General features: G+C 71.8%; 107 protein-coding genes and 2 pseudogenes (2 of these 109 only partly in view). 53 read left to right on the top strand and 56 right to left on the bottom strand.

What is annotated here, in order from left to right:
• From ACZOOI_RS33315 to ACZOOI_RS33290, 6 genes are all read right to left on the bottom strand, one after another.
• Positions 1–187: the 5' portion of a hypothetical protein gene (locus tag ACZOOI_RS33315; protein WP_396008996.1), read on the bottom strand. 26 nt of this gene lie to the left of the window's left edge; 187 of the gene's 213 nt are visible here — the first part of the coding sequence; its start codon is at positions 185–187; its stop codon lies beyond the left edge, outside the window.
• Positions 188–218: 31 nt separating this feature from the next.
• A complete protein-coding gene (locus ACZOOI_RS33310; RefSeq protein ID WP_465283284.1) occupies positions 219–2,498 on the bottom strand; it encodes a peptidase domain-containing ABC transporter in 2,280 nt (759 codons plus the stop codon).
• 23 nt (positions 2,499–2,521) lie between these two features.
• On the bottom strand, positions 2,522–5,848 hold the full coding sequence (locus tag ACZOOI_RS33305) for a type 2 lanthipeptide synthetase LanM family protein (protein WP_465283283.1): 3,327 nt from the start codon (positions 5,846–5,848) through the stop codon (positions 2,522–2,524).
• Between the two features lie 353 nt (positions 5,849–6,201).
• Entirely contained in the window at positions 6,202–6,843 is a 642-nt protein-coding gene (locus tag ACZOOI_RS33300) for a TetR/AcrR family transcriptional regulator (RefSeq protein WP_465283282.1), read from the bottom strand.
• 149 nt (positions 6,844–6,992) lie between these two features.
• Positions 6,993–8,912, bottom strand: coding sequence for a vWA domain-containing protein (locus tag ACZOOI_RS33295; RefSeq protein WP_465283281.1), 1,920 nt, complete (start codon positions 8,910–8,912; stop codon positions 6,993–6,995).
• Positions 8,913–9,276: 364 nt separating this feature from the next.
• On the bottom strand, positions 9,277–9,903 hold the full coding sequence (locus tag ACZOOI_RS33290; RefSeq protein ID WP_465283280.1) for a VOC family protein: 627 nt from the start codon (positions 9,901–9,903) through the stop codon (positions 9,277–9,279).
• A 402-nt stretch (positions 9,904–10,305) separates the two neighbouring features.
• Between ACZOOI_RS33290 and ACZOOI_RS33285 the strand changes: the two genes are divergently transcribed.
• From ACZOOI_RS33285 to ACZOOI_RS33265, 5 genes are all read left to right on the top strand, one after another.
• Positions 10,306–11,106, top strand: a complete 801-nt coding sequence (locus tag ACZOOI_RS33285; RefSeq protein WP_465283279.1) for an alpha/beta fold hydrolase — start codon at positions 10,306–10,308, stop codon at positions 11,104–11,106.
• Positions 11,106–12,431 (top strand): PP2C family protein-serine/threonine phosphatase, encoded by a 1,326-nt coding sequence (locus ACZOOI_RS33280; RefSeq protein ID WP_465283278.1) that lies wholly within the window; start codon positions 11,106–11,108, stop codon positions 12,429–12,431. The genes ACZOOI_RS33285 and ACZOOI_RS33280 overlap by 1 nt, the downstream gene beginning before the upstream one ends.
• A gap of 464 nt (positions 12,432–12,895) precedes the next feature.
• Complete coding sequence (locus tag ACZOOI_RS33275) at positions 12,896–13,582, top strand: TetR/AcrR family transcriptional regulator (RefSeq protein ID WP_465283277.1); 687 nt, start codon at positions 12,896–12,898, stop codon at positions 13,580–13,582.
• Positions 13,579–14,967, top strand: coding sequence for an MFS transporter (locus tag ACZOOI_RS33270; protein WP_465283276.1), 1,389 nt, complete (start codon positions 13,579–13,581; stop codon positions 14,965–14,967). The genes ACZOOI_RS33275 and ACZOOI_RS33270 overlap by 4 nt, the downstream gene beginning before the upstream one ends.
• An 81-nt stretch (positions 14,968–15,048) precedes the next feature.
• Positions 15,049–15,396, top strand: a complete 348-nt coding sequence (locus tag ACZOOI_RS33265) for a DUF1330 domain-containing protein (RefSeq protein WP_465283275.1) — start codon at positions 15,049–15,051, stop codon at positions 15,394–15,396.
• A gap of 63 nt (positions 15,397–15,459) precedes the next feature.
• Here ACZOOI_RS33265 and ACZOOI_RS33260 read toward each other — a convergent pair whose 3' ends face one another.
• Complete coding sequence (locus ACZOOI_RS33260; protein WP_465283274.1) at positions 15,460–15,624, bottom strand: hypothetical protein; 165 nt, start codon at positions 15,622–15,624, stop codon at positions 15,460–15,462.
• Between the two features lie 122 nt (positions 15,625–15,746).
• On the opposite strand from ACZOOI_RS33260, the gene ACZOOI_RS33255 reads away from it, so the two are divergent.
• Positions 15,747–16,061 carry a hypothetical protein gene (locus ACZOOI_RS33255; protein ID WP_465283273.1) on the top strand — a complete coding sequence of 105 codons (315 nt, stop codon included), beginning with the start codon at positions 15,747–15,749 and terminating at the stop codon, positions 16,059–16,061.
• 66 nt (positions 16,062–16,127) lie between these two features.
• Here ACZOOI_RS33255 and ACZOOI_RS33250 read toward each other — a convergent pair whose 3' ends face one another.
• Both ACZOOI_RS33250 and ACZOOI_RS33245 read right to left on the bottom strand, forming a co-directional pair.
• Entirely contained in the window at positions 16,128–16,358 is a 231-nt protein-coding gene (locus ACZOOI_RS33250) for a hypothetical protein (RefSeq protein WP_465283272.1), read from the bottom strand.
• Between the two features lie 204 nt (positions 16,359–16,562).
• Entirely contained in the window at positions 16,563–17,177 is a 615-nt protein-coding gene (locus tag ACZOOI_RS33245) for a DUF2867 domain-containing protein (protein ID WP_465283271.1), read from the bottom strand.
• 130 nt (positions 17,178–17,307) lie between these two features.
• Between ACZOOI_RS33245 and ACZOOI_RS33240 the strand changes: the two genes are divergently transcribed.
• The gene (locus ACZOOI_RS33240; protein WP_465283270.1) at positions 17,308–17,871 is read left to right on the top strand and encodes a TetR/AcrR family transcriptional regulator; all 564 of its coding nucleotides are present in this window, start codon (positions 17,308–17,310) and stop codon (positions 17,869–17,871) included.
• A 115-nt stretch (positions 17,872–17,986) separates the two neighbouring features.
• Entirely contained in the window at positions 17,987–18,577 is a 591-nt protein-coding gene (locus ACZOOI_RS33235; protein WP_465283269.1) for an HAD family hydrolase, read from the top strand.
• A gap of 18 nt (positions 18,578–18,595) precedes the next feature.
• On the opposite strand, the gene ACZOOI_RS33230 is transcribed toward ACZOOI_RS33235, so the two are convergent.
• Positions 18,596–19,525, bottom strand: a complete 930-nt coding sequence (locus ACZOOI_RS33230) for an alpha/beta hydrolase (protein WP_465283268.1) — start codon at positions 19,523–19,525, stop codon at positions 18,596–18,598.
• 414 nt (positions 19,526–19,939) lie between these two features.
• Here ACZOOI_RS33230 and ACZOOI_RS33225 point away from each other — a divergent pair, with 414 nt between their 5' ends.
• Positions 19,940–20,137, top strand: coding sequence for a hypothetical protein (locus tag ACZOOI_RS33225; protein WP_465283267.1), 198 nt, complete (start codon positions 19,940–19,942; stop codon positions 20,135–20,137).
• Positions 20,138–20,307: 170 nt separating this feature from the next.
• Positions 20,308–21,150 carry an ammonia-dependent NAD(+) synthetase gene (gene nadE / locus ACZOOI_RS33220; RefSeq protein ID WP_465283266.1) on the top strand — a complete coding sequence of 281 codons (843 nt, stop codon included), beginning with the start codon at positions 20,308–20,310 and terminating at the stop codon, positions 21,148–21,150.
• A 102-nt stretch (positions 21,151–21,252) separates the two neighbouring features.
• On the opposite strand, the gene ACZOOI_RS33215 is transcribed toward nadE, so the two are convergent.
• Complete coding sequence (locus ACZOOI_RS33215) at positions 21,253–21,483, bottom strand: hypothetical protein (protein ID WP_465283265.1); 231 nt, start codon at positions 21,481–21,483, stop codon at positions 21,253–21,255.
• Between the two features lie 218 nt (positions 21,484–21,701).
• Here ACZOOI_RS33215 and thrS point away from each other — a divergent pair, with 218 nt between their 5' ends.
• Positions 21,702–22,955: a threonine--tRNA ligase gene (gene thrS / locus ACZOOI_RS33210; RefSeq protein WP_465284203.1), complete on the top strand. Its 1,254-nt coding sequence runs from the start codon at positions 21,702–21,704 to the stop codon at positions 22,953–22,955.
• 210 nt (positions 22,956–23,165) lie between these two features.
• Here the strand turns inward: thrS and ACZOOI_RS33205 are convergent, their stop codons facing one another.
• Positions 23,166–24,236, bottom strand: a complete 1,071-nt coding sequence (locus ACZOOI_RS33205) for a helix-turn-helix transcriptional regulator (RefSeq protein ID WP_465283264.1) — start codon at positions 24,234–24,236, stop codon at positions 23,166–23,168.
• Positions 24,237–24,342: 106 nt separating this feature from the next.
• On the opposite strand from ACZOOI_RS33205, the gene ACZOOI_RS33200 reads away from it, so the two are divergent.
• From ACZOOI_RS33200 to ACZOOI_RS33185, 4 genes are all read left to right on the top strand, one after another.
• Positions 24,343–24,936: a DinB family protein gene (locus ACZOOI_RS33200; RefSeq protein WP_465284202.1), complete on the top strand. Its 594-nt coding sequence runs from the start codon at positions 24,343–24,345 to the stop codon at positions 24,934–24,936.
• 486 nt (positions 24,937–25,422) lie between these two features.
• The gene (locus ACZOOI_RS33195; protein WP_465283263.1) at positions 25,423–25,836 is read left to right on the top strand and encodes a hypothetical protein; all 414 of its coding nucleotides are present in this window, start codon (positions 25,423–25,425) and stop codon (positions 25,834–25,836) included.
• Positions 25,833–26,942, top strand: coding sequence for a winged helix DNA-binding domain-containing protein (locus ACZOOI_RS33190; protein WP_465283262.1), 1,110 nt, complete (start codon positions 25,833–25,835; stop codon positions 26,940–26,942). Before ACZOOI_RS33195 ends, ACZOOI_RS33190 begins: the two co-directional genes overlap by 4 nt.
• Positions 26,943–27,294: 352 nt before the next feature.
• Positions 27,295–28,374 carry a MerR family transcriptional regulator gene (locus tag ACZOOI_RS33185; RefSeq protein ID WP_465283261.1) on the top strand — a complete coding sequence of 360 codons (1,080 nt, stop codon included), beginning with the start codon at positions 27,295–27,297 and terminating at the stop codon, positions 28,372–28,374.
• Between the two features lie 113 nt (positions 28,375–28,487).
• Here the strand turns inward: ACZOOI_RS33185 and ACZOOI_RS33180 are convergent, their stop codons facing one another.
• Together ACZOOI_RS33180 and ACZOOI_RS33175 are read right to left on the bottom strand one after the other, a co-directional pair.
• Positions 28,488–29,609: a sulfite oxidase gene (locus ACZOOI_RS33180; RefSeq protein ID WP_465283260.1), complete on the bottom strand. Its 1,122-nt coding sequence runs from the start codon at positions 29,607–29,609 to the stop codon at positions 28,488–28,490.
• A 128-nt stretch (positions 29,610–29,737) separates the two neighbouring features.
• Entirely contained in the window at positions 29,738–31,069 is a 1,332-nt protein-coding gene (locus ACZOOI_RS33175) for a phosphoribosyltransferase family protein (RefSeq protein WP_465283259.1), read from the bottom strand.
• Positions 31,070–31,424: 355 nt separating this feature from the next.
• On the opposite strand from ACZOOI_RS33175, the gene ACZOOI_RS33170 reads away from it, so the two are divergent.
• Together ACZOOI_RS33170 and ACZOOI_RS33165 are read left to right on the top strand one after the other, a co-directional pair.
• Positions 31,425–32,462, top strand: coding sequence for a zinc-dependent alcohol dehydrogenase family protein (locus ACZOOI_RS33170; RefSeq protein WP_465283258.1), 1,038 nt, complete (start codon positions 31,425–31,427; stop codon positions 32,460–32,462).
• A 507-nt stretch (positions 32,463–32,969) separates the two neighbouring features.
• Positions 32,970–33,338 (top strand): annotated as a pseudogene (locus ACZOOI_RS33165) (ArsR/SmtB family transcription factor); the annotation flags it as partial.
• An 81-nt stretch (positions 33,339–33,419) separates the two neighbouring features.
• On the opposite strand, the gene ACZOOI_RS33160 reads toward ACZOOI_RS33165, so the two are convergent.
• Together ACZOOI_RS33160 and ACZOOI_RS33155 are read right to left on the bottom strand one after the other, a co-directional pair.
• On the bottom strand, positions 33,420–33,830 hold the full coding sequence (locus ACZOOI_RS33160; RefSeq protein ID WP_020551562.1) for a VOC family protein: 411 nt from the start codon (positions 33,828–33,830) through the stop codon (positions 33,420–33,422).
• Positions 33,831–33,840: 10 nt separating this feature from the next.
• Positions 33,841–34,278 carry a helix-turn-helix transcriptional regulator gene (locus tag ACZOOI_RS33155; RefSeq protein WP_465283257.1) on the bottom strand — a complete coding sequence of 146 codons (438 nt, stop codon included), beginning with the start codon at positions 34,276–34,278 and terminating at the stop codon, positions 33,841–33,843.
• A 407-nt stretch (positions 34,279–34,685) separates the two neighbouring features.
• Between ACZOOI_RS33155 and ACZOOI_RS33150 the strand changes: the two genes are divergently transcribed.
• Complete coding sequence (locus ACZOOI_RS33150; RefSeq protein ID WP_465283256.1) at positions 34,686–35,105, top strand: hypothetical protein; 420 nt, start codon at positions 34,686–34,688, stop codon at positions 35,103–35,105.
• A 109-nt stretch (positions 35,106–35,214) separates the two neighbouring features.
• Here ACZOOI_RS33150 and ACZOOI_RS33145 read toward each other — a convergent pair whose 3' ends face one another.
• Positions 35,215–36,213 carry a helix-turn-helix transcriptional regulator gene (locus ACZOOI_RS33145; RefSeq protein ID WP_465283255.1) on the bottom strand — a complete coding sequence of 333 codons (999 nt, stop codon included), beginning with the start codon at positions 36,211–36,213 and terminating at the stop codon, positions 35,215–35,217.
• A 168-nt stretch (positions 36,214–36,381) separates the two neighbouring features.
• Between ACZOOI_RS33145 and ACZOOI_RS33140 the strand changes: the two genes are divergently transcribed.
• On the top strand, positions 36,382–36,843 hold the full coding sequence (locus ACZOOI_RS33140; RefSeq protein ID WP_465283254.1) for a VOC family protein: 462 nt from the start codon (positions 36,382–36,384) through the stop codon (positions 36,841–36,843).
• 355 nt (positions 36,844–37,198) lie between these two features.
• Here the strand turns inward: ACZOOI_RS33140 and ACZOOI_RS33135 are convergent, their stop codons facing one another.
• Together ACZOOI_RS33135 and ACZOOI_RS33130 are read right to left on the bottom strand one after the other, a co-directional pair.
• Entirely contained in the window at positions 37,199–37,477 is a 279-nt protein-coding gene (locus ACZOOI_RS33135; protein WP_465284201.1) for a helix-turn-helix domain-containing protein, read from the bottom strand.
• Positions 37,478–37,730: 253 nt separating this feature from the next.
• Entirely contained in the window at positions 37,731–39,827 is a 2,097-nt protein-coding gene (locus tag ACZOOI_RS33130) for an ATP-binding protein (protein WP_465283253.1), read from the bottom strand.
• 233 nt (positions 39,828–40,060) lie between these two features.
• On the opposite strand from ACZOOI_RS33130, the gene ACZOOI_RS33125 reads away from it, so the two are divergent.
• From ACZOOI_RS33125 to ACZOOI_RS33115, 3 genes and pseudogenes are all read left to right on the top strand, one after another.
• Positions 40,061–40,711, top strand: a complete 651-nt coding sequence (locus ACZOOI_RS33125) for a dihydrofolate reductase family protein (protein ID WP_465283252.1) — start codon at positions 40,061–40,063, stop codon at positions 40,709–40,711.
• 114 nt (positions 40,712–40,825) lie between these two features.
• Positions 40,826–41,110: pseudogene (locus tag ACZOOI_RS33120) on the top strand (aldo/keto reductase); the annotation flags it as partial.
• 441 nt (positions 41,111–41,551) lie between these two features.
• On the top strand, positions 41,552–41,890 hold the full coding sequence (locus ACZOOI_RS33115; protein WP_465283251.1) for a hypothetical protein: 339 nt from the start codon (positions 41,552–41,554) through the stop codon (positions 41,888–41,890).
• A 58-nt stretch (positions 41,891–41,948) separates the two neighbouring features.
• Here the strand turns inward: ACZOOI_RS33115 and ACZOOI_RS33110 are convergent, their stop codons facing one another.
• On the bottom strand, positions 41,949–42,476 hold the full coding sequence (locus ACZOOI_RS33110) for a DinB family protein (protein WP_465283250.1): 528 nt from the start codon (positions 42,474–42,476) through the stop codon (positions 41,949–41,951).
• Between the two features lie 327 nt (positions 42,477–42,803).
• On the opposite strand from ACZOOI_RS33110, the gene ACZOOI_RS33105 reads away from it, so the two are divergent.
• Both ACZOOI_RS33105 and ACZOOI_RS33100 read left to right on the top strand, forming a co-directional pair.
• Entirely contained in the window at positions 42,804–44,885 is a 2,082-nt protein-coding gene (locus ACZOOI_RS33105; protein ID WP_465283249.1) for an MMPL family transporter, read from the top strand.
• Between the two features lie 256 nt (positions 44,886–45,141).
• Positions 45,142–45,666 (top strand): MarR family winged helix-turn-helix transcriptional regulator, encoded by a 525-nt coding sequence (locus ACZOOI_RS33100; RefSeq protein ID WP_465283248.1) that lies wholly within the window; start codon positions 45,142–45,144, stop codon positions 45,664–45,666.
• A 41-nt stretch (positions 45,667–45,707) separates the two neighbouring features.
• Here the strand turns inward: ACZOOI_RS33100 and ACZOOI_RS33095 are convergent, their stop codons facing one another.
• Both ACZOOI_RS33095 and ACZOOI_RS33090 read right to left on the bottom strand, forming a co-directional pair.
• Positions 45,708–46,187, bottom strand: a complete 480-nt coding sequence (locus ACZOOI_RS33095; protein WP_465283247.1) for an iron chaperone — start codon at positions 46,185–46,187, stop codon at positions 45,708–45,710.
• Between the two features lie 217 nt (positions 46,188–46,404).
• A complete protein-coding gene (locus ACZOOI_RS33090) occupies positions 46,405–46,860 on the bottom strand; it encodes a carboxymuconolactone decarboxylase family protein (RefSeq protein ID WP_465283246.1) in 456 nt (151 codons plus the stop codon).
• Positions 46,861–47,048: 188 nt separating this feature from the next.
• On the opposite strand from ACZOOI_RS33090, the gene ACZOOI_RS33085 reads away from it, so the two are divergent.
• Positions 47,049–49,505, top strand: coding sequence for a tetratricopeptide repeat protein (locus ACZOOI_RS33085; protein ID WP_465283245.1), 2,457 nt, complete (start codon positions 47,049–47,051; stop codon positions 49,503–49,505).
• A 109-nt stretch (positions 49,506–49,614) separates the two neighbouring features.
• Here ACZOOI_RS33085 and ACZOOI_RS33080 read toward each other — a convergent pair whose 3' ends face one another.
• The 5 genes from ACZOOI_RS33080 to gcvH all read right to left on the bottom strand — a co-directional run bounded on the left by ACZOOI_RS33080 (position 49,615) and on the right by gcvH (position 52,391).
• Entirely contained in the window at positions 49,615–50,496 is an 882-nt protein-coding gene (locus tag ACZOOI_RS33080; RefSeq protein WP_465283244.1) for a class I SAM-dependent methyltransferase, read from the bottom strand.
• A gap of 27 nt (positions 50,497–50,523) precedes the next feature.
• On the bottom strand, positions 50,524–50,868 hold the full coding sequence (locus ACZOOI_RS33075) for a VOC family protein (protein ID WP_465283243.1): 345 nt from the start codon (positions 50,866–50,868) through the stop codon (positions 50,524–50,526).
• Between the two features lies 1 nt (position 50,869).
• Positions 50,870–51,049: a CopG family transcriptional regulator gene (locus ACZOOI_RS33070; protein ID WP_465283242.1), complete on the bottom strand. Its 180-nt coding sequence runs from the start codon at positions 51,047–51,049 to the stop codon at positions 50,870–50,872.
• A 224-nt stretch (positions 51,050–51,273) separates the two neighbouring features.
• Positions 51,274–51,603, bottom strand: a complete 330-nt coding sequence (locus ACZOOI_RS33065) for a DUF6087 family protein (RefSeq protein ID WP_465283241.1) — start codon at positions 51,601–51,603, stop codon at positions 51,274–51,276.
• 395 nt (positions 51,604–51,998) lie between these two features.
• The gene (gcvH, locus tag ACZOOI_RS33060) at positions 51,999–52,391 is read right to left on the bottom strand and encodes a glycine cleavage system protein GcvH (RefSeq protein WP_465283240.1); all 393 of its coding nucleotides are present in this window, start codon (positions 52,389–52,391) and stop codon (positions 51,999–52,001) included.
• Between the two features lie 434 nt (positions 52,392–52,825).
• Here gcvH and ACZOOI_RS33055 point away from each other — a divergent pair, with 434 nt between their 5' ends.
• Positions 52,826–53,482 (top strand): maleylpyruvate isomerase N-terminal domain-containing protein, encoded by a 657-nt coding sequence (locus ACZOOI_RS33055; protein ID WP_465283239.1) that lies wholly within the window; start codon positions 52,826–52,828, stop codon positions 53,480–53,482.
• 163 nt (positions 53,483–53,645) lie between these two features.
• Here the strand turns inward: ACZOOI_RS33055 and ACZOOI_RS33050 are convergent, their stop codons facing one another.
• Complete coding sequence (locus tag ACZOOI_RS33050; protein ID WP_465283238.1) at positions 53,646–54,710, bottom strand: DNA alkylation repair protein; 1,065 nt, start codon at positions 54,708–54,710, stop codon at positions 53,646–53,648.
• A gap of 298 nt (positions 54,711–55,008) precedes the next feature.
• Between ACZOOI_RS33050 and ACZOOI_RS33045 the strand changes: the two genes are divergently transcribed.
• Positions 55,009–55,710, top strand: a complete 702-nt coding sequence (locus ACZOOI_RS33045) for a class I SAM-dependent methyltransferase (protein WP_465283237.1) — start codon at positions 55,009–55,011, stop codon at positions 55,708–55,710.
• Positions 55,711–56,020: 310 nt separating this feature from the next.
• Here ACZOOI_RS33045 and ACZOOI_RS33040 read toward each other — a convergent pair whose 3' ends face one another.
• Positions 56,021–56,848, bottom strand: coding sequence for an EamA family transporter (locus tag ACZOOI_RS33040; RefSeq protein WP_465283236.1), 828 nt, complete (start codon positions 56,846–56,848; stop codon positions 56,021–56,023).
• A 241-nt stretch (positions 56,849–57,089) separates the two neighbouring features.
• On the opposite strand from ACZOOI_RS33040, the gene ACZOOI_RS33035 reads away from it, so the two are divergent.
• From ACZOOI_RS33035 to ACZOOI_RS33020, 4 genes are all read left to right on the top strand, one after another.
• Positions 57,090–57,713, top strand: coding sequence for a TetR/AcrR family transcriptional regulator (locus tag ACZOOI_RS33035; protein WP_465283235.1), 624 nt, complete (start codon positions 57,090–57,092; stop codon positions 57,711–57,713).
• A gap of 61 nt (positions 57,714–57,774) precedes the next feature.
• Positions 57,775–57,912: a hypothetical protein gene (locus ACZOOI_RS33030; RefSeq protein ID WP_465283234.1), complete on the top strand. Its 138-nt coding sequence runs from the start codon at positions 57,775–57,777 to the stop codon at positions 57,910–57,912.
• Between the two features lie 138 nt (positions 57,913–58,050).
• On the top strand, positions 58,051–58,461 hold the full coding sequence (locus ACZOOI_RS33025) for an ester cyclase (RefSeq protein ID WP_465283233.1): 411 nt from the start codon (positions 58,051–58,053) through the stop codon (positions 58,459–58,461).
• 289 nt (positions 58,462–58,750) lie between these two features.
• The gene (locus ACZOOI_RS33020) at positions 58,751–59,338 is read left to right on the top strand and encodes a TetR/AcrR family transcriptional regulator (protein ID WP_465283232.1); all 588 of its coding nucleotides are present in this window, start codon (positions 58,751–58,753) and stop codon (positions 59,336–59,338) included.
• 44 nt (positions 59,339–59,382) lie between these two features.
• Here the strand turns inward: ACZOOI_RS33020 and ACZOOI_RS33015 are convergent, their stop codons facing one another.
• The 3 genes from ACZOOI_RS33015 to pdhA are packed head-to-tail and all read right to left on the bottom strand — an operon-like array spanning position 59,383 to position 63,042.
• Positions 59,383–60,912 (bottom strand): dihydrolipoamide acetyltransferase family protein, encoded by a 1,530-nt coding sequence (locus ACZOOI_RS33015; protein WP_465283231.1) that lies wholly within the window; start codon positions 60,910–60,912, stop codon positions 59,383–59,385.
• Positions 60,909–61,925 carry an alpha-ketoacid dehydrogenase subunit beta gene (locus ACZOOI_RS33010; protein ID WP_391583404.1) on the bottom strand — a complete coding sequence of 339 codons (1,017 nt, stop codon included), beginning with the start codon at positions 61,923–61,925 and terminating at the stop codon, positions 60,909–60,911. The genes ACZOOI_RS33015 and ACZOOI_RS33010 overlap by 4 nt, the downstream gene beginning before the upstream one ends.
• 1 nt (position 61,926) lies before the next feature.
• Positions 61,927–63,042 (bottom strand): pyruvate dehydrogenase (acetyl-transferring) E1 component subunit alpha, encoded by a 1,116-nt coding sequence (pdhA, locus tag ACZOOI_RS33005; protein WP_465283230.1) that lies wholly within the window; start codon positions 63,040–63,042, stop codon positions 61,927–61,929.
• 120 nt (positions 63,043–63,162) lie between these two features.
• On the opposite strand from pdhA, the gene ACZOOI_RS33000 reads away from it, so the two are divergent.
• Positions 63,163–63,663: an Lrp/AsnC family transcriptional regulator gene (locus ACZOOI_RS33000; RefSeq protein ID WP_465283229.1), complete on the top strand. Its 501-nt coding sequence runs from the start codon at positions 63,163–63,165 to the stop codon at positions 63,661–63,663.
• An 84-nt stretch (positions 63,664–63,747) separates the two neighbouring features.
• Here the strand turns inward: ACZOOI_RS33000 and ACZOOI_RS32995 are convergent, their stop codons facing one another.
• Entirely contained in the window at positions 63,748–64,374 is a 627-nt protein-coding gene (locus tag ACZOOI_RS32995) for a TetR/AcrR family transcriptional regulator (protein WP_465283228.1), read from the bottom strand.
• Between the two features lie 183 nt (positions 64,375–64,557).
• On the opposite strand from ACZOOI_RS32995, the gene paaN reads away from it, so the two are divergent.
• The 10 genes from paaN to paaE all read left to right on the top strand — a co-directional run bounded on the left by paaN (position 64,558) and on the right by paaE (position 73,743).
• Positions 64,558–66,267: a phenylacetic acid degradation protein PaaN gene (paaN, locus tag ACZOOI_RS32990; protein ID WP_465283227.1), complete on the top strand. Its 1,710-nt coding sequence runs from the start codon at positions 64,558–64,560 to the stop codon at positions 66,265–66,267.
• A complete protein-coding gene (locus tag ACZOOI_RS32985; RefSeq protein ID WP_465283226.1) occupies positions 66,260–67,471 on the top strand; it encodes a thiolase family protein in 1,212 nt (403 codons plus the stop codon). The genes paaN and ACZOOI_RS32985 overlap by 8 nt, the downstream gene beginning before the upstream one ends.
• Positions 67,468–68,241 carry an enoyl-CoA hydratase/isomerase family protein gene (locus tag ACZOOI_RS32980; protein WP_465283225.1) on the top strand — a complete coding sequence of 258 codons (774 nt, stop codon included), beginning with the start codon at positions 67,468–67,470 and terminating at the stop codon, positions 68,239–68,241. Before ACZOOI_RS32985 ends, ACZOOI_RS32980 begins: the two co-directional genes overlap by 4 nt.
• Positions 68,238–69,104: a 3-hydroxyacyl-CoA dehydrogenase family protein gene (locus tag ACZOOI_RS32975; RefSeq protein WP_465283224.1), complete on the top strand. Its 867-nt coding sequence runs from the start codon at positions 68,238–68,240 to the stop codon at positions 69,102–69,104. Before ACZOOI_RS32980 ends, ACZOOI_RS32975 begins: the two co-directional genes overlap by 4 nt.
• A complete protein-coding gene (locus ACZOOI_RS32970) occupies positions 69,095–69,910 on the top strand; it encodes an enoyl-CoA hydratase/isomerase family protein (protein ID WP_465283223.1) in 816 nt (271 codons plus the stop codon). The genes ACZOOI_RS32975 and ACZOOI_RS32970 overlap by 10 nt, the downstream gene beginning before the upstream one ends.
• Positions 69,911–69,986: 76 nt before the next feature.
• A complete protein-coding gene (paaA, locus tag ACZOOI_RS32965; RefSeq protein ID WP_465283222.1) occupies positions 69,987–70,979 on the top strand; it encodes a 1,2-phenylacetyl-CoA epoxidase subunit PaaA in 993 nt (330 codons plus the stop codon).
• Entirely contained in the window at positions 70,976–71,275 is a 300-nt protein-coding gene (gene paaB / locus ACZOOI_RS32960) for a 1,2-phenylacetyl-CoA epoxidase subunit PaaB (protein WP_396009058.1), read from the top strand. The genes paaA and paaB overlap by 4 nt, the downstream gene beginning before the upstream one ends.
• Positions 71,276–71,285: 10 nt before the next feature.
• Positions 71,286–72,116, top strand: a complete 831-nt coding sequence (gene paaC, locus ACZOOI_RS32955; RefSeq protein WP_465283221.1) for a 1,2-phenylacetyl-CoA epoxidase subunit PaaC — start codon at positions 71,286–71,288, stop codon at positions 72,114–72,116.
• Complete coding sequence (gene paaD / locus ACZOOI_RS32950; protein ID WP_465283220.1) at positions 72,110–72,631, top strand: 1,2-phenylacetyl-CoA epoxidase subunit PaaD; 522 nt, start codon at positions 72,110–72,112, stop codon at positions 72,629–72,631. Before paaC ends, paaD begins: the two co-directional genes overlap by 7 nt.
• Positions 72,631–73,743 carry a 1,2-phenylacetyl-CoA epoxidase subunit PaaE gene (gene paaE, locus ACZOOI_RS32945; protein WP_465283219.1) on the top strand — a complete coding sequence of 371 codons (1,113 nt, stop codon included), beginning with the start codon at positions 72,631–72,633 and terminating at the stop codon, positions 73,741–73,743. Before paaD ends, paaE begins: the two co-directional genes overlap by 1 nt.
• Positions 73,744–74,071: 328 nt before the next feature.
• Here the strand turns inward: paaE and ACZOOI_RS32940 are convergent, their stop codons facing one another.
• Entirely contained in the window at positions 74,072–74,515 is a 444-nt protein-coding gene (locus ACZOOI_RS32940) for a hypothetical protein (RefSeq protein ID WP_465283218.1), read from the bottom strand.
• Positions 74,516–74,791: 276 nt separating this feature from the next.
• On the opposite strand from ACZOOI_RS32940, the gene ACZOOI_RS32935 reads away from it, so the two are divergent.
• Positions 74,792–75,706: an SDR family oxidoreductase gene (locus tag ACZOOI_RS32935; RefSeq protein WP_465283217.1), complete on the top strand. Its 915-nt coding sequence runs from the start codon at positions 74,792–74,794 to the stop codon at positions 75,704–75,706.
• A gap of 69 nt (positions 75,707–75,775) precedes the next feature.
• Here the strand turns inward: ACZOOI_RS32935 and ACZOOI_RS32930 are convergent, their stop codons facing one another.
• The 3 genes from ACZOOI_RS32930 to ACZOOI_RS32920 form a co-directional block, all read right to left on the bottom strand.
• A complete protein-coding gene (locus tag ACZOOI_RS32930) occupies positions 75,776–76,312 on the bottom strand; it encodes a putative immunity protein (RefSeq protein ID WP_465283216.1) in 537 nt (178 codons plus the stop codon).
• A 131-nt stretch (positions 76,313–76,443) separates the two neighbouring features.
• Entirely contained in the window at positions 76,444–77,469 is a 1,026-nt protein-coding gene (locus tag ACZOOI_RS32925) for an alpha/beta fold hydrolase (protein WP_465283215.1), read from the bottom strand.
• 100 nt (positions 77,470–77,569) lie between these two features.
• Positions 77,570–78,196, bottom strand: a complete 627-nt coding sequence (locus tag ACZOOI_RS32920) for a class I SAM-dependent methyltransferase (RefSeq protein WP_465283214.1) — start codon at positions 78,194–78,196, stop codon at positions 77,570–77,572.
• Positions 78,197–78,282: 86 nt separating this feature from the next.
• On the opposite strand from ACZOOI_RS32920, the gene ACZOOI_RS32915 reads away from it, so the two are divergent.
• A complete protein-coding gene (locus tag ACZOOI_RS32915; RefSeq protein ID WP_465283213.1) occupies positions 78,283–78,891 on the top strand; it encodes a helix-turn-helix domain-containing protein in 609 nt (202 codons plus the stop codon).
• Positions 78,892–78,922: 31 nt separating this feature from the next.
• On the opposite strand, the gene ACZOOI_RS32910 is transcribed toward ACZOOI_RS32915, so the two are convergent.
• Entirely contained in the window at positions 78,923–79,600 is a 678-nt protein-coding gene (locus ACZOOI_RS32910) for a hypothetical protein (RefSeq protein WP_465283212.1), read from the bottom strand.
• A 309-nt stretch (positions 79,601–79,909) separates the two neighbouring features.
• Between ACZOOI_RS32910 and ACZOOI_RS32905 the strand changes: the two genes are divergently transcribed.
• Positions 79,910–80,851, top strand: coding sequence for a YihY/virulence factor BrkB family protein (locus tag ACZOOI_RS32905; protein ID WP_465283211.1), 942 nt, complete (start codon positions 79,910–79,912; stop codon positions 80,849–80,851).
• Between the two features lie 142 nt (positions 80,852–80,993).
• Here the strand turns inward: ACZOOI_RS32905 and ACZOOI_RS32900 are convergent, their stop codons facing one another.
• The 4 genes from ACZOOI_RS32900 to ACZOOI_RS32885 form a co-directional block, all read right to left on the bottom strand.
• On the bottom strand, positions 80,994–82,376 hold the full coding sequence (locus ACZOOI_RS32900) for an FAD-binding oxidoreductase (RefSeq protein WP_465283210.1): 1,383 nt from the start codon (positions 82,374–82,376) through the stop codon (positions 80,994–80,996).
• A gap of 160 nt (positions 82,377–82,536) precedes the next feature.
• Positions 82,537–82,854, bottom strand: coding sequence for a hypothetical protein (locus tag ACZOOI_RS32895; protein WP_465283209.1), 318 nt, complete (start codon positions 82,852–82,854; stop codon positions 82,537–82,539).
• Positions 82,855–83,347: 493 nt separating this feature from the next.
• Positions 83,348–84,358 (bottom strand): NAD(P)/FAD-dependent oxidoreductase, encoded by a 1,011-nt coding sequence (locus ACZOOI_RS32890; protein WP_465283208.1) that lies wholly within the window; start codon positions 84,356–84,358, stop codon positions 83,348–83,350.
• Between the two features lie 134 nt (positions 84,359–84,492).
• Positions 84,493–85,260: an AraC family transcriptional regulator gene (locus tag ACZOOI_RS32885; RefSeq protein WP_465283207.1), complete on the bottom strand. Its 768-nt coding sequence runs from the start codon at positions 85,258–85,260 to the stop codon at positions 84,493–84,495.
• Between the two features lie 155 nt (positions 85,261–85,415).
• Between ACZOOI_RS32885 and ACZOOI_RS32880 the strand changes: the two genes are divergently transcribed.
• A complete protein-coding gene (locus tag ACZOOI_RS32880) occupies positions 85,416–86,771 on the top strand; it encodes an MFS transporter (RefSeq protein WP_465283206.1) in 1,356 nt (451 codons plus the stop codon).
• Between the two features lie 37 nt (positions 86,772–86,808).
• Here the strand turns inward: ACZOOI_RS32880 and ACZOOI_RS32875 are convergent, their stop codons facing one another.
• Positions 86,809–89,283 carry a SpoIIE family protein phosphatase gene (locus ACZOOI_RS32875; protein WP_465283205.1) on the bottom strand — a complete coding sequence of 825 codons (2,475 nt, stop codon included), beginning with the start codon at positions 89,281–89,283 and terminating at the stop codon, positions 86,809–86,811.
• 46 nt (positions 89,284–89,329) lie between these two features.
• Complete coding sequence (locus ACZOOI_RS32870) at positions 89,330–93,889, bottom strand: HAMP domain-containing protein (RefSeq protein ID WP_465283204.1); 4,560 nt, start codon at positions 93,887–93,889, stop codon at positions 89,330–89,332.
• A 619-nt stretch (positions 93,890–94,508) separates the two neighbouring features.
• Between ACZOOI_RS32870 and ACZOOI_RS32865 the strand changes: the two genes are divergently transcribed.
• Positions 94,509–96,032 carry a glycosyl hydrolase family 18 protein gene (locus tag ACZOOI_RS32865; protein ID WP_465283203.1) on the top strand — a complete coding sequence of 508 codons (1,524 nt, stop codon included), beginning with the start codon at positions 94,509–94,511 and terminating at the stop codon, positions 96,030–96,032.
• Positions 96,033–96,180: 148 nt separating this feature from the next.
• Here ACZOOI_RS32865 and htpG read toward each other — a convergent pair whose 3' ends face one another.
• The 11 genes from htpG to ACZOOI_RS32810 form a co-directional block, all read right to left on the bottom strand.
• Positions 96,181–98,118, bottom strand: a complete 1,938-nt coding sequence (gene htpG / locus ACZOOI_RS32860; RefSeq protein WP_465283202.1) for a molecular chaperone HtpG — start codon at positions 98,116–98,118, stop codon at positions 96,181–96,183.
• Between the two features lie 110 nt (positions 98,119–98,228).
• Complete coding sequence (locus tag ACZOOI_RS32855) at positions 98,229–98,942, bottom strand: type III effector protein (RefSeq protein ID WP_465283201.1); 714 nt, start codon at positions 98,940–98,942, stop codon at positions 98,229–98,231.
• A 194-nt stretch (positions 98,943–99,136) separates the two neighbouring features.
• The gene (locus ACZOOI_RS32850; protein ID WP_465283200.1) at positions 99,137–99,529 is read right to left on the bottom strand and encodes an ATP-binding protein; all 393 of its coding nucleotides are present in this window, start codon (positions 99,527–99,529) and stop codon (positions 99,137–99,139) included.
• A gap of 297 nt (positions 99,530–99,826) precedes the next feature.
• Positions 99,827–100,216, bottom strand: coding sequence for a PRC-barrel domain-containing protein (locus ACZOOI_RS32845; RefSeq protein ID WP_465283199.1), 390 nt, complete (start codon positions 100,214–100,216; stop codon positions 99,827–99,829).
• Positions 100,217–100,684: 468 nt separating this feature from the next.
• Positions 100,685–101,431 carry an HAD family hydrolase gene (locus tag ACZOOI_RS32840; RefSeq protein WP_465283198.1) on the bottom strand — a complete coding sequence of 249 codons (747 nt, stop codon included), beginning with the start codon at positions 101,429–101,431 and terminating at the stop codon, positions 100,685–100,687.
• Positions 101,432–101,735: 304 nt separating this feature from the next.
• The gene (locus ACZOOI_RS32835; RefSeq protein ID WP_465283197.1) at positions 101,736–102,344 is read right to left on the bottom strand and encodes a cysteine hydrolase family protein; all 609 of its coding nucleotides are present in this window, start codon (positions 102,342–102,344) and stop codon (positions 101,736–101,738) included.
• Positions 102,345–102,479: 135 nt separating this feature from the next.
• On the bottom strand, positions 102,480–103,505 hold the full coding sequence (locus tag ACZOOI_RS32830; RefSeq protein WP_465283196.1) for an iron-containing redox enzyme family protein: 1,026 nt from the start codon (positions 103,503–103,505) through the stop codon (positions 102,480–102,482).
• Complete coding sequence (locus ACZOOI_RS32825; protein WP_465283195.1) at positions 103,502–103,768, bottom strand: CDGSH iron-sulfur domain-containing protein; 267 nt, start codon at positions 103,766–103,768, stop codon at positions 103,502–103,504. Before ACZOOI_RS32825 ends, ACZOOI_RS32830 begins: the two co-directional genes overlap by 4 nt.
• Positions 103,752–104,435 (bottom strand): HemK2/MTQ2 family protein methyltransferase, encoded by a 684-nt coding sequence (locus ACZOOI_RS32820; protein ID WP_465283194.1) that lies wholly within the window; start codon positions 104,433–104,435, stop codon positions 103,752–103,754. The genes ACZOOI_RS32825 and ACZOOI_RS32820 overlap by 17 nt, the downstream gene beginning before the upstream one ends.
• Before the next feature lie 382 nt (positions 104,436–104,817).
• The gene (locus ACZOOI_RS32815; RefSeq protein WP_465283193.1) at positions 104,818–105,249 is read right to left on the bottom strand and encodes a DUF2267 domain-containing protein; all 432 of its coding nucleotides are present in this window, start codon (positions 105,247–105,249) and stop codon (positions 104,818–104,820) included.
• Between the two features lie 284 nt (positions 105,250–105,533).
• Entirely contained in the window at positions 105,534–105,965 is a 432-nt protein-coding gene (locus ACZOOI_RS32810; RefSeq protein ID WP_465283192.1) for an Hsp20/alpha crystallin family protein, read from the bottom strand.
• A gap of 141 nt (positions 105,966–106,106) precedes the next feature.
• Between ACZOOI_RS32810 and ACZOOI_RS32805 the strand changes: the two genes are divergently transcribed.
• The gene (locus tag ACZOOI_RS32805; RefSeq protein WP_465283191.1) at positions 106,107–106,763 is read left to right on the top strand and encodes a type III effector protein; all 657 of its coding nucleotides are present in this window, start codon (positions 106,107–106,109) and stop codon (positions 106,761–106,763) included.
• A gap of 262 nt (positions 106,764–107,025) precedes the next feature.
• On the top strand, positions 107,026–107,898 hold the full coding sequence (locus ACZOOI_RS32800) for an SDR family oxidoreductase (RefSeq protein WP_396009096.1): 873 nt from the start codon (positions 107,026–107,028) through the stop codon (positions 107,896–107,898).
• A gap of 54 nt (positions 107,899–107,952) precedes the next feature.
• Here ACZOOI_RS32800 and ACZOOI_RS32795 read toward each other — a convergent pair whose 3' ends face one another.
• Complete coding sequence (locus ACZOOI_RS32795; protein ID WP_465283190.1) at positions 107,953–108,627, bottom strand: ScbR family autoregulator-binding transcription factor; 675 nt, start codon at positions 108,625–108,627, stop codon at positions 107,953–107,955.
• A gap of 192 nt (positions 108,628–108,819) precedes the next feature.
• Between ACZOOI_RS32795 and ACZOOI_RS32790 the strand changes: the two genes are divergently transcribed.
• From ACZOOI_RS32790 to ACZOOI_RS32775, 4 genes are all read left to right on the top strand, one after another.
• The gene (locus ACZOOI_RS32790; protein WP_465283189.1) at positions 108,820–109,743 is read left to right on the top strand and encodes a ScbA/BarX family gamma-butyrolactone biosynthesis protein; all 924 of its coding nucleotides are present in this window, start codon (positions 108,820–108,822) and stop codon (positions 109,741–109,743) included.
• A 72-nt stretch (positions 109,744–109,815) separates the two neighbouring features.
• Positions 109,816–110,541, top strand: coding sequence for a TetR/AcrR family transcriptional regulator (locus ACZOOI_RS32785; RefSeq protein ID WP_465283188.1), 726 nt, complete (start codon positions 109,816–109,818; stop codon positions 110,539–110,541).
• Positions 110,542–110,791: 250 nt separating this feature from the next.
• Complete coding sequence (locus ACZOOI_RS32780) at positions 110,792–112,291, top strand: MFS transporter (RefSeq protein WP_465283187.1); 1,500 nt, start codon at positions 110,792–110,794, stop codon at positions 112,289–112,291.
• A gap of 56 nt (positions 112,292–112,347) precedes the next feature.
• Positions 112,348–112,824, top strand: the 5' portion of a protein-coding gene (locus tag ACZOOI_RS32775; protein WP_465283186.1) for a TauD/TfdA dioxygenase family protein. 447 nt of this gene lie beyond the right edge of the window; the window shows 477 of its 924 coding nt (coding positions 1–477); the start codon lies at positions 112,348–112,350; its stop codon lies beyond the right edge, outside the window.

Genomic DNA, 112,824 nt, shown 5'->3' with positions numbered 1-112,824 from the left:
CGGTCGCGCAGAGCGGGCCGGACAGCAGCCACGTGCTGCGGGCGAACTTGCCGGTGTGCACGTCGCCGCCGGAGATCATGGTGAGGTCGATGTCACCGGACGGGTGGACGACGCCGGGCAGTTCCTCGCGCCGGTCCTCGTCCTTCCAGGCGCGGATCAGGTCGTCGATGTCGTTCGGATTGTTCATGGACGGTCCTTCCTTCTCGGATGCGGGAACCTCAGGGTGTGAGAACGGCGCTGGTCGCGCCGTCGCCTCCGGAGCGGACCGGGCCTTCCGGTGCTCCGGCGGAACGGGGGCCGAACAGGTCGGCGTAGTGCCCGCCCAGGGCGAGCAGGTCGGCGTGCCGGCCGCGTTCGACGATCCGGCCGGCGTCGAGCACGACGATCTCGTCGGCGTTCTCGATGGCCGACAACCGGTGGGAGATGACCAGCCGGGTGATCTCCAGCCGGTTCAGGGCCGCGTCGACGGCACGTTCGGTGGTCGGATCGAGGTGGCTGGTCGCCTCGTCCAGGATCAGCAGCCGGGGGCGGTGCACCAGCGCGCGGGCGAGCGCGACCCGCTGCCGCTGCCCGGCGGACAGCGCGATGCCGCCCTCGCCGACGTTGGTCTCGTAGCCCATCGGCATGCGCCGTACGTCCTCGTGCAGACCCGCGAGCACGGCCGCGTGCTCCACCTCGGTCCGGGTCGACTCGGGGCTGCCGAGCGCGATGTTGTCGGCGATGCTGCCGTCGAACAGCGACAGGTCCTGGAGCACGGCGCCGCAATGCGTTCTCAGCGCAGGCAGGTCCAGGCGCTCCAGCGGAACCCCGGAGAGCAGGATCGTGCCCCGGTCGGGCCGGAGCAGTCCGAGCATGAGCAGGGCGAGGGTGCTCTTGCCCGAACCGGTGCGCCCGGCCACCCCGATTTTGCGGCCGGGCGGCAGCGTGAGTGCGATGTCGCTCAGCACGGGGGCGGCCTCGCGGTCGTAGCCGAAGGTGACCCCGGTCAGCTCGACGCCGATGGGACTGCGGCCCGGGAGTCGCTCGTCGCCGCTGCGTTCCGGCTCCGAGTCCAGCACGTCGTACATGCGCTCCACCTGCGCCCTGACCAGTTGCAGGGACTGACCGGCGGTGGCGACCGAGGTCAACGGCTCCAATACCGCGATGGCGACCGCGTTGGCGGCGAGCATCACCCCGATCTGCATCGCGCCGTCCAGGACCAGCCCGACCCCGACGGTCAACAGGACCAGCGGCGAGATCACCCGCAGTGTGCCCAGCGCCGCGTCGACGGTGGCGGAGGTACGCCCGCGCCGAAGGCTCGCCTGCTGGTGCACCTCGAACAGCGTCTTCCACCGGCGCAGCGCCCGACCCTCGGCTCCGTTGGCCTTCACCGGCAGCACCGCGTCGAGCGTCTCGACCAGGTAGCCCTGTTCACGCGACATCGCCGTCAACTCCCGCTGGGAGAGCCTGCCCTGGCGCCCGTAGCTGCCGATGATCACGGCGAGTTGCAATCCGCCCAATCCGAGCGTCACCAGGACGTACTCGGGTGCCAGCACGGCCAGCCCGATCAGGTAGCAGCCGAGCATCGAGGCATCGAGCGCCACCATGAGCAGCTGGCCGGTCAGCGCCTCGCGGGCGGTCGTCACGCTGGCCAGCCGCAACAGCAGGTCGCCGCGCGAGCGGCGCAGGAAGAACGGCAGCGGCTGGCGCAGCAGATGCGTCATGAAGCCGGGCGTGAGTACCGCGTTGGCCCGGGTGCGAAGGGTGACCACGACCCAGCCGCGGGTCAGCGCCGTGACGGCCTGGGCGAGCGCGACGACCGCCACCCCCGCGGCCAGCAGGGGCAGCAGGTCGGTTCGCCGGTCCGGCAACATGGTGTCGATCACGTAGGCGGTGGCCAACGGCAGGGCCAGGCCCACGCCTTGGAGTACGGCGGAGGCCAGCAGGATTCCCGCCATCGGCCCCCGGGTGCCGGGAACCGCCAGGACGTCCCGCAGGTAGCGCACCATCGGCCAGTCGCGCGGTCGCCCCAGCCGGCGGGTGAAGTCGGCGCGCGGGGTGAGGCGCAGGTAGATGCCACCGTAGTCGGTGGCGAACTCCTCGTGCGATATGCGCGTGCGCCCGTCGGCCGGGTCGGCGATGCGGACCCACTTCGCCGAGCGCCGCTCCAGGACCACGAAGTGCCGTCTGCGCCAGAACAACATCAGTGGTCCCGGCGGGAGTTGCGCCGGATCGGCCCGCTCGACGCGCGCGGACAGCCCGAGTTCGCCGGCGACCTCGATCAACCTGCCGATCGACAGGCCGTCCCGACCGGCCTCCAGCAGCCTTCGGCCGTCAGCGGTGGTGGTGTGCCGACCGAAGAATCCGGCGACCATCGCCAGGCAGGCGATGCCGCATTCGGTGTCGGTCAGTTGCTGACGCAGCGGCACGCGCCGGGTCCGGCGCCGCAGCCTCGCGATCACCCAGGCGACCACCTTCGTGAACCGGCCCGGCTGGTGGCGCGGTCGCGTCTTCCCCATGGCGGGTGGGGACTTCGGCACGCTCACCCCCTCGCCCCACGCGTCTGGTACGGCGGCCGGAGCAGCAGAACCGAGGGCACCCGCTCCGGGGCCGCCAGGCGCAGCAGCCCGTAGCCGATCCCGGCCAGACCCGTCATCAGCGACGGGGTCTCGATGTGCTGCGGGGTGCCGCAGCGCGGGCCCTCCCCGATCGCCGCCGCGGCGAACCCGGTCGGCTCGGGGACGTCGGCGAGGCCGCGTTCACGGGCCACCAGCAGCAGTTCGGCGTTGCCGAGCGTGCCGTGACACAGGCACTGCGCGGCGGACGCGGCTGCGCCGTGCACGGTCGCCGACAGGGCGAGTCGCAGATCCGCGCGCAGGGCGGGGGTGTCGTACGTGTCGTCGAGGCCCAGGACGTCTGCCCTGGCCAGGCCGATTCCCGGGGCGCCGTGGCACCAGCCGTACATGTGCGAGACCGGCGCGTCCGGAGCCCGCCTGTCGTGCCGATAGTCGGGCCAGTTGCGCCACCGGGGCCGGTACTCGGCGCGTTCGTAGGCGAATGCGGCGAATGCGGCCTCCCGCATCGCGCCGTCGCCCGCCACCGCCGCGAGCCGGGCCAGGGCCCAGCCGATGCCCGCCGCACCGTGCGAGAGGCCGACCAGCGCCTTCGGGTGCGCCGCGTGCCGCCAGCCGATGCCCTCGATCTGGGGTTCGGCGCGCTCCACGAGCCGGGCGCCGAAATCGAGGGCGATCTCCAGCGCCTGCGCGGAGCCGGTGTGCGCGTGCACGGCCAGCAACGCCGCGACGGTGCCCGCGTCACCGCCGAGCACATCCGGCGAGTATGCTCCGCCCTCCGTCGATCGCTGCGCGATCAGTCGTACGACATCCGCCACCGGCGGCACCCGGTCCTCGCCCACACAGGCGCCGATCTGGAGCAGCCCGTACGCCACTCCCGGCAGCCCGGCGAAGCCCGCCGCACCACCGAGCGCCTCGGCCGGACCGTCGAGCAGCCCGGGTATGTTCCACAACGCCCGGACCGCAAGGTCGAGATGACGCCGCTCGCCGGTGACCGCCCCGAGCCTGGCCAGGAACAGCGCGATGCCCACGGCGCCGTCGTAGAGACCACCGCCCGCCGGCGCCACCTGCCACCCGGCATCCCCGATCTGCGCGAGCCCCAGCCAGGACACCCGGTCGTCCCGCCGGATCGCCGCAGCGGCCAGCCGGTCACCGATGCGCGTGGCGGCCTCCAGGCAGGCGTCCGCGGTGGGGTTCGTGGCGGGGGAGGAGCGGCGGTTGTCGTTCGCGGGCCGGGAGGTGGTGGCGGGGGTGTCGTTCGCCGGTGGGAAGGTGGCGGCGACGGGGGTGGAGCCGAGGGTGTCGTTCGCCGGCCGGAAGGTGGGCGCGTACGTGTGCGTGGCGGCCTCGGCGTCGGGGCGCTCGGCGGCCGTGACGTTCGGCCGGGTGGCCAGGGAGGCCCGGATCAGCCACTCCTGCCGGACCCGGTCGACCGGGCCGAAACCGGCCGGCTTGGCCCGGGCGCGTTCCAGCGGACTCTGCGCGAAGTAGTCCGCGATCCGCTCGCCCCGGCCGGTCCACAGGTCGCGCGAGTCCGGCCGACCGTGGAAGATCGGGACGTCGCCCTCCCACAATTCGGCCTGCTCGTACGGGATGAGGCGGGCGAACCGCGGGTCCTGCCGCGACATCGCCCACAGGAAGTCCTGAAACCGATCCCGGTCCAGCGCGTCCCGGAGCAGGTCCGGATGCGTGCCCTCGTCCAGCAGCGTCGCGTACACCTGGGTGGGCCGCAGGATCGCCCGCACCTCCAGCCCGGCGAAGCCGGCCAACAGTCCTTCCTCGCCCAGCAGTTCGCCGCGACATCGATCGATGACGTCGTATCCGGTGGTGAAGCCCTCGACCAACTCCTCGACGAAATGCGTTGGTTCGGCCGGCTTCCCGGCCAGCGTCGGCCTGTTGTCCGCGCCCTCGAAGACGGACCGGGTCCGGACCAGCCGCATCGTGTCGGTGCCCAGGTCCTCCCATGCGGGCGCCGCGAACGGCAGTGCGGCCCCGCGGTCCCCGCCGACCCCGCCCATGTCCAACTCGCCGATCTCGCCGGACAGCACGATGGGCAGCAGCCCCACCCGCATCACCGAGGACATCAGCGCCTCGGATGCCGGGTCCTCTTCGTCGCCTCCGAGCAACCGGTGCGGGTGCAGCAGCCCCTCCAGGTCCAGGAGCACCGGTTGCGCACCGTGCGCGATGAGGTTCTCGTAGTGGAAGTCGGCACCCTCGACCGCATGCAGCAGGGCGAGCAATGCCCCCAACCGCCGGTAGTAGTCCGCCACTTCGTCGGCCGAAGCGCACTCGGCCGGCTCGACGAACTCGATCCACCCGTACGCATCGCGCTCCAGCGCCGCGGGAACGCACAGCCCCATCCCGCCGATCCGCTCGTCGAACCACGCCAGCAACTCGCCGAACCGGGCGTGCACACCCAGCGGCCGCGGCTTGTAGACCAACCGCTGCCCACCCGTGAACCGCAACACGGCCACCGCCCGGCCGCCTCCGTGGGTGTCCCCGCCACCGAGCGCGATCGAGACGGGAGCCCCGGGGTCCCTCCCGGCGAACAGCGCCGACCCGATCGCCGCCCGGTCCGCGCTCCAGCGGCGGAACACCTCCGTCACGGCCGTCACCGTCTGATCGGTACGCCGCGCCAACAGCCGGGCCAGCACCGGGTATTCGAAGAACAGCCCGGCCCGCCCAGCCCCGGTGGCGAGTTGCTCGACGAACGATCCGAAACGCTCCTCCGGGGTGTCCCCGCGGAGCCTCCCGCTCACCCGCATCACGTTGAGTTCCAGGACCAGCGTCCGCAACGCGGCCACGACGAGCGACCTGCTCAGTGCCTCGCCGATGTCGCCACACAACCCGTCCGCGCTCTCCCGCGGCAACTCGGCGCGCAGCCGCTCGAGTGCGTCGGCCACGAACGGCCCTACGATCGACACGACTCCGCTGTGCCGGCCGTCCGCAGTGCTCGCCGCCGGGGGTTCGTCCCGACCCAGGATGCGTTCCAGGGCCTGCCACCATTCGGGCACCCGCCCCGCCCTGTCGGCGAGTTGCCCGGTGGGTTCGGCCAACAGCGCGAACAGCCGTGCCTCGTCCCACCCTTCGCCGAGCACCGCGAGCCGCGCCGGTAGCCACCCCGGGTCCGGGCCGCGCCATCGGGCCAGCCGTCTGAGCGCCCTTTCCTCGGCCTCCCCGGCGGCTTCGCCCCCCAGCGCCGCGCGCTCGACCAGGTTCAAAGCCCGCGCCCACGCCGGTTCGCCCAACACGGGCAGCCCGTGCGGCGCGTGGGACGAGACGGTGACATCCGGCATGAGGGCCCCCAGGCACCAACGGACACATACGCACCACCGCGATGCGCGGCCCCATATTTTCAATTGGATGGCTGTCCAGTCAACAAAAATCTCTACCGTCCGTGACTGAAGATCACCCGAAGGTAAAGCGGTTCGGTCGCCGGGGTCGGCTTTGGAGGAGGTGACGGCGGCGGTGGGCGCGAAGGCGCCACCGGGTGGCACGGTTCGGATTCGGGCGGTCGGCGAAGCCGCCTCGAGCGCGCCGACCGGCTGCGCCCGAGGGGCGCGCCCGAAGCGCGGTCGGGCTCGGGGGCCGGCGGCTCACCGTGGAGCGCGCTCGGCGCACCTGCCGCGTGCTCGCCCGGGCGTCGTCCCTACGGCTGTGAAGTGCGCAGGCGTTCCGCGGGGCGGGGTGGCGCGGGGTCGGCGATCGGGAGGTCGTACATGTGGAAGAGGCGGGCGCGGACCGCGGCCAGTGGGTACGTCTCGGGGTAGACGGCCAGCTTGAAGATCACGCCTTCCAGGACACTGCGCAGCGTGGCCTCCTCGGCGCCCGGGTCGAGCGCGCCGCGTTCGGCGAAGATCGCCCGGATGCGATCCTCGGCATCCTCCAGCGCGGCCAGGTTCGCCCGCTCGGCCTTGGCGTAGGTGGCCCGGGTGGCCGGTTGCAACATGAGCGACAACAGGAGCCGTTGCACATCGACGCTCGCCGCGGCGCCCTGCAGCGTCCGGTCGATGAGCCCGGCCAGCCGCTCGTCGGCGGTGCGCTCGCCCTCCGGCGGAGTGATCGCCCCGTACATGACTTGCAGGGCCTCGGACAGCAATGTCTCCAGCAACTCGTCCTTGGTCGAGAAGTAGTAGGTGACCAGGCCCCTGGCGACCTCGGCGCGGGCGGCGATCTGGGAGATGGTCGCCCCGGCGTAGCCCCGCTCGGCGAAGACGACGAGCGCGGCGTCGAGGATGCGTCGGCGCGAGCGCTCACGCAGTTCCTCGTTGGCCGAAGATGACCGTGGCATGCCCATCCCTCCCCGTCACGTGCGTCTGTCGGGCCATTGTCCCGGACGCGCGGGCCGGGTCCAGTGCCGGCCCATGATGCATCAGGAGAGGGGTGGGAGCGTTGGCGCGGGCTCGCCATCGTCCGGTGCGGTGCGTCGAGCACGACTGGTCACGAACGGCGGCGGCCTCGGCGCAGGGTCAGCCATGTCGCCGCCGTCGCGACTGCGATGCTCGCGGTGGCGATGATCGCCCAGCGCAGCGTGGAGGACCGGCCCGAGTTCCCGGCGGAGGAGTGTGCGGCGGCCGAGGGGTGTGCCGTCGAGGGCGGAGTGCCGGGGGTGGACTCGGCTGCCGGGGCGGAGAGTTGCCTTTCGGGGGAGCCGAGGTTGGTCGGGTCGCGGTAGTGCGGGGCGCCGTTCGGGACGCCGTCGATGTTGACGGTGAGGGTGAAGGGCACGCGCAGTTGCGGGTCGGTGTTCGCGATGTCCATCTGGAACCAGATGAAGTAGTCGCCGGGCAGGGACGCCGAGGTGATGGCGTACTCGGCGCTGTCGAGGTTGTTGTGGCGTACCGGGGCGGTGGCGCTCACGAGGGTGAGTGCGCTGCCGTTGTAGTCGCGCCAGTCGGTGTTGCCGCCGGGCAGTGCGGCCCAGTCGCGGACCGGGTTCACCGGCCCGGTGCGGATCTTGGCCGTGCCGCCGACCGCTCGGCGTTCGGAGGCGGGCAGTTCGGACAGGTCGAGGCGATAGGTCAGGCGTTCGCCCCAGGTCAGGTGTACGCGGTAGTAGACCTCTTCGCCGGGTCGCAGGGCGTCGGTGTGCACGCCGTCGGTGATCAGCGGCGCGTCGCCGTACGAGCCGGCCCCGGCCGTCGGCCGTGCGGTGGCCCGGGCGCGGGCGGTCGGTACGTCGGTGGCCGTCCAGGCGGGCGGCAGCGCCTTCGGGTCGGTGATCTCGGGTTCGATCACGATGCTTATCTCAAGCGGAGCCTGCGTGTCGCGGTATCCGGGTTCGCGGTTGTCGACCCGGATGAGGAAACGGCCGCCGCCTCCGCAGGTGCCCGGGGCGGCGGCGGGGTCGGGTTTGAGCTCGACGGTGGCGTGGGCGGTGATGTAGCCGCCGTTGATGGTGTGGTCACGGTCCTTGCCGCGTACCTGCTCGCGTTGGGCGCACACTCGGCCGTCGACGGTGGTCAGTGCGACCCGCACGGCGTTGCCGGCCGGTTTGCCCGGCGGGGCGTTCCACGGCACGGTCGCCGACACGTGGGCGGTCGCGGCGCGCGGGACGTCGATGCCGTAGTACCGCCTCGGGTGCGTGTCGGCGGTGTCCGGAGGCATCACGTCCAGGTACTCGCCCGGTCGCAGCACGGGTGCCGACGGGGCGGTCGGCGTGCCGGTGACCGGCGTGCCGGCCGGGCGGTACGGGCGCAGCGCACGCTCGGCGGCCCGGCGCAGGCGGTTGGCCAACTCCGCGCCGTTGAGCGTGTCGTAGAACTGCCCGCGGCCGGCCCGCGCGACATCGGTCAGTTGCCTGCGGCCCGCGTCGTCGACCCGGAAGCCGATCACGTCGATGCGCACGCGGACGTCCGAGGCGGCGAGTTCGCGGGCCACCGCGACCGGGTCGCCGCCACACGTCTCCTGGCCGTCCGAGACCAGCAGGATCGTGCGCGGGCCCGGTCCGGGCAGGTCGCCGGCGGCCTGGCGCAGCGCGTACGCGATCGGCGTGTCGCCATCGGCCTTCACCCCGGCCGCGGCCCTGCCGAACGCGGCCTTGTCGACGGGGCCGACCGGCACGAGCAGCGCGGAGGACGTACAGCTGCCTCCGTACGTGCGCAAGCCCATGCGCGCGCCGGGCGGTACCGCGCCCACCACCTCGTCGACGGCCGCCCGGGCCGCGGCGATCTTGGTGAGCCCGGCCCGCGATCCCTCCGGCTCGTTCATCGAGCCCGAGACGTCCAGGGCGACCAGCAGCCGCCCGGCGTCCTCCTCGGCCGCACCCGCGACCGCTCCGCCGACCCAGGCACCAGCGGCCAGGACCAGGACCACGAACACCTGTGCCACCAACCGCAACCGCAACCGCCGCACGAACACTGCGCTTTCCTCCCCCGTCCGCGCTTGGGCGCGGTTCCGGCAGCGTGCCGGATGCGCGGCGAACGGGACATCCAACGAGCGGTGGAGATTCCGGGTAAACCTGTGCGGTAGGCCGGGGCTGGGTTGGGGTCGGGCGCGGGCGCGTACCGGGTCGCCCGAGCCGTCCGCCGTCCGCCGCTCGGGGTCGGGTGCGGCGGCCGACCGCACGCGGGTGGTCAGCCCGGTGACGGTGAATGTCAGGGTTCAGCCGGCGCCTGCAAGCGGTTTCTTGCGAGAGCGGGTACAGGTGGGGTCCCCCGGCTCCGGGCCCGCCTCGATAGTCGGCGGGCGAGCCGGCGCAGGAAGTGGGATTTCGCGCGGCCGGTCAGGGGGTGGGTGCCGGTACCGCGGCCTCCCATGCGTAGCCGTCCGGGTCGGTGAAGGTTCCGGCGTCGCCGCCGATGGTGAGGCAGTGGGATCCGGTGCCGTCGGGAGCCACGCCGACGTCCTTGGCCAGGGCGCGGCGGCGGTACAGGGCCGGCTTGACCGGGCCGGATCCGGCGGCGAACTCGACGTAGACGCGGCTGAAGCTCTTCGCCACGACCAGGCCCCGCTCGACGTAGAAGCGCTTGCTCGCGACGACGTCCGCGACGCCGAGCAGGAGCACGATGTCGTCGATGGCCCGAGTGGCGGGGCCGGTGTTCTTCTTCGCCGAGGTGGCGACCTTCCAGATCGTCCCGTCCGGTGCCCGGACGACACCGCCGTAGCCCCACAGCGACTTCGTCGCGGGCTTCAGCGACGTGGCACCGGCCTCCAGGGCCGCGTCGATCAGGGCGTCGACGTCCGCCGGCTGGGACACCGTGAGTGCCAGTGCGAACCCACGGAAGCCGGTCGTGGGCGCATTCGAGGCCCGCAGGCGCAGCTGCGTGTCCAGACCGAACGCGGTCGCGTAGAAGTGGTGGGCGGCCGAGGGGTCGGCCACGTCGAGGGTCACGGAAGCGATGGTTGCCATGCCCATGACGCTAGGTGCGGCGATGCGACCGGCGCTTCTCGAATCCTGATCGATGCGGCCGGCGCTCGCCGGGCTCGCCGGGCCGGAACGTGCGGGCGGGTCGGAACGCGCGCGGGCGGGCTCGAACGCGAGGGCGGCCCGGGTCGGCGGCTCGTCCGCGCGGGCGCCCTCCCCCGGGCCCCGGCGACCCGTCGGCGGCCATGGCGTCGCCGGTTTCGCCCAGGGCCTTGCCGAGGGCGCGGACGGCGGCATCGGGCACGTCGATCGGGCCCGCCACCGGGGTGCGCGCCCGACCCGGCCGCAGCCCGGCGCATGGCCTTCGGCGCGTTCGGGGAGCGTGCCGCGGCACGGTCGGCGTGTGGATGGCGTGGTTGATCGTACAAGCGGTGGGATCATGGGCGCATGCATGTTCGGAGTGGGAATCATGTGCTGGTGTCGGGCCGGCAGGACGGTCCCGTCCTGTTGTTGGCGCACGGGTTCGGGTGCGACCTGAACATGTGGCGGCTGGTCCTGCCCGTGCTGGAGGAACGATTCAAGGTGGTGCGCTTCGACCATGTGGGCGCCGGACGGTCGGACCCCGCCGCGTGGGATGCCGAGCGGTACTCCACCCTCGCGGGCTACGCCGACGACGTGCTGGCGATCTGCGCGGAGACGGACCTGCGGGACGTGGTGTTCGTCGGGCACTCGGTGAGCGCCATGATCGGCGTCCTGGCGGCCATTCGCGAGCCCGAGCGCTTCGCCGGTCTGGTGCTGCTCACCCCCTCGCCGTGCTACATCGACGACGGGGACTACCGGGGCGGCTTCACCCGTGCGGACATCGACGAGCTGTTGGACTCGCTGGACAGCAACTACCTGGGCTGGTCGGCCGCGATGGCTCCGGTGATCATGGGCAACCCGGAACGCCCCGAACTGGGCGAGGAGTTGACAAACAGCTTCTGCCGTACCGATCCCAGGATGGCCCGGGTGTTCGCGCACACCACCTTCCTGTCCGACAACCGTGCCGACCTGGCCGAGGTCACCACGCCCACCCTGGTGATCCAATGCCGCCAGGACGCGATCGCGCCGCCCGAGGTGGGTCGATTCGTCCAGGCCCAGATCCCGGGCAGCAGCCTGGTCACACTGGAGGCCACCGGCCACTGCCCGCAGCTGAGCGCGCCCGAGGCGACCGCCGAAGCCCTCGTCGCCTTCGCGAGCGCGCGATGATGTGCGCGTCCGGGTCGGAGCCGGACGGCGGCGGGACGAGCGGCGAAGACGGGCCACCGGGCGGCGACGCGGCCGCCTTCGCGGCCCTGCTGGAGGACAGCGCCGAGGACCTGTACGAGCACGCCCCGTGCGGCTACCTGTCCACGCTCCTGGACGGCACGATCGTCAAGGTCAACGCCACCTTGACGAGTTGGCTCGGGTCCACCCGGGAGGAACTCGTCGGCCGGCGCCGCTTCGCCGACCTGCTGACCGTCGGTGGCAGGCTCTACCACGAGACGCACTTCGCGCCCCTGCTGACCATGCAGGGCGAGATCGGCGGCGTCGCCCTCGAACTCAAGGTCGCCGACGGCAGCCGCCTGCCCGTCCTGGTCACCTCCGTGGTCAAGACGGGCAGCCACGGCCAACCCCTGCTGATTCGCACCACGATCATCGACGCCCGCGATCGTCGCGCATACGAGACCGAACTGCTGCGCGCACGCCGCGAGGCCGACCTCGAACGCGAACGTCTGCAACGCCTGGCCACCACCCTGCAACGCACCCTGCTGCCGCCGACCCTGTCCGAGGTGCCGGGCCTGGAGGTGGCCGCGTACTACCACATCGCCTCGCCCGATCGGGTCGGCGGCGACTTCTACGATCTGTTCCCGCTCGCCGACGGCCGATGGGGGTTCTTCCTCGGCGACGTGTGCGGCAAGGGCGTCGCCGCCGCGGCCGTGACCTCGCTCGCCCGCTACACGCTGCGCGCGGCGGCCGTGTACGACGCGGACCCGGTCGCGGTGCTGCGCAACCTCAACACCGTGCTCAACCACGAATACCAGGGCGAGGACCCGCGTTTCTGCACCGTGATCTTCGGCCTGATCACCCCCGACCTCGGTCCGATCACCCCCGACATGGATCCGATCACGCCCTGTGCCCACGGCTGCACCATCGTGCTCGCCGCGGGCGGCCACCCACCCGCACTGCTCCTGCGCGCCGACGGCGGCGCCGAGTTTCGGCCCACGCCCGGCGGGCAGCTCGTCGGGGTCATCTCGGACGCGCACTTCACGACCTCGACCGTGCGCCTGGACCCGGGGGAGACGCTGCTCCTGTACACCGACGGCCTCACCGAGGCCCGCCGCCCGGGACCGGGCCCGAAGACCGACCGCTACGGCGAGGACGCCCTGTTCGACTTCGCCGCCGCGCTGGCCCCGGTGGGCGCCCGCGCCGCGGTGGACGCGGTCACCGACCTCCTGGCCTCCTTCGGATCGGGCCTGGACGACGACGCCGCGGTGCTGGCGCTGGGCGTGCCCCGTCGGGGCGAGGGGGAAGCGGCGCCGTCGCGCGACTGACGACATGCGCGGGAGCGGGCCTGCGCCCCCCGCGATGTTGGGTTCGGTGCTTCCGGTGCTCTTCCGCCGGTGGGAGCGCGCTCGGGTCGGGTTGTGCGTGGTGGTGTGGTGGGTTGCGCGTCCGCTTCGCGGCCGGGGTTGGGGTCGGTGCTTCGCATCCGTGTTGCTCGTCCGCTACGCGGCCGGTGGTGCTTGGGGTGGGCGCGACGGGGCGGGGGCGGAGCCGTGCTGGTGCGATCGAGGTGAGGCCGCGTGGGATGCCGGTGGTGGGCAGGAACGCTGCGGCGATTGCGGTGCCTTTCCGCCGGTGGGGGCGCTCGGGCCGGGTCGGGTTGTGCGTGGTGGTGTGGTGGGTTGCGCGTCCGCTTCGCGGCGGGGTTGGGTCGGTGCTTCGCATCCGTGTTGCTCGTCCGCTACGCGGCCGGGGAAGTAGACAGTGTCTACGCATGTGGTAGACAGTGTCCATGGCACAGGAAGACTCCCTTCGGGAACGGCTGATCGACGTCGGTGTGGACGTCGTCATGACGGACGGCATCGCCGCACTGGGGCTGCGTGAGATCGCCCGCCGAGCGGGGGTGTCGCACGGGGCTCCGCGCCGATACTTCGCCACTCACCACGAGCTGCTCTCGGCGATCGCCCGGCGCGGATTCGCGGACCTGGGCGCACGGTTCGAGGTCGCCACTGGCGCGGTCGCGGCACCGCGCCGCCGGCTGGAGGCGCTCGCCCGGACCTACGTCGGGTACGCGCTGGAACACCGCGGCATGTTCGAGCTGATGTTCCGGCACGACCTGCTCGACAGCGGGCCCCACGCCTCGCCCGGACCACGGCTCCGGGAGTCCACGCTCCCGCTCTTCGAGACCATCGTCGCGCTCATCGCCGAATGCCGGATCGAGCAGGAGAGCGCACACCGGGGCGGCGGGCGGGACACTGCGCGCGGCAACGCCGCCGCCCCGCCGCCGGCGGTGACCGCCGCCGCGCTCTGGTCGAACCTGCACGGCATCGCCCAGCTGTGGGTCTGGGACAGCCTGCGACTCGCCCTCGACACCCCGTCGGCAGAGGAAGCCCCCGACGGCGGCCGGCTCGAACTGCTCGTCACCGCGGCCCTGGACGCGCACATGGGCCCGGCGACCACGAGCCCGGCCGCTGCATGACCGAGAACCTCAGGCAACGCTTCGCGCTCGCGGTCAGCGTGGCCGGTGCGATGATCGTCGCGCTGGATGGCACCGTGCTGCTCGTGGCGCAGCCCAGCCTGCAGCGCGACCTCGGGGCGAGTGTGGCGCAGGTCCAGTGGACCAGTACCAGCTACCTGCTCGCGGTGGCCGGGCTTCTCGTGATCGCCGGGCGCCTGGGCGACCGATACGGGCACCCGCGGCTGATGTTCATCGGCGTCCTCGGCTTCGGAGCCGCCTCGGCCGGCATCGCGGTCGCGCCGGACGTGCGCTGGGTGATCGCCCTGCGGGCCGTCCAGGGCGTGTTCGGCGCACTGCTGCAACCCGCCACCCTCGCACTGCTGAGGCTGACCCACGCGCCGGACCGGCTCGGGACGCCCGTCGCCATCCGGACCGGCGCGATCGGGATCGCCGCGGCGGCCGGACCCCTGCTCGGCGGCATCCTCGTCACCCAGCTGGGCTGGCGCTCCGTGTTCTGGATCAACGTCCCCGTGGCGCTGGCGATCGCGGTGCTCACCCTCACCCTCCGGGTGCCGACGCCCGCGCACGCCGGATCGCAGCGGCTGGACCTGATCGGAGCCGCCCTGCTCGCAGGCGCCCTCGCGATCCTGGTACACACCCTGGCCGAGGTGCCCGCGCACGGATGGACCGCCGCGCCGACGTGGCTCGGACTCGCCGCGACGGCGGGCGTCGCGCTGGTCCTCGTCCTGCACGAGCGCCGCGCCACGCACCCGATCGTGCCCCCGGCGGTGGCCCGCTCCGTCCCCGTGACGGCATCGATGCTGATCATGTTGCTCATCACCGGCGGCATGTTCGGGGCGCTGTTCGTGACCTCGTTCTTCGTGCAGAACGTGCTCGGGCTCGGTCCGCTCGCCACCGGTCTGCGGGTACTTCCGCTGACCGCGCCGATGGTCCTGGGCGCGCCCGTCGCGAGCGCCGCACTGCGCCGGTACGGACCGCGCCACACCGCGATTGCCGGCGTCCTCCTCGTCGTCCTGGGCATCGTCGCCCTGTCCCGGCTCGATCCGAACAGCACCTGGCTCCTCACCTGGGCGGCCTTCATCGGGCTGGGCACGGGCTTCGCCACCGTGATGGTCACCGCCACAGGAACCGTCGTCGGTGACGCCCCACCCGGATACGCCGGGGTCGTCGGCGGGCTCAAACAGACCGCCAACAACGTCGGTCCGACCCTGGGAATCGCCGTCGCCGCAGGCATGATGCCGGCCGAGTCGTCCGGGGCCGGACCCGCGGCCGTGACGTCCGCCTCGGCGATCGGCCCCGCCCTCCTGGTCCTGGCCGGACTCGCCGCCCTCGCCCTGGTGCCGGCGTTGCTGCTGCCGCGCGGCCGAATACCTATGCATGACTGATTCCCCGTCGTTCCGATGTCCCTAGGTTGGTGGTCACAAGAGAGCACCACCCCCCACCGGACCGGAACAGAGGAGCGAACCATGACCGCCTACGCCATCGCCAACCTGCGGAACGCCACCCCGCACCCCGAGATCGCCGACTACATCGAGCGACTGCCCGCCACCTTCGAGCCGTACGGCGGCCGCTTCCTGGTACACGTCACGCAGCACGAGGTGAAGGAGGGCAGCTGGCCCGGGGACGTCGTGATGATCGGCTTCCCCGGGATCGTCGAGGCACGCACCTGGTGGGACTCGCCCGCGTACCAGGAGATCGCGCCGCTGCGCTCGCGGCACATCGAGGGCGACATCATCCTGATCGAGGGTGTCCCCGAGGGCTACGACCCGGCCGCCACCGCGAGGGCGATGCGCGAGGCGATGTCCGCCGGGTAGCCGTCGAGTGCGACGGCGGACCCGGGCACCCGCAGGGCTCGAGGGTCGCCCGGGCGGTGCGGGTCAGTCCCGGTCGTGGGTTTCCGCTTCGTCGTGGACCGGGGCCGGCGCCGGGATCGGGCCGGTGGCTGCGATCATGTCCTGGAGCAGTTCGAGGACTTCGGCGTGCACGTCGTCCGGATCGCGGTCGGTGAGCCCGGCGGCCGGGAAGACGTAGGGGGCGAACACGCTCCAGGCCAGACGGCGAGCACGGAGGTCGCGGCGACGACACGCGGGTCGTACCCGTCGCGGGTGCGTCGGGCGACGGTCCCGCTGCCCACTCCCGTGCGACCGGTCGCGTGAGGGTTCGGATGGCCGGTGATTCGTGGGCGAACACCTTGGACGTGTCGCTGTCCAGAACGGCCCAGGCGAGCATGCGGGCGTATGCGCGGGGGTCGCTGCGCGAAGGACTCGCCGCCGACCTCAACGTCACCGATCCGGACAACGGTCGTCCCGCTGATGCCGGAAGTCGCGTACGACATCCCGGCGGCGCGTACCGCCTCCGTCAACGTGCGATCGGCATCGCCGCCACCGTGATGTCCGGCGAAGTCGCCTTCCGCGAAGGCGTCCACACCGGCGCCCTGCCGGGACGCCTCCTGCACGGCCCTTCGGCGCCACTCACGTAGGCACGCCCGGGATGTCGGCGTCGGCTCGGGCGGGTGGGTCGGGCCTGGGGGGCCGGCGGGGGTGGGTCAGTGGCCGGTGTGGCGGTCGAGGTGGTCGATCAGGGCCGCCTCCTTGCGGAGCAGCCGAGTTCGCTCGTCGGCGGGAAGCGACGCGAGTGCGTCGACGAGTGGGCGGCTGCGGGGGATGTACACCATCGCGCCGATGTAGATCCGGCACTCGGGACACCAGTCCAGGCCGATGCACCGCTCGAACATCGCGGATTCGGGCGGGTGGCGGCGGAATCGGTAGGTGCGCACGGCCGTTCCACAGGCTGCGCAGGCTTGTCGGTCCCCGTTCTCGACGGTGTCCAGGGTCGAGACCTTGGTCCAGTGCCGCCGCCCGCCCGGTGCTCTTCAAGTCGTCATGCGCTTCACTCTCTCACGACCCCGCGCCCACCGATTCCGGTGGGCAGGGCCGTCGTTGGTGGCGGGCGCGTCGGAGCGTGACCGCGGCTTCGGTGGTTACGGGCGGGGAGTGGGGGATTCGGGGTGTGGAGTGGCGCGTTCGCGCCAGGCGCGTTCCCATTGGCGGGTCAGCGCCGGGTAGACGATCAGGTGGCGAAAGGGTGCGATGGCGGCCATGTACAGCCTGCCGAAGCGGCCGTTGGGCTTGACCAGGACGGCCATGTGCAACTCGTGGTCGCCGTCGTCGGTGGGCACCCAGCCCAGGTGCATCACGGCGTGGCAGGTCTTGTTCGCCAGTTCCTGGGCGGCCTCGTCGGCCAACTCGTACATCGGGGTGAACGGGCTGCCGCCGGTCTGCGAGGCGTCCACGGTCTCGGTCAGGTCCTCGGGGAGGCGGTCGCGCAGCGGTCGAACCCGCTCTCCCAGGCTCGCCGTTGATTCGTCCCAGCCGAGGAGGGCGCCGAGCTTCCAGCGCACCGCGAAGAGGAACCGGGCCGGAGGGGCCTGTTCGCCGAATCCGCCGCTGCTGCGCATCGCGGTGAGCATGGTGGGGAAGTCGGCCGGTCCGGCGCCGGGAGTGCGGTAGGACCATACGTCCTCGACCCGGAAGTCACGGGTGAACTCGTGGATCCGCCAAGGGCGTTCGGTGTGGGCCGTGCGGGCGAGCCTCATGGCTGCGGTTGCCTTCCTGGGGTGGGGCGGCGTCTCCCCACCCGTTATACGCTTGCGTATAAGACAAGGCAAGATCGACTATGCGGTTGCGTATATCGGGGTCGAAGAGTGGAAGAGTGAGGTGCACACCGTGGGCGTTGCTCGCACGCCGCGCGACAGGTGGGTCGAGGAAGGTCTGCGAGTCCTGGCCGACGGCGGCCCGGACGCCGTCCGGGTCGAGGCACTGGCGAAACGCCTCGGCGTCACCAAGGGCGGGTTCTACGGCTACTTCGCCGACCGCGACGCGCTCCTGGGGGCGATGCTCGACACCTGGGAACGCGAGAGCACCGACGAGGTGATCGAGCAGGTCGAACGCGAGGGTGGCGACCCCAGAACCAAGGCCCGGCGGGCCGGCATGCTCACCTTCTCCAACGATCGACTGCTGCCCATCGACCTCGCGGTTCGCGACTGGGCCCGCCGTGACGAGGCGGTCGCCGAGCGCCTGCGACGCGTGGACAACCGACGCATGGACCTGCTCCGCGAAATGTTCGGGACCTTCTGCTCCGACCCCGACGAGGTCGAGGCCCGCGGCCTGATCGCCTTCTGCGTGGCGATCGGACACCACTCCCTCGCCGCCGACCACCAGGGCCGCACCCGCGCCGAGGTCCTCGCCCGCGCCGCCGACCTGATCATGGACAGCACCCGCGACCGGTAGCGGGCGACGGCGGCCCGGGCGGACGGCACCGAGCAGGCGCGGGAGGTCCGCACCGCCGAGGTTCGGGCGGCACCCGACGCGGCTGTGCCCGATCGGAGCGCTATACGGTGATCGGATGATCATCCCCCTGCCGCCCGGCGAGTTCCGCGCCTACCTGTTCGACTGCGACGGCACCATCGCCGACTCGATGCCCTTGCATTACCGGGCCTGGAAGCAAGCGCTGGACGAGTGGGGCTGCTCCTTCCCCGAGGACCTCTTCTACGCCTGGGGCGGCCGGACGGTGGCGGGCATCATCGCCTCGCTCAACCGGGACCAGGGGCTGGACATGCCGGTCGAGGCCGTCGCGCAGCGCCGCGAACTCCTGTTTCGTGAACTGCTGCCGCAGGTGACCGTCGTACCGGGTGTGCTTCCGCACATCGACGACGCCTGCGGACGCATACCCACGGCCGTCGTCTCCGGCAGCACCCGCGATTCCGTCACCGCGTCGCTGACCGCACTGGGTCTGCTCGACAGGTTCGACGTACTGGTGTGCGCCGGCGACTACACCAGGGCCAAGCCCGACCCCGAGGGGTTTCTCAAGGCCGCCGAGCATCTGGGCGTGCCGGCGCGGGAGTGCCTGGTGTTCGAGGACACCGACCTGGGGATCCGGGCCGCCACCGCCGCGGGCATGGCCTCCGTCCGCGTCCCGCAACCCGGACGGGGCTGACCGGCACCACGCCCCCCGTCACAGCCCGTCGAAGAGCTCCAGCAGGGCCCGCGACATCGCCGTGTCCGGATCCGCGAGATCCAGGACCACGTCGAAGTGATTGCGCTCCGGCACGACCAACAACTCCGTGCCCCAGTGCGCCGCGAACGCGCGCGACTGCTCGGTGAAACCGCTCGCCTCGTGCCGGGCCATCACCGTGACGCCGGGCATCCGGGGCCGCGCCCCCAGGACGAGCGGGCTCAGCGCGGCCGCACGCTCCTCGTCGAACCTCAACCACTCGTTGGCCCGGGTACGCACCAGGGGCCGGACGTCGAACAATCCGCTGATCGGGAATCCGGCCGCGACCACGTCCTCGGGAAGGCCGGCCTCGGCCTGCCAGCCGTCGACCATCGTCATGGCGGCCAGGTGACCCCCCGCCGAGCTGCCGCCCACGACCACCCGCGACCGATCCAGCCCGTACCGCGCTCCCTCGTGGTACACCCACGCGATCGCCGCGCGCACCTGCCGGGTGATCTCCTCCAGGGTCGCTCGCGGAGCCAACGTGTAGTCCGGCACGACGGTCGCCACACCACGCTCCGCCAACATGCGCGGCGCGAAGGCCGAGTCGGCGCGCGACAACGCCCGCCAATAGCCGCCGTGCACGAACACGAACACCGGGCGCGGCGCCTCCTCCGAGCCGGGCCCCCAGACATCCAGCCGCTCCCCGCTCGGGGCGTCGTAGACCAGACCCGGCACGCCCGGCAGATCGGTGACCGCCTTCGCCGACTCCGCTCGGTAACGCTCCATCAGCCGGGCGAACCGTTCCGGCCCCACCGTCGCCCGGGCATCGAACGCGACGTCCAGTTCGATGTCCAGCTCGGCGGGCACATTCGCCGCGTCCACATTCGCCAGGTTCACGTGCGCGTCCGCGTTCACGTCCATATCCACGTTCGCGTTCGCGTCACTCATGCACCGGCCCCCGCGCGAACCCCGCCTGCGTCCGCGTGATCCCCTTCGGCGGCCGACACCCGCAGTTCAGTGCCGGCAACGCCGGCCGGCCGGGACCTTCGCGTTGCTCGGCGATGTCGTCGTGGTCGATGGCGCGTTTGCCCAGGGTCACGGTCCGCACGGCCCGGCACTTCCTTCCCGATCAGCACTGACTGACAAGCATTCAGGCAGCCTGTCCGGTTGGCGCACGCCGATCAAATGCCATTCCCGGAGGGATCCATGCCGTGATGGGTATGGGGAAGTGGGTCCTCTTCGTTTCCTGCGCCGCCACACGGCACGCCCACACTCGCCCGAACCGTCGCCGGGGGCGTGTCCCGGCGGCCGTTCGGTCGTTGCGCCCATGAGGTCTTGTCCATATGCCGGAAGGAATTCCCCATGCGCCGCATCTGCACGGCCGCCGCCCTGGCCGCGACCGCGTTGACGCTGGGAGCGGCCGCCGCCCACGCTGCCGCACCCAAACCACCGGTCTTGGACCGGCTCGCCAACTTCGACCCCTCCGGGCTGGGCCACACCGTGGACGGGCCGGCACAGAAGGTGGCCGGCATCGTGACGACGCCGAACACCCAGCGGTGATCGATCCGACCGGCGGGCGCTGATCGCCGGCCGCCACGGCGGACGTGACGGGCCGTGCGGGAACCGGCGACGGAGGCCCCGCACGGCCACCGCCGACGGGGCCGCCCGGAGGGCTGCGTCGCCGCCGGGTCGCTCCGCAGGCCGATTCCGGCCGCCGATACAGTACGTGGATGGTGAACCCACGGGAGCAGATTCTTGCCGAGCTCGGCGTCAAGGCGACCATCGTGCCCAAGGTCGAGATCCGGCAGCGGGTCGACTTCCTCAAGCACTACCTGAGGTCGACCCCGGCCAAGGGCTACGTGCTGGGGATCAGCGGCGGCCAGGACAGCACGCTGGCCGGTCGGTTGTGCCAGCTCGCGGCCGAGGAACTGCGGGCCGAGGGGCACGAGGCCACGTTCGTCGCCGTGCGGCTGCCCTACGGCGTGCAGGCCGACGAGCACGACGCGCAGATCGCACTGGAGTTCATCCGGCCCGACCGGTCGATCACGGTCAACGTCAAGCCCGGCGCGGACGCCGTCGCCGCAGAGGTGGCACGCGGCCTGGGGGAGTCGTCGGGTGACGCGCCCGGGCTGCGCGACTTCGTGCGCGGCAACATCAAGGCGCGCGAGCGCATGGTGATCCAGTACTCGATCGCCGGCCAGCTGGGTCTGCTCGTCGTGGGCACCGACCACGCGGCCGAGGCGGTGACCGGCTTCTTCACCAAGTACGGCGACGGGGGCGTCGACATCACCCCGCTGACCGGGTTGACCAAGCGCCAGGGCGCCGTGCTGCTGCAGGAGTTGGGGGCACCGCCGAGCGTCTGGGAGAAGGTGCCCACCGCCGACCTCGAAGACGACCGGCCCGCGCTGCCGGACGAGGTGGCCCTCGGTCTGACGTACAGCCAGATCGACGACTACCTCGAAGGTCTCGACGTCACCCCCGAGGTGGCGGAGAGGCTGGAGTCCATCCACCGTGCGACCCGCCACAAGCGCGCCGTCCCGGTCACCCCGCTCGACGACTGGTGGCGGGACTGATCCGCCGGTAGCCACCGGACGCGCGCGGTCGCCGACCCCGAGCCCGGTTGTCGCCCGGAGCCGACTCGCCCGAGATGCCCCTTCGGCCGCGGAAGACCTGCCTCAGGCGCGGGCCGGTTCGGCGTTCGCGCGCTCCGTGACCGGTTCCAACGCCCGGCCCGCGATCGTGAGATCCTCGGCCGGGATGTCGGCGTACAGCCGGGCGGAGATCTCGGCGGCCTCGGCGGTGGTGGTCGCGTACAGCTCCCGTCCGGCGTCCGTGAGCCGTACCGGGGATGCCTCCGCCGAGTCCTCTTCCGGCAGCTTCGCGTTGGCGGCTCGGCGCGGGTGCACAGCCTGCGGCGGGCGGCGCCTGGGGCATTCCCCGGACTCTCCGGTGCAAAAGGACTCGTGGATGCGGCGCACCGGTTGCTATCTTCGATGACATGAAGCGCGCTGCAATGACGACGACGCCGGAGAGTGTCCCGGCGCGCTGACAGAGTTCTTGGTCAAAGCCCCGGGGCGAGTGCCCCGGGGCTTTGTCTTGCGGTCACTCGCCCGATACAGCGAACATCCGCGAGGAGACCGCCATGCACGACCACCGCAGGCTCGGCCGTGAGCTGGATCTGTTCGACACCGACCCGCTGATCGGCGCCGGACTGCCGTACTGGCTGCCCGACGGCGCGACCGTACGGCACGCCCTGGAGGAGTACATCCGCGGCGCCGAACGCCGGGCGGGTTACCGGCACGTGTATTCGCCGGTGCTCGGCAAGCGGGAGCTGTACGAGATCTCGGGCCACTGGTCGCACTACAGCGACGACATGTTCCCGCCGATGGACCTGGGCGGCGAGCAGGTGGTGCTGCGGCCGAGCCTGTGTCCCCACCACGCGGTCATCTTCCGCTCCCGCGCCCACAGTTACCGCGACCTGCCGCTGCGCATGGCCGAGTTGGGCGCGATGTACCGCTCCGAACTCTCCGGCGTACTCGGCGGGTTGACCCGGGTGCGGGCCATCCAACTCAACGACGCGCACATCTTCTGCACCCTGGACCAGGTCGCCGAGGAGGCGCGGGCCGCGCTGGGGATGATCGCCGACGCGTACCGGGCGCTGGGCATCACCGCGGCGCGCCATCGGCTTTCGCTGCCGGGGCCGGGCGGCAAGTACGTGGCTGCGCCCGAGATGTGGCGGCGGTCGGTCGCGCTGCTGACCCGGGTGCTCGACGACTCCGGACTCGCCTATGCGGCGGTCGAGGGCGAAGCCGCCTTCTACGGGCCCAAGATCGACGTCCAGGTCGTCGACGCGGCCGGCCGGGAGTCCACCTTGTCCACCGTCCAGGTCGACTTCCACCAACCCGAGCGGTTCGACCTGAACTACATGGGCGCGGACGGCGCCAAACACCGGCCCGTGATGATCCACCGCAGCATCATCGGCAGCGTGGAACGCGCCGTCGCCCACCTCATCGAAGAGCACGGCGGCGCCTTCCCCGCCTGGCTCGCGCCCGTGCAACTGGTGGTCCTCCCGATCTCGGCGAACGAACTGCCCACCGCGCAGGCGCTCGTGGCGCGCTGCGCGGACCTGGGACTGCGGGCCGAAATCGCCGAGCCCGAGCGGGGCACCCTGGGCGCCCGCATCCGCGAGGCCCGCCTGGTCCCCTACCAGGCGGTCATCGGCGCCAAGGAAGCCGTGAACGACCACATCGCGCTACGCCTGCGCGACGGCCGCCGCCTCGACCCGCAACCCGCCGGCGACATCCTCACCCGCATCAGCGCCCTCGTGGCCGCGCACGACACCGCCCTGTGGGACCACGACGGCGGGGCCGCCGCGTAGGGTCCGTCGTCGATCCCGCGTCGTGGTGCTCGGCGTGGGATCGAAGACAGGGCCGAGGCCGTGGCGAACGGGCGTGTGCCGACGGCCCGTCCGGCCTCTCGGGGAAGGCCGGACGGGTGGCCGGGCCGGCCGGTGTGGCGGGCGGGCGGGTGGGCGAGCGAGTGCGGCAGACGGTGCGTTGCCGCCCGCCGTGGCCGATGCGAACTCGGTTCACGGGGTCGGGCCGGGTGCGGTGGGTCGGCCGGATGCGGCGGCGTCGGCGTAGCGGTGGGCCAAGTGCGCGAAGGCGTCGCTGAGTTCGGGCGGGCCGATGACTTCGATGTCTGCGTCGAATGCGCCGATGGCGGCGGCCAGTCCGGGCCAGGACCACGAGCCCAGCACGAGGCGGCAGCGGTCCGGGCCGAGTTCCTCGAGGATGCCGTCGCGGACGTAGCGGGAGACGGCGGTGGCCGGCAGGTCCAGGATCACCTCACCGCGGCAGGGCCAGCCGCCGGAGCCGTCGGAGTCGCGAAAGCGGCCGGCGACGAAGGTGGCCACGTCACCGCCGGGCAACTCGCGCCGGGTGAAGCGGGGTCCGGTGGGGACGCGCGGGGTGATTCGGTCCGCGCGGAAGGTGCGCCAGTCCTCGCGGTCGAGGTCCCATGCCACCAGGTACCAGCGCCCGCCCCACGTGACCAGGTGGTGGGGCTCCGCCCGGCGCGGCGGGGCCTGGGCGCGGTCGCCGTCGGGTGCCGCGGAGACGGACGCGGAGGCTGCTGCGGAGGCGGAGGCGGACACGGACGCGGATGCGGAGGCCGGGATGTAGTCGAAGCGCAACACCTCGCGCGCGTGTACGGCAGCGCCCAGCGCCATGAGCACGCCGCTGTCGACCGTCGGGTCCGGTCGCATCGTGGGTCGCCGCACGGTGGTGACCTGCAGGATGTCGATCCGGCGGCGCAGCCGCGGCGGCATGACCTGCCGGACGGTGGTCAGCGCCCGTGCCGCGGCCTCGTCGATCCCGACCCCGGCGGTGTCGGCGATCTGCAGGGCGACGGCGAGGGCGACGGCCTGCTCGTCGTCGAACAACAGCGGCGGCAGCTCCGTGCCGGCGCCGAGCCGATAGCCGCCGTCGGGTCCCTTGAAGGCGACGATGGGGTAGCCGAGTTCGCGTAGGCGGTCCACGTCACGGCGCACGGTGCGGGGGCTGACCTCCAGCCGCTCGGCCAGCAGCGCTCCGGGCCAGTCCCGGCGGGCCTGGAGCAGCGAGAGCAGGGAGAGCAGACGCGCTGAGGTCTTCGGCACGACTTCATCCTCTCTCCAGTGGAGGAACCAGTAGAGGACACTACCTGTCCGCTTCTGTTGCGATCGTTGTCTCGTGCCGAAGAACGAGAACAACCGGAAGGACCCGATCACCGTGACCCCCACGACCACGCCCGCCACGCCCGCGACCCCCCTCGATGCCGAGCGGGCCGACCTGCTCGACGCGCTCGCCACCGCGCGGCGGAACCTGACCGGCACGGTCCGCGGGCTCGACGACGAACAGGCCGGCGCACACCCGACGGTCAGCGCGCTGTGCCTGGGCGGCCTGATCAAGCACGTCGCATCCATCGAGGAAGGATGGCTGCGCTTCGTGCTCGAAGGACCGTCGGCCATGCCCTACGACCTGCCGGATGGTGTCACCTGGGCCGACCTCGCGGCCGGCACCGCACGCGAGGTCCCGCAGTGGGCGATCGACCACGCCAACGGCTTCCTGATGTTGCCCGGCGAGACGCTCGCCGGCATCCTCACGCGCTACGAGCAGGTCGCCGCCCGGACCGAGGAGGTCGTTGCCGCCGTGCCCGACCTGTCCGCCACGCACCCGCTGCCCCAGGCGCCCTGGCACGAGCCGGGCGCGGTACGCAGCGTGCGTCGGGTGCTGATGCACGTCATCGCCGAGACCGCCCAGCACGCCGGGCATGCGGACATCCTGCGCGAGACGCTCGACGGGCAGACGTCGATGTGATCGAGGACGGGCCCGCCTGTGGCTGGGGGCCGGTGGCGCCGGTTGTCGTGCGGACCGGCGCTGCCCGGTGCATGCCGCCCGGCACGCCGGGCACGCGGACATCCTGCGCGAGACGCTCGACGGGCAGACGTCGATGTGATCGAGGACGGGCCCGCCTGTGGCTGGGGGCCGGTGGCGCCGGTTGTCGTGCGGACCGGCGCTGCCCGGTGCATGCCGCGGCGTCACCGGCCGCCTCGACGCCTCCGGGGCGAGGAACCGGCCGAGCGGGTACCGGACCCTCGCGACCGCGGATCCGCCCTCGGCCGCATCACCCCTGCGGACCGCGCCCGGCCGGACGACTTCCGTACGCCCACCCGGTGCGCGACCCGGCATGCCGTCATGCCGGCGCTGCCCGGCCCCGACCCACGGGGGAGGCACCCGGGCGGGCCGCGAAGCATCGACGCCACTCGAATCCCGCACGACGACATCGAAGGGAACGGCGCCACCGTGAACAAGCGCGAGCCGAGCCGACCCGGTGGACCGCTGCGCCCCCGGGCCGACGACCACCCCACCGACCGCCAGCCCACCGCCCACGGCTCCGCCGACGGCCGCTTCACCGACGACGGCTTCGCCGACGACGGCTTCGCCGCTCACGGCTTCGCCGCCCACGGCTCCGCCGACGACCGCTCCGCCGATTACCGCTTCGCCGACGACCGCTTCGCCGCCCACGGCTCCGCCGACGACCGCTCCGCCGATTACCGCTTCGCCGACGACCGCTTCACCGACGACGGCTCCGCCGACGACCGTCCTACCGATCACCACTTCACCGATCACCGCCTCACCGACGACCGTCACCGTCGGGTTCACCGTCCCGACGACGGGCACACCCGCGCGACCGGCGAGGAGCGTGCCGCACGATGACCGCGACGACCGTCCTCGACACCCGGGCGCTCAATCGCGCCACGCTCGCCCGGCAGTTGCTCCTCGAGCGCGCCGAACTCCCCGTCCTCGATGCCGTCGCCCATCTCGCCGGCCTGCAGGCGCAGGAACCGCAGGAGCCCTTCGTCGGACTCTGGTCGCGGCTGCAAGCCTTCGACCCGGCGACGCTCTCCGACCTGCTCGTCGAGCGGCGCGTGGTGCGGACCCACCTGATGCGCCGTACCGTCCATCTCGTCACCGCCGACGACGCCCTGGCCTGGCGCGCCCGCCACGACGCCATGCTGCGCCAACGTGTCCTCGGCACCTACCGCAGCGAATTCGACGGAGTCGACCTCGACCAACTTGCCGCAGCGGGCCGGGCGATCATGGCCGACGGCGAACCCCGCACGATGACCGAACTCGTCCGCGCCCTCCCCGAACGCCGGCCGACACCACACCCGCGCGCACTGGGGGAGATGCTGATCGCCGCCCTCGTGCCGATGGTGCAACTGCCACCGCGCGGGCTCTGGCGCACCAGGGCAGGAGTACGCAACGCACAACTCTCGTCCTGGCTGGGCCGCGACATCGACCCGCCCTCCGCAGACGGCTCCGATCCGGTCGGCCGGGCGCTGGTACGGCGCTACCTCGCCGCGTTCGGCCCAGCCGCCACCGCCGACCTGCGCGCCTGGAGCGGCCTCGCCGGACTCCCGGCCGCGGTCACCGCCATGCGCGAGGAGCTGATCAGCTTCCGCGACGAACAGGGCCGGGTACTGCTCGATCTCCCCGACGCGCCGCGCCCCGACCCCGACACCCCCGCCCCGGTACGCTTCCTGCCCGCGTTCGACAACGCGATCCTCGGCTACCACGACCGCACCCGGATCATCGACGACGCCCACCGCGGCCTGTCGGTCGCCGGCGCCCGCGTCGTCCTGGTCGACGGCCGCGTCGCAGCGACCTGGACCGTCGAGACCGACACCGTGGTCGTCACCCCGCTGGGCCGCCTCTCCCGAGCCGACCGCACCGCCGTCGCCGAACAGGGCCGGAAACTGGCCTCGTTCCTCTCCGACCACGACAACACCCGCGTACGCATCGCCACTTCCCCCGGCTGAACACTTCCCGGCCGAACGGTGTCCGGAGGGGCGACTCCCGGAGGAGCGACTCCCGGAGAGCGGTCCCGGCCGAGCGGATCCCGACGCGCTCCGGCGGCAGTACGGGGCGCATCTCGTGTGCCCCCGTGCCGCTGTGCCCCGTGCCGCTGCGGGAATCGACCGAACGCGAAACCGGCCACCTACCCGCCCGCGCTTGCCGCCCAGCTCCGAACGAACCCTCCGAAGGGGCCAGGCCCTCCGACGCACGACCTGCATCCGACCACCGAACGGGACCACCGATTGACCTTCACCCGGGGGCAGGCCCCAGCATCGATGGAGCCGGACGACGTGCCCGGCACGAGGAGGAATGGCCATGGCGCTGCTGACCATCGGGGCGTTCGCGAAGCTGTCCCGGCTCTCGCCGAAGGCGCTGCGTCTGTACGACAAGCTCGGACTGCTGCCCCCCGCCCGGGTCGATCCGACCACCGGCTACCGGTTCTACGCCCCCGAGCAACTGGAGCGGGCCCGTCTGGTGGCGTGGCTTCGCCGGCTCGGCATGCCGCTGACGCGCATCCACCGGGTGTGCGAACTGGACGCAGCCGCGGCGGCCCGGGAGATCCGCACCTTCTGGGCACAGGTCGAAGCCGACACGGCCGCACGCCGTGACCTCGCCACCTTCCTTCTCGATCACCTGTCCCGGAAGGACACAGCGATGGCACCGACCACCCGATCCCTGCACATCCGCTACGCCGCACTCTCCGACACCGGCCTGGTCCGCACCTGCAACCAGGACACCGCGTACGCCGGACCCCGACTTCTCGCCGTGGCCGACGGCTTCGGCCCGGCCGGCGCTCCCGCAGGCGCAGCGGCCGTCGACGTTCTCAAGCGACTGGACACCGAGCACATCCCGGCGGGTGAACTCCTCAACGTCCTGGGCGACGCCATCGAGCAGGCCCGCCAGGCCGTGCACGCCGTCGCCGCGGACGACCCCGCCACCTCTGCGGCGGGTACGACCCTGACCGCGATGTTGTGGACCGGAGCCCAGCCGGCCCTGGTCCACATCGGCGACTCGCGCGCCTACCTCCTGCGCGACGGGGAACTTTTCCAGATCACCCACGACCACACACTGGTGCAGGCGATGGTCGACGAGGGCCGCATCAGTGCCGACGAAGCCGCCTCCCACCCCCAGCGCTCACTGCTGATGCGCGCCCTGACCGGAAACTCCCGGGTCGCCGCCGACATACACCGGCACGATGCCCGCGACGGAGACCGCTACCTGCTGTGCTCGGACGGGCTGTCCTCGGTCGTCCGGCCCCAGGACATGCACCACGTCGTCTCCACCGTCGCCGACCCGGAACACGCCGTACGCGAACTCGTCGCCCTGGCCAACCACTCCGGCAGCCCCGACAACGTCAGCTGCGTGATCGCCGACGTACTGGAACTCCGGCCGTAGCAGCGAGGTGATCGACCGGCGGCGTGGGCGTGGCTCGGGGAGGCGGATCGCCCGGATGCGTGATTCCCACCGCAACGGTCACCGTCTCTCCGTCGGGGTCGTGAGCGGCCCGGTCATGGTGCGATGCACGAAACGGCAACCCGTTGTGCCGCGTTATTGCCGAAGCCGCCGCGGTTCCAGGACTGGGTGAGCGACTGCGTGTTACCCGCCGCATCGGTCGCTCGCACACTCAGTACATGGGTGCCGACCGTGGCCCGCCAACTCGCGGTCCATCCCCGCCAGGCCCACCGATGGTCGTCCTCCGGGGCGAGGTCCGCCACACTCCACGTGTGCCCGTCATCCGTGCCGACTTCGACCCGGGCCACCGCCCCGAACCCGGACCACGCCCTTCCCCGCAACAGCACCGGGCCGGGCCGCACCACCCGGGTCCTCGACATGAAGTCCGGAAACCCGGGCGGGATCATCAATGCCCTGGGCGCGATCCGCGTCACCGGCTCACCGGGTTCGTCCGGCCCCTGCCGGTACCGGTAGGCCACCGCCTGTTGGAAGCCCGCGAACGGCTCGGCGACCAGCGTGATCTCGCGCAGCCATTTGACGTGCGCCATCCCGTACCAACCCGGCACCACCAGGCGCAGCGGGCAGCCGTGTTGCGGCGGCAGCGGCAGCCCGTTCATGTCGTACGCCACCAGCACCTCCGGCTCCGGATCGCTCCCGGTGCAGACCGCCGTCGGCAGACTGCGCCGGTAGTCCTGCTCGACGCCGCGCTCCACGCCGTGGTCGGCCCCGGCGAAGACCGCCTCGACGGCATCCGGCTCCACCCCGGCCTCCGCGAGCAGCAGGCGCAGCGGCACACCGGTCCACTCGGCGGTGCCGACCGCCTCGACCAGCCACGGTTGACTGACCGGTCGGGGCGTCAGGCGCGCCCGGCCGTTGCCTGCGCACTCCATCGTCACGCGATGGGTGACGGCCGGGAGGGATCGCAGCGTCCGCACATCCAGGGTCAGTGGGGTCCGTACCCGCCCGCCCACCACGAGCCGCCAGTCGTCGACCCGGGTGTCGGGGATGTCGTAGTGGGTGAGCAGGTAGTGCAATCCGGGTGGGGTCACGTCGTGGCGCAGGGCCTCCAACGGCATGCCGTGGTTGCGCGCCGCGAGCGCCAATTCCTCCGGGCTGATCCCCTCGTCCGGCCCGGCGAGTCGTCCCGGGAGGCTGATGTCGCCGATGCTCTGGTTCATGGAATCATCGTGCGCTCCGGCCCGGGTCCGGGCATCCGCTGCGGGACCGGTCGGCCGACGCGGCGCGGGGTGCGCGCCGATGGGCATCGGGCGGGCCGGGTGACCAGGCGCGTGAACGGGCGTGCGGGTCAGGCGGCCGGTCGGCCGAGGAACCAGTCCCGGGCCAGGTCGGCCACCGCGTCGAGGGTGCCCGGTTCCTCGAACAGATGGCCGGCCCCGGGGACGACCTCGAGGCGGTTCTCGCAGCGCAGGAAGGTGCGTGCGCGGCTGTTGAGCTCCAGTACGGCGTGATCGTTGCCGCCGACGATGAGCAGGGTCCGGGCCGTGACGGTGGGCAGATGTGCCTGGGCCAGGTCGGGCCGGCCGCCTCGGGAGACGACCGCTCCCACGTCGGTGCCGAGTTCGGCCGCCGCCCACAGTGCGGCGGCGGCGCCGGTGCTCGCCCCGAAGTAGTCCACCGCCCGCCCTCGGGTCTCGGGCCGCTCCCGGAGGTCGCGGGTGACGTCGATCAGGCGCCGGGCCAGCAGTTCGATGTCGAAGACGTTCGAGCGGGCGTGTTCCTCGTGCTCGGTGAGGAGATCGAACAGCAGCGTGCCCAGGCCGGCCCGGTTCAGTGCGGTCGCCACGTAGCGGTTGCGCGGGCTGTGTCGACTGCTGCCGCTGCCGTGCGCGAAGACGACGATGCGTTCGGCTCCCGCGGGCAGCATCAGGTGTCCCGGAAGCCGCATGGGTCCGACCTGTAGCGGTAGCTCGATGTCGTGGTTCGCGGCCCCCTCCGCGTCTGCGTTCGCCTCGGGCGGCGATTGCGCACGGCGGGCTACGGCCCGGTCTAGGCATTCGACCACCTCCTCGTCGGTGGTCTGGGAGAAGTCCGCGTAGAACTGTCCGACCGCCAGGAAACCGACCGGGTTGTGCAGGCAGACCACCTCGTCGGCGTCCCGCTCGGGTCCCTGTCCCCAGCCGGCCGGTGCCACCGGTACGGCGAGCACCACGTGCGCCGCACCTCGATCCCGGACGGTGCGGCAGGCCGCGCGGGCGGTGGATCCGGTCGCGATGCCGTCGTCGACGACCACGACGGTTCGGCCGCCGAGTTCCAGGGGCGGCCGTTCGCCCCGGTAGCGCCGGGCGCGCTGTTCCAACAGCTCCCGTTCCCGCCGTTCGATCTCCGCCAATTCGGCCTTGGAGACACCCGAGACCTGTACGACGTGGTCGTTGAGGACGGTGACCCCCTCTTCGGCGACGGCGCCCATGCCCAGTTCGGGTTGGAAGGGGACGCCCAGTTTCCGCACCAGGCACACGTCCAATGGGGCGCGGAGCACCTCGGCCACCTCGGCGGCCACCGGCACCCCTCCCCGGGCCAGGCCGAGCACGATCAGGTCCTCGTCCTCGTCTTTGTCTCTCGAGGCCGCCAGGTGCTCGGCCAGCTTTCGTCCCGCGTCGACACGATCGGTGAAGAGCACGACTTCTTCTCCTTCCGGGCACCGGTCCCGGACGGATGGGCGGCGGGAACCGTCTGTCGAGCCCGCCGGCCGAACCCGTCTCCCCCGCTCCTTCGATTCTCCGATGTCCGCGGCCGAAGCGCCCGCCGTCCCGTGCCCGGCACGGCGTTCCCGCCGCGACGGCACCGGAGCCCCCGAGTGGGTCGAAGGGCGGCTCGCCCCGCCCATCGAGACGCTCGCGGAGAGACAGTGGAAAGCGATACCGGACGGGTGGGCGTTCGGCGGGCCGAACGAGGTCTGCATCCGCCGTCCGCCGTCCCATTTCGCCACGCGGCGCGACCGCGACTGCGATCGTCCCGCAGGAAGGAGACGCCGGATGAACGCCGACACGGCGCCGACCCGCCGGGCGGACCGTTCGTGGGTGGTCGCCCGCCCGGGGCCGATGGAGAGCCGGCCCCTCGATCCGGTCGAACGCGGGCCGAATCCGCCGGGGCCGGGTGAGGTTCTGGTGCGGGTCGAGGCGTGCGGCGTCTGTCGTACGGATCTACACCTCGCGGAGGGCGACCTGGCGCCACACCGGGCGAACACGGTCCCCGGCCACGAGGTGGTCGGGGAGGTCGAGGTCGTCGGGCCGCGCTCGACGCGGTTCGCCCCCGGCGATCGGGTCGGCATCGCGTGGCTCCGCCACACGTGCGGGCGATGTCGGTACTGCCGATCGGGAGCGGAGAACCTGTGCCCCGCATCGCGCTACACCGGTTGGGACGCCGACGGAGGTTTCGCCGACCGGGCGGTCGTGCCCGAGGACTACGCGTACGCCTTGCCTGCGAACGCCGACGCCGAGCGCCTGGCACCGCTGCTGTGCGTGGGCATCATCGGCTACCGCGCGCTGCTCCGCGCCGATCTGCCGCCCACCGGCGGCAGGTTGGGCATCTACGGCTTCGGCGCATCGGCTCACCTCGCCGCGCAGGTCGCGCTCGCGCGGGGCGCCTCCGTCCACGTGATGACCCGTTCCGCACAGGCCCGCCGACTGGCCCTCGAACTCGGCGCCGCCTCGGCCGGCGACACCCGTGCCACGCCGCCGGAACCGCTGGATTCCGCCATCGTGTTCGCGCCGGTCGGCGACATCGTGCCCGTCGCGCTCGCCGCGCTCGACCGTTCCGGAACCCTGGCCGTCGCGGGCATCCACATGACCGACATCCCGGCACTCGACTATCAGCGACACCTCTTCCACGAACGCACGTTGCGCAGCGTTACCGCCAACACCCGGCACGACGGCGTCGAGTTCCTTCGCCTGGCGGCCGAGATCGACCTACGCGTGACGACGACGCCCTATCCGATGAGCCATGCCGACCAAGCCCTCGCGGACCTGGCGGCCGACCGCGTCCACGGCGCAGCGGTCCTGATCCCGGACTGACCGGTGCGGAGAAGGCTGCGCCGCCGGATGGCGTGGTGTTCGTTCCGGCCCGACCGTAGCCTGGCTCGCACGGGTGACCGGCCGAACAGAGCGGTGCAGAGCGTGTCGAGTGTGCGCTACCCGGGAACCGCGATCGAGCAGGTCCATACTCTGCGCCACTTCCGAGGAGGCCTTCCGCCCGGACGAGTCGGCGCAACGTCGCGAACACGGATCGTGGCCACGCGTCATCACGCGAGTGTGTGGCCGACGGGCGTGGGATTCGACTCGAGTGACCGCCGATGGCCGCCATACGTCTGCAGCCGGCGTTCGCTACGCCAGTACCGGTTGGCGCGCAGCGCCGCCATCGGGCCGTGGTAGCGCAGTACTTCCGTTCCGTGGCCGACCGGTTCACAACCTCTCGTTGTGAACAGCCGAGGGTCGTTCCCGTCTCCGGCCGCAGCTGCGCCGCGACGTCCGTGGGCCGGTCCGTCGATGCCGGCTCCGGGCCGGGAACTGCGGCGGAGGCTCGGGCGCTTGTTGGTCCCGTCGGTGTTCGCGCACAAGCCCGCGCCGCCGGTCAGCCCGGAGGAGCCGCCGACGCTGACGTATCCCTGTCGCGGGGTGGCGACGCTGTGGGCGCGGGCGCCGGTCGTGGACACGGAAGCCCTGGTATCGCTGGTGGGAGCGCCCAAGGCCGGATTGCTCACCGCTCTCGAAGAGCCGCTGCCCACGGTCGAATTGGCCCGCCGGCTCAGGGTCACCCCGAGTGCGGTCTCCCAGCATCTGCGCGTGCTGTACGCCACGGGTCTGGTCGCCCGGGCGCGCGCCGGCCGGCAGGTCCTGTATCGGCGCAGCCCGCTGGGGGACGATCTGGTCGGCGGGTCCCGGTCGGTGTGATGCGTGACGGTCTCCCGAGCACCTCGCGCACGCCGGCTGCGGCAGCCGACGGCCGTCGGCGGGCGCTCGGGAGACCGAGTGTTACGCCTTGGGCCCCTGCTGGATCCGGACCATGTTGCCGGAGGGGTCGCGGAAGGCGCAGTCGCGGGGGCCCCAGTCCTGGTCGATGGGCTCCTGCAGCACTTCGGCGCCGGAAGCCCGCACCCGTTCGAAGGTCGCGTCTACGTCGTCGGTGCTGAAGACGGTCATCGGCAGGACGCCCTTGGTGAGGAGTTCCTGCAGGGTGTCTCCGTCGGCCTGGGACCGGCCCGCGTGCGGTGCCGACAGCACGATTTCCAGGCCCGGTTGGGTGGGGCTGCCGAGGGTGACCCAGCGGAATCCGTCGGAGGCGACGTCGTTGCGGACTTCGAGGCCGAGGCCGTCGCGGTAGAACGGGAGTGCCTCGTCGGGGTCGTTGACGGTGATGTGGCAATACTGGAGTGCGATGCTCATGCCGCCCACGTTAGGCGGCGTCGCCTCGGCCTGCTTCTCGAATCCTGCTCGGATTTCTCGTCGGGCGGGTGTGTACCTTCGCCACGCATGCGGGCATCGCCGCTTGGGCGTGGTGCTCGCGGCTGCGGTACGCGCTGGGCGTCTCGCCGGTGATCTCGGTGAACCGTGAGCTGAACGAGCCGAGCGAGGTACAGCCGACCGCCATACAGGCGTCGGTCACGCTCATTCCCCCGCGCAGCAGGGCCATCGCCCGCTCGATGCGGCGTGTCATCAGGTAGCTGTACGGCGTCTCGCCGTAGGCCGCCCGGAAGCGGCGCGAGAAGTGCCCCGGGGACATGAGCGCACGGCGGGCCATCGTCGGCACGTCGAGCGGCCGGGCGTACTCGCGGTCGATCAGATCCCGCGCACGGCGCAGGTGAGCGAGATTGGCGAGTTCTTCCGGGGTCATGCATCGACGCTAGCACCGCCCGGCGACATGGCCCCGACCTGCGGGAACGGGCGGCGGGGCGGCGACCGGCCGGACCCGGCCGGGGGCAACGAGCACCCATGGTCCGCACTTGTGCGCGGTGCTCCGAGCCGGTTCCCGCCGACCGGCGGGAAATTGGCCGAAGCCGGCGTAGGAAATCGCGGGGGGTTCGGGCTGAATGGGGGAGTGTCGGAGTCGGCGTCGGACTCGGCGTCGACGCAGACGACGACCGGGCCGGTCCCGCATAGCCGCACTCCGCTGCCGCACTTGCACTCCGCATGCCGCACATGCACTCCCGCCGCTCATGAAGGAGTCCGACCGTGTCCCTTTCCCGCCTGCGCCCTTCCCGCGTTTCCGATTCCGGCGATTCCGATTCCCGTGTATCCGATGTGTCCAAGCTCGCGGTCCGGTTGTTGGCCGCCGCCACCTGTGCCGTCGCGGCCGTGGGCACGATGACCCCGGTCGCCGGTGCCGCGCCGCATGCCGTCGCGGGCACCAGGTCGCTGGAGGTGTTATGGGCCGAGGCGCACCCGGCATGGCTTCCGGTGCAGAACGGCACGCTGACGATCGGCGGCACGTACACGTGCACCGACCCCGCCGGGACCAGCGTGCCGATCTCCTTCACGTCCCTGCAGATCATGCCGACCGCTCTGCCGTCCGGCGCGGGCAACCTGCCCTGTGGCCCCGGTGTCGTCGGCGCGTACTGGGAACTCACCAGCTTTCCCACCCCCGACGTGCACCACGGCTACGTCAGTGTCTTCGTCACCTTCCAGGGTGCGGTCGTGCCCCCGAAGCAACTGACCGCGTAGCGGCCGGTCCGCCTGCCCGCCGGCCGGTCTCGCGGCGGCGTGGGCGATCCGCCGGGGCCCGCCGCCCGGGTGGGCCGAGGGCGCAGCGGCGCACCGGGCCGGTCGCGGCTCAGGACTCCGGTGCGTCCTCCGCCGGTGGGGGCGCGGCGCCGATCGAGAGGAGCTTTTGCGCCAGGGCGCGGGCTCGGGTCGCGAGTTCGGGAGGGTCGAGGATCTCGAAGTCGTGTCCGAGCATGACGACGTGCAGGAGGATGGCGTCGAGGGAGCCGGCACCGCTGAGCACCTCGCAGCGCTCGTTTCCGCGTGGTCGTACGACTGCCGCCGAGGCCGAGATCCGGGTACGGACCGTGTCGGCCGACGCGTGCACGAGCAGGCGTGCCCGGTGCGGATAGACCCGATTGGCCACGCCCTCCTGGACGTAGGCGGCCGCGTCGGGTGCGCTGCGCGGGCGGTAACGCCAGGTGCGCGCCGCGACGTCGGTCATGCGGTCGACGCGGAAGGTGCGCCAGTCGTCGCGATCGAGGTCGTAGGCGAGGAGGTACCAGCGGCGATCGGAGGCGACCAGGCGGTAGGGCTCGACCCGTCGCCGGCGTACCGAGGTCCCGGACGGATAGTCGAAGCCTGCCTCGACCTCGTCGCGGCAGGCTGCGGCCAGCGTCATGAGTGTCGAGGGGTCGATCGGCGTGGGGCCGGCGCCGAAGGATTCCACCGAGGCGGAGAGCGCGCGCACCTCGTGTCGTAGCCGGGTGGGCAGTACGCGGTCGAGTTTGCTCAGGGCCCGCAGCGCGGCGTCGCCTGCGCCGGGGACCGCTCCGGCGGCACCGGCGATGAGCGAGACCACGGTGGCGATCGCCTCCTCGTCGTCGAGCAGCAGCGGTGGCAGGTCCGTGCCGGGGCCCAGTCGGTAGCCGCCGCCGATCCCCGGGTCGGCGTGTACCGGGTAGCCGAGAGTGCGCAGTCGTTCGACGTCGCGGCGTACGGTGCGCGCGGTGACGCCGAGGCGGTCGGCGAGTTCCGGGCCGGTCCAGGCCCGGCGCTGTTGCAGCAGGCCCAGGAGGGTGAGTACTCGCTCGGTCGTGCGTAGCTCGTCGCCGTTCGCCGCTTCCATGGCGCCCACCCTGGCAGAGATTGCGGACCGAAACGGTCCGCATGTGGTGTCAGGGTGGTCCGTGGGGACGAGGAGTACTCGTGGTCGACGAAACCCGTTACGCAGCCCACGACCGACCCCATCACGAACCCCGTCGCGACATCCGCCATGAACGAACGGAGCTAGCCGATGAGCCGCCACATCCAGGTCACCTTCGACGCCCACGACCCGCGGGCGTTGTCGTCCTTCTGGCGCGACGTGCTCGGATACGTCCACCCCGGGCCGCCCGGGGTGGACGTGCCCGAGGGCGGCGACCCGCTGTCCGCGTGGGACGACTTCCTGGCGCGGATCGGCGTACCCGAGGAACAGCGCAACACGCGCTCGGCCATCGAGGATCCGGAGGGGCACGGTCCGCGGGTGTTCTTCCAGCAGGTACCGGAGGGCAAGGTGGCCAAGAATCGCGTGCACCTGGACGTGCGGGCCGCTCCCGGACTCCAGGGGGAGGAGCGGATGGCGGCGCTGGAGGCCGAGTGCGCGCGGCTGGTGGCGCTGGGGGCGACGCGGGTGCATCGCGAGGAGCCCGCTCCGCCGTTGGGTACGGGCCACATCGTGATGGCCGACCCCGAGGGCAACGAGTTCTGCCTGGACTGACGGGACTGGGTGGACTCACCGGACTGACCGAACTCACCGGACTGACCGGACTGACCGGACCGAGTGGACTGACCGGAAACCAACCGGAACCGACCGGGACTGCCGCAGGGATGGCGCCGACTCGGGACGCGATCTCCTTGGCCCCGGCCCGGCGATGCCTCGTCGGGCCGGGGGCTTTGCGGGAACCGGGTCGAGGGTCGGCCCGGGCAGCATGTGTGGGGGATGTCGAACTCGTCCGGTTGCCCCACGTGTTCGTGCCGCGCAGGGTGCCGGGCGACGGTGCCGGGCCACCGTTGTCGGGGCCACGCTCGTCGGGCGGAGCTGCGCCTTGCCCGGTCGCGGGGGTGGGCGTCTCCTACCCGGGGTTCGACCCGGGGGCGTCGCCGGTGTGGGTGGGTGAGTTGCGGGCCAGTTCGGTGCGGTTGGCCACGCCGAGCTTGGCGTAGGCGTGCGCGAGGTGGGTCTTGACGGTGCCGCGTCCGATGAAGAGTTCCGCCGCGATCTGCGGGTTGCTGAGTCCGCGGATCGCGAGTTCGGCCACCGAGCGTTCGGCCGGGGTGAGGCCGGCCCAGCCCGTCGCCGGCCGGGTGCCGCGGCGGCGTTCCCGAAGTGCGCGCTCCGCCGCCTGGTCCAGGGTCAGGGCGCGGCCTCGGTCCAGTGCCGTGGCGAATGCGGGCCCGTCCGGCAGAGGTGGTCGGGCAGCGAGGTAGTCGGTCTCGCGGCGGGCTCGCTCCGCTGCGCCCAGGAGGAGTCCGGTCTGCTCGGGTGTGCCGGCCAGGGCTGCCAGCGCCTCCAGGCTGTCGATGCAGCCGAGGACCAGACCGTACCGGAGGCGGATGCGCAGTGCGTCCCGATGCAGGGCGGTCGCTGCCGTCGGATCCTCGGGATCAGCTGTGCCCGCTCCGCCAGTGCGGCGGCCCCCAGTTGTGGCATCGCGGCGAGGGTGGGGGAGGACTCGGCCTGCTCCAACCGCCGCCGAGCACCCGCCGGGTCGCCGGCGAGGCGCAGCGCGGCCGCGTGGGCGAGCAGGAGATCGGGGGTGATCGCGTGTTGTTCGGCTCGCACCAGTGCAGCGCCTGCGTTGCCGCTCCCCGCCACAGCGCGACCTGGGCGCGGGTCGCGGACCAGCCGGGAACGTAGGGGGCCGTCGATGCCTCGTCGATCACCCGCTGCAACTCGTCCAGGATCGCCTCGGCTTCGTCCGGTCGGCCGCGCAGGGCGACGACGCGCGCCAGACCCCAGGCCGCGGTGCCGATCCGGACGAAGTCGTGCAGCGGGGCGGCGGCGTCCCTGGCGCGGATGGCGGTTTGCTCGGCCGCGGCCAGGTCCCCGGTGTGGGTCCGGCCGACGGCGAGGGCGGCGAGCCCGGTGGTGGCGATGGCCCGGTCGCCGCGCCGGAGCAGTGCGGTCGCGGACCGTTCGAGTCGGTCGAAGGCGGCGGCGTGGTCTTCGCCGAGTTGGTCGATCAGGCCGACGAGTACGCCGGCGGCGTCGCGGCTGAAGTCGTCGCCGCCGGCGTCGGCTTCGTGATGCGTACGCAGGGCGAGTTCCCGTGCGGCGGCGAGGTCGGTGTGGAGCAGGCCGATGGCGACCAGTTGTCGCGCGAGCAACGTGGTGCCGAGGTCGCCGGTTTCCCGGCCGAGTGCCGCGGCGCGTTCGGCGGCGGCGAACGTTTGCGGGTCGGGTTGTACGACCTCGCCGACCAGGGCGAGGGAGACCAGTACGCGGGCCTGGAGTGCGTCGTCGTTGCCCGGGTCGAGGTCGGCGGCGCGGCAGAGCAGGTGCAGCCCGGTGCGGTCGCCGGTGAGGTGCCACCACCATGCCGCCTCGACGCACAGGCGACGGCCGAGGTCGGGGTCGCCGCCGGCCAGGCACCACTGGGCCGCGGCCGGTAGATCGGACCGGAATTCTCGGACGCGCTCGCGCCACCGGTCCTTGTCGGTGGTGACCAGTGGTCGGAGAGCCAGGAGCAGGTCGAGGTGTGCTCGGGCGTGCAGGTGGCGGGCCCGGGTCTCCTCGCCGGCTTCGCGCAGTCGGGCCTGCGCGTACTCGGCGACGACGGTGAGCATGCGGTGTCGTGCGCGGGGGCCGGAGACGTCGCAGACGACCAGGGATTTGTCGATCAGGCCGCGCAGTGCGCGCAGCAGGGCGTCGGCGGTGTGGTCCTCGTCGGACAGTGCCCGGACGGCGTCGATGCCGAAGTCTCGGAACGGGGCGAGTCGGCGCAGCAGGACACGTTCGTCGCCGGTGAGGAGCCGGTGGCTCCAGTCCATCGAATCGGTCAGGGTGCGTTGCCGGAAGGGGGCCGAAGGTCGGCCGCCCTCCAGCAGCGGGTGGTCGGCGTCGTGGTCGAGCATCGCCGCGATCTCGTGGAGGGAGAGGGTGCCGGCCCAGGAGGCCGTCAGTTCCAGGGCGAGCGGCAGTCGGTCGAGGCGATCGCAGATGCGGCGGGCCGCGGTGCGGGCGGCCGGGTCGGTGGGGTCGGCGTCGGCGCGTTCCAGGAGCAGGTCGATCGCCTCGGTCAGGACCATCGGGGTCAGTCGCCAGACGCGTTCCCCGGCGACGCCGAGGGGTTCGCGGCTGGTGGCCAGGACGGTGAGGCGGGGGCATCGTCGCAGGGCGACCTCGACGAATGCGGCGGCGCCGGCGCGTACCTGTTCGCAGTTGTCGATCACGACCAGGGTCGGGCCGTCGGCCAGTGCGGCGGCCACGGCGGCCGGATCCGATCGCGGTACGGGTACGGCGAGTGCCTCGGCGACGCGCTGGGTGACGTGGTCGTCGTGGGACGCCTCGGACAGGTCCACCCACACGGCGTCGTCACCGGCGGCCTCCCGCGCGGCTCGGATCGCCAGCCGGGTCTTGCCGCAGCCGCCCGGGCCGGCCAGCGTGAGCAGCCGGCTGCCGGTCAGCGCCTGGAGGATCGACTCCAGTTCGTCGGCCCGGCCGACGAACGACGACAAGTCCGCGGGGAGGTGGATCACCATGGTCGAGGAGTCTGCCACCCGGCTCGCGAAGGGTCCGCGCGGCGGGGTGGGGAAGGTCTGCCACCCGGCGTGCGGAAGGTGGGTCGGCCGAGGTGCGAAAGGTCTGCCACCCCGGTGCGTGGGTCTGCCACCCGGGGTGCCGAAGATCTGCCACCTGGCAGATGTTCCGGTTCGGCTCGGCGTCCACGATGGAACCACACCGAGCAGGAAAGCCGGGATTGAGGAGAACGATGATGAGCGAGACGACGACGCGGCACACGGGTGGACGCACCGTGGTGGCGAACTTCACCATTTCGCTGGACGGATATGTGACCGGCCCGGGTGGCGAGGCCGACATGGGCTGGATCGGTCGGCATGCGGTGAGCGACCAGGCGCGGGAGATCCTGACCCGGATCGTCAACGGGGCCACCACGGCGCTGCTGGGCCGGAAGAACTACGAGGGGTTCGCCGGCTTCTGGCCGGCGGTCGGCCGGGACGAGAACGCCGATCCGCGTGACCGCGCGTACGGGCGTTGGCTGGACGAGGTGGAGAAGGTGGTGTTCTCCACGACCCTGACCGAGGCGAACTGGACCGGTGCCCGGATCGTCGACGGTGATCCGGCGGAGGTGGTGCGGCAGTTGCGCGGTCGGGACGGCGGGGACATCGTGATCCAGAACAGCATGAGCCTGATCCGCGCGCTGCTGGCGGCGGACGAGGTGGACCGGATCTGCATGATGTTGTGCCCGGAACTCTCCGGCGGCGGCGCCGTGTTGTTCGACAAGGGCCTCCCGTCGACGTCGTGGAGCCTGACCGACGCGACCAGCACGGACACCGGGGCCGTGGTGTTGACCTACGACCGGCTGCGCGCGACGGCGCCTGCGACGGACTCGGCCGGGGAGAACTGAGGGCCGGGAAGGGAGACCACACAACGGCCGGCGTGCAACCCGCCCGTCCGGCGCTCGAGGATTGCGACTGTGGGTTTGCGGGCGGCGCCGTTCCGACCGGGTCTACTTCGAGGGGTCGACAACGACGTCACGCCGGCCGTCGACCAGATCGAGACCCACCCGTTCTTCCAGCGCATCGCCGACCAGGAGCTCATGCGCGCACACCGAGTCCAGATCCAGTCGGGGGGCGGGTTCGCCGAGGGCCGGAACAACCTGCTCACACACCCGCTCCTGAGTGAGATCGCCGACAAGCACGGCAAGTCCGTGGCGCAGGTCGTGCTGCGCTGGTTGACCCAGCGTTGCGTGGTCGCGATCCCCAAGTCGGTGCGCGCGGAGCGCATGGCGGAGAACATCGACATCGATCGACACCAGACCCCGGCATCCGCGAGCCGGGGACCGGGCCGATCCGCTCCACGCCGCCCGCGCCGCAGAGATCACCTCGCTGTGGCGCCTGGCCGGAGGTTGACGTTCGGCGCCGGAAGGAACCGGATCGGACGGGGCGAAGATCGGACCGACAGCGTGCCGGGAGGGCGGGTCGTGCCCGGATTGCGCCGCCGAGTCGGCTCACTTTCCGCCATCACGTCTCCAGGCGTCGAACCGTCCGTGAACTCCCGTGCCAGTAACGAGCGTTCGGTGCTTCGAGGGATCCGGGTCACAGGTCGGCCGCGATCGGGGAGTGATTCGAATTCGTCGCTGCCGGGCGGCGCGAGGGCGACCTAGGGTCTGTCTTCAAGCCCGCGTCGTGGTGCTCGGCGCGGCTTGAAGACAGGCCCTGGGCTCGGTCCCGGCTGAGGGGGATCCATGCGAGAAGCCGAGATCGCTTGTGGATGTGCCGACTTCGGGTCACTTCCCGAGGCGGTTGCCCAGTGGTGGGCACACGTCCTTTTGTGCGTCGCGGTCGCGGCCGTGATTCTGCTGGTCCTGCTCGCTGCCGGGATCATGGCGATCCGGGCAGGCGGCGACAGCGCGGTTGGGCTGCCCGACCGCTCACGAGGTCTTGAGGACGAACCCCCGGACGACCAGGCCGCCGACGCCGAAGGCCGTCTTTCCTTTTTCGCCTGGCGCGACGGCCATCCCGACCCCGGAGATGACAAGCCCCGGGGTGCGGCGACCTCCGACACCACGAACGACCAGTCGTAGGCCAAGCGGTCGGCGGTCGAAGCGTCGAAGGGGGCGAAGTAACCGGCGGCTGCCGCGTCTACGTCCCCGTGACCCCGTCGATGCCTTCTCGAAGCAGATCGGCATGACCGTTGTGTCGCGCGTATTCCTCGATCATGTGCACCATGATCCAGCGCAGAGAGATCCCGGTGCCGCCCAGCGATTCGGCGTCCTCTTGTGACAGCCGGCCGGAGTCGTCCAGCGAGGCGGTGGTGATGAGTTCACGGCTTCGAGCGATTTCCCCCTGCCAGACGGCCATCACTTCGTCGAGTCGCCGGTCGGGCCGAAGGGTGAAGCCGTCGGCGCCGCTGTCGTCGAAGACCGGGGGCACATCCCGGCCCGCGAACACGCGTTGGAACCAGTTGCGTTCGACTTCCGCCATGTGCTGGACAAGGCCCAGAAGTGTCATCGACGAGGATGCCGTCGAGGCCAGACGTAATTGATCGTCCTCAAGGCCGGAACACTTGAGAGCCAGGGTGCCCCGGTGAAAGTCGAGCCAGGCATCGAGCATGGCGCGCTCATCGGCGTATGCGGGTGGGATCAGGCGTCCATCCGGTGTCGTGGTCATGGTTCAACCCTGACATGGGCCGCCGACGTTCCGACAGACCGATGGAGCGCGCTCACGTCCGGCCCCTGCTCCGGGCGCGCCACGAGGCGGCTTGCGTTTGCGCGCCCCCGCGCCTCCGTGCCCCCGTGCCCCCGTGCCCCGTGTTCCGGCGCCGGTTGCGTTGTGGCGTCCGGTCTGGGACAGTCTTTGAATTACCAATTAAATTAGCAATCTCGTGAGGTATATATGGAGCCCCCGAAGCCCCCTGGCCGCGCCGGACCCGCGCAGCGCGTCCCGAGTCCGCGAGTCGGCCCGCGTCCGATTGCCGTCACGGTCCTGCTCCTGACGTTGGCCTTCGTCGGTGCCGTCTTCGCGTTGGGCCCCTCCGAGGCGAACACCCCCGGCGCGGACCGGGCCAATCTGCCCGCGTCGTCGCAGTCCGCCAAGGTCGCGAAGATCGTCGACGGGCCGGCCGGCGGCGGCCGGACCCCGGTGCTCGTCGTCTACAGCCGCGCCGACGGCAGCCCGCTCACCGAGGCCGATCGGGCCGTGATCGGCGGACGGGCGGCGCCGCTCGGCGCGGTCGGCCTCGACGGGGTCCCGGCCGAGGCGGTGTTCGACCCCAAGGGCACCGTGGCCACCGTGCCGGTGCCGGTCTCCGACAAGCTGGAGGGCAAGGACAACGACAAGCTCGTCGCCACGGTGCGCAAGGTCGCGTCCGACGGCGTGCACGGGCCGTTGCGGGCGCAGGTCACCGGGGGTCCCGCGGTCTCCGCCGACCTGACCAAGGTGTTCGACGGCGCGGACGTCACCCTGCTGGTGGTGACCGCACTGGTCGTCGCCGTGCTGCTGTTGGTCACCTATCGCAGTCCGGTGCTGTGGTTGGTGCCGTTGATCGTCGTGGCGATCGGCGACCGGCTGGCCACCGTCGTCGTGGGCGCGCTCGCGCCGAAGGTCGACGTCGCGGTGGACAGTTCGGCCGCAGGCATCCTGTCGGTGCTCGTGTTCGGCGCCGGCACCAACTACGCCCTGCTGCTGGTATCGCGCTACCGCGACGAACTGCGGTCGGAGCAGGACCGCTTCGCCGCGATGCGCCGTGCGCTGCGCGGTGTCGCCCCCGCCGTACTGGCGAGCGGCAGCACCGTCGTGCTGAGCCTGCTCACCCTCCTGGCCGCCGAACTGACGGTCAATCGCGGACTCGGATTCGCGGGCGCCTGCGGGATCGTCATCGCGATGTTCTTCGGTCTGGTCGTGCTCCCCGCGGCCCTGGTGCTGCCGGGGCGTTGGTTGTTCTGGCCGCTGATTCCCCGGGTCGGCGACCCGATCGCCGCGGACCGGGACGGGGTGTGGGCCAAGCTCGGCCGGGTCGTCGCGGCGCGTCCGGTACTCGTGTCCGTCGGCGCGACGGCGGTCCTCGCGGCGCTGGCGTGCGGACTGTTCGGCACGTCCGTGGGCCTGTCGCAGAACGAGATCTTCCGCAAGACGCCGGAGAGCGTCCAGGGGGCGAAGACGCTGCAGTCGGTGCGGCCGGCCGGTGCCACCCAGCCGCTCACCGTGGTGTCCTCGGCCCCCACCGGGGCGGCGGTCGCCAAGACCGCCGAGGGTGTCGAGGGCGTCTCGTCGGTGGAACCCGGCGCCACCTCCGGGCGGTACGCGGTCACCGACGTGATCCTGGACTCGACCCCCGGAAGCAGCCGGTCCGACGCCACGCTCGTCCGACTGCGCCAGGCCCTCGCCGACGTCCCGGATGCCCACGCCCTGGTCGGCGGAACGACCGCCGGCGAGTACGACGTCGCGCGGGCCACGGACCGCGACACCCGCATCGTGGTGCCGCTGGTGCTGGCCATCGTGTTCGGTGTGCTGGTGCTGCTGCTCCGGGCGCTGGTGGCACCGGCGCTGCTCGTGCTGACGGTGGTGGCGACCTACTTCTCCGCTCTGGGCGCGGCGGAGATGGTGTTCGGCACCGTGTACGACTTCCCGGCACTGGACGACAACGTACCGCTGCTGTCGTTCCTGTTCCTGGTGGCGCTCGGCGTCGACTACAACATCTTCCTGATCGCCCGGGCCCGCGAGGACACCGTCGCCGGCCACGACACCCGGGCGGCGATCCTGCGGGCCTTGGCGTCGACCGGTGGCGTCATCACCAGTGCCGGCATCCTGCTCGCCGCGGTGTTCGCGGTCCTGGGCGTGCTGCCGCTCATCACCCTGACGCAGATCGGGGTCATCGTGGGCGCGGGCGTCCTGCTCGACACGTTGATCGTCCGGACCGTGCTGGTACCCGCGCTCGTGCTGCTGACCGGCAAGCACTTCTGGTGGCCGGGACGGCCGGAGGGAGCGGGCGACGGGGGAGGGGCCGGCGCCGGAGGGCCGGCGAAGCCCGGGGAGTCCGCGGAGTCCGGGGCGAAGCGTCCGGCCCGCAACGCGGGCTGACGGTCGAGAACGTCGCCCGCGAACTCCTCGGGCGCCGGTGGGGGCTCGCGTCGACGTCGGCGGGAAGTGCAGGGGCCGATGTGTGAAGCGCCCGGGAGGCGAAGCGTGCAGGAAGGGAAGAGTGCAGGAAGGGAAGCGTGCGGGAAGGGAAGCGTGCGGGAAGGGAAGCGCGGGAGGCGAACCGCCTGGGGCCGAAGTGCTTTCGACCCTATTGGTTACCAATCATGTTGGTAATATCGAGAGTAGTCTGTGCCTCATGAACCCCAGACGAGCCGACGCCGGCGGGGCCGCCAAGGTTCCGCGGCGGGACTCTGCCCGCAAGGACACCGCAACCGCCCGCCGGGGTGCGGGCCGGTACGACGACATCCGTGATCGGCTGCGTACCCTGACGCTGCGTCAGCAGAGGTTCGAGCGCTATCTGGGCCGCGAGATGCAGGTGGACGCCGCCGGGCTGGCCGTGATGGACCACCTCGTCGAGCACGGACCGGCCACCCCGACCGAACTGGCCCGCCGCCTGGACGCCTCGACCGCGGCGACCACGCTGGTGATCGACCGCCTCGTGGCGGGTGGGCACGTGAGCCGGGCACCGCACCCCACCGACCGCCGCAAGGTGATCGTGTCACCCGCGCAGGACTGGGAGGCGTCCGCGTTCGAACACGTCGCGCCGATCGTCCGCGGTGTGCACGACGCCGTCGAGGCCCTCACCGAGCAGGAACGGGCAACGGTGACGGCCTTCCTGGACCGCATCGTCAAGTCGTACGACGACGCGATCAAGCCCTGACGTCGTCCCCGACCCCGGGAGTGCCGCGCCGTGCACGGGTTTCAACCGGCGGCCCTCTTCACGAGTTCGGCGATGCGCGCCTCGCCGGCGGCCGTGAGTTCCTTGAGGGCGTACGACGTTGCCCACGTCGTGCCGTCGTCGAGGTTCGCCTGGTCGCTGAAGCCGAGGGTCGCGTACCTCGCGTTGAACTTCTCCGCGCTCTGGAAGAAGCAGACAACCTTGCCGTCCCGGGCGTACGCGGGCATGCCGTACCACAGCTTCGGCGCCAGATTCGGTGCGTTCTCCTTGACGATGGCGTGCAGCCGCTCGGCCATGACCCGGTCGGAGTCCTGCATCTCCGCGATCTTCGCGACGACGGCGGCTTCCGCCTCCGCCGCCTTGGCCGCCTTCGATCCCGCGCGTGCGGACGCCTTCAGCTCCTGGGCGTGTTCCTTCATCGCGGCGCGTTCCTCGGCCGAGAATCCCTCGAACGACTTCTCGGTCGCGGTGGTGCGCGCGGCGGACTTCTTCGTGCTGCTCATGGCGGGTTCCCATCGGTGGTTCCGGATGTCGAGTATCTGTGCCCGTGTTGCTGTGCGTCCGTGTGTTGCCGTATTCGTCTGTTCGTGCGTCGGTGCGGCGGCCCATCGGCGGCCGGGGCCGCGTGCCGGAGCCCGGCGTACCGCCCCGTCACCCGCGCGCCTTCGCCCGAGCCGACCCTCGCGGGCCGTTACCCGACAAGTGTCGGCGTCGTGCCCGTCATCCCCACGCGCCGGCGATCTGGCGAGTCGTGGCGTTGAGCCGGTTGAACATGTTGGTGACGCCGATCATCAGGACGATCGCGGCCAACTGCCTCTCGTCGAAGTGGGTGGCGGCCACGTCCCAGACCTCGTCGCTCACCGCGTCGGGCCGGTCCGCGAGCCGCGTCGCGGCCTCGGCCAGCGCCAGCGCCGCGCGCTCGCCGGGGCTGAAGTACGGGGCCTCCCGCCACGCGGCGACCGCGGCCAGCCGCTCGCTGCTCACGCCGGCCTTGCGGGCCGTCTTGGCGCCGGCGTCGACACACGCGCTGCAGCCGTTGATCTGACTGACCCGCAGGTGCACCAACTCCAGCGTCTGCCCGTCCACGCCACCTGCGTGTACGACCGCGAAGATCTCCTGAATAGGCTGCATCGCGTCGGACAGCACCACGGCGGGGTTCCGCATACGAGACCGCATCTCGGTGTGCTCCTTTTCCGGTTTTCCGGATCGGCGCCCGGTGTGCCCGGGGTGTTGAATCCATGACAGCCGAACCGGCGTGCCACGACGACCTCGATGGGACGCCGTGGGACAGCCGGAACGGCCGTGAACAGCGAAAACTCGACCCGGAAAGCTCTCACCGGGACGGGACAGGAAGGCAGGATCCGATGGATGTGCGACCGCAGACCGACAAGGCCGAGCCGCAGGACGAACTGGCGGCCCGGCTGCGTCTGCTCCAGGAGCTCTCCGGCCTCGGTGTACGGGCCCTGGCACGCGACGCCGGCCTCAGCTCCTCGTCCCTCTCGCGCTACCTCAGCGGGCAAACCGTGCCGCCCTGGCCCGCGGTGATCGCGCTCTGCCGGCTCGTCAAGCGCGACCCCCGCCCGCTGCGCCCCCTGTGGGAACGCTGCTCGAACCCCCTCCCCGCACCGCCCCGGACCAGCCGCCAGGGCCGGCCCACGCCCCGCAACGACCTGCCGCGCGACGTCCCGGACTTCACCGGACGCCATGCCTCGCTCGGCGCGATACTCGCCGCAGTCGACAGCCACCGGGTGGTCGCCGTCGACGGCATGGCAGGCGTCGGCAAGACCACCCTGGCGGTACACGCCGCCCACCGGCTCGCCGCCGACTACCCCGACGCCCAGCTCTACGTGGACCTGCACGGCTTCACCGAGGGCCGGGAGCCGCTCGATTCCGGCTCCGCGCTGCGCATGCTGCTCGGCGCGCTCGACGTCCCCTCCGAGCGGGTCCCCCAGGAGGGCGTCGAACAACTGGCCGCATGCTGGCGGTCGGAACTGGCCCACCGCCGCGCCGTCGTGGTCCTGGACAACGCCGTCGACGCCGACCAGGTCCGTCCGCTGCTGCCCGGCGCCGGCCCCTCCGTCGCCCTGATCACCAGCCGCAACCGACTCCTGGGCCTGGACGAGGTCCCCCCGGTGTCGCTGGACGTGCTCAGTCCGCAGGAAAGCGCCGAACTCCTGGCCCGCGCGAGCGGTGATCCCGGCGGCGCGGACGGTCGATTGGCCCGCGAGCCGGAGTCCGCCGCCGAGGTGTTGCGCCTGTGCGGCCATCTGCCGCTGGCCCTGCGGCTGGCCGCGGCCCGGTTGCGCCACCGGCCGGGCTGGACCGTGGGGGTCCTGGTCGACCGGTTGTCCCAGGGGACCGGTGAGTTCGACGCCGCGTTCGCGATGTCGGTACGGCAGTTGCCCGGCCCCCAGGCCCGTCTGTTCCGCATGCTCGGTCTGTTGCCCGGATCGACCTTCGACGAGTACGTGGTCGCGGCCGTGGCGGACGTCCCGGTGAGCAGCGCCCGGGCCATCCTCGAAGACCTGCTCGACGCGCATCTCGTCCAGCAGCCGACCGCGGACCGCTACCGACTGCACGACCTGGTGCGCGAGCACGCGCGTCGGGCCGGTGCGCAGCAGGACTCGGCGATCGCGCGCGAACGCGCGCTGGGCCGGATGCTCGACTACTACGTACACGCCACCGCCGCCGCCGACGAGGCGATGGCGTTCCTGGCACCCGGCCGACCGGCCACCGCGGGCCGAGCCCCGGCCGAACTGCCCCGATTCGCCGACAAGAACGCGGCCTTCGCTTGGCTCGTCGCGGAATACGAGAACCTGATCGCCGTCTTCGAGATCGCCGACGCCACCGGGGCCGACGCGCACGTCTGCGAACTGCCGCGTTTCATGCGCGCATATTTCGCGCGACGCTGCGGCACGACGCATCTCAACCACCTCTTCGAGCGCTCCTTGGCCGCCGCGCAGCGCCTGGACGATCCACTGCACCTGGGCGAGGCGCACAGCGACCTGGGATTCGCGCGCTACAACGCGGGACGGATGGCCGAGGCCGACGCCGCGTACGAGGCCGCGGAACCGTCCCTGTCCCGGGCCGGGACCGTCGGGGCTCGGGCCGAACTGGCCATGCGCCGCGGCTATCTGAGGTGGGATCAGGGATACGTCCAAGAGCCGCTCGAACTCTTCCGGACGGCGGGACAGGCGTACGAGACGGCCGGTTGCCCGGCCGGGGCGGCGCATGCGGCCGCATCCGAGGCGTGGGCGATGCTGCAACTGGGACACCGCGAGGAGGCGGCGCAACGCGCCCGCGACGTCCTGGACATGCCGCACCCCGACCCCGCCTGGCCGCCCACCCTGACCGCCCGGATCACCCTCGGCGTGGCCATCGCCGGCGACGAACCCGACGAGGCGGCGGAACACCTGCGCCGGGCGCTGGAATCGGCCCGCGCCGACAAGCACCTGAACAACGAGGCGTGGTGCCTGAACTGCCTGGGCGTCGCGCTGCGTCGGATGGGCCGTCACGAGGAGGCGCTGACCAGTCACCGGGAGGCGTTCGCGCTGCTGGACGAACTGTTCGAGGAACACTGGAAGATCCGCTTCCTCAACGACTACGCCGAGACCTGCCGGCTCGCGGGCCTGCCCGACGAGGCGTTGCGGCTGCACCGACAGGCGTTGGAGGCGGCGCCGACCCTGGGATACCGGCACGAGGAGGCCCGGGCGCACGAGGGCATTGCCGTCCTGCTCGAAGAGGCGGATCCGGCCACGGCCGCCGAACACCGCGGGGCGGGACTGGCCGTCCTGCGGGAACTGGACGCCGTGGCCCACTGATCGCTCCCGAGCCGGGGAATCGGGCGGGCGCAGGTCCCGCATGGACCTGCGCCCGGCTCGGCGGACTCCGCGAGCCGCCGGGCTGCCCGGGAGGGCGGCCGAGGGGGGATCAGGTGGTTGCCACCAGGAGTTCCTCCCCGCTCGACGTGCGAAGGCCGTCCGGGCGGTCGGCGAAGTATCGGTCGTTGAGGTCGGCTGCCGATACGTGCCGGGCGTCCGGGAAGCCGGCCTCGCGGGCCAGTGCCAACATCTCCTCCGGGGCGAAGAAGCTGACGAACGGCGTTCCGGACTCCCTGGCACCCTTCACCGCCACCTCGAACCCGGCGCGCTTGTCCGCGTCGAGCAGTTCCGGCGGCAGCTGGAACGTCATGGCCAGCGTGGATCCCGGGGCGAGTGAGGCGAGTTGGCGCAGCGTGGCGGCGTTCGCCTCCTTGGTCAGGTACAGCGCGACGCCCGTGGAGACCACCACCGCCGGCCGGTCGGCGTCGAAACCGGCGGCCGTCAGCCGATCCCACCACGACCCGCTCGCCTCGAAGTCGACCGGAACCAGCCGCAGCCAGTCCGGGACGCCGAAGCCGAGTTCGACCAGCCGACGGCGCTTCCAGGCCTGCGGTTCGGCCTGGTCGACCTCGAACACCCGCAGGCGGGAGCCGATTTCCGGTCTGCGCTGCGCGAAGGTGTCCAGGCCGGCTCCGAGAATGACGTATTGGTCGACGCCCCGAACGGCCTCTTCCACCACCAGGTCCTCGATGAAGCGGGCCCGGGCCACGATCGCCGCCCGGAACCACTCGGTCAGGGTCGGATCCATGTCCCCGCGGCGGAGCCAGTCGTCGCCGGGATCGGCCAGTTGCAGGCCGACCTCGTCCTCCAGGACGTACGGCGGCGTGTCGATCCGGACGTGCAGGGCCCGCCACAGGGCGGTCCGTACCGCCGTACTGTCCGGGCGTGCCGCGGTGTTGTCCGGGCGTGCCGCGGTTCGTTCGTCAACCATCGCGAGCTCCCTCTCCGATGTTCGGGATCACTGCTGCGCCGGAGCCTGGAGGTTCCACAGACGACCGTCGGGGTCGCGCACGACCATTTCCCTGGTTCCGTAGTGGGTGTCCTCGAACGCCGTGACCACCTCCGTGCCGGCGGCGGGGCTGAACGCATCCGCATCCGGCACCTTCAGGACGAGCCGCATTCCGGGTTCCTGGTCCTGCGGGACCTCGGCGATGAACACGTAGGGGCCGTCGCCGTTGCGGAGTTGACCGGAGTTGTGATCGGTCGAGAACTCCAGCTCGTATCCCAGACCCTGGAAGAACTTGGCCGCCCTGCCCCAGTTGTGCGTCTCCAGGAACACGGCCTCGATGCCTTCGGTGGTCATGTCAACTCTCCTTCTCGGACGATGGCTCTCGTTCGGGTCGGGTGTCGTCGAGGTAGGCACGCAACGCGGCGGCGACCAGCGCCGACAGCGACAGCTCCGAATCGATGGCACGGTGCTTGACCTGCTTGATCAATCCGATCGGCAGGTAGACGTTGAATTGCTTCACATCTTCGTCGCCCACGAGGTGATGCTAGCAAACTAATAACCTAGATGCCGGCGTGCTCTCCCGGATCGGGGGCGGGTCGCGCGCGGAAGGCGGGGCCGGTGTCGGGTCGTGTGCCGTGCAGCGTCGCCAGGTGCCGGGGCGAACGAACTGCCGACGGACATCGGGAGCACGCGCCGGTGGCCTCGACGGGGCCGGACGCGCTCGGCCGGCTCCCCGACCTCAGGGTCGGGAACCGGCGTTCAGGGGGACTTGCGATGCCTGCCCGGGCCCGGGCCGAGTCGGGCCCGGCGCTCGGACGACTCGGATTGCCGCTCCGACGGATCGTCGTTGCCGAGCGCTCGTTCCTGAGCGCCCGGGTAGAGCAGGCGGGCGGCCTCGACGTAGTTCGCCACGACCGCGAGGGTGACCCACTGGTATCCGTCCCATTCCAGGACGACGCGCGGCGACTCGCGGTCGACGTGCGGGGCGCGTGGTGGGCCGACGAGATGGACCGCCTTGCGCTCGCCGACCGGGCGGAGCCGCTGCGCGCGGCGCTCGGCCCACCGCTCCAGGGATTCGTCCTCGCTCACGCGCTCTCTCCATGGCTACCCGTGGCACTTTCGACCAGAACCTATCCGGGCGGGCGGCCTCCCGAGCGCCGATCGCACGAATTCCAACCGAGAGTGGTACGCGCCGACCCGCGGCACCGCCGCTCGACGGTACGGACCACGACCCGTTCGTGCCGCCGACCGCCTAGCCCGACGTCGGCTCTGCCGAGGTCTCGCGCGATGGAACGCAGGCCGGCTCACGAAGGCCCGGGCGGCCGCCGACCAGGCCGAACTGCGGGTCGAGGGCGGAGGTTCACGGCTTCGACGTGGCTGATATCTGCAAGCAGGCGAGCGAGTATCCGGGCAGGACAGGGCGGGGCCGGTTGCCGGTTGCCGGTCGCCCGGTCGAGAGTGCCCTGCCCCGGCGGCCGGGGGCATCAGTCGGCGGACTCGGCCTTGATGTAGTCCTCGTACTCACGGGCCGTGAGCAGATCCGCCATCTCGTCGCCCTTGGCGAGGGTGATCTCGATCATCCATCCGTCGCCGTAGGGGTCGGTGTTGACGTCCTCCGGTGAATCGCCGAGGCCGGGGTTGACGGCGGTGACCGTGCCGGAGAGCGGCATGTAGACCTCGGTCACCGCCTTGACGGACTCCACCGAGCCGAACGGTTCGCTCGTCTCGAACCGGTCGTTCACCGAAGGCAGTTCGACGAAGACGACGTCGCCGAGCTGTTTCTGTGCGAATGCGGTGATCCCGACGGCCACCCGCCCGTCGCCGAGCGATCGCACCCACTCGTGGTCCTTGGTGTACTTCAGGTCTTCCGGGTTCATGAGGGCCTCCGGGAGGTTGCGGCCGAGGCGCCGTCACCGATCGGCACCATCGCCGAGCTTGCTATAAACGCCCCGAGTTCGGTGGGATGTTCACCCGAATGGGTGGGTCACTGAGCCTCCGGCGCGCGGCGGGGGAGCGGGGCGATGTTCGCAGCGGTCGTCACCGCGCCGGACGCCGCGGTTCAGGGTCTCCCGTAGCGTGCGGGGCGGAGGACGACGCGGACGGCGGGGCGCACGGGGGCGGACGACGAGGACGCTCGGAGCGAGGTCTCTCCCCGGCCGGTCGGCATGTGCAAACAGGGCGCGGCCAAGCGGCACGAGATCGATCACCGCTGCCGTCCCCCAATCCTGCCCTTGCGCTCTGAACGTGCAGACTCGTCGGGGGGCCGGGAAATGGGTCGCTGGGCTGGATGGGGCGCTGCTAGCTTGCGGCCGTGGATCTCTTCTCACGTTCGTGGACGGCGTTGCGCCGGGCGGTTGCCGAGCTTCGGGACGAGGATTTCGCGCGGCCGTCCGGCTGTGCCGGCTGGCTTGTGCGGGATCTGGTGTGCCACCTGGTCATCGACGCGCAGGATGTCCTGATCACTCTCGTGACCCCGGCCAACACCGAGCCGACCCGGGATGCGGTGACCTACTGGCACGTCGCGCAAACGCCGCCGACGGGCGAGGACCCGCTCGACGCGCTGATCGTGCGACTGGCCGCCGCGTACCGGGAGCCGGGGCTGCTCAAGTTCCACCTGGACGACGTGGGTTCCGCCGCCGGCCGAGCCGCCGAACTGGCCGATCCGGGCCTGCGGGTGAGTACGCAGGACCAGGTTCTCACCGCCGGCGACTATCTCGACGCGTATATCCTGGAGTGGACCCTGCACCACCTCGACCTGATCGCGCACCTGCCGGAGGCCGCCGAGCCGCCCGCGGAGGGTCTTGCCCGCACGCGCGAGCTGCTGGAGAGGATCGCGGGGGCGGCGTTCCCCGCGTCGTTCTCGGACAAGGACGCGCTGCTGATCGGCACCGGACGGCGCGCCCCGACCGACGCGGAGCAGGCCGAACTGGGCGAGACGGCGGCGCAATTCCCGCTCTATCTGGGCTGATTGCCCGGCCGGAGGGGGTGTCTCGGGCCGACGGGCGGGACGGCGATACGGGCCCCGGCGACGCCGCTCGAACACGGCCGCGCGCTCGGTGGTCGTCAGCGGCGCGTCGGCCGAGGGACGACGGGGGAGAGGACGACGTGTGCCGGGCGCCGTGCGGCGGGCGTCAGGGGAGCAGCGTGAACGGCGCCGTGGCGCGGACCTCGCCGTTGACGATCATCTCCAGGTCGCGCGGGCCGGGCGGTTCGGCGCGCGTGGTCACCGGGCGGAACGAATGTGCCCTGGCGAGCGTGAACGTGTCCCCGGCGCCCTGCGCGACCCGCTCGGCCAGGTGGAACACCCGACGGGAACCGTCGCGGCAGACCGCGTACTTCAGCAGCAGCGGTCCGGGCTCCTCGGCGCGCACGGTGACGGTGAACGGGAGACGGTCGCCGATCACGACGGTGTCCGCGACCACCAGCGATTCCACCGTGCCGCTGCCGTGCGCCGCACCCACCAGGCCGAGGGCCTCGGGATGGCCCGCCCGCAGCAGACCCCGGGCGGCGTGGCGCACGACCCGGTCGGTGTGCTCGCCGCCCTCGGCCTGCCAGCGGCGCAGCATGGCCAGCGCGGTGTCGGGATGGTCCTTGGCGATGTCGTTGACGTGGTTGGCGACCGAGCGGCGTACGTACTCGCTCGGGTCGTCGCGCAGCCGCTCCAGGATCGGCAGGGTCGGGCCGGGAGACATCAGCCGGCGCACGCGCGCACCCCAGGGCAGCCGCGGGCGGGTGCCCTCGGACGCGAGGCGACGCAGGTGCTCGTCGGGGTCGTCGGCCCAGTCCCGGACGATCTTCAGCGCGATGTCCTCATAGCGGTCGAGGTAGGGGCGTACCGCGAACTCGGCCGTGGCGAACGGGGTGATCACGGCGAGGGTGTGCATGGCCTCGTCGAGGTGCTCGACGCCGTGGGTGGCGACGTAGTCGGTGGCGGGCCAGCCGCTCCACATGTCCAGGTCGGTGTGCGTCGTGGCCTCGCGCAGGACCGGCGCGGCCTGCGGAAAGGGCAGGTCCAGGCTCGCGTGCAGGGCGCGGGCGACATGGCCGACACGGGCCTTGAGCTCCAGCCCGTCCAGCCCGGCGAGGGCGCGGGCGACGAAGCGGTCGCGGGGGAAGACGCCGCGGGCAGCGGCGACTCCGTCGGCCAGCGTGGCGACGGAGGTCGCGTTGATCATGTCCTTGAGCGGTGGGGCCATGCGGGCCACGGTGCCGGCCCGGTCCGACATCGGCCCGATTCGTGGCCGTGTTCGCGGGCCGGCGGCTGCCGACGCGGAGACGGAGGACGCTCCCGACCGCGCGTTCGGTGGGAGCCGGTCCGGTTCGGCGGCCGCGTGCCGGTGGGGGAGGCGAAGCCGGTATCGCCGCCGGACGGCTCGGCCGGGAGCGCCGGGCCCCGCCGGCGCCGTCACCGCGTTATCGTGCATGGAGTTCGCCGGGTGTCGGCCGGTATCGGCGTGGTGGCCGCGCGGTTGCAGGGAAGGTGGTGGCCAGGGGATGCCGAGGTCGCAGGCTCAGGCGGTGCGGAGGCCGGTGTTCGCGCGGTTCTACGCGAATGTGGCGGGACCGGGGCTGGAGAAGGCGGGCGTCGGGGAGCACCGCAGCCGACTGCTGCGCGGCCTGGCCGGTGAGGTGTTGGAAATCGGTGCGGGGCACGGCGCGAACTTCGGGCACTACCCGTCGTCGGTGGCGCGCGTGGTGGCGGTCGAACCGGAGCCGCGACTGCGGGCATTGGCCGTCGAGGCCGCCCGGGGTGCGGCGGTGCCGGTGGACGTCCGGGACGGGCTGGCGGATGGGCTGCCGTTCGAGGACGGGGCATTCGATGCCGTGGTGTTCTGTCTGACGCTGTGTTCGGTGCCCGACCCGCATGCGGCCCTTGGCGAGGCGTACCGGGTGTTGCGGCCGGGTGGTCGGCTGCGGTTCTTCGAGCACGTGCGGGCGCGCAGTACGCGGATGCGGCGGGTGCAGCGGGTGGTGGACGCGACGGTGTGGCCGCTGCTGTGCGGAGGCTGTCACACCGGGCGGGACACCGAGGCCGCGATCCGCCGGGCCGGCTTCGCGATCACCGAGCTGGACCGCTTCGCGTTTCCGGACACGCGGGTCCCGACACCTGCGGCGAGCCACATCCTCGGCACCGCCGTACGCCCCGAGGCTCCGGCCACCGGCGCCCCGGCCGCCGGCGTGGCGGGCGAGACGTGACGACCGAGGCTGCGTAACCCGGCGGGTGCGGGCTTTCTTCGCCGCGCGACGGTGACGAGCACGACGGTGATCTCGCCCGTGGGCATGCGCCGCAGGGTCTTCGGGGCGATCGAGCGCCAAAACGCGTACGCATCTACGAGCAGGCCGCCGCCGCACAGGTCGACAAGCTGCGCGTACAACTCGGTCGCGCCGAGGAGTTCGCCGAAACCCTCCGCACCCGACTGACCCAGGGCAACCCGCCGCAGACCGCTGACCCGACGTGTGCGGCGCTCGCCCGTAGCGGCGGACGGCTTGGTTGCGGGGGACACCGTCAAGCGTTCCCGTCGGCCGACGGCGGTGCCCCCGCGCGCCATGTGACCGCTGCGCCGGACGCGACGATCAACGTGATACCGGCGAGTGCGGACGGGGGCAGGTCCTCGCCGAGGGCTGTGACGCCCACCAGGGTCCCCACCACCGGGTCGAGGGCGAACAGGGTTGCCACCACCGGAGCGCCGGCGAGTCTGACGGCGGTGAAGTCGAGCGTGAAGGCCAGCGCCACTCCCAGGACGCCGGACAGGCCGACCAGGGCCCACTGACCTGCCTCCACCCGCGGTACGGCGGGCCCGGAGAAGGGCAGCAACAGCACCGCCGAAACCGCCACGGACAGGCCGAGGCCGTGCAATCCCGGGTCGGCCCGGCCGACTCGCTGCGCGAACACGGTGTAGAGCGCCAGCGCGAGTGCGGAGAGCAACCCGAAGCCGATCCCGAGCCACTCGACACCCCCGCCGGGCCGAGTGACCAGCACGACGCCCACCAGGCCGACCAGGGGAAACAGCGCGTCGCGCCGGGTCCGGACCGAAGCGACCGCGACCGTGAACGGCCCCAGGAACAACAGGGCGGCCGCGACGCCGAGCGGCAGCCGGTCCACCGCACCGTAGAACGCCACATTCATGCCGGCCATCGCCGATCCGTACGCGAGGATTGCCGCCCATTCGCCCCGACCACGCCGGCGCACCCTCGGCCGCACCAGCGCGCACAGGACGAGCGCGGCGGTCGCCTGCCGCAGTCCTGCCACGGCCGGCACGCTCAACGCGCCGAAGAGCCCCGACGAGAGCGCGGCCGAGGTCTGCACACCCAGACAGCTGACGAGCACCAACACGGCACCGACGAACGGACCCCGCCGAGGGGACCCCGACCCCGCCTCGGCCCTCGACCCCCTCGATCCCGGTCCCGACCCTGCTCCTGTTCCTGTTCCTGTTCCCGAGGCTGTTCCCGGGCCTGTTCCTGCTCCCAAGGTGCCTGCCATATCCACCCCTCGGCCGGTGCGATGACCCGGCCCGACATCGACGCCCCCACCGTCGTAACGATCGTTTCGGTATAACGAGCGTTATAGTACGGGCATGGCACAGGACTCCCGGCCCGACCCCGCCGCCTCCGACCCCGCCGACCACTCCGCACCGACACCGGACGCGCCCCCCAGAACCCGGCTGCTCGACGCCGCCGACGAGCTCTTCTACCGCGACGGCATCGCTCGAACGAGCGTCGATCGAGTCCTGGAGCAGGCCCACGTCTCGCCCGGCACGCTCTACGCACACTTCGGCGGCAAGGACGGTCTGATCGCCGCCGCGCTGCAACGCCGCCTGGATCGCTGGGACCGGATCTGGCAGGAGGCCGTGGACGCCGCGGACACCCCCGCCGGCAAGCTGCTGGCACTCTTCGACGCCGTCGCCACCTACCGCAACCGCCACATCCCCGCACGCGGCTGCGCCTTCCTCGCGACGGGCACCGAACTCCCGTCGCCGGAGCACCCCGCCCATGCGGTACTCGCCGCGGAGTCGGCGCTGCTCGGCACCAGGCTGACCCTGCTCGCGGACGCGGTCGGCGGCCCGGACCCCGCCGCCCTGGCCGCGGACGTACTGCTCGTGTACGACGGCGCGATGGCCGGCCTGTTGCGCGGGTGGGAACCGGACCCGCTCGCCCACGGCCGAGCCGTGGCGGCCCGACTGATCGCGAACGGCCGCTGATTCCCACTGCCACAACCGACGACCCGACGACGTTCCGCGACCCCGGCCTACGATCATCCGCGTGACCACTGCACTGATCCTGATCGACCTGATGCCTCGCATCCTCGCCCTGCCCTCGGCGCCGCACTCGGGTGAGGAAGTACCCGCCCGCTGCGGCCGGTTGGCCGACGCGTTCCGGGCGGACCGGAGTTACACCTGAACCCGACGCGCCCGGCGACCGTCCCACTCGGCGGTCCCGAGTGCTCGTTCGAGGCCGGCGCCCGGACGGGTACCGGCCTCCAAAGGCCGGGTGCGGCCTGCGGTTGACGCTCTTTTTCCTCCTGCACATGCTGGTGCAATGACTGATATCGCACGGCTTTATCGCCGTTGGCTCTTCGATCTGTGGGAAGGCGACTTCCGCCTCGCCGAGGAGATCCTCACCCCCGACGCCGTCGGCCACTGGCCCGCCTTCGACGTGCACGGCCCCCAGGGCTTCGTCGAACAGGTGCGCCAATCGCACACCTACTTCGGCTCGATCGAGAACACGCTCGACCTCGGCCCGCTCGTCAGCGGCGACATGGTCTCCGCCCGGTGGACCTTCCACGGTGAATACCGCGGCGGAATCCCCGGTACCACGGTCCCGGCGGGTACGAAGACCTCCTTCGTCGGGCACGACATCTTCCGCGTCGCCGACGGCCGGTTCGCCGAGTACTGGGTGGTCTCGGACGGCCTCGGGATGATGGCCGCCCTGGGCGCGCCGGCGGACTGAGCTCCTCGCCCGACCGTCCGCCGCACTGCCTCACTGCCGGCAACTCCCGGTCGTCGCAGGCACGTTCCGGGCCGGGAAAGCGCGACGCGGCGCGGCGGCCGGGCCTCCCGCCCGACCCCGATCCCGCCGATCCCTGTCGCCCGCACCGGGAGTGCACACGCGAGCCGGTGCGGCGTGCATGGTCACGGGACGCAGGTTCTGACATCATGGACAAACGGATCACTGTTCCGGTATCGACGGCGCGGAACAATGGTCTGGTCGGCAACCGAACGACGGAGGCAATCGCACAATGCCCGACATCGGCAGCGAATCGGGATCGGCGGTCCCCAGGAAGCGGGCCGACGCCCGGCGCAACGAGGAGACCCTGCTGGAAGCGGCCGGCGCGGCCTTCGTCGCGTCCGGCGTCGATGTGCCCGTGCGCGACATCGCCGCCAGGGCCGGCGTGGGCGTCGCCACGATCTACCGCCACTTCCCGACGCGGGCCGACCTCGTCGTCGCCGTCTACCGACACCAGGTCGAGGCGTGCGCCGAGGCGGGCCCGGCCCTGCTGGCGGGCGGCACGTCACCGCACACCGCTTTGACCCGCTGGATCGACCTCTTCGTCGACTTCCTGGTCACCAAGCACGGCCTCGCCGAGGCGCTACAGTCCGACGACGCCGGCTTCGCGACCCTGCACTCCTACTTCATCGACCGCCTCGTGCCCGTCTGCGCCGACCTGCTCGACGCCGCAGCGGCGGCGGGCGAGATCCGCCCCGACATCCGGGCCTTCGAGCTGATGTTCGCCGTCGGCAACCTGTGCATCGGCGCGAACAAGGACTCCCGCTACGACGCCCGCCGCATGGTCGAACTCCTCCTCGCCGGCCTGCTCCTCCACTGACGCCCCCACCCCGACGGGGCCGCGCCGGCAGGGCGGGGGAGCGCTCAGAGGTCGGCCAGCAGTGTCGCCGGGCGTTCGACGCAGTCGGCCACGTACCGCAGGAAGCCGCCCGCCACGCCTCCGTCGCAGACCCGGTGGTCGAAGCTCAACGACAGTTGGGTGACCTTGCGTACGGCGAGCGCGCCGTCGACGACCCAGGGCTTGTCGACGATGCGGCCGACCCCCAGCAGCGCGGCCTCGGGATGGTTGATGATCGGGGTCGAGCCGTCCACGCCGAACACGCCGTAGTTGTTGAGCGTGAACGTGCCCCCGGTCAGCGCTTCGGGCGGCAGGCTGCCGGTGCGGGCCAGCGCGGTCAACCGGGCCAGCTCGGCGGCGAGTTGCGCGGTCGTCAAGGTGTGAGCGTTGCGCACCACGGGCACGACCAGGCCGCGCTCGGTCTGCGCGGCGAAGCCCACGTTCACGTGCGAAAAGCGCACGATCTCCTCGCGGGCGGTGTCCACGCTGGAGTTCAGTGCCGGGAAGCGCCGCAGGCCCGCGACGCAGATCCGGGTCAGGATCGCCAACAGGCCGATCCGCTGCTCCGGTTGCGCGGCCTGGAGCACGTCCTTGGCCGCCAGCAGCGCGGTGGCGTCCACGTCCACCCAGGTCGTCGCGTCCGGGATCTCGGCCCGACTGCGCGCGAGCTTGTGCGCGACCGCACGACGGATGCCGCGCAGTGGGATGCGCTCCACGCCCGGGGCGCCGAGCGGTTCGCCCGGAGCGGGCGAACTCGCCTGCCGCTCCCGGGCGATGGCCTGTTCCACGTCGACGCGGCGGACGATGCCGTCGGCGCCCTCGGGGGTCAGCCGGGTGAGCTCGATGCCGTGGTCACGGGCCAGCCTGCGTACCAGCGGGGAGATGACCAGGCATGCCCGGCCCGAATCCGGTGCCGGCGCATGGTCGCCGGCGGGCCTTACCTCCCGCCTCGGTGCGGACCGGTCGCCGACTCGCGGGCCCGGCAGGGCGGCGGCGCGGGAGGCCGGGCCTCGACGCCGCCGCCGGGATGCCGGTGCATGGCCGGTGCCGTAGCCGATCAGGACATTGCCGGAGCCCGCCTGCTCCTCCTCGCGATAGCGGTCCGCAGCACCGGCGTCCAGGGCACCGGGACTCGCAACGCCGGGACTCGCACCATCAAGATTCGGAACATCGGGATTCGCAGCACCGGGATTCGCGACACGAGGGTCCCCCGCGCGAGAACCCACGGCACCGGAGTCCCCACCACCGGAGCCAACGCCCTCGGACCCAACACCCCCAAGATCCCCGCCGATTCCCCCGCCCGCCGCGCCGACCGTGATCAGCGGCCGGCCCACCGCGAGCGCCGTGCCGGCCTCGGCGTGCAGGCACAACACCGTGCCCGCGTACGGCACGGGCACCTCGACGGCGGCCTTGGCGGTCTCGACCTCGACCACGATGTGGTCGACGTCCACCGTGTCGCCGACGGCGACCTTCCACTCGACGATCTCGGCCTCGGTCAAGCCCTCGCCCAGATCCGGCAGGAGGAAGACCTGCGCCCGGAGCGTGTCGGTGTTCACGCCGCCCCCTTGACGAGGTGCCGCACGTCCGGGGTGTCGTCGAACTGGAGCCGGTCCACGGCGTCCAACACACGATCCACTCCCGGCAGGTGCGCATGCTCCAGCTTCGGCGGCGGGTAGGGGATGTCGAAGCCGGCCACGCGCAACACCGGCGCGGCCAGCGAGTGGAAACAACGCTCCTGCACCCGGGCCGCGATCTCGGCTCCCATCCCCGCGAAGCCCTGGGCCTCCTGGATCACCACACAGCGCCCGGTGCGGCGCACCGACGCGGCCACCGTGTCGTCGTCGAAGGGCACGAGCGTGCGCAGGTCCACGACCTCCAGGCTGCGGCCCTCCAGCGCCGCCGCCTCCGCCGCTTCCAACGCCACCGGCACCGACGGCCCGTACGCCACCAGCGTCGCGTCCGAGCCTTCGCGGCGCACGACCGCGCGACCGAACTCGCGGGCGCCGCGCGCGGCGACGTCGACCTCCGCCTTCGCCCAGTACAACTTCTTCGGCTCCAGGAACACCACCGGATCCGGATCCTCGATCGCATCGCGCAGCAGCCAGTAGGCATCCTCGGGCGTCGCCGGGGTGACCACCTTCAACCCGGGCGTGTGGGCGTAGTACGCCTCGCTCGAATCGCAGTGGTGTTCGACGCCGCCGATGCCGCCCGCGTACGGGATGCGGATCACCATCGGCAGGGTGAGCCGGCCGCGGGTGCGGTTGCGCAGCTTCGCGACGTGCGAGGCGATCTGTTCGAAGGCGGGGTAGGCGAAGGCGTCGAACTGCATTTCCACCACGGGCCTGAAGCCGCCCATCGCCATGCCGACGGCCAGGCCGACGATGCCGGCCTCGGCGAGCGGGGTGTCGAAGCAGCGCTCCTCGCCGAAGTCGCGGGTGAGGCCGTCGGTGATGCGGAAGACGCCGCCGAGCGGGCCGACGTCCTCACCGAAGATCAGCACCCGTTCGTCCGCCGTCAACGCGTCGCGTAGCGCGGTGTTCAGCGCTCGGGCCATCGTGAGGGTCGCCATCTCAGTCCTCCTGGGCAGCGGATTCGGCGGCGAGCAGGGCACGTTGCTCGCGCAGTTGCGGGGTCGGTTCGGCGAAGACGTGGTCGAACAGTTCGAGCGGGTCGGCCTCGCGGTCGATGTTCATCCGGGTGCGCAGGTCGGCGGCGAACGCCTCGGCGGCGTCCCGGTCGGCCGCGACGTCCTCGTCCGTGAGCAGGCCGCGTCCGCGCAGGTGAGCCTCCAGGCGGGCCAGCGGGTCGGCCGCGCGCCAGGTCTCCACCTCGGCCGCGTCGCGGTAGCGCGTCGCGTCGTCGGCGTTGGTGTGCGCGTCCATGCGGTAGGTGTGCGCCTCCACCAGGAACGGGCCGTTCCCGGCGCGGGCGTGGGCGACCGCCGCGGTCAGCACCGCCAGCACCGCCACCAGGTCGTTGCCGTCGACCTGTTCGGAGCGCACGCCGTATCCGACGCCCTTGTAGGCCAGCGCGGGCGCGGCGCTCTGCCGGGCGAGCGGCACCGAGATGGCGTATTTGTTGTTCTGTACGAAGAACACCACCGGCGCGCGGAAGACCGCCGCGAAGTTGAGCGCCTCGTGGAAGTCCCCCTCACTGGTGCCGCCGTCGCCGATGAACGCCATCGCCACCCGGTCCTCGCCCCTGCGCCGCATCGCCTCGGCCATGCCGGTGGCGTGCAGCACCTGGGTGGCCAACGGCGTGCACTGCGGCGCCACCCGGGTGGCCACCGGGTCGTAACCGCAGTGCCAGTCCCCGCGCAGCAGCGTCAGCACCTCGACGGGGTCCACGCCGCGCGAGACCAGGGCCACCGAGTCGCGGTAGGTCGGGAACAGCCAGTCGTCCTCGCGCAGCGCGAGCACGCCGGCGATCTGGCAGGCCTCCTGGCCGCGGCTGGAGGGGTACACGGCCAGTCGGCCCTGCTTGGTGAGCGCGGTGGCCTGGGTGTCGAACCGGCGCCCGAGCACCATCCGCCGGTAGGCCTCGCGCAGGTGCGCGTCGTCCGGGGCGGGGTATCCGGCGGGCTCCGGCGCGGCCGTGCCGTCCTCGGCGACGAAGCGCACCGGGGCGAGCGAGGGAAGGAAGCTCTGCATCGCCCGGCGCAGGGCCGTCGCGGATATCGGAGACATCGAAGACGCTCGCTTTCGTTGGACATTTGACAGGTGAATGCTCCATCCGGTCGAAGTTCTGTTCAAGGATTTCCGGAATCGTGCGATAAACTGTCGCGATCAGACACTCATGGGAGCCGAATGTCCGAGGATGAAGCATCGACGGGTCCCGAGCCGGGACGTTTGGCCGGCGGCCCGGATGCCACCGATCGCGCGATCATCGCCGAACTCGTCGCGGACGGACGGATATCCGTGCGCGCTCTCGCCGAGCGCATCCACATCTCCCGCGCCAACGCCTACGCCCGCATCGGTCGCATGGTCGAGGACGGCACGATCTCCGGCTTCACCACACGCCTGAACCCGCAGCGGGTGGGCCTGGGCACGACCGCGTACGTCACCGTCACCATCCAGCAGAACGCCTGGCGCGCGGTCGGCGAACGCCTGCGCGAGATCCCCTACATCGAGCACCTGGCCCTGGTCGGCGGCGACTACGACGTCCTGGCCCTGGTCCGCACCCCGGACAACACCGTGCTGCGCGACGTGGTCCTGGAGCAGATCCAGAGCATCCCCAACGTGCGCTCCACCCGCACGTGGCTGGTCTTCGAGGAGGCGCCGGGCCGCGGCGCCGTCTGGGAGGCGTGAGCACGCCCGCGGGCTCGAATCCGGATCGATGTCGCGCCGGACCCGGCGGTGCCGCCGGTGGGTCACGGCCCGCCGCGTAGCCGGTTAGGGCCGCCTGCCGGGCGCGGCGCGCAGGCCGTCGAACAGGACCGTGGTCAGGGCGCCGGCCAGGGCGGACACCGGCAGGTCGCCGTCCGGGCGGTACCACTCGACCAGGGAGTTGACGGTGCCGAACAGCAGCCGGCTGGTCAGGTGCGGGTCGACGTCGGCGCGCACGCCGCCCTCGGCCGCGGCGCGGGTGACCAGTTCGGCGACGCGACGGTCGAACTCGCGGCGCTTGTCCAGCGCCCGGCGCTCCACGACGCTGTTGCCGCGCACACGCAACAGCAGGGTGACGTAAGGCAGTTCGGCGGCCAGGACCTCGACGCTGCGGTGCACCACGTGTTCCAGGCGGGCGGTGGCCGAGGTGTCGGGCTCGGGGATCTCGTCCAGAACCGCGAACAGGGCGTCCAGGGCGCGTCCCAGGGCCAGGCCGAGCAGCTCCTCCTTGCCCGAGACGTGGTGGTAGATGCTCGACTTGCTCAGGCCCAGGCGCTTGGCCAACTCCTCCATGCCGGTGCCGTCGTAGCCACGCTCGTTGAACGCGGCCACCGCCACCTCCAGCAGCGAGTCGCGATCGTAGCCGGGGCGGCCCACGCGGCCGGTGTTCCTGTGTACGGGTGCACTGCTCACCGGGTCATTGTGTCAGCAGCCCCGGGTCACCACGATCGCGATCGCCGCAGTTCGCGCACCCGGCGCAGCCTGCCGGTGAGCCTTTCGGGCACATCCACCGCCTTGTTAACCGACCGAACATTCGGTAACGTCCGCCGGACCGAACACTCCCGCATCACCGCTGCATGTCAAGAGGTGGATCGCATGCCCGACGTGAACTCCGAGCGCCCCGACTTCTTCGCCCGCCATCGCACGCTGCTGGAGCAGGCGGTGCACGCCACCGCGCACCGCGACCACTGGACGCCCTACCCCGAGTCGCCGAGCACCTCCGTCTACGGCGAGCAGGCCCCCGCCCTCGGCGAGGCGGCGTTCCAGGATCAGATCGGCCGCCCGTTCGCGCTGCCCGACCACCCCGGCGACGGCCGCGTGCTCGCCGGCGAGACCTCCCCGTACGGCCGCGCGCTGGGCATCTCCTACCCGCGCCTCGACCCGGAGCATGCCGTCGCCGCCGCGAAGGCCGCCGCCGGTACCTGGCGCGTCGCCGACCCCGACACCCGCGCCGGCGTCGCCGCGGAGATCCTGGCCCGGCTGAACGCGGCGACCTTCGAGATCGCGCACGCCGTACAGCACACCACCGGGCAGCCGTTCGTGATGGCCTTCCAGGCCGGCGGCCCGCACGCCCAGGACCGCGGCCTGGAGGCGGTCGCCTATGCCTGGGCCGAACAAAGGCGCCACCCCGTCGCGGCCCGCTGGAGCAAGCCCCAACGCAAGGGCGGGCCCCTGGAGTTGGACAAGACGTTCACCCCCGTCGGACGCGGCGTCGCGGTGCTGATCGCCTGCAACACCTTCCCGACCTGGAACGGCTACCCCGGCCTGTTCGCCAGCCTGGTCACCGGAAACCCGGTCGTGGTCAAGCCCCACCCGGGCGCCGTGCTGCCCCTGGCGATCACCGTACGCGTCGCCCGCGAGGTCCTGGCCGAGGCCGGTTTCTCCCCGGACGTGGTGCTGCTCGCCGCCGAGGCGCCCGACGGCCGCAGCGCCGCCACCCTGGCCCTGCACCCCGACGTGCGCATCGTCGACTTCACCGGCTCGACCGCCTTCGGCGACTGGCTCGAGGCCAACGCCCGCCAGGCCGCGGTGTACACCGAGAAGGCCGGGCTCAACACCGTCGTCCTGGACTCCACCGACGACTACCGTGGGCTGCTGGGCAATCTCGCCTTCTCGCTGTCCCTGTACAGCGGGCAGATGTGCACCACCCCGCAGAACCTGCTCATCCCGCGCGAAGGCTTCCGCACCGACCAGGGCCCCCGTACCGCCGACGAGTTCGCCGCCGACCTGGGCGCCGCACTGGACCGCCTGCTCGCCGACCCCGCCCGCGCCGTACACACCCTCGGCGCGATCGTCAACGACGGCGTGCGGCACACCCTCGAAGCGGCCGCGGCCCTGGGCCACACCGTGCACGCCTCGACCGAGGTCGTGCACCCCGAGCACCCCAAGGCGATCGTGCGCACCCCCCTGGTGGCCCGCCTCGACGCGAACACCGACCGGGACACCTACACCCGCGAATGGTTCGGGCCGGTCTCCTTCGTCATCGGCACCGACTCCACCGAGCACGGCCTGGCGATCCTGCGCGAGTGCGTCGGCGCCCACGGTGCGTTGACCGCCGCCGTGCACTCCACCAACGAGACCGTGCTGGCCGAGGCCCGCGAGGCCGCCCTGGACGCGGGCGTGCACCTGTCGGAGAACCTCACCGGCGGCGTGTTCGTCAACCAGTCCGCCGCCTTCAGCGACTTCCACGGCAGTGCCGCCAACCCCGCCGCCAGCGCCACCCTGTCCGACCCCGCGTTCGTCACCGCCCGCTTCGCCACCCTGCAATCCCGCCGCCCCGCCGCGAAGGAGCCGGTCGGTGTCTGAGGCCGTCTACATCGTCGACGGCGCCCGCACCCCGCAGGGCCGCTACGGCGGCGCCCTGGCCACGGTCCGCCCCGACGACCTGGCCGCCCTCGTGGTCGGCGAGGCCGTACGTCGTGCCGGCATCCCCGCCGACGCCGTCGACGAGGTGATCCTGGGCGCCGCCAACCAGGCCGGCGAGGACAACCGCGACGTCGCCCGCATGGCCGTGCTCCTGGCCGGCTTTCCGCACACCGTGCCCGGCTACACCGTCAACCGCCTGTGCGCCTCGGGCCTGACCGCCCTCGCCTGCGCCGCCCAGAGCATCCGCGCCGGCGAGGCCGACCTCGTCGTCGCCGGCGGCGTCGAGTCGATGACCCGCGCGCCGTGGGTGATGGACAAGCCCGGGACCCCCTGGGCCAAGCCCGGCGCCGTGCACGACACCTCCCTGGGCTGGCGCTTCACCAACCCCCGCTTCACCGCCGCCGATTGCGCCGCGCCCCCGGACGCGGGCCGGATCACCCTGTCGATGGGCGAGACCGCCGAGGAAGTCGCCGCCCTGGACCGGATCACCCGCGCCCGCTCCGACGCGTTCGCCCTGCGCAGTCACCAACGCGCGGTCGCCGCCCGGGAACAGGGCCACTTCGACCGCGAGATCGTGCCCGTGCCCGTCGGAGCGGACTCGGTCACCCGGGACGAGGGCCCCCGCCCGTCCGGCACGCTCGACCAACTCGCCGCCCTGCGCTCCCTCTTCCGCCCGGACGGCATCGTCACCGCCGGCTCCGCCTCACCCCTGTCCGACGGCGCCGCCGCCCTGGTCCTGGCCGGCGAGGCGGCCGTGCAGCGGCACGGCCTCACCCCGCGGGCCCGGATCGTCGCCTCCGCCTCCGCGGGCGTGGAACCCCACCTGATGGGCCTGGGCCCGGTGCCCGCCACCGAAAAGGTGCTCGCCCGCGCCGGATGGGGGACCGCCGACCTGGCGGCGGTCGAACTCAACGAGGCGTTCGCCGCCCAGGCGCTGGCCGTCATCGGGCGCCTGGGCTTGGACGAGGACGTCGTCAACGCCGACGGCGGCGCCATCGCCCTGGGCCACCCGCTCGGCTGCTCCGGCGCCCGCATCGTGCTGACCCTGCTCGGACGCCTGGAACGCGAGCACGCCCGGCGCGGCCTGGCCACCCTGTGCGTCGGCGTCGGTCAGGGCGTCGCGATGCTCGTGGAGCGCACATGAGCGGCACCCGGGCCACGCCCGAACCGGCCCACGAGTACCACACGTTGCGGATCGAGGAGCGCGCGGACCGCGTCGTCGTCACCCTGCACCGCCCTCGCGAGCACAACGCCATCGACGCCCGCATGATCGGCGAACTGCACGCCGTGTGCGACCTGTTGGAGCGAGACCCCAGACTGCTCCTGCTCACCGGGCACGGCGGCGTCTTCGCCGCCGGCGCCGACATCGCCGAACTGCGCGACCGCGGTCGCGACCAGGCCCTGCAGGGCATCAACAGCCGCCTGTTCGACCGGGTACGCCGGCTGCCCATGCCCACCGTCGCCGCCGTCGACGGTTGGGCCCTGGGCGGCGGCGCCGAACTGGCGTACGCCTGCGACCTGCGCATCGCCGGCCCCGACGCGGTCTTCGGCAACCCCGAACCGGGCCTGGGCATCCTCGCCGCCGCCGGCGCCTGCCGGCTCCTGCCCGCACTGGTCGGCGAATCCGTCGCCAAGCAGATCCTGTTCGCCGGCCACCGCCTCGACGCCCGCGCGGCGTTGGCCGCGGGACTGGTCATCGACGTCGTCCCCGCCGACGAACTCCTCGACCGCGCGCACGCCCTGCTGGACCGCATGGCGCGCTCCTCGGCCCTCGCCCTGCGGCTGACCAAACTCGTCGTCGACGCGCCCGGCGCCCATCCGATCGCCGACGACCTGGCCCAGGCCGTGCTCTTCGAGAGCCAGGACAAGAAGGACCGGATGACCCGCTTCCTGGACGCGAGGAGCCGCACATGAGCCCCACCCCACCGGCGCCGCCCGCCGTGGTCGGCGTGATCGGCGGCGGCCGCATGGGCGCCGGCATCGCGCAGACGTTCGCAGCCGCCGGCTCCTCGGTCACCATCGTCGAGAGCAGCCCCGACACCGCCGCCGCGGCCCGCGCACGCATCGCCGCCGGCCTGGAACGCGCCGCCGCACGCGGCACCCGCACCGAACTTGCCGCACACGTGCTCGCCCGGGTGAGCACGGTCGACGCGGTCGAACACCTGCCCGCGCACGCCGACCTGGTCGTGGAGGCCGTCCCCGAGGACGCCGCCCTCAAGGCCCGCCTGCTCGCCGCCGCCGAACGCGTCGTCGGTGCGGGCACCGTGCTGGCCACCAACACCAGTTCGCTGTCCGTCACCGACCTCGCCGCGGCCCTGACCCGGCCCGGCCGCTTCCTGGGCATGCACTTCTTCAACCCGGTCCCCGCCTCCGCACTCGTCGAACTCGTCCGCGCCCCCGACACCACCGCCGACGTGCTCGCCCGCGCCCTGGACTGGACCCACGCCCTGGGCAAACAGGACGTCGTCGTCAACGACTCGCCCGGATTCGCCAGCAGCCGATTGGGCCTGGCTCTGGGTCTGGAGGCGATCCGCATGGTGCAGGACGGCGTCGCCGCCCCCGAGGCCATCGACGACGCCATGCGACTGGGCTACCGGCACCCGATGGGCCCGCTGCGCCTGACCGACCTGGTCGGCCTCGACGTGCGCCTGGCCATCGCCGAACACCTGCACGCCACCCTCGGCGAGCGCTTCGCACCGCCCCGACTCCTGCGCGAGAAGGTCGCCCGCGGCGAGTTGGGCCGCAAGACCGGACAGGGGTTCTACGCATGGCCGTGACCGAGACCGTCCCGGACGACGCCCGTGTCGGATACACCCTCGACGGCGACGTCGCCGTGCTCGAACTGCGCCGCCCCGCGGCCGGGAACGCCCTCGACGCGCCGCTGCGCCGCGAACTGCTCGCCGCCGTGCGTCGGGTGCGCGAGGACGGGACCAGGGTTCGCGCGGTCCTGCTCGCCGCCCGGGGCCGGCACTTCTGCGTCGGCCAGGACCTCAAGGAACACGCCCGCGCCCTGGAGCACGACCCCGCATCCGCCTTCGCCATCGTGCGTGCGCAGTACAACCCGCTGGTGAGCGCGCTGCACGCGCTGCCCCAACCGGTGGTCGCCGCCGTCGAGGGCGCCTGCGTCGGCGCCGGACTGGGCCTGGCGCTGTGCGCGGACCTGCGGGTCGCGGCCGAGAGCGCCCGCTTCGCCACCGCCTTCACCGGGATCGGCCTGGCCGCCGACACCGGCGTCAGCGGCGCACTGGCCCGCGCGGTCGGGCCCTCGCAGGCGGCGGCCCTGATGCTCCTCGACGAACGGCTCGACGCCGAGGCCGCCCGCCGCTGTGGCCTCGTGCACCGCGTCGTGCCCGACGGTGCCGCGACCGCCGAGGGTCTGACCCTGGCCCGACGCCTGGCCGCCGGACCGACCGCCGCCTACGCCGAGGTCAAGGCGCTGCTGCGACCCGCGGAATCCGCGGCCCCGGCCGACGTGCTCGAACGGGAGGCGGCGGCCCAGGAGCGACTGGGCCGCACCGAGGACCACCGCGCGGCGGTACGGGCCTTCCTGGCGGGCGACCGGCCCACCTTCCACGGACACTGACTCACCCCGGCGCCCCGTGCGGGCTCCGGTTTCGCCACATCATGGATCGAACGAACGGTCGGTAGGGAATCTTTCGATGGCCACACCACCCACCACCCCACCACCCGCACCCGACGTGCCCCCGGACCTCGCCCGACACTTCGAGGCCACCCTCGCCAGGGACCAGCGCATCGAACCCCGCGACTGGATGCCCGACGGCTACCGCCGGACCCTGATCCGCCAGATCGCCCAACACGCGCACTCCGAGATCATCGGCATGCAGCCCGAAGGCGAATGGATCACCCGCGCCCCCTCCCTGCGCCGCAAGGCCATCCTGCTCGCCAAGGTCCAGGACGAAGCGGGCCACGGCCTCTACCTGTACTCCGCCGCGGAAACCCTCGGCGCCGACCGCGCCGACCTGACCGCACGCCTGATCGACGGCCGCCAGAAGTACTCCTCGATCTTCAACTACCCCACCCTGAGCTACGCCGACGTCGGCGTCATCGGCTGGTTCGTCGACGGCGCCGCCATCTGCAACCAGGTCCCGCTGTGCCGCAGTTCCTACGGGCCCTACGCACGCGCCATGGTCCGCGTGTGCAAGGAGGAGTCCTTCCACCAACGCCAGGGATACGAACAACTGGCCACGATGATGCGCGGCACCGAAGCCCAGCGCGCCATGGTCCAGGACGCGGTCGACCGCTGGTGGTGGCCCTCCCTGATGATGTTCGGCCCGCCCGACGACGACTCGCCCAACTCCGCCCAGTCGATGGCCTGGAAGATCAAGCGCCACACCAACGACGAATTGCGCCAACGTTTCGTCGACATGACGGTGCCTCAGGCACGCGCCCTCGGCGTGACCCTGCCCGATCCGCGGCTGATCTGGAACCCCGACCGCGGACACCACGACTTCGGCACCCCCGACTGGGCCGAACTGCAACGCGTGATCCGCGGCGACGGTCCCTGCAACAGTCGGCGCATCCGACGACGCAAGGCCGCCCACGAGGACGGCGCCTGGGTCCGCGAAGCAGCGAGCGCCCACGCGGCCAAACACACCACCCCGACAACCACCCCGACCGGAGCAGCGGCATGAACGACACCCCCACCCGGGCCGACTGGCCCCTCTACGAGGTGTTCGTGCGCGGCAAGCGCGGCCTCAACCACGTCCACGTCGGCTCCCTGCACGCCGCCGACGACCGCATGGCCCTGACCCACGCCCGCGACCTGTACACCCGCCGCAACGAGGGCGTGAGCATCTGGGTGGTGCGCTCGCGGCACATCACCGCCTCCAGCCGGGACGAGAAGGACCCCTTCTTCGCCCCCAGCGCCGACAAGGTCTACCGCCACCCCACCTTCTACGACATCCCCGACGACGTCCCCCACATCTGAGGAGCAGGTCATGCCCGACGACCACCTCCACCCGTCCCTGGCCGACGGGGACGGCGGCGACGCCCGCTGGGCCTTCGGCACCGGCTTCGAGGATCCCCTGCACGGCGTGGACACCACGCTGCCCGCACACGTGGACGCCGCCGAACTCGCCGCGTGCTGCCTGGCGCTGGCCGACGACGCCCTGATCGGCGCCCAACGCCTGGCCGAATGGACCACCCGCGCTCCCGAGTTGGAAGAGGAGCTGGCCCTGGCCAACATCGCCCTCGACCTGCTCGGCCAGGCACGCCTGCTCTACGCCCGCTGCGGCCGGGCCGACGGCAGCGGTCGGGACGAGGACGCCTACGCCTACCTCCGTGACCCGGCCGACTTCCGCAACGTACGCCTGGCCGAACTCCCCAACGGTGACTTCGCGTTCACCATCGCCCGGCTGCTGCTCCTGTCCACCTGGCGACTCGCGCACCTCACCCGGCTCGTGGCATCCCCCGACCCGGTGCTCGCGGCCATCGCCGCCAAGGGCGTCAAGGAACTGACCTACCACCGCCAGTACGCCGCCGAGTGGACGGTGCGGCTGGGCGACGGCACCGAGGAGTCGCACCGCCGCATGCACACCGCACTGCACGAAGTCGCCCCCTGGCTGCCCGAGTTGCACGAGGCGCACGACGCACGCGAGGAAGTCGGGACGGTCCTGCGCCAGGTGCTGGACGCCGCCGGCCTGGCCGTCCCGCCCGACGCCGCGCCGATGCCCGGCCACGGCAGAAACGGCGAACACACCGAGCATCTGGCCCCACTCCTGGACGAGTTGCAGGGCCTGGCCCGGGCCCACCCGGGAGCGACATGGTGACCGCAGACGTCGCGTCGGACGTCCGCCGCGCCCGACACATCGCCGCACAGGTCCCCGACCCCGAACTGCCCGCCCTGACCCTGGCCGACCTCGGCGTGCTGCGCGACGTCGAGATCACCGCGGACGGAACCGTCGTCGCCGGCCTCACCCCCACCTACTCCGGGTGCCCGGCCATGGCCGAGATGCGCGCCGAGGTCGCCACCCGCCTGCACGCCGCCGGATTCGCCCGCGTCGAGATCCGCACCGTCCTGGACCCGCCGTGGAGCACCGACCGCATCACGGCCGCCGGGCGCCGCAAACTCGCCCGCTACGGCATCGCCCCGCCCGGCGGCGCACCGCGCCCCGCCGCGGGCCCCGTCCCCCTGGACCTGCTGCCGACCCGCCGCCGCGTGTCCTGCCCGCACTGCGGTTCGGCGGAGACCGAGGAAACCTCCCGCTTCGCCGCCACCGCCTGCCGGGCACTGCGCCGCTGTCTCGCCTGCCGTGAGCCGTTCGAGCACATGAAGGAGATCTGATGCAGGACCCGACGACCACGATCTCCGGCACCGCGCCGTCGCCCGCCCGTCGGCGTCCGCGCTTCCACCGTCTGCGCGTCGCAACGGTCGAGCGGCTGTGCGAGGACGCCGCCGCGGTCGCCTTCGACGTGCCCGAGGACCTGGCCGACACCTTCGCCTTCGTCCCCGGCCAGTCGCTCACGCTGCGCCGCGAGATCGACGGCGTGGACGAACGCCGCTCCTACTCCATCTGCTCCGCCGCCGGCACCCGACCGCGCATCGGCGTACGCGTCGTACCCGGCGGACTGTTCTCCTCCTGGCTCGTGCACGACGTGCGACCCGGCGACAGCGTCGAGGTGATGGCACCGACCGGCACCTTCACCGCCGACGTGTGCACCCCCGCGCACCACGTGCTGATCGCCGCGGGCTCCGGCATCACCCCGATGGTGTCGATCGCCGAATCGGTGCTCGCCGCCCACGACAGCTCGCGCGTCACCCTCCTGTACGGCAACCGCCGCACCGACACGGTGATGTTCGCCGACGACCTGGCCGACCTGAAGGACCTGCACCCGGCACGCTTCGAACTCGCCCACGTGCTGTCCCGGGAACCCCGCGAGGCGGACCTGTTCTCCGGCCGCCTCGACCACGACCGCCTCCTGGCCCTGATCGACGGCCTGGTCGACGTCGACCGCGCCGACCACTGGTGGTTGTGCGGCCCCCACGGCATGATCCGCGACGCCCGGCGCGCCCTGGCCACCCTCGGTGTGCCCGACGAACGCATCCACCAGGAACTGTTCTTCGCCGACGACACACCGCCCCCGGCCGTCCACCGCGAGGACGCGAAGGCGGACGGACCGGTCAGCCGGGTGACCATCGTGCTGGACGGCCGCTCCACCGTCGCCGACCTGCCCCGCGACACCAGCATCCTGGACGGGGCCGGCCGGCTGCGCCCGGACATGCCGTTCGCGTGCAAGGGCGGCGTATGCGGCACCTGCCGGGCTCTCGTCCGCGACGGCGCGGCGGACATGCGCCGCAACTACGCCCTGGATCCGGCGGAAACCGAGGCCGGCTACGTCCTGACCTGCCAGACGTACCCCGGTTCCGACACGCTGACCGTCGACTTCGACACCTGAGGGCGGCAGCCCCGGCCGCCCGCGGCGGTCAGCGTGCAGACGTGCCGCCGTCCAGCCGGCGCCGACCGGATCCCCGGACGTTCCACGGCAGCCCACCGGCACGGCCCGACCGCACGCCCCGAAACGCCGGGGACCTCGGACTCCGCGATTCGTCCGCGGAGTCCGAGGTCCCTGTCACACGCGGTCACCCGCTGCGCCGCCGGCGTCGGCGACGGCCCGGCCGGGCGAGGTCGACCGGATCCGATCGACGCCGCGGGCGCACCCGGGTGGCGCCGCGCGCCCGGCTAGCGGCCGGACGCGCCGCCGCCGGTGGTCGAAGCAGCCGGTGTCAGCAGGGGATCGCGAGATCGATGGTCACCGGCCGCGCCGGCCACTGGTAGGAATCCACGCTGAAGCTGCCGTGCACCGTCGAACCGCACGGCACGGTGCCGCCCACGCCGGTGACCTTGATCGTCGTGTAGTGGAAGAGCGCGTCCTGATTCACCGCGCCGAGCGAGACGCCGGCCACGTTGCCGGACAGGCGCAGGGTCAGCGGCTGCGGCTGCTGCGGCGGACTGCCGGGGGACGGCGGGCCGGCAAGGCCGACCTGACCGAAGAGGCGGACGGTGTCACCGGTGATCTCGGCGCAGACCTTGGTCGACAGACCGGACTGGAGCCCGGAGGCGCCGCAGGTCACGGTGGTCGGGGCGGGGTCGGCGGCGGCGACCGGTGCGGTGGCGATGACGCTCAGGCCGGCTATGCCTATTGCTGCCGCGGTCGTCATGAACTTCATGGGAGGCCTCCGATGTCGTGGCACCCGGAGTCGGGTGCTCTTGATGAGGTGTGACATTTCACATCTCACATGGCACATCATGGCATGACGATGAGTCGTCTCGTGGCCTCGAAGGGTGAACATCGACGTGATCTGCGTTACATGGAGTCGGCGATGCCTGACTTTCGGTCACGCGCGGCGCTCCCGTGGCCGAAAGGTCGCCGGTGCCCGTGAACGTCGGGATCCACGCACAATCCCTGACACACCTCGTCAGGGATGGTCGGCATGATCGTCCGCATGACCAACACACTGACGGGCAAGGTGGCACTGGTTGCGGGCGCGACGCGCGGTGCCGGGCGGGGGATCGCCACTCAGCTGGGCGCGGCGGGAGCCACCGTGTACGTGACCGGCCGCAGCACACGATCCGAACGCTCGGAGATCGACCGCGACGAGACGATCGAGGAGACCGCCGAACGCGTCACCGCCGCAGGCGGACAGGGAATCGCGGTACGGGTGGACCACCTGGAACCGCAGCAGGTCGCCGCACTGGTCGCCCGCATCGACCGCGAACAGGGCCGCCTGGACGTGCTGGTGAACAACATCTGGGGCGGCGAACTGCTCTTCGGCTGGAACGAGAAACTGTGGGAGCACTCGCTCGACGACGGCCTGCACATCCTGCGCCTGGCGATCGACACCCACATCATCACCAGCCACCACGCGCTGCCCCTGATGATCCGCGAACCGGGCGCCCTGGTCGTCGAGATCACCGACGGCACCGCCCGGTACAACGCCGAGAACTACCGCATCTCGCTCTTCTACGACCTGGCCAAGACGTCGGTGAACCGTCTCGCGTTCGCGCAGTCGAAGGAACTCGCCGAATACGGCGCGACCGCACTGTCGCTGACGCCGGGCTGGATGCGCTCGGAGATCATGCTCGACGCCTTCGGCGTCACCGAGGAGACCTGGCGCGACGCACTCGGCAAGCAACCCCACTTCGCCATCTCCGAGACCCCGGCCTACATCGGACGCGCGGTCGTCGCCCTGGCCGCGGATCCCGAACGGGCCCGCTGGAACGGCCGATCCCTCTCCAGCGGAGAACTCGCCCACGAATACGGCTTCACCGACCTCGACGGCAGCCGGCCCGACGCCTGGCGCTACATGGTCGAAGTCCAGGACGCCGGCAAGCCCGCCGACACCACCGGTTACCGCTGACCCGCACACCCCCTCGCCCACCGGAGGCGCCGATGCGTCACCTCGGTGGGCGTTGGGGATCGCCGGTGCTCAGGCGCGGAGGGCGGCGTCGAGTTCGCGGGTGAACTCGCCCACGCGTCCGCCTCCGGAAGGTGCGGCGGGCAGCCGGGCGAGCACCGCGGTGACCGCCGCCGGCGCGTGTTGCCGCGCCCATTCCAGGGTCCCCGCGGTGACGTGCCCGCCCTCTTCGGATGCCAGTTCCTCCGCGCGCGCCGCATGCGCTGCCGCACCGAGGATGTGTTTCACCTGATGGGCGCTCGCCCTGGGGTGCAAAAACGCGGCGGCGGCCGCATGGCTTGCCGCTCGTGCCGCGTCGGCCGCGGCGGGTGAAGCGGCTTCCTGCGCCGCCTTGTACGCCGCCCACGCGCTCTGCCGCAGGGCGCCCGTGCGCCGGCCACCCCCGGCGAAGGCGTCCGCCGCGTCGATGGCGTCGCGAGGACGAGGGTCGGCGGGAAGATTTCGTTCGAAGATCGACAGCACCCTGCGCGCACAATCGGCGGCGTAGCCCGCGATCCCCCGGAGTTCGTCCGTGCTCAGCTCGATCTTGTCCGATTCGGTGGTTGGCACGGGCCGATTCTGCCGCAACATGCCGACTGCTGACGAACTCGCCGGACACGGCCCGGTTCGGGCCGCCCGAGGCACCGGGAGCGCACCGGCGCGGGGTGCCGCCCGGCACCCCGCGCCACGCCCGGGCGCGGTCATCCGTCCAGGAAGCGCAGCAACTCCTCGGTGACGAAACGGGGGTTCTCCTCGACGAGCCAGTGCCCCGCGTTCGGCACATCCACCGCGCGCACGATGTTGGTCATGCGTGAGGCCAGGGTGGCCCGGATCGGGTCGAGCTGCCCCTGTGCGGTCATGAGCAGGGTCGGGACACCTGTCGGTGCCACCGCCGTGGTGTCGCGGACATCCTTGTCCAGAGCGCGGTAGAGCTCGAAGCCGCCCGACAGCACCTCGGGCCGGCGGTAGGTCCGTGCGTACTCGTCGATCTCGGCGTCGGTGAACGGGGATCGCTCCGAGGTGCCGCCGAACGCCGTTCCCCCGAACGAGACTTGGGGGTAGAACAGGGCCAGGTACGCGCGGACGTCGTCGCCGACCACGGTCTCGGGGACCCGGCGCTGGGAGTGGAAGGCGATGTGCCAGCTCAGTGAGCGGTAGGTGCGCGCGTCGATCGCGGGCCCGGGCAGCGGCAGGTCGAGGTAGCCCAGCCGGGCGGTGTCGGCGGGGAACCGACCGGCGTACTGGAACGCCACCGCGGCGCCGAAGTCGTGCCCGACGACGCGGGCGTCGCGCAGCCCGAGACGAACGGCGATCAGGTCGTGCACGTACCGCGCCAGGGTGGCCTTGTCGTAGCCGGTCGGCGTGCCGGTGCTGTCGCCCAGCCCGGGGAGGTCGACCGCGTAGACGGTGTGGTGCTCGGCGAGGGCCGGCATGATCGGCCACCAGCCGAACCAGGTCTGCGGCCAGCCGTGGATCAACACCACGGGCGGGCCGCTTCCGCCGGTCACGTAGTGCATCCGCACGCCGTCGACGTCGGCGAACTCGTGCCGGAAGGTGTTCTTGAACTTCGGATCGTCCCGGGTGGCCGTGGCGTAGGAGGGAACGTCGTCGGGCGACGTGCTGCAGGCGGCGGCGCCGCTCGTCAGCAGGAGGGCGAGGGCGATCGTCGCCACCGTCCGCCCGAATCGCAGGCGGCGGCGCGACGACGGCCGTGGTGCGGGAATCATGGGGTCCTGTCCTGGCGAAGGTGGGGGAGTCGGCGCCCGGTCGTGCCGTCGATCGCTTGCGCGGTGGGCGTCGTGGTCTTCGGGTGGGGGAGCGGCCGGGTCAGGCGGTGCGGCCGATGACCAGGACGTGGTCGGTGACCTCGGCGGTGCGCCCGTCCGGTCCGGTCGCGATCCGGCGGGGTGAGTCGGCCCGCTCCACCGTCCACGCCGCCGGATCCAGGTCGAGGTCCGCGGCGACCTCCCGCGGGGTCGGGTAGCGCACGTCGGGATCCCGGTTCCACGACCACGGCGCGGTGGAGCCGTGGTCGACGACCAGCAGTCGCCCGCCCAGGCGCAGCGCGTACGCGGCCACCCGCAGGATCGTGGCCCGGTCCAGGCCGAAGGGGGTGTGCAGGTAATGGGCGCAGATCAGGTCGAACCGGCCCGACGGGAAGGACTCGTGCAGGTCGTGCCGTTCGGCGACGATCCGGTCGCCCAGGCCGAGCGAGCGGGCGAGGTCGGCGAGCCGTTGGACCGCCACGGCCGAGATGTCGACGGCGGTGACGTGCCATCCCCGGCGGGCGAACCACAGGGCGTCGCCGCCGTTGCCGCATCCCAGGTCGAGTACGTCGCCGGGCGGCAGGTCCGTGACCGTCTCGGCGAGCAGGCCGTTCGGCCGCGGGTCGCGGTCGGCCGGTCGGTCCGCGTAGACGCCGTCCCAGAATGCGACCGCATCACGGGTGTTCATCGAGTCTCCTTCCGTCGGAACACGCTCAGTCTTGCCAGGCGCACCGGATACGGCACGAAAACTTGCGGTTCTGGCAAGATGGATCCGTGGACCCCGAAACGGAAGACGTGCTCGACGCGGTGGGGCCGCGGCTGCGTGCGCTGCGCCGCGAACGCGGCATCACGCTCGCCGACCTCGCGGCGACGACCGGGGTGTCGGAGAGCACCCTGTCCCGACTGGAGGGCGGGCAGCGCCGGGCGACCCTGGAATTGTTGCTGCCGCTGGCCCGGACCTACGACGTGCCGTTGGACGAGCTCGTCGGCGCCCCGCGCACCGGCGATCCGCGGATCCACCTGAAGCCGATCCGGCGGTTCGGGATGGTCTTCGTCCCGCTGTCGCGGCGGCCGGGCGGGACGCAGGCGTTCAAGATGCTCATCCCGGCTCGGCCGGAACCGCTCGAACCGACCCCGCAGACGCACGAGGGTTTCGAGTGGCTGTACGTGCTCAACGGTCGCCTGCGACTGGTGCTCGGCGAGCGCAACCTGACGCTCTCGGCCGGTGAGGCAGCGGAGTTCGACACATCCCTGCCGCACTGGCTGGGCAGCGCCGACGGCGGCGCGGTCGAGCTTCTCATCCTGTTCGGCCTCCAGGGCATCCGCGCGCACGTACGCCCCGGCGGCCCGCATCCGCCGCCCGACGACGAACCGCGGGGGTGAGCCGGATGCGGCGCTCCGTCGCACCCGCCGGTCACAGTGCGGGGCCGGGCGCCTTGCCGAGGTTGGGGAGTTCGACGACGAGGTCGCGCGCGGGTGCCTTGATGTCGACGGGACGGTCGTATTCCGACCAGGTCACCGTGACGGCTCCGGCGTCCGATCCGGGGTCGGGCGAGATCGCCCGGTAGGGCAGTGCCGGCCCGTCGGCCGGGATGTACATCCGTGCGGCATCGTCCGCCTCGGTCTCGGCGAGCACGACCATACGACGCCCGTCGACGAAGGTCTCCTCGCGCCGATCGGCCTTCGCCAACTTGTCCACGACGGTGCGGGGATCGAACGCCTTGGCCGTGGCCGCCATCTTCGACCGCACCGGGTCGTCGGCCGCGGCATGCCCGTACTTGCCCTCCAACGCGGCCACGAGGTCTGCCCGGTTGGGCCCGAGGCGCCGCTGCCAATAGGCGCGCGAAGCCTTGACGTAGAGGTCCCCACCGACGCTGATCATCTCGATGGTGTGGCTCGCCGCCTTGCCGCTGGTGGTGAAGTCGCCGGTCCGCATGTCCAGATGCACGTCGGCGCGAGTGCTCGTGGCTGCCCCCCGAACGTCGGAGATGTGGACGTAGCGAACACCGTTCACCGCCTTGCGCATCCGCTCGTGCAGCGCCTTGTCGCCCAGTCCCGACAGATCCCCGGCGGTCGCATCGGCCAGTTCCACGGCTGCCGAACACCCCGTCAACAACGCCATTCCCACCGCTGCCGCCGTCACCCGCACAACCGAACCCACGTGTGCCATCGACGTCCCCGATCCGTTCCCGCCCCGACCCCACCGACCGCGACTCGCATACATGATCCCGAGTTGCTTCCGACACGTGCGCGCGGGGCCGCCCCCGGGGTCGGTCACCGCCCGACGCCGCGGTGTCCCCGAGTGGCAACCGGCTCCCGGGCGATGCGGCACGATCGGTCCGAGTCCGAAACCCACCCGCCGCCGAGTGCTGCATTCGCGAGGGCCGGGCAGAAGCCGTCCATGGGCACAGCGATGAAGGTCCCGCAGACGCGGGACATGATGGGCGAGGAACTCTCCGGGGACGAGGCGTGGGCGACGCTGCGCCGCTACGGCGGGTGGAAGCTGGTCAGGAACGCGTTCATCCGCTTCCGGTACGCGGACGGGTTCACCCACTCGCGTGCGCTCGCCCTGCAGACGGTGCTGTCGGTGGTTCCGCTGGCGATCGCCGTCGTCGGACTCTCCCGGGTCCTGCACACCGACAAATTCGGCCGGTTCGTCTCCGCCGCACTCGGTCGGCTGTCCACGGGCCCGAGTTCGGCCGTCGTGCAGGACACCCTGCGCGACGCGGGCGAAGGAAGCGCGGTCGCACTGTCCCTCGGACTGCTGTTCTCGCTGGTCAACGTCGCGACCGCGATGAGCCAGATCGAGCGGGGCGCGAACCGCATATACGGCGTCGAACGTGATCGCCCGTTCGCGCGCAAGTACGGCCGCGCCGCGGTGATGACGCTGGTGGTGGGCGTGCCGATCGGGCTCGGCGTGGTGTTGACCGTGGCCGGCCGCGACATGGTCGGGGCCGCCGCCGACGTATACGGCTGGAGCGATACGCAGCGCACGGTGTCGGGCGTCCTGTGCTGGCCGGTGGGTGTCGTGCTCGCGCTGATCTCGGCGTCCGCGGTGTTTCGGTGGTCCCCGCGCCGCAGCCAACCCGGCTTCACCTGGCTGGCGTTCGGGGCGGCCGTCTACCTGGTGCTGTGGGTGCTGCTGACGTGGCTGCTCGGCCTGTACGTCCGGCTCAGCGGCTCCTTCGACTCGGTCTACGGACCCCTCAGCGCGTTCGTGTCGTTGATCCTGTGGGCCTACCTGACCTCGATCGCGCTGTTCCTGGGCCTGGCCTTCGCCGCCCAACTGGAGGCCGTTCGCGCCCACTTGCCCGAACCGGTGAAACCGGACCCCGGCGCTTGAGGATCGCTCCGGAGCCGGACCCCGCAGGCCGACGGCCTCGGTGCGCGGATCCTGCAACTGCTTCGCCACCGAGGTCCGGCGGCCCGGTTCCCGGCCGCCGGACCTCGGCGCCGAACGATCCCGCCGAGGTGGTGGGACGGGCTCAGGCCCGCGCCACCGACTGGGGGAACGCGAACACCTCGTCCGGGTCGTACTGTTGCGAGACGGCCTTCAGGCGCGTCAGGTTCCCGCCGTAGTAGGCGGTACCCCAGTCCGGCAGGTTCGCGTCGATGTAGTTGACGTAGGCGCCCGTCGCGCCGAGCGCTTCGAGTCCGTCCCGGACGGCGTCCACCGCGGCCGTGGCCTCGGCCTGGCCCGCGGGTGTGGTGCTCGCGTAGATCTGCGCCGTGGCCAGCGCCGAGCGGTGCGGAAAGGCCGTCGCGTCGGGGGCGAGCTGCGCGACCGCGCCGCCCATCGAGTCCAGCAGCAGGTCCATCCCGGTACGCCCGGCCATCAGCTGCACCATCCGCTGCGCGTCCAGCGGGGCGGGCAGCACCCGGGAGACGGCGACGAAGGACGAGCGCGGCAACCGCCCGCCCTCGAACGTCGGATGGCACTGCGCGATGGTGTCGTTCGCGCAGCCGGCCATGTACTTCATCGCGTCCAGGTAGCTCTTGGCCTGCACGCTGCGCGAGCTCGGCTGCGTCGAGGCGGCGGCGATCAGCCGGTCCAGGAGCGGGTTCAGCCCGTCGCCGGTGCCGACATAACAGCCGCCCACCCGACAGGTCGGCGGCGTGCCGCCGGAGACCACGCAGTTCGACCACAGTTCCGGCGGCGCGTCCGCGATCCACTGCTGCCATGCCCCGATCACCGAGGCGGTGGCAGCGGCCGGGAAGCGCAGCGAGAAGACGGTGAGCGCGGGCGCCGGCTCGGTGCTGAAGGTGAACCGGGTGACCACGCCGAAGTTGCCGCCGCCCCCACCGCGCAGCGCCCAGTACAGGTCCGGCTCGGAGCACTCGGAGGCGGTGAGCACCCGCGCGTCGGCGGTGACCACCTCCGCCGAGACCAGCCGATCGCAGGTCAGTCCGTACTTGCGGGTCAACACCCCGATCCCGCCGCCCAGGGCCAGCCCGCTGACCCCCACCGTCGGGCAGGAGCCGGCCGGCATCAGGCGCCCGGCCTGCGCGAGCGCCGCGTAGACCTCGATCAGCCGGGCCCCCGCGCCGACCCGCACCGTCCCGTCGGGCTGCACCTGGACCTGCGCCATCGGTCGCAGATCCATCACCAGGCCGCCGGTGGGCACGCTGTACCCGAGGTAGCTGTGCCCGCCGCTGCGCGCGGCGATCGGCACGCCGTGTCCACGGGCCGCGTCCAGGCAACTCTGCACATCCGCCGCGGAGGTGCACCGGGCCACCGCGGCCGGCAGTTGATCGTCGTACAGCTCGTTGTATCCGAGCCGGGCCACGCCGTACCCCTGGTCCTGCGGCAGCAGCAGCCGCCCGTCGAGCCGCGCCTTCAACGCCGTCCAGTCCGGCGGCTCGGCCACAGCCCCGGACACCCGCCGCCCGGCAACGCCCGGCCCCGGCCGCCCGCCGAACACCGGCGCTGCGCCCCGCGTCGTCCCTGCGGCTGCCGCACCCGTCACCGCCATGGCACCGCCGACACCCAAAGCGGCCAAAAACGCGCGTCGATCGATCGTCATGTGCTCACATCTCCCGGCGACCCGTGCGCACCGCGTGCCGGCAGCGCAGCCCTGCATCGTTGCCATCCTTACCCGGGAGCCTGCCGATGGCGCGCGCGGTTGCGCCCATCGGTGGACGACACGCGAGCCGATGACGCGCCGTCTCCGGCCCGGCGCCGGCCGATTCGGAGAGGAGGGCGAGACGCGGGTGGGCCACCTCGGTGCGGTGCGCCAGTGCCGAGGTCTCCAGCGCGAACGCCGCCAGCGCCGCGCTTCGCGGGTCCCCGGGTTCGGCTCCGACGGCTTCGGTGATCGCCCGGGCGAGGGCGTCCTGATGGCGCATCCACATGCGGTGGGCGTATGCCCCGCTCCATCGAAGCCGCCGAAGGAGCGGCCGAAGGCATCGACGACGCCTTCGGCCCGGACAGCGCCGAACAGGTTTTGGCCCACATGACCACCCGCCGCTGACCCACGACGGCGCCCCTCGTTCCCGGCCGGCGCGCGGACACCGCCCGGCCCCACCTCCCGCCCGCCGAAGGCGGTTGCTCGGGCAGGTGTTCGCGGGCGATCAACCGCCCCATGGCCTCCAGCAGCGGGGTCCACGGGAGGACCCCGAGCGGGCGGTCGACGCGGCCTTCGACCTGCTGGAGCGCGGCTGGTCCGCCGGCTGACCGCCATGCGCCGTGAGCCGTGCGCCGTGAGCCGTGCGCCGCGAGCCATGCGCCGCGAGCCATGCGCCGCGAGCCACGCACCGCGCAAGGGACACGAGTGGGTCCACGTCCCGGCCGGACGTCTCCGCCCGCTCCGCGGCGACCGGACCCGGTCCCACCGGCCGGCTAGGCTTCCCTCGCCGCCGCCTGCGCCGCCTGCGCCGCCGCACCGGCGCGGGCGGTGACCGCGGCCTTCGCGTCGGCGCCGATCAGGTCCATGTTGATCGCCGCTGCGGTCTGCACCCCCGACGCCACGGCGACCGGGACCGAGGCCATCAGGTCCGTGACGTTGCCCGCCGCCCACACTCCCTCGACGCCGGTGAACCCGCCCGGCTCGACGACCAGTTGTACGCCGACGCCCATCGGATGTTCGTCCACCGCAAGGCCCAGCTCGGCGAGGAAGCCGGCGCATGCCACGAACCGCGGCGCCACCACGAGGGCGTCCGTCGCGACCGACTCGCCCGAGGCCAGACGTACGCGCGCCGCCCGGCCCCGGTCGTCGACCTCCAGAGCGCGGACCTCGCCGTCGACCACGTCGACGTCGAGTGCGGCCAGTTGTTCCCACTGCTCGTCGGTCGGATCACCGCCGGTGTGCAGGAACAACGTCACGTCGGACGTCAACTGCCGGAACATCAGCGCCTGATGGATCGCCGCCGGGCCGGTGGCCAGTACGCCGACCGCCGCATCGCGCACCTCCCACCCGTGGCAGTACGGGCAGTGCAACACGTCGCGTCCCCACAGCTCCGCGAGCCCGGGGACGTCGGGCAGCTCGTCCACCAGGCCCGTGGTCACCAACACGCGCCGCGCCCGGGTGCGCACGCCGTCCTCGGTCGTCACCACCAGGTGCGCGCCCTCGCGACGCACCCCCGAGACCCGGCCGGACTCGACGCGCCCACCGTAGGAGGCGACCTCCTCCCGCCCCAGCCGCAGCAGTTCCAGCGGCGCGATCCCGTCCCGCGACAGGAAGCCGTGCGCCGCGGCGGCCGGAGCGTTGCGCGGCTCACCCGCGTCGATCACCAGCACCGACCGACGCACCCGCGCCAGGGTCAGCGCGGCCGACAGTCCCGCCGGGCCACCCCCGATCACCACGACGTCCCACACCCGATCATTCGTCTGCACCAACGTGTTCTCGCTCATGCGGACCACCTTGCGACCCCACCGGTCCCACGGCAAACCTTCATGCCGTTTCGGCAACGAGGGGACGATCGGCGATCGCCGCCGTGCCCGGTACCCCCGGGGGACGCGACCAGGCGAGGCGGTTCGGGGCGGGGCTACTCCTCGATACCCAGGCTCCGGGCCGCGCTCCGGTACGCGCCGGGCGTCCGGCCCATGGTCTGGGCGAACGTGTCGATGAACGCGCTGGTCGTGGCCCAGCCGCAGCGGCGGGCCGTTGCGGTGACGGTGGCGCCCTCGGCCAGTTGGATCATGGCGTGGAAGACCCGGGTGTTGGTACGCCACCGGGGATAGGTCGTGCCGAACTCGGTGCGGAAGAGCCGGGTGAGAGTCCGCTCGCCCACGCCGACGTGGCGGGCCAGCCAGGCAATGGTTCGGGGCCGGCTCAGATCGTCCTCGACCACCCGGCAGGCGTGGGCCAGGCGCGGGTCCCGCGCCGTCGGCAGGGTCAGCGGGCGGACGTGGGCACGGCGCAGCCGATCGTTGAGCACCGCCCGGAGTCGCCGCAACTCCGGTGCCGGCAGGTCCGGTTCGGTACAGGCGATGAAGAGTTCCCGAAGCAGCCCGTCCACGGCCAAAACGGTGGGCGAGTCGACGGCCAAAGGGGCGTCACCCGAGGCAAAGCCGAGGGTGTGCACGGAGCTGTGCCCGTAGACCCGGTGCTCGTGCCACATCCTCGCCGGCATCCAGACGGCACGATCCGGGCAGGCCACCCAGGCGCCCTGCTCGGTCCGGATGGCGAAAACCCCGGAGCTGACGTAGATGAGCTGGTGGTAGTCGTGCCGGTGGCGGTCGATGAAGTCGCCGGCGGCGTGGTCATGGGCCGTCGAGGGCGCGATCGACAGGTGATGGCGGTTCTGCGACACAAGTAGGCAGATTAATGGAAGCAAGCCATCGGGACGTCATGACAGCGTGACGTCATGAGCACAGCACCGGGGGTTTCGGGTAGCCGACGGCATCGTCCCTGCCCGTGGCCGGGACCACTCGCCCGCCACGGGACGACATCGGGAACGGCAGCCCGGTGACGGTGTCGAACGAGCCGAAGCCTCGCGCGGGCCTGCTTGCCCGGATGCGCCGCGCGGCCGTGGACACGCGACCGCTTGCCGTCCCGGCCTATCGGCGCGTCCTGTTCGGTCAGGGCGCCTCGCTGGTGGGAACGATGGTCACCGAGGTCACCGTCCCGGTCCAGATCTATTCGATGACGCACTCGTCGTTGTACGTGGGCCTGGCCGGACTCGCCGGATTCGTGCCCATCGTGGTGTTCGGCCTGTACGGCGGTGCCATCGCCGACGTGGTCGACCGCCGGCTGCTGTGCCTGTGGTCGTCGCTCCTGACCTGGGCGGTGACGATCGCGCTGCTCGCCCAGACGCTCCTGAACGCCCGGTCCGAGGTCCTTCTGCTGGTCCTGGTCGCCGTCCAGGGAGCCGGCTTCGCCACCGCCTCCTCGGCGCGTGGCGCCATCATCCCGCGCATCGTGCCGTACGAGATGATTCCCGCGGCCAACACGCTGAGCTTCACGGTGAGCAACATCGGCCAGATCCTGGGGCCGCTCGTCGCGGGTGTTCTCCTCACCTTCCCGCACGGGTTCGCCTATGCCTACGGCGCCGACGCACTGCTGTTCACCGTCTCCCTCTACTCGACGTTCCGGCTGCCTGCGATCAAACCGGCGGGTGCCGCGGCCGGTAGCGGAGTGCTCGCCGTGCTGGAGGGCCTTCGCTTCATCGGCGGCAGCCCGGTGCTCCTGATGTCGTTCGGCGTGGACATTGCCGCCATGGTGCTGGCGATGCCGAACGCCCTCTTCCCCGAGGCCGCCGCCACCCGCTTCCACGGTGGAATCGGGCTGCTGTACTCGGCCGTCGCCATCGGATCCCTGCTGGCCGGGTTGTGCAGCGGGTGGATCGCGGGTGTGCGACGCCAGGGCGTCGCGCTCACCTTCGCGGTGGTCGGCTGGGCAACCGCCATCACCCTGGCCGGCTTCACCCACGCACTCTGGCTCGCCGTCGTCTTCCTCATGCTCGCCGGCGCCGCCGACCTGGTGAGCGCGGTCTACCGGCAGACGATCCTGCAGACCTGGGCCCCGGACGAGATGCGCGGCCGCATGCAGGGCGTCTTCACCGTCGTGGTGGCCGGCGGCCCCCGCCTGGGCGACCTGCGCGCGGGAGCCATGGCGGCGGCCACGACCCTCGGCATCGCCTGGTCGGGCAGCGCCATGCTCTGCATCGTCCTGGTCATCCTCGGCAGCCTCGCGGTGCGCCCGTTCTGGCGCTACGACGCCTACGAGAACCACAATCCGGGCGAGCGGCACCCGGAGAGCGACCCGGATACACCCGGCCCGGCGGTCCCGGAGCAGGAGACGCCCGCAAGGCCCGCCCGATGAAGCGCCGGGTCGCGGTCGGCGGGGGCGGTGCCCGCGTTCAGGTGACCTGGAGACCGATGATGCACGTGTCGTCGTCGGTGTCGGCCCGGCTGTGCGTGAGGATTCGATCGAGCCGGTCCTCGACGGTGGCGGCCTCGGTGCGAGCGGTGACCAGGAGTTGCTCCAGGGATTCCTGTAGGGAGCGGTCCCTGCGCTCGATGAGGCCGTCCGTGTACATCAGCAGGGTGTCGTCGGGGGCCAGGCGGACCTCGTCCTCGTCGTAGATCACGTCGGCGAAGGCGCCCAGCAGCGGGCCCTCCAACAGCGGCAGGGTCTGTGCCTGGTGGGCGCGGATCAGCACCGGGGGCAGGTGGCCGGCGCGGGCCCACCGCATGACGCGTGTGCTCGGATCGTAGAGGCCGCAGATGGCCGTGGCGGTGACGCGGTCCGTCAGGTGGTGGGCGACCATGTTCAACCAGGCGAGGAGTTGGGCGGGTCCGGCTCCGGTGATCGCCAGGCCGCGCAGTGCGTTGCGCAGCACGATCATGCTGGTGGCGGCGTCGATGCCGTGCCCGGCGACGTCGCCCACGCACAGCAGGATGTGGCCGGAGGGCAGGATCACCACGTCGTACCAGTCGCCGCCGACGGCGGCGTCGGATGCGGCGGGTCGGTAGCGGACGGCGACGTTCAGGCCCGTGACGGCCGGTGGCGTGTGCGTCGGCGGCATGATGGCGTGCTGCAATTGCCGGGCCAGGCGGTCGTGTTCGGTGGCCTGTTGCTCGGAGTGGGCGAGTCGGTCGCGGGTGACCGCGAGGGCGACCTCCGTCCAGTGCTGGGCGGAGACGTCCTGGTAGGCCCCGCGTACCGCGATCAGCCGTCCGTGGCTGTCCAGGACGGGTTCGGCGATGACGCGGATGCGTCGGGTCACGCCGTCGACGCGTTCGAGGCGGAAGGCGACCGTGGCGTTGCGGTGGAGGGACAGCAGGGTGCGCAGGAAGCGATCGAGCGCGGCGCCGTCGTCGGGGTGCGCACGCAGGGGCAGGTCCCGCAGGGAGATGGGGGCGGCCGTGTGCGGAAGTCCGTGCAGGGCGAACAGGGATTCGCTCCAGGCGATCCGTCCGGTGCGCGTGTCCTCCTCGAATCCGCCTATGCGGCCCAGTCGTTGGGCGTGTTGCAGGAGGTTCGCCAAGCGGGCGCTGGCGTGTTCGATGCGCCAGATGAGCAGGACGGCGTCGCCCTGACGAGTGGCGGCCACGTCGGCGGTCGCGTCGAGCGGCACCTGGTCGACGAGTGCGGTCAGGGTCACGCGTTCGGCGCGGTAGGGCTCTCCCGTCGCGTAGACGCGTTCGATGATGTCGTACAGGCCACGGGGGTTCGCGGCCAGCGGGTACGCCTCCAGCAGAAGCGAACCCGAGACCAGGCCGGCGGGTCGGCCGGCGGGATCGACGAAGCGTCGGTTGGTGTGGTGGACGCGGAAGTCGGCAAGGCGTCCGTCTTCGTCGAGATGGGGCACCAGGACCATGGCGGAGTCGTGCAGGCAGTCGGCGATGTCGACGAGTTCGACCGGTCCGGGGTCTGCCGGGCGGGACCCGGCCGTGGCCCGGGTCGGCGAACTCACCTCCAGCGTGTGGGCGCTCAGTTCGGCCAGTGCTTCGATCTGGCGTCGGACCCGTGCGGGTTGTGCGGGCAGGGTGTGCGGCCAGCAGATTTCCAGGATTCCGTGGACCCGGCCGCCGGTGCCGGCGGGTACGGCGGCGCGGGCGCCGGTGAGGTGGTGTTGGCCGATGGAGGGAACACCGGCTTCGGCCAGGGCAGGAATCCAGACCCAGTCCAGATCGGCCAGCGCACGGCGGGCCACGGTGGCGACGCCGGGCGGGACGTGGCGCCATCGGGTGGCCTCGTGCTCGGCGAATCCCGCGCTGCCGGCCAGGGTCAGCGACCCGTCGGAGGCGACGGCCCAGACGGCGACGGCGGTGGCGCCCAGCGGTGCCAGGGCGTGTTCGAGCAGCGAGCGGGCGACGGCCTCGGTGTCGGTGGCGGCCCACGCGCCGCTCTCCGCCGTGCGCAGTCGCATCCCCACCGAGTCGGGGCCGGACGGAGCGGGCCGGCCGGTGTCGTTGACGAAGTCGCGGGCGGCCTCGGTGAGGCGGTCGGCGGCGGTGCGGTTGATGATGTCGGCCGCGAGTTCCATCTCGGATACGCCCGCCCGGCGGGCGAGCACGGTGAGTTGGCGGGCGGCCTGGGTGGGGCTGCAACGCAGGCGCTCGACCAGGATGCCCTTGGCGAGTTCGATCAGTGCCCGGCCGTCGGCGGCGGCGTGGGCGGCCTTGACCTCGCGGCGCAGGCGCTCGACGGTCGCGGCCAGTCGTCCCACCGCGGAAAGGGACTGCCATTGCCGACGGACCTTCGGCGCGGCGGTGGGCGGGGGATCGTGAGCGTCCTGCGACCGTCGTCCCGTCGGGGCATCCGGATCGGGCTGCGGCGCATCGGGGGCCGGGTCGGGTGCCCGGTGTCGCGGCGGGTCGGTGCTCATCGTGTGCTCGGCTTCTCGTGGACGGGCGTGGGAGTGCCGGCGCGGTTCACCGCGAGGCGAGGTGATGGTTCAGCACGCTGAGCAGGTTGTCGGTGTCCACGGGTTTGGTGACGTAGCCGCTGGCCCCCGAGGCCAGGCTCTTCTCCCGGTCGCCGGGCATGGCCTTGGCGGTGACGATCACGATGGGCAGGTCGGCGTACCGGGGCATGCCGCGGATCTCCGCGGTGGCCGCGTAGCCGTCCATTTCGGGCATCATCACGTCCATGAGGACCAGGTCCACCTCGGGATGCGCGAGCAGGGCGGCGATGCCCTGGCGGCCGTTCTCGGCGTGCAGGACCCGGATGGAGTGCAATTCGAGGATGCCGCTGAGGGCGTAGAGGTTGCGGGGGTCGTCGTCGACCACCAGCACGGTGCGTCCCGCGAGGGTTCCGTCGATCGGGGAGGGCGCGAGGTGGGTCGGTTCCGCGACGCGGACCAGCGGGAGTACGTCGCCGGGCTGTTCCGCGGACAGGTGCAGTGCGATGCGTTCGCGGAGTTCGTCCAGCCCGGAGAGCAGTTCCAGGGGTTGGACCTCGGCGCGTGACTGCAGCGCGCGTTCCTGATCCTGGGGCAGGCGCCTGCTGTTGTGGCCCAGGACCGGCACGTTCGCGGAGGCGGAGTCGGCGTCCAGTGCCTCCAGCAGGGTCAGGGCCTGGCCTCCCGGCATACTCAGGTCCAACACGATGCAGTGACACGCTTCGGCGGCCAGGGCCGCGGCCGCCTCCTGTGCGTCGACGACGGTCAACACGTCGGCGCCGGGCCGCGTCCCGCCGTCGTGGCCGCCGGCGGCGAGGTCGGCCACCGCGCTCTGGGCGACCAGGCTCAGCAACCCGTGCGGCTGCTCCTCGACCACGAGTACGCGCCGGTGCGCCGGCGGCTCGACCGGCGGCAACGGCCGGCGGGGGGTGTCACGGTCGGCCGGGTGCGGTGTCTCCTCCGGGGCCGACCGGGTCTCGGAGGCGGCGTGCACCACGGGCAGGTGGAGGGTGAAGACGCTGCCCTGTCCGGGGACGCTCTCCGCGGTGATCGCGCCACCGAGCAGATGGGCGATCTCCCGGCTGATGGACAACCCCAGGCCGGTGCCGCCGTATTTGCGACTGGTGGTGCCGTCGGCCTGTTGGAACGCGCCGAAAATGGTCTCCAACTGGTGCTCTGGGATGCCCGCCCCGGTGTCCTTGACGCGGAACGCCACCACCGCGCCGCCGCGGTGGACGATCGCGGGGACCTCGTGGTCGGTGGCCGGTTCGATACGCAGTTCGATCCCGCCGCGATCGGTGAACTTGACGGCATTGGAGAGCAGGTTGCGCAACACCTGACGCAACCGCGAGTCGTCGGTCAGCAGATCGGTCGGCACCCCGGGCGCGGTGGTGATCTCGAACGCGAGACTCTTTTGCGTGGTCATCGGGCGGAACGTGGCCTCGACGTAGTCGAGCAGTCGCCGCACCGACACCCGCTCGGTGTGCACGTCCATCTTCCCCGCCTCGACCTTCGACAGGTCCAGGATGTCGTTGATCAACTGGAGCAGGTCCGACCCGGCGGAGTGGATGATGCCCGCGTACTCGACCTGCTTGGGGCTGAGGTTGCGGCTCGGGTTCTGCGCCAGCAACTGGGCCAGGATGAGCAGACTGTTCAGCGGGGTCCGCAACTCGTGGCTCATGTTGGCCAGGAACTCGGACTTGTACTTGGAGGCGAGCGTCAACTGCCGCGCCCGATCCTCCAGTTCCTGACGAGCCTGCTCGATCTGCAGGTTCTTGGCCTCGATGTCACGGTTCTGTGAGGCCAGCAGCGTCGCCTTCTCCTCCAATTCCTCGTTCGAGCGCTGCAGTTCCTCCTGCCGGTTCTGCAACTCCTCCGACCGCACCCGCAGCTCGCCGGTCAACCGCTGGGACTCGTCCAAGAGTTCGTCGGTACGGGCATTGGCGACGATCGTGTTGACGTTGACGCCCACGGTCTCCATCAGCTGTTCGAGGAAGTCCCGATGAACGGTCGTGAACGGGGTGACCGACGCCAACTCGATCACTCCCAACACCTGCTCCTCGACCACGATGGGCAGCACGATCAACGCGTTCGGCGCGGTCTGCCCCAACCCCGAGGAGACCACGTAGTCGGCCGGGAGATCGTCCACGGCGATGATGCGACGGCTGCGGGCGGCCTGGCCCACCAGGGAGCGCCCCAGCGGGATGCGCTCGGCGGCGTCGCGCGGGAGCGGCAGACCGTACGAACCGATCAGGCCCAGCGCCGTTCCCGCCTCGCCCTCCTCGGCGAGGTAGAACGCCCCGTACTGGGCGCAGACCAGCGGAGTGAGCTCGTCCATCACCAACTCGGCCACCACCGCCAGGTCGCGGTGACCCTGCATCAGCCCCGAGACCCGGGCCAGGTTCGACTTGAGCCAGTCCTGATCCTCGTTGGCCCGGGTGGTCTCGCGCAGGGACCCGACCATGGCGTTGATGTTGTCCTTGAGCTCGGCCACCTCCCCGGAGGCGTCGACGGTGATCGAACGCGTCAGGTCGCCCTCGGCCACCGCGCTGGCCACCTCGGCGATGGCGCGCACCTGCCGGGTCAGGTTCCCGGCGAGCTCGTTGACGTTCTCGGTGAGCCGCTTCCACGTGCCCGAGACGCCCTCCACCTCGGCCTGACCGCCCAACCGGCCCTCGCTGCCCACCTCGCGGGCCACCCGGGTGACCTCCGCCGCGAACGACGACAACTGGTCGACCATCGTGTTGATGGTGGTCTTGAGTTCCAGGATCTCGCCACGCGCGTCGACGTCGATCTTCTTGGACAGATCACCGTTGGCCACCGCAGTGGTCACCAGCGCGATGTTGCGCACCTGACCGGTGAGGTTGTTCGCCATCGAGTTGACGTTGTCGGTGAGGTCCTTCCACGTGCCCGCCACGTTCGGCACCCGTGCCTGGCCTCCCAGGATTCCCTCGGTGCCCACCTCCCGAGCCACCCGGGTGACCTCGTCGGCGAACGCGGACAACGTGTCGACCATGGTGTTGATGACCTCGGCGAGCGCGGCGACCTCGCCCTTGGCCTCGACGGTGATCTTCCGCGACAGGTCGCCGCGCGCCACGGCCGTGGCCACCTGCGCGATCGACCGCACCTGACCGGTCAGATTGGACGCCATCACGTTGACGTTGTCGGTCAGGTCCTTCCACGTGCCCGACGCGCCGCGCACCGTCGCCTGCCCACCGAGATTTCCCTCGGTGCCCACCTCGCGGGCGACGCGGGTGACCTCGTCGGCGAAGGCGGAGAGTTGGTCGACCATCGTGTTGATGGTCTCCTTCAGTTCCAGGATCTCGCCACGCGCGTCCACCCGGATCTTCTGCGACAGATCACCCTGCGCCACGGCGGTGGTCACCTGGGCGATCGACCGCACCTGGGCGGTCAGGTTGTCCGCCATCACGTTGACGGACTCGGTCAGGTCCTTCCAGGTGCCCGAGACGCCCTTGACGTCGGCCTGTCCGCCCAGCCGCCCGTCGGTGCCCACCTCGCGGGCGACGCGGGTGACCTCGTCGGCGAAGGCGGAGAGTTGGTCGACCATCGTGTTGATGGTCTCCTTCAGTTCCAGGATCTCGCCACGCGCGTCCACCCGGATCTTCTGCGACAGATCGCCGCGCGCCACCGCGGTGGCCACCTGGGCGATCGACCGCACCTGGGCGGTCAGGTTCCCGGCCATGAAGTTGACCGAGTCGGTCAGGTCCCGCCAGGTGCCGGAAACGCCCTTGACGTCGGCCTGTCCGCCCAGCCGCCCGTCGGTGCCCACCTCGCGGGCCATCCGGGTGACCTCGTCGGCGAACGACGAGAGCTGGTCGACCATCGTGTTGATGGTGTTCTTCAGCTCCAGGATCTCGCCGCGCGCGTCCACCGTGATCTTCTGCGACAGGTCACCGCGCGCCACCGCCGTCGTCACCTGGGCGACGTTGCGCACCTGATCGGTGAGGTTGCCGGCCATGAAGTTCACCGAGTCGGTCAGATCCCGCCAGACCCCGCCCACGCCCGGCACCTGCGCCTGTCCGCCCAACCGGCCCTCGCTGCCGACCTCGCGGGCGACGCGGGTGACCTCGTCGGCGAAGGCGGAGAGCTGGTCGACCATCGTGTTGACGGTCTCCTTCAGCTCCAGGATCTCCCCGCGCGCGTCCACGTCGATCTTCTGCGACAGATCTCCCCGGGCCACCGCCGTGGCGACCTGCGCGATGTCGCGCACCTGCGTGGTGAGATTTCCCGCCATCGCGTTGACCGAATCCGTCAGGTCGGCCCACGTGCCCGAGACCCCCGGAACCTGCGCCTGCCCGCCCAGCGTGCCCTCGGCCCCGACCTCGCGCGCGACCCGCGTCACCTCGGAGGTGAACAACGCCAACTGGTCGACCATGCCGTTGAACACCACGGCGATCTCGGCCAGCACACCCGTCCCGGCGTCGGGCAACCGGGTGCGGAAATCACCGTCGCGCACCGCCGTCAACCCGGCCAGAAGCTGCCGCAGCTCCGCGTCGTCGGCCGTTGCGGCGACGCGATCGGCGCGTCCCCGCGGAGCGGGCGAAGTACCGACGTCCGGCGTACCAGTCATGCACCACAACCTTTGCTCGACCGCCGGTGGTCCCGACGATCAACTCCACCCACCCCGGCGCCGGGAGGAGTTCGCGGAAAGAGAGGAACGCGAGACTCTGCCTGTCGACAGAAGCGTTTCAGCCTATCCAGCCTGTGCCCGCGGTGTGGTCGCCAGGGCGGGATTCCCACGTCGATCACCCGCGGGCGAACCCCGTCGGTGGTGGCCGACGGCCGTGGCCCGGCTCGCTCGGCGTCCGCCCCCGTGTGCTCCCGGGTCGTGAGGTGGCGCCCGGCGAGGCGGGTGTGCTTCGGGTGCGGCCGGGCGTCGCAGGTGTGCGCGTGGAGACGGCGGAGCCACGACCGGCCGGAAATCGCCCGTCGCGGGCCGGGATCGACGGTCGCCGTCGGGGTCGGCACGGCCGGATCGACGGTTTCGGGCCGGCCGACGAGATCGAGCGGCGACGCCGTTCGCCGCGTCGAGCAACTCCCTTGCGTGGTAAACCTTTTCCTCGAAAGTTAATGGTCTAGTCCACTTTGGTCCAGACCATTGACTTCTACGCGTGCCGGGCTGTCTCATACCCCATGCCGCCGTGCCACGCGAATCGGCGGTCCGTCCCCTGCTTACAGACTGGACGCACATGCGACTCTTGCGTACATTCCGCGCGGCCGTAGCCGCGACCGTCACCGCCGCAGCGGCGGTGAGCCTGACCGTGATGGGCGGTGGCCCCGCCCAGGCCGCGACCCCGCTCCCGAACCACGTCTTCGCCCCCTACTTCGAGGCGTGGACCGGCGACAGCCCCGCCGCGCTGGCCGCGCAATCCGGCGCCAAGCACCTGACCATGGCTTTCCTCCAGACGGCGACCAAGGGTTCCTGCACGGCGTACTGGAACGGCGACACCAGCATGCCGATCGCCGCCTCGACGTTCGGTACCGACATCAAGACCATCCAGGCGGGCGGCGGGGACGTGATCCCCTCGTTCGGCGGCTACACGGCCGACACCACCGGCACCGAGATCGCCGACAGTTGTACCGACGTCAACCAGATCGCCGCCGTGTACGAGAAGGTCATCACGACCTACGACATCACGCGGCTCGACATGGACATCGAGATCGACGCGCTCGACAACACCGCGGGCATCGACCGGCGGAACAAGGCCATCAAGCAGGTCCAGGACTGGGCCGCGGCCAACGGGCGCAAGATCGAGATCTCCTACACGCTGCCCACCACGACCAGCGGTCTGGCACCCAACGGCGTGGCCCTGCTGCGCAACGCCGTCGCCAACGGCACCAAGGTCGACGTCGTCAACATCATGACGTTCGACTACTACGACAACGCCACGCACAACATGGCCAACGACACCGAGACCGCGGCGCAGGGCCTGTACAACACGCTCGCGCAGCTGTACCCGAGCAAGACCCCCGCGCAGCTGTGGGGCATGATCGGCGTCACCGAGATGATCGGCGTCGACGACTTCGGGCCGGCCGAGACGTTCACCCTCGCCAACGCCCGCCAGGTCTACAACTGGGCCGTCGCCAAGGGCATCAACACCCTTTCGTTCTGGGCCCTCCAGCGCGACAACGGCAACTGCCCGAACCAGCCGGCCGCGGACAACTGCTCCGGCATCGCCCAGAACACCTGGGACTTCAGCCACATCTTCGAGCCCTTCACGGGCGGCACCACGACGCCGACCAACGACTTCTCGGTCAAGGCGACCCCTGCCTCCGGGTCCGTCGCCGCCGGCGCCTCGACCACGTCGACGATCTCGACCGCGGTGACGACCGGAGCCGCGCAGACGGTGAACCTGACCGTCAGCGGCGCCCCGACGGGTGTCACCGCCTCGCTCAGCCCCACCTCGGTGACGGCGGGCGGTTCCTCGACGCTCACCGTCAACACCACCGCGGCGGCCGTCTCGGGCACGTACAACATCACCGTGACCGGAACCGCCCCCTCCGGTAGTCACAGCGCGACCTACGCCTTGACCATCACCGGTGGAAACGGCCACCAGTGCACGGCCCCCGCGTGGGCGTCGGGCACGGTCTACACCGGCGGACAGCAGGTCTCGCACCAGGGTCACACCTGGAAGGCCAAGTGGTGGACGCTGGGCGAGACGCCCGGCACCACCGGCCAGTGGGGTGTGTGGCAGGACCTCGGAGCCTGCTGAATTCCGTCGTCCCTGACGTGACGCACGCCCACGTCGAACCGCGTGATGCCCGGCAGGCCACCTGCCGGGCATCACCCGGATCAGGCCACGGGCCTGCGGGGTGCGACCCGCCGGGCCGTTCGGGCCGCGACGGGTCGCACCGAGGGCGTCACAGGCCGCGGGCCAGGTGGTCGGTGAGCAACCGGGTGAAGCGGGCCGGGTCGGGCAGGTCGCCGCCTTCGGCGAGCAGTGCGCCGCCGTACACCAGCTCGACGATCTCCGCCAGCGCGGGGTCGTCGGCGTTCGCCGCGTGCGCCGAGCGCAGCGCGGTGATCAGCGGGTGCGTCGGGTTGAGCTCCAGGATGCGCTTGACCGAGGGCATCTCCTGCCCCATCGCCCGGTACATCTTCTCCAGCGTCGGGGTCATGTCGTGGGCGTCGCCGACGATGCACGCCGCCGACGTGGTCAGCCGCGACGACAGCCGGACCTGCTTCACCTGTTCGGACAGCGTCGTCGTCAGCCACGGCAGCAGGGCGGCGAAGTCCTGCTCGCGCTTGGCCTTTTCGGCTCCGGCCTCCTCGTCGCCGTCGTCGGCCGGCTCGTCGAGGTCGACCTGACCCTTGGCGATGGACTGGAGGCGGTGGCCGTCGAAGGCCGGGACCTGGTCGACCCAGACCTCGTCGACCGGGTCGGTGAGGATCAGGACCTCGTATCCCTTGGCGGCGAAGGCCTCCATGTGCGGGGAGTTCTCCACCATCGCGCGGGTCTCGCCGGTCAGGTAGTAGATCGCGTCCTGGCCGTCCTTCATGCGCTCGACGTACTCGCGCAGGGTGGTGGGCTTGTCCGCGTCGTGCGTGGAGGCCGCCGACACCAGCTCCAGCAGGGCCTCGGTGTTGTCGGTGTCCTCCAGCAGGCCCTCCTTCAGCGCCCGGCCGAACTGGGCCCACAACTTCGCGTAGCGCTCGCCGTCCTTGGCCTGCATGTCCTTGATCGCGCCGAGGACCTTCTTGACCAGGCGCCGACGCACGCCGCGGATCTGACGGTCCTGCTGCAGGATCTCGCGGGAGATGTTCAGCGACAGGTCGTGGGCGTCCACGACACCCTTGACGAAGCGCAGGTAGTTGGGCATCAGCGCTTCGCAGTCGTCCATGATGAACACGCGCTTGACGTACAACTGCACGCCGCTCTTGGACTCGCGGGAGAACAGGTCGAACGGGGCCTGCGAGGGGATGAACAGCAGGGCCTCGTACTCGAAGTTGCCCTCGGCCCGCATGTGGATGGTTTCGGCCGGATCGAGCCCGTCGTGGCTGATCTGCTTGTAGAACTCGTGGTACTCGGCCTCGGTCACCTCGCTGCGCGGCCGGGCCCACAGCGCCTTCATCGAGTTGAGCGTGTCGACTCCGTGCGTGGTGACGCCGTCCGCGTCGGTGCGCACGGTGGCCATCCGGATCGGCCAGCGGATGAAGTCCGAGTACTGCTTCACGATCCCGCGGATCTTCCACTCCGCGAGATAGTCGGCCAGCCCGTCCTCGCTGTCGGCAGCCTTGAGATGCAGGGTGACCGAGGTGCCCACCGGCAGGCCGTCGACGGCCTGGATCTCGTAGGTGCCCTCGCCGTCCGACTCCCATTGCGTGCCGGAGTCCGTGCCGGCCCTCCGGGTGCGCAGGGTGACCTTGTCGGCGACCATGAACGCCGAGTAGAAGCCGACGCCGAACTGCCCGATCAGGTTCTGCGCCGTGGCCGCGTCGGTGGTTTCCTTGGCCTCCTTGGCCTCCTTGAGCTTCTCCAACAGGCCGGCGGTGCCGGACTTGGCGATCGTGCCGATCAGCTCCACGAGATCGTCCCGGGTCATGCCGATCCCGGTGTCGCGGACCGTCAGCGTGCGGGCGTCCTTGTCGACTTCCAAGGCGATGTGCAGGTCGGAGGTGTCGACATCGAGGTCGGAGTCGATCAGGGACTCCAGCCGCAGTTTGTCCAGAGCGTCCGAGGCGTTCGAGATCAGCTCGCGCAGGAAGATGTCCTTGTTCGAGTAGATCGAGTGGATCACCAACTGGAGCAACTGACGGGTCTCGGCCTGGAATTCCAGCGTTTCGACGCTGCTACCCACCCTGGGGTCCCCTTTCGGAATCAAACATGATGGAACGGATACTTCCGGAGGAGTCTCCGCGAACCGGTACCCGCGTCGTGCACGTCCCCCGGCGGCGGACTCCGGCATCCTCACTCGGCGGCACGTTCACGGCCGCCTTCCCGGCGGCGCCGGTCGCAGGCCCGGCGCACCTCGGCGGTGCTGCGGCCCACGGCGCCGACCCGCTCGGCCAGCGCCGGATGGCCGGGCTGCAAATGGCCGCCGGCCTCGGCCAGCGGGCCCAAGAGGTCCGCGGCATCGTCCCGATCCAGGGCCCGGTGCAGCGCGGCCAGGTCGGGTTCGGCGCCGGCCGGCAGGTCGGTCAGGGCGCCGATCTGCCCGGCCAGTTCGCGCAGGCTCGCCGCGTTGGTCCGGGCCCAGCCGGCCACCGCACGGTCACCGGCCCGCCTGTCCCGCTCGGCGGCCACCCGCTGGTCCCCGGTGGCCGGCGAGCCGTCCGGGGCGGGCCGAAGTCGCAGATAACGGCGTTCGGCCGCCTGGCGGCTGGCCACCCCCAACGCCGGTGCCAGATCGGCCCAGCTGGTGCCCAACTCCCGGGCGGCCTCGATCAGATCGGGCTCCCAACCGGCTATCTCCGAGCGCAGCTCGCGCAGCAGGGTGAGCGCGACCAGCACCTGGTTCGCGCTCAACGCGCTGCCGGGCGCATCGGGTGCGCCCTTCGGCGCGTGCACCGCGCGCATCGCGTCCCGGATCCACCCCAGGACCACGCCGGTGTCCAGGGCGGCCGGGGCACCATCGCACGCCGCGCCGGGCGTCGGCCCCGGGCCGCGCTCCTTGTGCCCCATCGGAAGTCATCCCCTCGGCGACGCCGTGCCGTGTCGTCGTTACGACGACACAATATGGCGGAGCGCCCGGGCACGTCCAGGCGGCCTCCGCCGATACATCGACGGAGGCCGCCGCGGTTCGCGTGACCTCGCACCGGGGGAGCGGGCGGGTCGCAGCCGTCGTCCCGCCGGTCGCGCGGAGGGTGCGCACGGGTTCAGCGTCGGATGTGCGCGCGGACGTGTTTGCCGCTGTCGTACTGTTCGACGGTCCAGCCCGTGCTGAGCATGTCGAGCAGGCGCAATCCGTAGCCGCCGTCCGCGTTCGCGGGACGTTGGAGGACGAGGAGATCGCGGGCGCGATCACTCACCCCGATCTCGATTCCGTCGGGGGCGGGGGCCAGCGTCAACTCGGCCTCGCCGCAGGTGTGCCGGAGAGCGTTGCCCACCAGTTCCGAGACGACTTGCACGACGTCGTCCGTGCGCTCCGGGGGCCAGTCCCAGGCGTCGAGCGTGTCGCGGACGGCGGCGCGGACCCGCCCCAGGATGCCGGGGGCATTCGACAGGGTCCACATCCGGGGTGCGGACGGGTTGTGGGGCGAGGTGGGCATGTCCGGACTCCAGCCGATCCTGATGGATGTCGGTGAGGGCTGCGGCGCCGATCATCGGGGGACCCTCGGGAACGCGGGGGCGGTCGGATCCGGGCCGCGGCTGCTGCCCCGACCGGCCCGGGGTCCGTCGCCGTCGTGCGGCGACGGACCCCGGGACGTGGGTCACGCGGCAAGGATCCGCAGGGCACGGGCCCGGAACGCGACCGCCCCGTCGAGCGCGATCATGCGCACGGAGCGTAAGGCGATGCCGCCTTGTCGGTTCGTGGCTCGGGCATCGGCGCCGGAACCGCCGGTCGGTTACAGCGTGCCGGCAGGGCCCGCGCCCGGCCCGCCCGGTGCGGTGTTGCCGTAGTAGTCGCCGATACGAGTGCGATGCTCGTGGTCGTCGACGTGCTTGTCCTTGTCGAACTCGGGCGCGTTCTTGATCTCTTCCTTGGTGCGCGAGACGTGCACGACCTTGTTCTCGGTGTCGATGCGCGAGATCGTCCCCGCGGGCAGCAGGACGTGCTTGCCGAAGATCCACACGCCCGTGTCCACCACGAGATAGGACGCGTCGACGTCGTCGTTGTGCTTGTCGACCTTGCCGATGTGGCCGTCGGTGGCGTCGACCTTGTAGCCGACCAGGCTCGTGCCGGCGGTGTGGCCGGACTCGGGTCGGTGACCCCAAACGTTGGCGCCGGTGCTCACAGGAACTCTCCTCGGTTGTCGACGAAGCCCGCAGCGGGCAACGGATCACCCGTCATCCGGGATTCGTCGGTTCCAATGGTTCGACCCACGCCTGCCCCGCCGACTCTGCCGCACACCCGGCATTGTGCATCGGCGCGACGGGAAGGGCGGATCGACCCGCGCCCGGCCGTGCGAGTCCGGCGCGCGGCGCGGTGGTCCGGTGGACGTGCGTCATCGGCGGGCAGTGCTCATGTCGAGGGCGCGGCGACGGCACGACGTTCGCCCCGCACAACGCGGTACGGCCCGGCACGACTCGGGGAAAGACCCCGAAGTCGCGCCGGGCTGCACCACGAACTTCCTTGATTGCACGGCGACTTCGCGTAGGTATGCGAAGCCCCCGAGTCCCTGCCGTCGCGCCCGACGGTGTCACCGGGCGGGTCGGCACCTCCTTCGCACGATCACCGCGTGATCATCGCGATCACCGCACGGTCACCGCGCCACGGCCGCAGCCGTGGCCCGAACCGCCCGGCCGGCCGCCGGCACATACGATTCCGGCAGGCTCTCGCGGGTCTTGGCCCAGTGCAGGAGGTCGGGGTCGGCCAGCGTGGTCACCCACAGGTCGGCGAGGGCCAGTTCCTCGTCGCGCGGGTCGGGGCCCACACCCAGGACGCGCAGGCCCGCGCGCGTCGCGGAGAGCATGCCGCAGTACGAGTCCTCCACTGCCAGGGTCACGGCTGGCGTGGCGCCACAGGCTCGGGTGGCCGCGAGGTAGACGTCCGGGTCGGGCTTGGGGCGCAGGTCCACGTCCGGGACCACGACGTCGACGAAGTGGTGGAGCAGTCCGGCGTGCGCCAGCCCCGACTCCACCACGTCGCGGGGGCAGTTGCTCGCCACGGCAAGGGGCGCGAAGTGCGAGGCCAGGCCCACGAAGTCGACCGCACCGGGGATCGTCACGGGATCGGCTGCGACCAAGCGGCGGAACTCGTCGAGGAGTTGCCCGGTCACCCGGTCGGCGTGGTCGGCCGGAAGGCCGGCCACCTCGGTCATGACCAGTCCGCATTCGGTGAAATGCAAACCTTTGGTGCGTTCGCCGAAGTCGGTCGGGGTCGTGACGCCGTATCCGCGGAGCACGCGTTCACGCGCCTCCTCCCAGTGGCATTCGCTGTCCATCAAGGTCCCGTCGCAATCGAAGACGATGGCCGCCGGGGTCCAGGAGAGAAGGGAGTTGCCTGTCATCGATGAGCCGTCCGATCGAGAGGAGCGGGCCCTGAGGGTGCCCGCGCGAAGTCCCGAGGCGGCGGTGCGGGCACGTCCCCCCGAAGGGGCGTCCGCGAACGACGCCGGCCCGAAACATAACGATCATTACGTTAGGTCGAATACGTTATGTAATCAACCAGCCACGCTGTGTCAGCGTGTCGCAATGCAAACGGCTGTCGAGGCACCCGGACGTCACCCGCCGGTGGACCGCATCCGGTGGGCCTTCACGGGGTGAGCCTTCACCTGGCGGGTCTGCACGGGGTGCACCGCACTCGGCGGACCGTCACCCGGTCGACCAATGCATGCGGTCACCGCCGGTCGGCCGTTCCCGTGCCGAACCCGACCGCGCAGGCTCGCCGAGGTCGAGTCGGCGCCATGGGCGCACGTCGGCGTGCATGTTGCGGCGCATCATCCGCAGGGCCGCTCGGGCGAGTTCGGCGTCGATGTGGGCGACGGCGTCCTGCGCGACCGCCACCCGGAGATGTCGGATGTGCGCGTCCAGCGCCGAATACAGCACACACTGCTCGGTGACCTGTCCGCACAGCACCACACGACCCACGCCGCGCTGGGCCAGCAGATACTCCAGTGGGGTCTGATAGAAGATCGAATGGCGGGCCTTGACCACGAACATCGACGTATCGTCGGGCCGGATCGGCTCGACGAGGTCGGCATGCGGACCGCGCAGCGCGATGTCGAGGATCTCGTCGTGGTGGGAGCGCCACCGGCCGAAGTTGTCGTTGACGTAGACGAGATCGATCTCGGCCGCACGGGCTCGCGCGATCAACGCGCGGATCGCGGGCAGCGCCTCGCGGACCGATGGGATCAGGGCCTCGGCGTCCTCGTGCTCGTAGGCGTTGATCATGTCGATCACGATCAGGGCGGTCTTCGTCATCGCTGCACCTCTTTCCGCCTGCACCTCTTTCAGCCTGCGACGATGTCCGCTCCACGGCGATGTCGGGGCGGGGCCGATGCTCCGCTGCGCCGATCCCGCACGGCCCGGCGCAGACCCCGCGGCGTGCGGTCGGGCTCAGGTCGAGGACGTCTCGAGTGGCATGCGCAGGGCGCTGCGTCCGGCTCGCCATGCGGTCAGGAGGTGGTCGCCGAGGCGGCTCTCCAGGAATTCGGTGGCGGCGATGCCGAAGACGACATCGGCTTCCAGGTCCGGTTCGTCGGCGAGCAGGCCGCCGATCACGTCGCGGCGCACGACCTGCTCGTGGACGGCGTCGGCTTCCACGTGCTCGGCGTAGAAGCGCTCGGCCGCGGGTCCGGCACCGGTCCTGCGCATTGCCTGGGCCAGTCGGCGCGAGCCGGGGGAGGAGGTCACCTCCACGCACGCGAAGTGCCCGACCAGCGCGCCGCGCAGCGCGCGGTGCAAGCCGAGCAGGGACATCAGGTTCACGGTCGGCAACACCTTGGCGGGCGCGGCGTCCAGATACCGCCCGTACGAGGGATCCAGATCGAGGTCGACCATCAGATCCGCGAACAACTGGGCGTGGACGTCCTCGGCGCGGCCCGCACCGAATTCGTCGAACTCGATGGCCACCATCGCAGCCTTGGCCCGACCGCGCAGGCGGGGGATGACCCAGGCGTGCGGGTCGGCCTCCTTGAGGTGATACAGCGAGCGCAGCGCGGCGTATTCGCGCAGTTGCCACAGTTCTCCCCGGGTACTCAGGAAGCGGCTCACGCTGGTGCCGTCGTCCCCCGTCGGCTCGACCAGGAGCGCGGCCAGCACGTCGTCCACACGCCGGTCGTCGTGAACGTGCGTACGCAGTGCCGTGTGGAAGCGTTCTTCGAGGGCCGCACGCAGTTTCAGGAGATCCGAGTCCCATTCGCGATCGTCGGCCACCCCGGCAAAGCCGCGATAGTGCAGCTCGTACAGCGTGTACAGGGCCAGGTGCAGGTCCTCGCCGAAGGGGTGGGCGTGGGCGACCTCGTCGAGCCCCGGGAGCCGGCCTCGGCCGGTGTGCAAAGCGGCGATCACGCCCGCGGACAGCGCGCCGCGCGGTCGCGGCAGGGCCGGGGCGGCCTGGGAGGCATGCGTCGACACGGTCACGGGCGGCTCCCTTCGTCGTCGGTTGTTTCCGTCCTCGGTTCGCCCGACGACGGACCCTCGCACGCCGATCCGGTGCGCGGGCGGTGGCTGGTGTCGCACCACGGGTAGGTGCGGCTGCGCCGGCAGGTGCAGATGGCGACCACGAAGCGTCGCGACGTGACGACCTCTCCGTTCGGGAGGGCCACCTCCACGGGGCCTTCGATCAGGAGAGGGCCCTCGCGGTCGGCGGTGATCCGGCGCGGGCGGTCAGCGTTTTTCGGCACGGACGACCACCAATTCCTCGTGACTGTCGTGCGGGCCCACCAGGCCGGTGCGGCGCAGCCAGTCGAGCCGCTCGCGCAGGACCGGGCCGAACGGGATGCTCGTGCGGTCGGCGATCGTGGCGCGCAGGCCGGACCGTTCCAGCGCCTCCAGAGTGGCCTCGGAGTCGCACAGGCCGGAGTGCACCATCAGCAGGACACCGTTCGGCCGCAGCACGTCGGGGACCGCCGCGCAGAGCCGGTCCACCACCGCCCGGCCGCGAAGCCCGGCGTCCCACGCCCGGGCGGCACCGAAGTGCGGAACGCCGGGCCGGGGCGCGGGCACGTACGGCGGATTGCACACGACCAGGTCGAAGGACTGACCGGTCACGGCCGACAGCAGGTCGCCGCGTCGCACGGTGATCCGCCTGCGGGCGAGCAGCGCGTTGGCGCGGGTGGTCAGGACGGCGCGTCTGGTGCTGTCGACGGCGGTCACCCGGGCCCCCAGCCGGGCCGCGTACACGGCCAGGGCCCCACTGCCGGTGCACATGTCCAGGACTCGGGTGTCCGGACCTATACCCTCCCGACGGATCGCCTCGGCAAGGAGGAAGCTGTCCGACTGGGGGACGTACACGCCCGGGGCGGTGAGGATCCGGCCGAGGGGGGAAACCGTGACACCGATTGTTGACATGGGGGCCTCCGGCAATGCGATGGCATCGGCGATCACCGATTCCATCGTGACGAGCATGGGGCGCGGCGCCGTGACTACGGCCTGCCGCCTGGTGGGTGCTCCCTCCGACGGGAAGCATCAGGCACGGTCGTCGGTCGCCGTCCGCTCGGTTCGGCGGAGTCCGGCGTTCGGCGCGGGCAAAGATCGCTTGCCCGGCCCTGCCGTGTTCATGCACATCACCCGGACGGAGGTGGCTTCGGGGACGTCCGAGCACGGCTGTGGCCGGTGTCGCCCCGACGGGTTCCCGGGACTTTCTCCCGGGTGGGCGAGGGGAGACCCCGGGCACGCCGACGAGGACCCGGCGGGTGGCGCCGGATCCTCGTCGGTGGTGCGTGGTGGCGGTTCAGGCCGCAGGAGCGAGTTCGGCGCGGCCGAACAGCAGGGCCCAGCCGGCGGGCAGCCGGGTCAGGATGCGGGTGACGAGATCGGGGCCGGCGAGCGCGGCGACGACGGTCAGCACGGAGCCGGTGTCCCAACGGGCGATGCCGGGGGTGGTGCCGGTGCGGGCGGCGATGTCCTTGACGAAGCCCAGTCCGGTCGAGGGCTCGGGGTCCAGGGTGTGCGAGGTGAGCCGGAGAGCGGCTTCCAGGGGCAGTCGGGCGGCGAGGTCCAGACGCTCCCGGCCGGTGAGTTGCCGGCCCAGCCCGGAGAGCACGACGCGGATCGCGTCCTCCGCCTCTTCCCGGGTGCGGTAGCCCCCTTCGAGACGGACCTTGTCCACCAGGTCGGCATAGGTGCTCAACGCCACGGAGGAGGTTTCGCTGCGGGGGTGCATGGCTGCGGATCGCCTTTCCGGTCTCGGGTTCGCCGGCTGGTTGGGTGACGGGTGGGTGTCGGGGTGTCGATCGGGAGGGGAGGGCACGGCTCGGACGGCGGCGGGTCCCGGTGGGTGGGGGATCGGGCCGCTCGGACGGGCCGGTGCCCGCTCCGGACCGCCCCGTGCCGCCCGTATCGAGTGTGCGGGCGGCGGGGAGTTTCGGCGGTGCACGGGCGGGGCGGGCGGCGCGGTGTCCCGGTGCGTCCGTCCCGCCCGGTGCGGGGGGCGGTGGTCGCCTTGCTTCAGGCGGTGATCACCTTGCGGTCGGAGCGGGTACCGATGGAGATCTTGCGAGGCTTGGCCCGCTCCGCGATGGGGATCCGCAGCGTCAGCACACCGGCCTCGTAGTCGGCGTCGATGCGCTCGGTGTCGAGGGTGTCGGCCAGCACGATCTGGCGGGAGAAGACGCCCACGGGCCGCTCGGACAGCTCCATCTGGACCTCGTCCGCCTTGGCGACCGGCTCGCGGCGGGCCTTGACGGTGAGCATGTTGCGCTCGACGTCGATGTCGATCGCCTCGGGGGTGACACCCGGCAGGTCGAACGCGACCACGTACACCTCGCCGTCGCGGTAGGCGTCCATCGGCATCGCGGTCGGCCGCGAGGGGTTGCCGGGCACGAGGAGCTGCTGCGCGAGCCGGTCGAGCTCGCGGAAGGGGTCGGTACGCATCAACATCGCGAAAACACCTCCGAAAGATTCGGTCGGTAGCGCCCGGTCGGGCTGCCTGAAACCGTTGTAGCATGTCATCGGATGGATGACAAACACGGAGGTCGTCGAAAGGATGACGATCCGAGAGACGAGCCGAGAGGAGTTCCGATGACCGCGAACGATCGACCCGGCAGACCGGCCGGCCACCCCACGGGGCCCGCCTCCTTCCTCGCCGCCGCAGCGGCCCTGGAAGCCATCGACCAAGCCGTCCGTACGGCACAGAACGGCGACGGCGAACCCACGAGAGCGGACCAGGGCCCCGAACAGGCCCTGGCCTCGCTGCTCCTGCTCCGCGAGATCCGCGAACGCCTCGCCGGCTGGGAGAGCGGGCTGATCGAGACCGCCCGCGACGCCGGGGCCAGTTGGGCGGACCTGGCCCAACCCCTGGGCGTGGCCAGTCGCCAGGCCGCGGAGCGCCGCTATCTTCGGCTGCGCCCGGGCCCGGCCGGATCCACCGGCGAGGAACGCGTCACGGCCACCCGCGAACGCCGCGCCGCCGACCGCGCCGCCACCGCCCGGGCCCGTGACAACGCCGCCGACCTGCGGCGCCTGGCGGGTCAGATCACCGCGCTCACCGATCTGCCGGTCGGCTCCCGCGCGCCCGTGGGCAGATTGGACCAGGCCTTGGGCGGCGACGACCCGGCCGCGCTGATCGCTCCGCTCACCGCGACCCGCCCGCACCTGACCGCCCGACACCCGGACCTGGTCGCGCGCATCGACGCCCTGGTGGACCCACCCACGGTCGGCCCCGCCGATACGCCCTGAACGGCCCACCCCCGCGTACGACGGACCGCTCACCCGTGGCACCCGCGGCGGGCAGCCGGGCATGGTGCGCGCAGCCCCGGCCGGGGCGACCGCTCGTCGGCCCCGCGCGCACCGGACCCGAAACCGGGCGGCATGGCCGCGAGGTTCCCGGGTACCCGACGACGGTCCCCGGTCCACGCCCGGGCCCGGGCGGTCGAGACGTGCTCGGCGCCCGGGCGTGGATGGACGGGAAGAGGACGCCCGGACGAGAGAAAGGCCGCCGATGAACTCGCCCTCGGAGCAACACCCCGCTCCGCCGCAGCAGCAGGAGCACCCCGGCACCACCGGCGATCTGGACCCCGCCCCCCGCGACGAGATGCGCGACTACACCGGCAGCGGACTGTTGACCGGGCGCCGCGCGCTGATCACCGGCGGCGACTCGGGGATCGGTCGGGCCGTGGCGGTCGCCTTCGCCAAGGAGGGCGCCGACGTGGCGATCGGGTACCTGTCCGACCAGGAGGACGAGGACGCCGCCCACACGGCCCGACTCGTCGAGGAGGCCGGCCGCACCTGCACCACCTATCGCAGCGACCTCTCGGTCGAGGCGAACTGTCGCGACCTGGTGGAGCGCACCGCGACCGATCTCGGTGGCCTGGACATCCTGGTCAACAACTGCGGCACCCAAAAGCCGGTGGACGACCTGGCCGAACTGGACAGCGAACAGTGGGAGTACACCTTCAGGGTCAACATCCACAGTTTCTTCTGGACCACCAAGGCGGCGCTGGCACACCTGCCCTCGGACGGCGTGGTGATCAACACGTCCTCGATCAACGGACTGCGCGGTAACAAAACGCTGATCGACTACTCGGCGACCAAGGGCGCGATCCTGGCACTGACCTACTCCCTGGCCCAGTCCTTCCGGGAACGCGGCATCAGGGTCAACTGCGTCGCGCCCGGGCCGGTGTGGACCCCGCTGATTCCCGCGACGTTCCCCGAGGACAAGGTCGCCTCCTTCGGGCAGCAGACCCCGATGGGCCGTGCCGCGCACCCGGACGAGATCGCGCCCTCCTACGTGTTCTTCGCGTCGAACCGGCTCTCCGGCTACTACACGGGAGAGGTCCTGGCGCCCATCGGCGGGGAGACCCTCCCGGGCTGACCGCGGCGGAGCGGCCCTGCCCGGGGCGCCGGCCCCACGGCTTGCGACCCCGGGCTATTCGGCGTCCACCCGCACCCTCGGGCCGGCCTCGCCGGCGCAGCCCGTCGCACCCGCCACGGCCCGGGCCAGGGTCTCCTCGGCGCGCCGCGGATCGGCCAGCAGCGCCGGCAGGAGCAGGTGCCACAGGTCGGTCAAGTCGTCCTCGATGCCGGCGCGGCCGGAGAGCGCGTCGGAGACGGTGTGCATGCCGAAGAAGGCGTGGATGATCGAGCGGGCCGCCGCAGCCGGATCGACCCGGTCCGCGAGATCGCCCTCCTCCCGGGCACGTTCCAACAGCGCGCGGGCGGTGGCGATCCAGCCCACGAAGGGAGTCGGCAGTCTCGCGTCGATGGCGTAGCGCTCTCCCCACAACCGTGCTCCGCCGCGGACCACGGGGTCGTCGCGATAGGCCCGGGCCACCGCGAAGCTCAGCCGCACCAGGGCCTCCAACGCGGGCCCCTCCGCCGGGCTTTGCCGTTCGATCAGCTCCGGCCAAGTGGCGAAGTGGGCCTCGACGACCGCGCGGGCCAGGGCATCCTTGTTGGAGAAATGGAAATAGATGGCACCGCTGGTGAGCCCTGACGCGTTGCCGATGTCGCTGATGCTCGTCCCGGCGAAACCTTGCTCGTGGAACAGGCGTGCCGCCGTCTCCAGAAGGGATTGGCGAGTCGTCCCTGCCCGTGCCTGCACGTGCCACCTCCAGCTCGGATGTCTGCGTGGAAACCGGTGTTGCCCAGGCGCTTCGCGGCGGGTGTCGGCGGATGGCCGACGCGACACGACGCCACGCCGATCGGCGGACCTCGCCGGGTCTTCTCCATGCCGCGCAAGGCACGGCGAGAAGACGACGTGCACCTTCCCGGCGACTGGGTTCTGCTTGTATTCATGACAACCTTTGGCGGCGGCGCGGCGTCCTCGGGTCTCTCGGCAAGGCCGCTGAGCTGGTCGCGCACCGTGGCGCGAGAGTCGGTGCACCGGACCTCGGTGGCCGAGGTGCTGCTGACCGATGTGGTGCGCCTCGCGGAGGCGACCTTCCTGACCGCGGCCCAATGGCCCCGCTCGCATCCCACGTTCCCGCCGGCCGGCGACGGTGGACACAGTCGGCTGATGATCGTGGAAACCCTTCGCCAACTGGGGATCTTCATCCCGTCGCAGTTCTTTTCGGTGCCCCTGGAGGCGCACTTTCTGATCAAGGACCTTTTCTACGGTGTCGACATCGCCATGGAGCCGCGTTTGCAGAGCGGCGCCACCGATATCACCTGTTTGGCGCACGTCGACGACCTGCGCCCCACCCGCGACGGCCGGGGGCTGAGAGGATTGCGGCTGCGCATTCGCCTCTCGGCCGGCGTCACGACCTTCGCGCGCGCGGGAGGCAACGCGCGGTTCCTGGACGCCCACACGTACGCGGCTCTGCGCGGTGGAATGCTCGGGCCGTCGGGGCCTCGACCGCGGCGCAGACCGACGCCGCAGGCGGTGGACGCGACCCTGCCCCGCGACGTACTGCTCGCTTACAGCGCCGGCGGAACCCTGGAACTGGATCCCGCCGATCACCTGCATCCGTTCTTCTTCGACCACGCCGGCGACCACGTGCCCGGCATGGTGCTCGTCGAGGCCGCCCGACAGGCGATCGCGGTTGCCAGTGGCGGCGAGTTGTTGCGGCCGACGGCCTTTCGACTGCGGACCCCGCACTTCACCGAGTTCGACCCGCCGGCCCGGATCGAGTGCTTCCTGCGCAACGATCGGCAGGCGTCGGTCCGATTCCGGCAGGGAGCGAGCGACACGGCCGCGGGAGCACTGCGCTACCGGTGAGACCGGGCCGGGTCCGGACCCGGATTCGGCGGACCCTTGAATGATTAACGCACCTGCGTTAACGTCCACGGCATGGAGAATTCGGCGGCCACCCGGCTCTGCCTGATGACGACGGCGGAACGCCTGTTCGCCGAGCGGGGGATCAACGCGGTCTCGGCCCGGGAGATCGCCGTGGCGGCCGGGCAGCGCAATACCAATGCGGTGAAGTACCACTTCGGGTCGCCGCAGGGACTGGTCGACGCGATCTTCGAGTACCGTATGGGGCCGATCAACGCGCGCCGCACCGAACTGATCGCACTGTTCGACCGGCAGGGGCGGGCGCAGGACCCGTACGCCCTCGCCGAGGCGTTCGTGCTGCCCCTCGCCGAACTGCTGGACCGACTGCGCGACAGCCCCTCGGGGGGCAGTTGGTACCTGCGGTTCTGCGTCCAGGCCGCCTACACCGTGCACCCCGACGTCGTCACCTTCGCACCCGACGACCTCGGGCAGAGCCCGTGGACCACGGGGTTGAAGGAACTCAACGCCCGTGCCCTGAAACTGCCGGGCGACACCCTCCCGGACTGGCTCGCCCTCCGCCGCTGGCAACACTTCGCCGGCTTCGTCACGCGCGCACTCGCCGAACGCGAGCTGCGCCAGGGCATCGACCCCCACTTCGCCGCGGGCGCCACCGCGCTGTACGTGGCGGACCTGGTGGACGCCGGCGTCGGCATCCTCACCGCGCCGTGCCGCCCGGAAACCCTGGCCCTCGCCGCATCGGGAACCCCTCCGGAACCGATCCGGAGACCCGGCGCCCCGTAGGACCCGTCTTCAAACCGCAGATCCCGCCCGGGTGATCCCCTCCCGCGACCGGCAGGAAATCACCCCCCGTTCCCACCCTCCGTTCCCGTACCGCGATCCCCCGCCTGCCGGAGCAAAGCCGCCCACCGGCCATGTCCGCGCGCCCGCCGCCTCCGCCCGGCCGACGCGCCGCCCCGTCCTGCCCGGAGCCCCGCACCGCCGGAGCCCCACCCTGCCCGGAGCCACGCCACGCCGTTTGAAGGAGGCCCTCGTGGCCGTCAGCGCATCGCCGACCCCCAAGCCGGAACCGGAAGAGAGAATTCCGGACGCGCCCGCGCACCCCACCCCGTCGCACAGCCGGTTCCGGCTCGCCGTCGCGCTCACCGCGATCGTGCTGATATCCGAGCTCGCCCCGATGGAACTGACCCTGGTCTACCCGTCGTTGCGCTACATGGCCGCGGACTTTCCCACGCCGCACATCGCCTGGGTCCTGACCATCGTCAGCCTCAGCGCGGTGGTGAGCATCCCGCTCACCGGCAAACTCGCCGACACCTACGGCAAACGCCGGGCCCTGCTCGGCCTCGGCACGATCTTCATCGTCGGCTCGCTGGTGTGCGCGACCGCCGACTCCTTCGGCCTGCTCCTCACCGGTCGCGCGCTCCAGGGCACCTGCGGCGGCATCACCGCGGTCGCCTACGCCCTGATCCGCGACGTGTTCCCGCGCCGCGTCGTGCCCGTGGCGCTCGGCGCGGTCTCCGCCGGACTCGGCGTCAGCGCGATCGCATCCCCCTTCCTGGCCGGGACGCTGATCGACCATCACGGCTACCGCGCCGTCTTCTGGTTCATGTTCGGCTACGCCCTGGTGCTGACCCCCCTGGTGGCGTGGATCGTGCCCGAGTCCCCGCTGCGGCAGCGACACCGCCTGGACGTGCTCGGCGTGCTCCTGCTCGGCGGCGGCGCCGGACTGGTTTTGCTGGGGATCAGCCAGGGTCGCGACTGGGGTTGGTGGACACCGGGCACGGTGGCCTCGTTCGCCGTCGGCGCGTTGCTGCTGGGGGCGTTCGCCGGATGGGAACTGCACGTGCCGCATCCGGCCGTGGACGTACGCCTGATCGCGCGCCCGGCGATGCGCATGACGCTGCTCGCGTCGTTGTTCGTCGGTTTTCTGATCGGCGGCTACGGCCTGCTGATGCCGCAGATGCTCCAGACTCCGCACCTGCCCGGGATCGGATACGGGGCCGGCCTCACCGCGACCGGAGTGGCCATGTGGACGTTCCCGCAGGGCCTCCTGACCATGGCCTGCGGTCCGCTGGGCGGCATCGCGGCCCGGTCCCGCGGGGCCCGCCCGGTCCTGATCGCCGCGGGCTGCCTGCTCGTCGCAGCCCTGGCGGTCGCCACCCGACTGCCCGACCGACGCTGGCAAGTCCTGCTGATCGCCGGGGTGTTCGGCGCCGGCATGGGCCTGTACTACGCGGCCGGCCCCAACCTGGTCGTGGACGCCGTACCGCTTCGCCAGAGCGCCGTCGGCACCAGCATGCTCCCGGTCGCCAACCAGTTCGGAGCCGCCGCGGCCGCGACCATTCTCGGCGCCGTGATGGCGCGCGACATCGCCCGTTCCGACGCGCGCACCGGCCGGATCGTCTACGCCGAGGCCGCCTTCGAGCACGCCTTCGCGATCGCCGCGGTCGTCGGCCTCGTCGGCGTCCTGGTGGCCGTGCTCATGCGCCACGGCCGCGCCCCCGCCGCCGGCGGCGCCGCATCCGCGACGTGATCGTGCGGACCGCTCCCGCCACTCCCGTTTCCCCTCACCCATGGAGGCTTTCCACCGTGACCACAACTCCCGAAAACACCCGGCCGGTGTTCGACAACGGCCTGTCCGCCGTGCCGGTGCGCGAACTCTGCCCCACCGGCGACTACCGGCCCACCGCGCCGTACGAACTGTTCCGACTGGCGCCGTGCAGCCCCACGATCGGTGCGGAGATCACCGGTGTCGACCTCGCCGGACCCATCGGCCCGGAACTGCACGCCGAACTGCATCGGGCCCTGCTCGAATGGAAGGTCCTGTTCTTCCGCGACCAGGACCTCACCGCGCCCCGGCACCGCGACCTCGCGCGGCTGTGGGGCACGCCGGAGGTGCACCCCTTCCTGCCCAAGGCGGACGACGTCGCCGAGGTCGTTCGGCTCTCCCGAGGCGCCGACTCGCCCGCCGTGGAGAACGTGTGGCACTCGGACGCGTCGTTCGAGACCACACCCCCGATGGGCTCGATCCTGCGCGCCGTGCACGTGCCCGCGGTCGGCGGGGAC

The sequence above is a fragment of the Embleya sp. L77 genome, assembly GCF_055557415.1.
This window is presented reverse-complemented; position numbering and strand designations above follow the sequence as displayed.

Bases quoted from the DNA above. Each gene is read 5' to 3' on its own strand.
- ACZOOI_RS33310 (WP_465283284.1), bottom strand. From the start codon at position 2,498: ATGGGGAAGACGCGACCGCGCCACCAGCCGGGCCGGTTCACGAAGGTG.
- ACZOOI_RS33305 (WP_465283283.1), bottom strand. From the start codon at position 5,848: ATGCCGGATGTCACCGTCTCGTCCCACGCGCCGCACGGGCTGCCCGTG.
- ACZOOI_RS33300 (WP_465283282.1), bottom strand. From the start codon at position 6,843: ATGCCACGGTCATCTTCGGCCAACGAGGAACTGCGTGAGCGCTCGCGC.
- ACZOOI_RS33290 (WP_465283280.1), bottom strand. From the start codon at position 9,903: ATGGCAACCATCGCTTCCGTGACCCTCGACGTGGCCGACCCCTCGGCC.
- ACZOOI_RS33285 (WP_465283279.1), top strand. From the start codon at position 10,306: ATGCATGTTCGGAGTGGGAATCATGTGCTGGTGTCGGGCCGGCAGGAC.
- ACZOOI_RS33280 (WP_465283278.1), top strand. From the start codon at position 11,106: ATGTGCGCGTCCGGGTCGGAGCCGGACGGCGGCGGGACGAGCGGCGAA.
- ACZOOI_RS33275 (WP_465283277.1), top strand. From the start codon at position 12,896: ATGGCACAGGAAGACTCCCTTCGGGAACGGCTGATCGACGTCGGTGTG.
- ACZOOI_RS33270 (WP_465283276.1), top strand. From the start codon at position 13,579: ATGACCGAGAACCTCAGGCAACGCTTCGCGCTCGCGGTCAGCGTGGCC.
- ACZOOI_RS33265 (WP_465283275.1), top strand. From the start codon at position 15,049: ATGACCGCCTACGCCATCGCCAACCTGCGGAACGCCACCCCGCACCCC.
- ACZOOI_RS33255 (WP_465283273.1), top strand. From the start codon at position 15,747: ATGGCCGGTGATTCGTGGGCGAACACCTTGGACGTGTCGCTGTCCAGA.
- ACZOOI_RS33245 (WP_465283271.1), bottom strand. From the start codon at position 17,177: ATGAGGCTCGCCCGCACGGCCCACACCGAACGCCCTTGGCGGATCCAC.
- ACZOOI_RS33235 (WP_465283269.1), top strand. From the start codon at position 17,987: ATGATCATCCCCCTGCCGCCCGGCGAGTTCCGCGCCTACCTGTTCGAC.
- ACZOOI_RS33230 (WP_465283268.1), bottom strand. From the start codon at position 19,525: ATGAGTGACGCGAACGCGAACGTGGATATGGACGTGAACGCGGACGCG.
- ACZOOI_RS33225 (WP_465283267.1), top strand. From the start codon at position 19,940: ATGCGCCGCATCTGCACGGCCGCCGCCCTGGCCGCGACCGCGTTGACG.
- nadE (WP_465283266.1), top strand. From the start codon at position 20,308: ATGGTGAACCCACGGGAGCAGATTCTTGCCGAGCTCGGCGTCAAGGCG.
- ACZOOI_RS33190 (WP_465283262.1), top strand. From the start codon at position 25,833: ATGACCGCGACGACCGTCCTCGACACCCGGGCGCTCAATCGCGCCACG.
- ACZOOI_RS33185 (WP_465283261.1), top strand. From the start codon at position 27,295: ATGGCGCTGCTGACCATCGGGGCGTTCGCGAAGCTGTCCCGGCTCTCG.
- ACZOOI_RS33180 (WP_465283260.1), bottom strand. From the start codon at position 29,609: ATGAACCAGAGCATCGGCGACATCAGCCTCCCGGGACGACTCGCCGGG.
- ACZOOI_RS33170 (WP_465283258.1), top strand. From the start codon at position 31,425: ATGAACGCCGACACGGCGCCGACCCGCCGGGCGGACCGTTCGTGGGTG.
- ACZOOI_RS33160 (WP_020551562.1), bottom strand. From the start codon at position 33,830: ATGAGCATCGCACTCCAGTATTGCCACATCACCGTCAACGACCCCGAC.
- ACZOOI_RS33155 (WP_465283257.1), bottom strand. From the start codon at position 34,278: ATGACCCCGGAAGAACTCGCCAATCTCGCTCACCTGCGCCGTGCGCGG.
- ACZOOI_RS33145 (WP_465283255.1), bottom strand. From the start codon at position 36,213: ATGGAAGCGGCGAACGGCGACGAGCTACGCACGACCGAGCGAGTACTC.
- ACZOOI_RS33140 (WP_465283254.1), top strand. From the start codon at position 36,382: ATGAGCCGCCACATCCAGGTCACCTTCGACGCCCACGACCCGCGGGCG.
- ACZOOI_RS33130 (WP_465283253.1), bottom strand. From the start codon at position 39,827: ATGGTGATCCACCTCCCCGCGGACTTGTCGTCGTTCGTCGGCCGGGCC.
- ACZOOI_RS33125 (WP_465283252.1), top strand. From the start codon at position 40,061: ATGAGCGAGACGACGACGCGGCACACGGGTGGACGCACCGTGGTGGCG.
- ACZOOI_RS33115 (WP_465283251.1), top strand. From the start codon at position 41,552: ATGCGAGAAGCCGAGATCGCTTGTGGATGTGCCGACTTCGGGTCACTT.
- ACZOOI_RS33110 (WP_465283250.1), bottom strand. From the start codon at position 42,476: ATGACCACGACACCGGATGGACGCCTGATCCCACCCGCATACGCCGAT.
- ACZOOI_RS33100 (WP_465283248.1), top strand. From the start codon at position 45,142: ATGAACCCCAGACGAGCCGACGCCGGCGGGGCCGCCAAGGTTCCGCGG.
- ACZOOI_RS33095 (WP_465283247.1), bottom strand. From the start codon at position 46,187: ATGAGCAGCACGAAGAAGTCCGCCGCGCGCACCACCGCGACCGAGAAG.
- ACZOOI_RS33090 (WP_465283246.1), bottom strand. From the start codon at position 46,860: ATGCGGTCTCGTATGCGGAACCCCGCCGTGGTGCTGTCCGACGCGATG.
- ACZOOI_RS33085 (WP_465283245.1), top strand. From the start codon at position 47,049: ATGGATGTGCGACCGCAGACCGACAAGGCCGAGCCGCAGGACGAACTG.
- ACZOOI_RS33080 (WP_465283244.1), bottom strand. From the start codon at position 50,496: ATGGTTGACGAACGAACCGCGGCACGCCCGGACAACACCGCGGCACGC.
- ACZOOI_RS33075 (WP_465283243.1), bottom strand. From the start codon at position 50,868: ATGACCACCGAAGGCATCGAGGCCGTGTTCCTGGAGACGCACAACTGG.
- gcvH (WP_465283240.1), bottom strand. From the start codon at position 52,391: ATGAACCCGGAAGACCTGAAGTACACCAAGGACCACGAGTGGGTGCGA.
- ACZOOI_RS33050 (WP_465283238.1), bottom strand. From the start codon at position 54,710: ATGGCCCCACCGCTCAAGGACATGATCAACGCGACCTCCGTCGCCACG.
- ACZOOI_RS33045 (WP_465283237.1), top strand. From the start codon at position 55,009: ATGCCGAGGTCGCAGGCTCAGGCGGTGCGGAGGCCGGTGTTCGCGCGG.
- ACZOOI_RS33035 (WP_465283235.1), top strand. From the start codon at position 57,090: ATGGCACAGGACTCCCGGCCCGACCCCGCCGCCTCCGACCCCGCCGAC.
- ACZOOI_RS33025 (WP_465283233.1), top strand. From the start codon at position 58,051: ATGACTGATATCGCACGGCTTTATCGCCGTTGGCTCTTCGATCTGTGG.
- ACZOOI_RS33020 (WP_465283232.1), top strand. From the start codon at position 58,751: ATGCCCGACATCGGCAGCGAATCGGGATCGGCGGTCCCCAGGAAGCGG.
- ACZOOI_RS33010 (WP_391583404.1), bottom strand. From the start codon at position 61,925: ATGGCGACCCTCACGATGGCCCGAGCGCTGAACACCGCGCTACGCGAC.
- pdhA (WP_465283230.1), bottom strand. From the start codon at position 63,042: ATGTCTCCGATATCCGCGACGGCCCTGCGCCGGGCGATGCAGAGCTTC.
- ACZOOI_RS33000 (WP_465283229.1), top strand. From the start codon at position 63,163: ATGTCCGAGGATGAAGCATCGACGGGTCCCGAGCCGGGACGTTTGGCC.
- paaN (WP_465283227.1), top strand. From the start codon at position 64,558: ATGCCCGACGTGAACTCCGAGCGCCCCGACTTCTTCGCCCGCCATCGC.
- ACZOOI_RS32980 (WP_465283225.1), top strand. From the start codon at position 67,468: ATGAGCGGCACCCGGGCCACGCCCGAACCGGCCCACGAGTACCACACG.
- ACZOOI_RS32975 (WP_465283224.1), top strand. From the start codon at position 68,238: ATGAGCCCCACCCCACCGGCGCCGCCCGCCGTGGTCGGCGTGATCGGC.
- ACZOOI_RS32970 (WP_465283223.1), top strand. From the start codon at position 69,095: ATGGCCGTGACCGAGACCGTCCCGGACGACGCCCGTGTCGGATACACC.
- paaA (WP_465283222.1), top strand. From the start codon at position 69,987: ATGGCCACACCACCCACCACCCCACCACCCGCACCCGACGTGCCCCCG.
- paaB (WP_396009058.1), top strand. From the start codon at position 70,976: ATGAACGACACCCCCACCCGGGCCGACTGGCCCCTCTACGAGGTGTTC.
- paaC (WP_465283221.1), top strand. From the start codon at position 71,286: ATGCCCGACGACCACCTCCACCCGTCCCTGGCCGACGGGGACGGCGGC.
- paaD (WP_465283220.1), top strand. From the start codon at position 72,110: ATGGTGACCGCAGACGTCGCGTCGGACGTCCGCCGCGCCCGACACATC.
- paaE (WP_465283219.1), top strand. From the start codon at position 72,631: ATGCAGGACCCGACGACCACGATCTCCGGCACCGCGCCGTCGCCCGCC.
- ACZOOI_RS32940 (WP_465283218.1), bottom strand. From the start codon at position 74,515: ATGAAGTTCATGACGACCGCGGCAGCAATAGGCATAGCCGGCCTGAGC.
- ACZOOI_RS32935 (WP_465283217.1), top strand. From the start codon at position 74,792: ATGACCAACACACTGACGGGCAAGGTGGCACTGGTTGCGGGCGCGACG.
- ACZOOI_RS32925 (WP_465283215.1), bottom strand. From the start codon at position 77,469: ATGATTCCCGCACCACGGCCGTCGTCGCGCCGCCGCCTGCGATTCGGG.
- ACZOOI_RS32920 (WP_465283214.1), bottom strand. From the start codon at position 78,196: ATGAACACCCGTGATGCGGTCGCATTCTGGGACGGCGTCTACGCGGAC.
- ACZOOI_RS32905 (WP_465283211.1), top strand. From the start codon at position 79,910: ATGGGCACAGCGATGAAGGTCCCGCAGACGCGGGACATGATGGGCGAG.
- ACZOOI_RS32895 (WP_465283209.1), bottom strand. From the start codon at position 82,854: ATGCGCCATCAGGACGCCCTCGCCCGGGCGATCACCGAAGCCGTCGGA.
- ACZOOI_RS32890 (WP_465283208.1), bottom strand. From the start codon at position 84,358: ATGAGCGAGAACACGTTGGTGCAGACGAATGATCGGGTGTGGGACGTC.
- ACZOOI_RS32875 (WP_465283205.1), bottom strand. From the start codon at position 89,283: ATGAGCACCGACCCGCCGCGACACCGGGCACCCGACCCGGCCCCCGAT.
- ACZOOI_RS32870 (WP_465283204.1), bottom strand. From the start codon at position 93,889: ATGACTGGTACGCCGGACGTCGGTACTTCGCCCGCTCCGCGGGGACGC.
- ACZOOI_RS32865 (WP_465283203.1), top strand. From the start codon at position 94,509: ATGCGACTCTTGCGTACATTCCGCGCGGCCGTAGCCGCGACCGTCACC.
- ACZOOI_RS32855 (WP_465283201.1), bottom strand. From the start codon at position 98,942: ATGGGGCACAAGGAGCGCGGCCCGGGGCCGACGCCCGGCGCGGCGTGC.
- ACZOOI_RS32850 (WP_465283200.1), bottom strand. From the start codon at position 99,529: ATGCCCACCTCGCCCCACAACCCGTCCGCACCCCGGATGTGGACCCTG.
- ACZOOI_RS32840 (WP_465283198.1), bottom strand. From the start codon at position 101,431: ATGACAGGCAACTCCCTTCTCTCCTGGACCCCGGCGGCCATCGTCTTC.
- ACZOOI_RS32835 (WP_465283197.1), bottom strand. From the start codon at position 102,344: ATGACGAAGACCGCCCTGATCGTGATCGACATGATCAACGCCTACGAG.
- ACZOOI_RS32820 (WP_465283194.1), bottom strand. From the start codon at position 104,435: ATGTCAACAATCGGTGTCACGGTTTCCCCCCTCGGCCGGATCCTCACC.
- ACZOOI_RS32815 (WP_465283193.1), bottom strand. From the start codon at position 105,249: ATGCACCCCCGCAGCGAAACCTCCTCCGTGGCGTTGAGCACCTATGCC.
- ACZOOI_RS32810 (WP_465283192.1), bottom strand. From the start codon at position 105,965: ATGTTGATGCGTACCGACCCCTTCCGCGAGCTCGACCGGCTCGCGCAG.
- ACZOOI_RS32805 (WP_465283191.1), top strand. From the start codon at position 106,107: ATGACCGCGAACGATCGACCCGGCAGACCGGCCGGCCACCCCACGGGG.
- ACZOOI_RS32800 (WP_396009096.1), top strand. From the start codon at position 107,026: ATGAACTCGCCCTCGGAGCAACACCCCGCTCCGCCGCAGCAGCAGGAG.
- ACZOOI_RS32790 (WP_465283189.1), top strand. From the start codon at position 108,820: ATGACAACCTTTGGCGGCGGCGCGGCGTCCTCGGGTCTCTCGGCAAGG.
- ACZOOI_RS32785 (WP_465283188.1), top strand. From the start codon at position 109,816: ATGGAGAATTCGGCGGCCACCCGGCTCTGCCTGATGACGACGGCGGAA.